This window comes from Helicobacter himalayensis, assembly GCF_001602095.1.
Lineage (GTDB): Bacteria > Campylobacterota > Campylobacteria > Campylobacterales > Helicobacteraceae > Helicobacter_F > Helicobacter_F himalayensis.
Map to the genome: position 1 here is coordinate 1,726,892 of NZ_CP014991.1, position 103,045 is coordinate 1,829,936.

The following is a 103,045-nucleotide window of genomic DNA, read 5'->3' on the forward strand; positions in this document are numbered from 1 at the left end:
TTAAATCCGGGCAAAATGGGATTATAAAAAGATTTCAAATCGCACCTTTTGACGCGACATAATGCTTTAGATTCTCACCTCTTGCGTGAAAAAATAATCTTAAAGAATCTCATTGAAACTACACAAAGAGGATTTTTCTAGCTACAATCGCTCTTTGAGTAGCTCATTGACCCTTGCAGGATTTGCACCTTTTGCGCTTTTCATCACTTGTCCGACAAAGAACCCAAAAAGCTTATCTTTCCCGCTTTTGTATTCTGCGACTTTATCGGCATTTGCCGCGATGATAGAATCTATTGCGCTGATAATCGCGCCATCATCATTCACCTGCGCTAGCCCCATAGATTCTATGAGAGAATCCACATCGCCACCTTTTTGCTCGATAAGCACATCTAAAATTTCCTTAGCACTTTTGCCACTTATCTTGCTAGATTCTACACGCAAAACAAGCGTAGCTAAGGTTTTGGAATCTATCCCGCAAGTTAGCAGGGTATTTTCACCTTTCAAGCGTCCTAAAAGCTCGTTTGTAAGCCAATTTTGCGCTCCTTTTGCGCTCACGCCAGATTCCAACATATTTTCAAAAAATTGTGCGAGTTCTAGCTGACTTATAAGCACCTTTGCCTGCGCTTGACTTAGCCCAAACTCCGCCACATAGCGCGCACATTTAGCATCTGGCATTTCTGGAATCTGCCTGCCCTCTTCCATCAATGTTTCATCAATAAACACCGGCAGTAAGTCCGGGTCTGGGAAATAGCGATAGTCCGCCGCCTCTTCCTTGCCACGCATAGAGCGTGTCTCGCCTTTTGTGGTATCAAAAAGGCGAGTTTCTTGCACGACTTCGCGCTCATATTTACCATCTTCCCACGCCTCAATTTGACGCGAAACTTCGTATTCTATGGCTTTTTGGATAAATTTAAAAGAGTTTAGATTCTTTATCTCCACACGCGTATAAAGTTTAGTATCGCCTTTTGGGCGGATAGAGACATTCGCATCACAGCGGAAGCTCCCCTCTTGCATATTTGCATCGCTTATTCCCAAAAAACGCACGATAGAATGCAGTTTCTTAAGATACGCCACCGCCTCGTTAGAATCTCGCATATCCGGCTCGCTCACAATTTCAAGCAATGGCGTGCAAGCACGATTTAAATCCACTTTTGACACACTGCCCTCATGGATATTTTTACCTGCATCTTCTTCAAGATGCGCGCGCGTTACGCCAATCGTTTTACTACCATTTTCTAGCTCGATTTCTATATTTCCGCGCCCTATTATTGGGATTTCGTATTGACTGATTTGGTAGGCTTTTGGCAAGTCGGGGTAGAAGTAGTTTTTGCGCGCAAATATGGAGTTTTGGTTGATTTCTGCATTTATCGCGCTACCAAAAGAGATCGCTTTTTTCACTGCTTCGCGATTTAACACAGGCAGTGCGCCCGGAAGTCCTAGACAAGTCGGGCAGACATTTTTATTTGGCTCTTGCCCAAAGCTCGTAGCACAGGAGCAAAAAATCTTAGTGCGCGTGTTTAGTTGCACATGCACTTCTAAGCCAATGATAGTTTCAAACATAGTATTCGCACTCACTTCATATCCTTTGAGATAAGCTTTTTAAACGCGCAAGTATAGCAAAAGCGTCTTAAAATTTAGGAAAGGGAAAAAATCTCAAAAAGTTAATAGTAATATATTGTTATAGTAACAATTTTATACTATACTTCGCGCTTGCTTTGGAAATACAGAATCTCAACTTAACTTTTTATCTTTTTAAGGAGTAAAACAATGAAAAAAATGAGAATAGCACAAGGTGCTGTTATCGCGCTTGGGCTGTTGTTTTTAGCTTGCGGTGAGGAAAAGCAACAAGCAGGCGCAAGAGGCGCGTTACCTGTGGGGACAAAGATTTTGCAAGCGCAAACGACTGCGCTTAATTTTGAATATCCAGCGAGATTAAAATCTCCGCAAAGTGTAGAAATTTATGCACGTGTGCAGGGAATCTTGCTTTCAAAAAATTTCAAAGAGGGGGATTTCGTCAAGCAAGGAGATAAACTTTTTAAAATCGACCCTACGACTTATCAAAACAAAGTCAATAGCGCAAAGGCGCAGTATCAAGCCGCAGAGGCAAATCTCACAAAAACTACGCGCGATTGGAAGCGCACAGAGCGCTTGTATAAGCAGGGTGTAATCACGGTGGATACTTATGATGCTTCATTGTATAACTATCAAGCAGCACTTGCGAATGTCACAAACACAAAGGCAAATCTTGATGATGCACTTGTAAATTTGGGTTATACAGATGTAGTTGCAAGCATTTCGGGGAGGACGGGAATGCGCCAGCTTGATATTGGGAATCTCGTAGGACAAGGAAACAACAATATCCTTACAACCGTGACGCAATTAAGCCCTATTTATGCCGAGTTTGCAATCCCTAGCACAGATTTTTACTACATTAGAGATTTAAATAATGCAAATGTAAGCGTGGAGGTTGTAACAGGAAATGGCAAGGTACATGAGGAAATCGGAAAGCTTGATTTTATCGACAGCGTGCTAGATTCTCAAACGCTTTCAGTCAAGGCGCGCGCGATTGTGGGAAATGATAAATTTAAACTTCTGCCAAATGAGCTTGTGCGCGTGAATCTCAAAGGTTTTGAAGCCACAGATTCTATCGCAATCCCACAAAGTGCGCTTTTGCAAGATAAAGAAGGAAGCTTTGTGTATCTCTATGACAATGGCAAGGTGAAAAAACAAAGCGTCATTTTAGGCAAGATTCTTAAGAATTCTGAAATTCTTATCCCAAGTGGCTTGAAAAATGGGGATATTATCATCACAACAAATTTAAGCAAAATTCGCCCCGGAATGGAAGTATCCCAACTACCTTCACAACCAACCCAGCCTAGCCAAGCTCTATAAGGAGGGCGCGTATGATTTCACGATTTTTTATCAATCGCCCTGTGTTTGCGATGGTGGTTTCTATCATCATCACAATTGTTGGCTCAATCTCAATTTTTACCCTGCCAGTAGAGGAATATCCACAAGTTACGCCCGTTGAAGTAATGGTAAGCGCAAACTATAATGGCGCAGATGCAGAAACCGTCGCAAACACTGTGGCAAATGTACTAGAAAATAGTATTAATGGCGTGGAAGGAATGATTTACATTAAATCAAGCTCAAGCTCAAGCGGTAGCGTGATGATAAGCGTTTCTTTTAGCAATGATACAAACCCAGATATGGCAACGGTGAATGTCAATAACCGCGTGCAGGGCGTGCTTGCCACACTTCCTGTGGAAGTGCAACGCACAGGCGTTACCGTGCGTAAGCGTAGCTCTACGATTTTGGGCGTTTATACATTGTATTCGGATAATCCAAACCACGATGCGATTTTCATCGCAAACTATGCGTCAATAAATATCGTTGATGACTTAAAGAGAATCCCCGGCGTAGGAGATGTAACTTCATTTGGCTCAAATGACTATTCTATGCGTGTTTGGCTTGATTTAGATAAATTATCACAAAATAATCTCACCCCAGCAGAGATTACAAGGGTTATACAAGAGCAAAACGCGCAATTTGCAGTGGGAAGTTTTGGTAAAGAACCGGTGCGCAAGGAAGTCGCTTTCACCTATGCAGCGACTACGCAAGGACGTTTTATTAAGCCTGAAGAGTTTGGAAATATCATTGTGCGCTCAAATCCCGATGGCTCGGCATTGCGTTTGAAAGATGTTGCAAGAGTAGAACTAGGTGGGGCAGATTATAGTGTAAATGCCTCTTTTAATGGAAAAACCTCAAGTGCTTTTGGAATCTTCGCTCAACCCGGTGCAAACGCGCTAGAAGTTTCTACCGCAGTAGAACAAAAAATGATTGAACTAAGCAAGAAATTTCCAGATGGGCTACATTTTGCAAAGGCTTATGACCCAACAGAGTTTATTTTAATCTCTGTCAAAGAAGTGATAAAAACTTTCATTGAAGCTATCGTGCTTGTGGTGATTATCATCTACTTTTTCTTGCAAAATTTCCGCGCGACGCTTATTCCTGTGATTGCGATTCCTGTTTCAATCATTGGTGCGTTTGGCGGAATGTATTTGCTAGGATTCTCAATCAATCTTCTTTCGCTCTTTGGGCTTATTTTAGCAATTGGGATTGTGGTAGATGACGCCATTATCGTGGTGGAAAATGTGGAGAGAATCCTACACGAAAAAAGGGTGAGCGTGAAAGAAGCCACGATTGAAGCGATGAATGAGATTCAAAGTCCATTGATTGCTATTGTGCTTGTGCTTAGTTCAGTGTTTATCCCCGTAGCATTTATCGGAGGCTTTAGCGGGGAGATTTACAAGCAGTTTGCTGTAACGATTGTTATTTCTGTGGTGATTTCGGGATTTGTTGCGCTCACACTCACGCCCGCGCTTTGTGTGTCGATTCTCAAAGCAAAAGAGCCAAAGCCTTTTTATCTCGTGCGCAAATTTAATGAAATCTTTGATTGGCTAAGTTATCATTTCACGCAAAATGTCGCAAAATCAATCAAACGCGGTGTGTGGTATTTGCTCGTGTTTGCAGCGATTTTAATCGCAACTTTTGGGTTATTAGCCAAACTTCCAACCGGGCTTGTGCCATCAGAAGATAAAGGCTCGCTTATGGGATTCTTGCAACTTCCACCTGCAAGCGCGCTTTCACGCACCACAGATACGGGAATGCAAGCGGTGGGTTTGATTAGAAGCAATCCAAATGTTGAAACTATTATGCTCATTGCCGGTTATGATATGCTTTCTTCCGCACAGCGCACAAGTAGCGCGGTAATGTTTGTAAAGCTCAAAGATTGGAGCGAGCGCAAGGGCGAGGCAAATAGCTCTTTTGCAACCGCTGGAATGCTCACAGGCGCGCTTAATGCAAGGCTTGATGCGATAGGTTTTGTGCTAAATCCCCCAGCAATTATGGGACTATCGCTTACAGGAGGCTTTGAAGCGTATTTACAGGATCGCACAGGCGGGAGCATACAGGATTTAGAGAAATACGCGCATTTGCTTACTTCTGAATTACTCAAGCGCCCAGAAATCTCTATGGCGCGCACATTGCTTGATTCGAATATCCCACAATACCGCATAACACTTGATAGAGACAAAGCAAAGGCACTTAATATCAATGTCGATGATGTGTTTTCCACAATGCAAAGCACCTTTGGGAATTACTACGCAAATGACTTTAACCTCTATGGGCGCACTTATAAAGTCTATGTGCAAGCAGAGAGTAATTTTAGAGAATCCCCAGAGGATTTAAGTCAAGTTTTTGTGAAGTCTGCAAATGACGTGCTCGTGCCTATTAGCTCGCTTGTGAGTTTTGAACGCATTGTAGGTGTTGATGTGATAGATAGGTTTAATCTTTTCACTGGTGCAAAGCTTATGGGTAGTCCAAAGCCGGGCTATTCTAGTGGTGATGCGCTCAAAGCACTAGAAGAAGTGGCTGAAGAGGTTTTGCCTGAAGGCTATACAATAGCCTATACCGGCACTTCCTATCAAGAGAAAAACGCAAGCGGCACAGGCACGCTCGCATTTGTGTTTGGGCTTGTGTTTGTGTTCCTTATCCTAAGTGCGCAATATGAGCGATGGCTTATGCCACTAGCTGTGCTTACAGCCGTGCCTTTTGCGGTGTTTGGCGCAGCATTGGCGACTTATTTGCGGGGATTAAGCAATGATATTTATTTCCAAGTTGGGCTTGTAACGCTTATCGCGCTTGCGGCAAAAAACGCCATTTTGATTGTGGAGTTTGCCGTGCATATACGCGAAAATGAAGGCAAAACCATTGCAGAAGCAGCCATCAAAGCGGCGCGCTTAAGATTCCGTCCTATTGTGATGACTTCGCTTGCCTTTAGTATCGGTGTGTTACCACTTGCGCTTAGTAGCGGTGCAGGCGCGGCTAGCAGGCACGCGATTGGCACAGGCGTGATTGGCGGTATGCTTGCAGCGACTTTTATTGCGACATTCTTTATTCCGCTCTTTTGGAGCTACTTTGCGCGTTTAAGCGAGTGGATTAAACACAAAAGACAGAGATAAACTCATAAAAAAGCGGGGATTCTCGCTTTTTTATGCTTTCTAACTTTCCAAAAACCCATATTCATAGACTTTTGGCTCTATTCTTTTAGCTAATTCTTTTAGGGCAAGATTTAACTCTCCTAGTAAATCCTTATAAACAGAGTCTTTGGCTTTTTGTGGTGGATTCATTTTGCCTTTATCATTAAATCCTTGAAAATATGCTTTTATGTCATAAAGCGAGGCATTTGGATTGTAAGATGTATCATTGCTTGATTGCGTGTGATAGTGTCTAAAAAGCTCTTTTCCAGAATCTAAGACTTCTTGCGCTTCTTGGCTAAAGCAAAGGGGCTTATTAGGGATAAACTTTGTATCATCATCAAAAAGATTTTGTTTTGAAACTTGCTTTGTGGGAGAACCTCGCTTGATTCTACCTTGCAAAAAATCTTGCATAAAATGCGATGTAAGGGCTTCTTGCGCGTTTATGTCCAATTCGGCAAAAGGGATAAAGTGATTTATCCCCTCCTTGCAAGTGATTTTATTCTGTCCGTGAAAAAGCATAAAGGCAAGGCAGTTATTTTGAAATTCTATCTCCTTTTCCCATTTGTTATTTGGATAAAGGAATTGGTCTCTATCATTTATCCAAGTGGCTTTAATGCAATGACGAACGGAGAAATAGACAACCATAGGGATTAAATTACGGGCGGTAATCATATATTTGGTTGCATTGTTTAATGTATTATTTGTATTTATTTTCTGTTTTACAGAAATATATAAATAAGTGTTGTTTTGAAAATCTGGTCCATTATTGCCTGTATATCCCAATATGCAATCATCTTGATATAGGTATTGTGTAATCCATTCGGTAATGCTTTTGTTTGTATGGTTCGTATAGAATTTTTTCTTTCCCAAACTCGCACCTTTTTCATTAAAAATATCTAGGATTATGGTGCTTTTCATTCAACGCCTTTTAGCTAAGTTTATTTATAGAGCTTGGGTAATACTCATCATTTTGGATTTGCGTTAAAGCAGAATCTAAAAGGTCAATTTGTTTGGGATTTGCCCCCTTTAGTCCGCCTATATCACTTAGCATATCATCGTGGATTTTTTGCACTTCCTGTAAGCTTAAATATCTCATTTATTTTTAAGCCTTTCAAATACTAAACGAATCTCTGGGTCTTGTAGTTTGCCTTGTAACTGCTCTCTTACGCTTTCAAAATCACTTTTAGATTCTGGCTCTTTGATAATCTCTAAATCACTTTTTAAGCCTTTTAGGCTTTCAATCACTTGCAAAAGTTTAGAATCTACATTTTCTAGTATCAAAGTCATTTTATCTCCTTTTTTTGCTTAGATTTTAGCAAAAGTTCTTATGTTTTATTCTTTTTTACTTAAATCCCATACAAGAAAACCTATGGGAAAGCTTCCCTTGACATTATCAAAAGTATAAGCTGGGCAGATAAAGCCTTTTAAAAACTTTGCCTTAAACTTCTCTCTAAACTTTACAAAGGCGGTTGCATTAACATATTTAAGCGTTGAAAAACTTGCAAGCTTGCAGTTTGGAATCTCATTATAGATTCTTATAAAAAACTGCGCGAAAAGCTCCCTTATCCCTAAGCCTAAATCTGCATTATCATTCCACACTTTGCTATTGTTAGAAACACCTATTTTATTTTTCCCTGTGCCTGTAACTTGTGTGGGTGTGCCAGCTTCCGCATAAGGCGGGTTGATAAAGATAATAAGCTTTTTGCGTTTTTGCTCATCTTGCAAAATCTCTTGCAGGGATTTTGGCAGTTTGGATTTTACGCAATCTTGGCATTTAGAATCTAGCCCACTTTTTGTGTGTTTGGCACAAGGCTTGTCAAAAAACTCATCATTTAAAAAATCAAATTGAAAAATATGTTTAGAAAGTAAGTTTAGCGTGCCATTTGCACAAAGCTCTTGCATAATCTCCACATCGGATTTATCAAGCGTGGAAGCATACAAAGAGGCGGATTCTGTGAGATTTGCTAGGAGATTGCCAGTCCCTGCGGCACAATCCCAAATATAATACTCGCTTTGATAGTTTTCACCTAAGGCTTTTTCTAGGTAACTTTGGGCTTTATTTACCCAAATTTGCGGGGTGAAAAACGCACCCTTTCGCTCTCTAATATCGCTAGGCACTAGCAAATCTCGCCTATCTATAATGTAGCTCCAATACTCTTCTTTTGGTGGGCGTTCATAGAGATTCCAAAACTCTGTGTGGGCTTGTTGATTATCCTTAAAACTTGCGGTATCTTTTTGTTGTGTCCCCATAAATGTGGTTTGTTTATTAAACTCATAATGCGTTTGTTTTAGCACGACAAAAAGTTTGTCTAAGAGGCTTTGATTTTCAGCGCTAAGTAAATCTGCTAGGTAAAAATCTGCATCTAAAATCCCTGCGCTTTTAGCGAGATTCCAATCAATGCCAATGCTAGGGGCTACGCTTGTAAGCCATTTTTGGTAAATAGTTGTGAAGTTGTTTTTAGTAATAGGAATTTTGGTGATATTTCCATTATTTAATGTGAAGTTTGCCCGTATGAAAGTTTGTAATTCTTTGGTGTCGTTTTTGAAGTTAAATTGCAATTTTTTAGATTCTAAAAGCTCTTTTGTCTTTGTGTGGAGTTGCTGAAACTCTTTTGTGTCGTGGTTGCTTGGGGTTACATTCCAATTAAAATCATTTTGCGTGAAGATAGAATCTAGCTCGTGGTAGGGGATAAAAGCGATTTTTTCGCAATCGAATGCCCCTAAGAAAATAGGTGAGAGATTGTTTTCATAGGTTTTTTCCTTGCCTATGGTTAGGATTAGCTGGACAAAAGATTCTATGATGTCTGCTTTATTGCCCTTTTTGGCTTCTGCCCATAGGAAGTTTATGGGTTCAAAAAGTGTCTTTGTGTCATAGCTTATACAAAAATCAATCTTGCCTAAAATTTGCGTGGAATCAAGATTTTTCAAAAAAGCTTTAGAATCTTTATCAAGCTTAATACATTCACTTTGTGGATTTGGACTAAAAAAATCAGCGGCAACTTTGTTTTTTAACTCTTCTTCGGAGATTTTTAGAGAATACATCGCACACCTTGCGTTGATGAGAATTTTTTAAGGCGGTATTGTAGCTAAATTCAATAAAAAGCATATTTGCAAAAGTTATGTTTGCGGGGCTAGAATCTAAAAATCCCAACCAGCGTGATAGAATCCGCAGAATCTTACCAACCAAAACATATCAAGCATGAACATAAGTCGAAGCGGGATTTACTCCCGAGAAGGCGATACAATTTTAAGGAATAGATTCTATTTTTCATTTTCCCAACGCAGGCTAAATTGCACCATTACTTCGCCATTTTGGCTCACAAGCTCTTTTGTGGTAATGCTTATTTTGTATTCATCACAAATCTGCTTGACAAGGCTTAATCCTATGCCAAAGCCTCCAGATTCTCGATTAAATCGCTCATAACGTTCAAAAATCCGCTCTTTATTTACCACGCCAAGCCCTGCGCTTGTGTTGGCGATTTCAAAAAGTCCAGATTCTAGCTTGAGGCTAATAAATCCGCTTTTTTTGGTGTATTTGATGGCGTTATTTAAGAGATTGTCAAAAAGCGTGATGATTTTTTCCTTGCTAGCGTAAAATTGCGCGGGTTTAATGTCGCTTTGTAGTTGTAATTTTTTTTGGCTAAAAAATGGCGCGAAAAACTCCAAACGCTCATTAAGAAGAGAATCTAGTGCTAAATTACTGCGCATTTGCTCGATGCTGTGGGGGAAGTTTGACGCGACAAGCGCTTGATAGACTTGCCCAAGTTGCAAAGAGGCTAGCTTAATGCGCGCGATTTTTTTCTTATCCTCTTGATTGAGATTGTGTGTTTTTAATGTTTCAATACTCATCAAAATAATACTAAGGGGCGTGTTTATCTCGTGCGTAGCGTCTTTTATAAAAGTATCAAGTTGCTGAATATGCGCGTTTATAGGTTTTAAAAAAAACTTGACAAGCACAAATGCCACCACGCCCATAAGAAGCAAAATCAGCACAAAATACGCACCTAGTTTGAGATTATTTAACATAATTTTAGAATCTACCTTATCATCTTGGATAAAGATTCTATACTTCACGCGTTTATTGCGATGTGGGAAACCCTCAGGGTCTATTATCACCTTATTGCCAATATCATAAATGCCCCTGTTAAATTGCTCTTCATTAGGATTTGCCAAAAGGTTTGAATACAGCACTTCGCCATTGTGATCAAAAATCCCAAAAGACATATCCACGTGATTTTTGAGAATCTCAGGAAGCGCGCTTTGTATTTCAAATTTATATTTTTTAAGAATCTCATTAATTTCAGTTGAAACTTCGCGCAAACTTGCTACTTGCGTTAAGACAATATTGCGCTTTTCTTTTTTGTGTAAAAAATAAAATACCCAACATAAAAGCACAATGCTTGTGCCAAGGTAAAGCGTGAGAATCTTTGCAATCGTCTTTGCGTTAGAACTAACTGACATAGCAATAGCCCTTGTTGTATTGCGTGAGAATCTTTTCCTTGCCGATAAGCTTGCGCAGATTTTTGATATACGCGCGCAGACTTTGCTCACTAGGCTCCTGCCCCAAATCCCATAATTCCTCAAAAATCCGCTCATTTGAAACATAGTGATTAGCATTTTGCAATAAAAGCACTAAGAGCTTGCCCTCTTTTTGCGTGAGTGGAATTATCGTATCTTGCTTGTAGAGGTTTTTGGAGATAAATTCAAAGCGAAGTCCATTGCCTAAATCCTCAAACTCTTCTTTTTTGTGAGAAAATGTGCGTTTTAGCAGTGTTTGAATGCGTAAATTTAGCTCTAAGAGCTCAAAAGGTTTTTTCAAAAAATCATCGCAACCGACATTGTAGCCTTTTTGCAAATCTTGCATACTTGAAAGAGAGGTGATGAAAATGCAGGGCGTATCTTTGCGCGCTTGACGCAAAAGTTCTAAGAGTGAGAATCCGGGATTCTCTAGCCTTTCACTTTCTTCGCAAAGATTTGCAAAATCTTGCCCCAAAGGCACTTTGACATCTAAAAGCCAAAGGTCAAAATTCTTTTGGTAGGCTAGCTCTAGCGCGTTTGAAGCGTCCTCACACAAAGTTACTTCAAAGCCCTGCTCCTCTAAAAACTCACAAAGAATTTCAGAAAGCACAAAATCATCTTCTAAAAGTAGAATCCTTGTCAAACTCACTTCCTTGTAACAGAATTAAAATCACAAAGAATTGTAGCTTCAAAATGCGTAAGCTTTGTGAAAATTATTTATTTTTAACAGAATTTAAGTGCCAAACTTTTATAGCCCACGCCTTAAGTAAGAATTTTGGAAGGATTGCAAGTGTGGCGCTTGAGATAGTTTTTAAAGACGACTCGATTAAAAAAGGACAACTAAATCTTAGGCATACAAAAGATGGCTGGAAAGTCCTCCTAAAATAGGGCTTTAAATTTATAAAGTGAAAGCGCGCGAGAATGGATGCCAAACAAAAAGATTCTCAACTTCTGTTTTACTCAAAAAGCCTGTGATTGTCGGGCTTTTTGCACTAGGAGTCTGCTTTGGTGCGTTGCGCTATTTTTCTACTTCCATAAACTCCCAAAATACCGATGAGCTTCCCACGCTTTTTGTCTCTCAAGCAATGGAGATTCTCCCTAAAAATGCAGAATCTGGTGATTTTATCCTACGCAAAGGGCGCAACACAGAAAGCGTGGTCATCGCGCATTTAAGCGATTCGCTTTTTTCACATATTGGAATGATGATTTCTACAAATCCATTTTTGATAATCCACGCCACCACTGATGATAATCCAAACTTCCCAAATCAAATCATTATAAGCCCATTAGCAGAGTTTTTAAATCAAGGCAAGATTTTTGCACTCTCAAGATTGAAAGCCCCACAAAGCATACGAGAAGTGCTAGTGATAGATTCTAAAGAATATTTGCACCGCGCTTTTGTGCTTGATACAAGCGATTATAAGCTGTATTGCACGAGTTTTTTAGAATCTCTGATTGCAAAGCACATGCCAATTTCTTTGCCTTATACGCAAATTGTTGCGCCTCTAGTTTCTGGGGAATATTTATTCCCACAGGCTTTTTATGAAAGCGGTGATTTTGAAAAAATTGTGCCAAGAAAATTTTAAGAAAAACCAGCCACGATAAGTTTTGGACAAATATTACAAAAAAATGGAAGCTGTGGCTTAAGGATTCTGTTCCTTTAAATAGTACGTGAATCCCGCTTCGGCTCCGCTTTGCGCGCATACTTAACGCGTTTATATTGATTAGGTTTATAGATTCTGCAACGCTTTTTTAGATTTCTTAAAGAATCTAAATATCCAAATTCTCTTCGCAGGCAAAGCTTTTAGTTTTGGAACTTAACCATATAAAATTTGATGTGGGTAACACAACAATATTTTAATGGGGATTTGAGTGGGCATTTTTATCAATTTTGTAATTTACTGCCTATTAATTATAATTTATCTCAAAACAAGCAAAGAAAGATTCAAAAACTAAGAGATTCTGCTATACAAGCTAAACATAGTGGTGATGAAAATTGTATTAAAGACTTATTCGAATGAGACTAGAATCTATTCTCTACATATAAAGTGGAAAAGTGCAAGGCATATAACATCAAAAAATGCTTTAGGTATTAGAGTTTTGGTAGCTTGTAGGGGTTTGCCACCTTTTTAGCGTTGGGAACAATTTGGTGCAGTGTGCTTTCATTTGTGCGTTGCTCATTCCAGCTTGTGCGCCAGAGCACATTTCTATGTATTCTTGCATAGAAATGTGCTCTATAAATTCACCATTTTCATAGTAATATTTGCAATAATCAAGGTTCACGCTTCCATCTTTTTCTAGCCTCATTTGCTCCTGTGAGCTTAGGGGCATACCGCAACTTTGATAGATTATATTTTGCATAAGAATCCTTTGTGAAGTTTGCTTGACGCTCATTTTCCTAGTTTAATGCGATTTACCACCATAGCGATAAAAACGCGCTGATTGCCTTAATATTCTTGTTGCTTCTCTAATGCCTGTCTAATCAGCCCCAGAAAATAGGGCAAGTCCTGCATATTGTCTAAGGTTACTTGCGTATCGCCAGTTCCCCATTTGCTTATATTTGAAATATCTCTTGCCAATTCTCTTGGGTCGTTTAATTCATCAATGGGGATATTTATGTTTAGTTTCAATTCTTTTTTCAAAGGAATAACACACAAAAAAGTACCATTAGAACCATAGTTAATTGTTTGCTTTAAAATTTTTTCTTCTATATATTCATCAAGGGCTAAAACTTCTTTTCGTAAAGCCTCAAATAATTCTTTACTCTTACCACTTGATAAAAATTTATGGGATTCTAAAGTATAGATAAGTCCACGTTGTCTTTTAGCTCTTCTTGCGCTTTCTAAAATCTCTTTATCAACCTCTGGATATGTCCAAATTTGCAAAGCATCTTTTGCTAATTCTTCTGTTCTTTGTTTAATGCTTTCTTCATTCCAAGATTCTATATTTTTTAATCCTTGATTTAATCTTAAAGGGCTTTGCTTAAACCCACCTTTCATATTTTGTTTTTTCTTAAAAGGCGCGTTGGAGTATTCAGAGTTATAGCCTGTAAGTGTGAGGTTACCTAAGGTATGCAAGTATTTTTCGTGGATTTCTTGCCAATCTTGTCCAAGCTCTTTTTGCCACTCTCTGCTATTATCAATGCTTTGAGGCATAATGTGCTCAAAGCTGTATGCGTTTATGCTTACCTTTTCTTTTCTGTCAAGATTTTCTAATTTATCAAAGAAATAGTTTTTCTTGTTAAATTTATAGAAGTTCTCTTTGCTAATGAGTGCTTCATAGAATTTTGTATCATTTGGAAAGATTGCATTACTTCCTTGGATGGCGAAATATTCCTTAACACTTTCAAGATATCGCTCTTTGTTGATATTTTTAGCAAAAGAAGCAAAAAATTTGTTCATAGCATTTGTAGAGATTCCACAAACTGATCTTCTTAAAACATAGCTTTCTATGAGCTTTAAGATTTCTAAAAAATCCGTCCTGCTTAAAGTCCCTCCATCATAATCCCCATAAAGTTCAAGCAAAAAAGGATATGCCACTTCACACTCTAATATTTTTAAAACTTTAAACCTACTTTTAAGCTCTTTATCCTCCTCTTTGTCAAAAGCCATAGTGCAATAAAAATGCGCATATTTTTGCAAATCAAGCAGTAAGTCCTCTGTGCTGATATTTTGCTTTTGCGTATACTCTTTAAAATTGTCATAAATCCTATCAAGGTTAGGAATATTGCCCTCCAATTTTATGGTGAGATAATGCCTTACAAAATAATCAAAACTTTGTTTATCTGGCTTATTTTGTGTGAGTTTATTAAAATTCTCTCCAAATTCAAGCTCCATAGCACGCCAATATTTTTCATAAAATACGTTTTGCTTCTCTGAGGATAAATCCATTAAAACATAATTGCGTATCAAATCGCTTTGGGATAACTTCCTGCCTGTGGAATTCATACTCTCAAAAATCAGTTGCGGGTCGTCTTTGCCTCGCTCAAGTGCTACATCAATGATTAAAAGCTTATTAATGCCTTTGCAAATGCTTTCTAATTTGTCTTTATTTTTTTCTAAATTTTTTTTAAAAAACTCAAAATTCTCTTGGATTTTCCTTGAGATTTCTTTGGGTTTTGCTTTGTCTTTATCTATTAGTGCAATAAGTGTGTCTTTATCTTGTTTTGTGAGGATAAGTTTGTATTTTTTCTCATTTTTACCATATTGATTAGTGAGATAATAATCTCTAATTTCGTCTTGAGAAAAACCTTCAATTTCATCGTTTGTAACCTCTCTTAAAGCTTGTAAAAGCAGTGTTAAAGTAGTAAGTCTTTGTTGCCCATCTATGACTAAGAGTTGTTGTGTAGAGCTTTGATGGTAAATGTTATCGTGTATATAAACAACAGAGCCTATAAAATACCCCCCCCCCTCATTATTTGCGCCAATCTTTTTAATATCCTGCCACAATTTCTCACAATCCTCTTCATCCCAACTATAAGTCCTTTGATATACAGGAATGATAAATTGTGTGCTTGGATTGCTTAAAAACTTTAAAAAATTTACCGCTTCTGCTTTCATTTTTTCTCCTTTTCTCCTTACTTGCTTTTAATATTCTATCAAAAAAACAAGTTAAGGAATGCTTATATTTTTTGCATATGAGTTACTTAACTTCGCTTTTTCTATCTAAAAGGGATTTTAGAATCTCAAATAATTTAAGTTTCTTTTGCAAATAAAAGTTGTTGATTGTATGTTAGCATAAGATTTTGTTTGTCTGTGCCGTATTTAATATTTATCATTTTCACAGCACACTTTATTATTGTTAAAGTCTGTAAAAATCGCATCATTATTATTGAAGCTTAAAAGCACATTTGCATTATTATTCTGTGTGATTTGCGCGTGAGAGTAGGCGTCAATATAAACAAGATTTTGCCAATTATCAAAGATTTGAAACTCTAAACGATTTTTTTGCAAAGCAGAGTGGCACGATATGATGAAGTTCAAAGCCTTTTGTTTTTGCAACATTATGCTCCGTAAAATAACATTGTTTTTGCACCAAAGAGCGTTTAAGTTTCGCACTATTTTCATAAATGCCTTCTTTACCTATGCGTATATAAAGCTTTTCTTCTTTTTTGTTCCACTCAAAATATGCCATTTGTGTTAAAAGGGTTAAAATTTGTTGTGTTTCGTTTATCCAATTATGAAAATCCCTTTTTTGTGTTTTATCGCCACTAGAATTTAAGGGATTGCAATAGGCTTTTATTTTTTCTATTAAAAACTTTTGAGAAAATTTGCTTAAAGTGCGAAACTCTTTAATAAATTCTATAATTTCTTCGCGTTCATAAATATGAGAATCCAATGCTTGATAAACAAAAGTGCCAAAAAAGAGTAGTTCATAGATTGTGAGATAAGGCTTATTTAGCTATAATATGATTTGTAGAATCTAAAGCCCTTGTATAAAGAATATTCTGCGTAAAAATATCTTTAGCTAATAATAACTCTATGGCGAGTTGGGTTAAAGCAATATATTTTTTGCTTCCATTTTCAAAAGAATTTAAAGCCCTTTTCTTAGCATTAAACCTATTGATTAAACCCATTCTGTGTATATCTACAAAAATATTTTTGCGCAAAGAATCTTGAGTGCTACGTCCCATTTTTGAAGCTATATTATGCGTAAGTTGTGCATACATTTCCTCCCCATTGATGTTTTGGGGTCGTTTGCTTAAATCTGTGGTGCGGATTTGCAATAATTTTTTGCCACAAAGATTATAAATTTCTTGCAAAATAATAAGGATTTCATTTTGTGTGTAACGATTATGTTGTGAAATTTGCACCCCGCGATAATTTGCGCTTTGCGGTCTTTTGACTAGAAAGAATTTAAGTTCTTTTTCCTTGTGATATGCGACTAAAACACAATCACAAGAGAGCCATTATTAAAGAAAACTCTGCATATTGAATGCTTCCATTTTCCCTGCCCTGCCTTTTCTCTGCTTTGAATGTAGCTCTAAGTTTTGAAAGGCGTTTTTTGCTTATGATAATCCCAAAGAAAAATGCGCTAAGCATTAGTTTCGCGCAAAATCCGACACAAAACACAAAAATAGTATTTCAAATAACACGACACTTTAAAAATGCCACGCGCATTATAACGCGTTTTTTTGTAAATCTTGCAAATTTTGCAAATTTTGGCTGGGTTTTTGCAAATCGTGTAAAAAAGGTGGTTCGCGCGTGTAAAAGGGGCGTTGTTTTGGCTTGTAAAAGGTAAGGCGTGGGCGTGGCTTTGGGCGTTGCTCGCGGGTTTTGTCTCTTGGTAGGGCGTTGCTGGCGCGCTCTTGTAATCGTGGCTGGGCGCGTGGCTTGTTTCTCGCGTTTGCTCGGGCTTCTCAAGCTCTTGCGGGCTGGCGTGGCTTTGTTTATTGGTATGGGCGGGCTGTTCTTGGTAATCGGGTCGGGCTTTTGTCTCTCGTTGCTGGCTGGGTTTTGGCTGTGTAGTTTGGCTGGGCTGGCGTGGTTTCCGCTTCCGCTCTCGCGCCTTGTCCTCGCCTTGTTGTTTTTGCATTCTTGCACTGCAATTTCTTTTTTTAAAAAAAACAATTTCCCTGCAAAATATCCCATAAAAATTGCTTGACAATTTTTATTAAAAGCCCTCTTTTCAAAATCTCCAAAAAATAAAGCCCGCGTTTTTCGTGTGGGCTTGTCTCGTGTGGCTGGTCGGGGAGATATGCTGGGGGGGTAGGAAAATTAAATTGTGGGTCGCGGGTAAATCTTGCGGGTTTGTGCGCGCGTTCAATATGCGGGGGGGGGGCTGGTTTTTTGTGGTGGAATGGTGTAAAGTCGTTTGCTTGCAATGCGGGCGCGGGTGTGTTTTCGCGTGGGCTTGCAAAATGTGCGGGGTGCAATGCGGGCGCGTCTCTGCGTTGCGGGTGCGGGCGCGGGTGTGTTTTCGCGTGGGCTTGCAAAATGTGCGTGGTGCAATGCGGGCGCGTCTCTGCGTTGCGGGTGCGGGCGCGGGTGGGCGAAAGCGCGTTTCAATATGCACGCGCGGGGGTCTCGTGGGCTTGCAAAATCGGTAAGCTTGTGGCGCGTTCAAAATGTGCGGTCGTGTTCAAAAATATGCGTGCGCGCCCTTTTGCAAAATCTCCGCGCCCTCACACCTTTAAAGCTCTCGCGTCTTAAAGCCCGCGCATTTGGCGTTGGCTTGCCTCGCCTTGTTTTAAGATATTTCGCTACTGCTTAATATAACTGCTCTGCGCTTTAAGTCCTTAAGCTCTTTATTCTCTTTTCACAAACTCTTAAACGCCACTCATTCACACTCACCCAGCCTGCTAAAACAATCAGCATTACAATTCTATACTCATTAAAAACTCCTTAGCTATAATAAAAAAGCACAATGACCCTCTTTAAAGAGGGTTTGCCTAGCTTCCAAAAAGCTTTGCTAAAGCTAATATATAAAACAATCTGCAAGACAAGCGCAATTAATCTTAGCTTTTTCATTGTGCATTCTCCTTTTACTCAAAATTTAAATTACTTAATTTTGTCAATAATTTATAATTAAATTAGTTTTGTAAGTGGCGTTATATGGAAAATGTAGAGTTCGAAAACAAGCTTAAAGAGTTGGGATTAAGTAAAAAAGAGTTTGTAAAAATTGTAGGTATGCCTTACCAAACGCTTATGAATTGGCGCGCTAAAGGTCAGACACCGATTTGGGTGGATTCTTGGCTAGAATTTTATACAAAAGCAAAAGCCTTTGACGCGTTGCTTGCTTTTCAATCGCGCCTTATGAATAAATCTTAAAAGCTTTTTTAAGGCGCGCGATTGACAAACCGCGCTTAAATCCTTATTCCTTGCTTGTAAAAATTCCTATTGTAGCAAAGTCTTGGTTAGAAAATGGGCTTAACGAGCCTGATTCTAGGCTAAATTTACCCTTTGCCACTGACAAGATTCTATCTGCTCCGCATACGACTTTACGCCCTGCGTCTTGTGTATCATCAATGTAGAAATTTACCGCGTTGCTTCCAGCCATTACAATCGCACTAGCTCCTATCAAAGCACCGATACTTACAGCTTGCGTTCCTGTGTAGAAACTTGGCGGGGTGATTTTTGTTACATTTTGTGTGTCGATATTTTTATTAAAATCCTTATCGCTTACATCGCTATTTAGCATTCCCACTTGCATTTTTGTCCAAACACCCATATCAAGCACAGGGCATCCATCTATCATTCCGACAAGTCCGGTAAAAAGGTTATTTTTCTCGCCTCTTTCGCCAGCACTTGCTTGCATAGTTATCCATTCTTTATCGCTTTTTAATTGTTGGATTTGGTGAGATTCTAGCAAAATAATGTAGCTATTGTGCATAATGCTTAAACCGCCTTGCTTAACTACATCGCTTTTAATTGGTTTAAAAGGGAATGCTTCCTTACCATTTACGCCGATTCCAGCCCTTGCCATAAAAATCGCCCTGCGTAAAAGTTTCACACTGCATACATCGCCAGCCTGAATACTTTTTGTCATTGTTTCGATATTTTTATTAAAAGCCTTAAAGCCTGTCGCTTGGTCTGCTACCACTGCATTTGTGAAGTCGTTGCACAAATGCGCGACAATGTATCTGTCTCTTTTATCCGCGCACCATTCTCCTAAAGAATCAACTGCCTCTTTAACAAAATCAATACTTTGCATTTTAGAATATTGCTTAATCGGGCTTTTAAGCGCGTTTCCGATTACTTTGGGGTAAATCGTTTGATTAAGAATTTCTAGCTCGTCGTAGTTTGTTTCTAAATCTGCGTTGCCCTCTACTCCATCGCCACTTAGCTTATTTTTTAGTCTCGGTCTGTAAGGCTGGTCGTTAGTTACTTCAAAATGCCTTACGCCTCTATCGCCCCCGCGTCCTGTAAAGCTTGCAAAAGGGCTTTTAAGCCAACTTAATCGCTCGATTTCCTGCCCGACTTTTACGCTAATATTTGGGTCGCTTTTCAATCCGCTATAATCAATCGCATTCCAATTTAATCCGCTCATTTTTAAAAACTCCTCTTTAAAATTTAAAATCTATTTGTAGGCAAAGCCTCTGCCTCGCCACCTTGTTGCGTGTTTGTAGGATAGCCACTTACTTGCTTTGGTAAGCTTTCACCGCTTTCCTCACTTTGCCCGCTCTTAAGCTCTAAAAGCGTCTCTAAAAGTTCATTAGGGTTTAACTCTTCTAGCTTGTCTTGCATAGATTTAGGCAAATCCTCTAAATAAAAAGCTATAAGTTCCTCGACATTTACATTTGGGTGCTTGCTTTCAAACTCTTTTTTAGCTTGTAGCAAGCCTTGTAATTGTTCCTCTTGTGCTAATTGTGTTTTCGCACTTCCTAAAGCTTCTTGTTTATCTTGTATCTGCGTTTTAATTTGCTCGTTTTGCATTTGCAAGATTTTTTCAAAAAACTTCTCTTTATCATCAAAAAAAAGCTCTTCTAAGCTCGGGTTATTTTCCACTTCTTTGGCGCAAAATTTCGCAAAGTCCTTTTCAAAACTTTGCATATTTTGTTCAAGCTCGCTTTCTAGCTTGCTAACAATCTCGCGTGAGTTTTCTAGCTCTTGCGTCTCCTCTTGCAGAGCGGGGTTTTCCTCGCTTTCCCTCTCCTCTAAAAGTTCCTCTTGCATATCTCTTTCCTTAGAGTTCTAAAATCGTTGTGCTAGGTAGATAATAAGCAATGCGTAAATTTGCGCCACCTCCTACGTCCCTATTAACTGATGTTCTTACCCAAATTTCCTCGTTCTTGGTAGTTGTAAAAACTTTATTAATAATATGCGTGCCAACTACTGAGCAATCAATACCACTTGCTAATGCTGTCGGGTCATTTGCGTAACCAATATCTGCTAAGCTACCTTGCGCGTTTGCCTCCTCTACTTCAAAGCTAATGTGCGTAACTTCTGCATTTTCCGGTATCACCACAACAGCCTCGTTAATATCTTTGGTAAAATAAATTGTATTTTTAACAAGGTATGTTAAAAAATGGACTCTTTGTTTCATTCCTGCTCCTTTTTTTTAAGATTTGCGCATTATGTAAAATTTTTAATTTTTTTATAAGGGTTAAAAAATCTAGCCCTTTACACTTTGTCTAAAATAAGTTTTAATTCTGCTATGCTAAGGTTGCTTAAGTCGTTGATATTGTCTTTTTCATTTGAGATATTTTTACCATAAAGTGCGTTTTGCATATTTATAAAAAGATTTGCGCATTTTTCTGCACACGCTACAATTAAAGGCTCGTTTTGTGGCTTAGGCTCTCTTTGGTTATAAGCTTGCAATCTTAAAAGTGAATCCTTTGCAATCACCGCGCTTAAAGCGATGTTTTTTTGTATGTAGTTTAGACTCATCACTTGCACTAAGATTTCATCTACACTACTTTCTAATAAATTTGCCCTTATTGTGTCTTCTAGCTCTATATCCACAAGCTTAGAATTTATTTCATTTTTAAGCTTGATTTGTGCGATATTAAGCACTTTATTTGCATTTTCTTTAAAAATAGGATTTTCTTTTGTCGGTATATCTTTCACCGCGCCACCCTTTTCCCACTTTTCACTTTTCACCCAGTGGGCTAAGGTTCGATAACTGACCTTAAAATGCTCTGCGACTTCTTTTATACTTAGATTGTGAGTAAGATAAAAAGCCTTAATTTCGTTTTTATTAGCTATCACTTAATATTCCCTTACTATTCCTAACACTTCCCTTAGTTTTTCCTCGTAAAAAGGTGGGTAAATTGTGTAGCTTAGTTCCTCGTTATTTTCATAAACTTCGCAAAATTCCTTTATGAGCTTTCTTTGTTTAAAAGAGATTTTAGAATGAAAATGCCCTTCTTGCATATAGAAGTCTAAATAAGTTATGTTTAGGTTTTTAAAATCATATTTTTGCACTTCGCTTAATGGTAAAACGCCACTGCCCTCATAAATAAACACTTGCTTACAATCATCTATAAAAGCCCTTATATATTTGTCTGTTGTGGGGACAAAGTGCGCTTTATTAGCTTCTAAGCTTGCGATATGCTCTATTTTCCCATATCTATTGTGATAATAAATTTTTGCGTTTTTTTCAAAAATCACCTCTCGCATTCCCTTTCTCCTTTTAATAATACGCGCTTAAAGTAATAGAGCCTTTAAAGGGGCTGTCGCTTGCTTGATGATATGAGAAAGTAATTTGCGCGCTTTGATTTGGTTGCAAGGTTAAAATATATGTAACCTTTTCGCCCTCTTGTCTGCAGTGCGGGACTGCGTTATGACTCCACGCACCTATGCTTTCTCTTTGTTCTTTTTTATATTTAATGCCTAAGAATCTTTTTCTATGTTCCCACCTGTGAATCCCGCGACTTGCAAGGACTTGTCCCGCTCTTGTGCCTGCGCCTCCGCCTGCCATTAAAATTAATCTATTGTTATGAAGTAGGGTTATATTTGTGCCTAATCTGCCTGCGTTTGTGTATAAATATTGTGTGTAAGTAATATTTGCGTCCCAAAGTCTCGGGCTTTCGTAGCTTGTCGGGTTTGTGTCTCCACTGCCTGCATTAAGCGCGCATACTACATCAACAGAATACCTGTTAGGATTGTTAAAATTTATTACTTTAGGCGCGTTTTGTGTATGTGTATAATGATAAGTCCAAAGCCTTTTTTCATCATTATTTCCGATAAATCGTTTTTCAGTGCGTGGAATCATTGCGAGTTCCTTTAAAATTTTAAAGAAACTCTAAAATATTTTTTAAAAAATTATAAGGGTTAAATTTTTAGCACTCTAACTTATCAATTTGAGCTAAAAGGGCTTTGTGTATTTCTTTAGCGTTCTTATTTTTGCTTAAATCAAATCCCGCTAACTTCGCATAATATAAAAAATCATCATAATCGTTTATTTTTATTTCTCCCATATCAAATACTTTTGGTGTATTGTGCGTTAGCTCTTGTTGTGTTATAATCTCTTTAGAGTTGAAAGGGAGAGTCTCCCCTTTTGTAAAGTCGCTAGCAGTGGATAAACTTAGCGACTTCTCGTCATAATAAGCTGTTACTATCCACTTATTTGTTGGCTTACCTTTCCAATTTGCCTTTAATCCTACTCTAAACCCATCTTTTTTAATCGTTAATCTACCTAGTCTATCTTTTTCTATTTCACCTTGTGTGATAATCTCATTGAGTCTTTGGGGTATATTTTCAAACTCGCTTCCGTGCTTATCTATTATATGCGCTAGTCCATAGCCTTTGTGGTTAGCCTTATCTGTAATCTCTCCCCAAACAATGCTAATGTCTCCGCTTCCGCTTAACTCTTCTAAGTCTTTGCGATAAAACGCGCCTTGCACTTGCCCCTCTTTTGTGCTTAGTAAGTGCTTGAGTGCCTCTGCGCCTTTGTGGTAAAATTCTGCATAGTTTGTTCCAAAGTCTGCAATTATTCCCTCGCGTCTCTCTAGCTCTTTTAAAATACTTTGTATCTCTGCTAAATCCTCTTTTGTTACACTTCCGCTTCCCACTTTGCTATAAATCACTTTATCTTTTTGCAAGGCTTGTAAAACTTCGCCCGCGTTTAAAAGCTCTGTGTTTTGGCTTTCAATTTCCGCGCGTTTGTGTATAATCTCGTCTTTTAGCACACTTTCATTACTTGCAAACTCGCTTATATCTCTTTTTACTTCATCATTTATAAAGGCTTCGCCCTTTGGATTTATCGGGCTTTTGGGACTTGGCGTTGTAAATGTCGGATTGTCTAATATATCCAAAGTTATCGCTCTTGGGTATTTTAGCTCTCGCACTGCTTTTTTTAAGTGAAACAAAACCGCGTCTTTATCTCCAATATAAGGCACTCTAAAGAAAAGGCCTTTAAAAAGTTTATTAGTTAAAAATACTCTTGCCCTGCCCTCTAAAGTCGTGCTTAAAGCCCCGTTCCCGCTTGCGCTTTTATAGCCTTTTGCTCCGCTTATTTTATTTGCAAATTGATAAATATTTGCAAGTTCTTTAAAGATATTAAGCGCGTTTTGTGCCTTTGGGTGTAAAGGCAAGGCTTCTAAGCTCTCAATATCTTTTAAGGCTTTACTTAGATTGATTGTGCTAATTCCATTGTTGCTTTTTATATGTCTTTCAAGCGCGCGGAAAATCATTAAAGTCTGCGTTGCTTCTTGCATTTGTGGATTAAACTTTGCAAAAATCGTATTTTCTAGCCCTTGAATTGAATTTACCCACTGCTTATCTAGCACTGCATTTTTCCACTCTTCAATGCTTCGCATAGAATTTATTGTGCTTTTTTTAGGCTTATCTAAAAAAATTGCTTTTGTAAGCTTATCATTTAATCGCTTCTTTATGTCTGCATATTCGCTGTTTGCTTTTCTAAAGTTTGTCAATAACGCCCTTAAGCTTTCCTCTTGTTTTGTTAAAGAATCTGATGTTTTTTGTGGTAAAATGGTGGTTGTCGGGTTTGTAGAGAATAGTTCTCCTGCATAGCGTTCGCTCTTAGTAGAGTCGATACCCTTACTAAGCCCGCGCTTTTTATAAGAGCTAATTATCCAAAAAGGCGTTTTTTGTCCTTTCCAATTATCCCTTAATCCTACGATTTCATCTTTTAAAATAATATTTGGTCGCCCTTTGTCATCTACAAAAAAACTTCCCTTGTTTATAATATTTTCTAAATTTTGTAAAACTTCGGGGTGATATTTAGCAATTTTGCTTAAGCCATATCCATCACTTCTCCCGCTTCCCTCTTTTCCCCAAACAATGCTAATGTCTCCATTTCCGCTTAACTCTTCTAAGTCTTTGCGATAAAACGCGCCTTGCACTTGCCCCTCTTTTGTGCTTAGTAAGTGTTTAACTGCCTCTGCTCCTTTGTGGTAAAACTCTGCGTAATTTGTTCCAAAGTCTTTTGTTAAATTATCTGTGTTAAAATGCGCGTTGGTGTTAGTCATATGGCTCTCAAAGCTTAGGCTTGGGGTTTCGTGTCTGGGACGTAGGCTGTGGGACAACACCTCAGAATCTAGATTGGAGGTTGGAGATTTCACAGGCTTTTTAGCCTCGCCTGCCTGCACTCTAAGTTCTCCTATAATGTGTGCGCCTTTTTGTATTTCCTCTGCTTTTAAAAGCTCTTTTTGTATATATTCTATATCTCTTGTTTTAAAGTGTGTAATAAAAGTCTTGTCTTTGTCTTTTGTAACTAAAAGATAAAAATAAGGGTCGCTTTTGTTTCCCTCGTCTTTAAACTTCTTAAGATATTTTGTTTTGTTATCTGTTACATATTGTATATGTGGATTCTTAATCGTGGTGTCTAATAAATCAAAAAGTCCCTCGCGCGTCAGCGCGTCCGCTCTTGTGCTTAGATGTTGTTTTAAGTTTTGCACATTATCAAATCTAGCTAAAAGCTCTTGTATTTGATTAGAATCTAAATCTTTTCTTGTGATATTTTGCGCGTTCAAGCTTTCAAGCGGGTTAAAATCTTGTTTTGTTAAAGAATCTGATGTTTTTTGTGGTAAAATGGTGGTTGCAAGTTGAGGGCTTGGATTATCTTTAATCGGCTTGGCTGGGGTTGCGATTCCCTCTAGAGTCTCGGCTACTTTATCACAATTTGTAATATCTCTTATTATCTTGCTTAGTTTTGTAGTTGGGTATCCTGTAATATTAATTTTATCGTTATCTTGCGTTATAGCAATATAATATAAATCCTTGTTTTCTTTGTGTTCATAAGCCTTAATGTATTCTTTTCTCTCTCCTTTTGCAGTAGAAGTATTTAAGATAATATGCGGGTTTGTCTTTGTGTCTTCAAAAAGCTTTAAATAATATTCCCTTTGTGCTTTATCTTGCTTGCTACTAAAATGCGCTGTAAGGTTTTCTAAATCTTGCGTGCTTATTTCCTTAGGCATTGGGTCGGGTTGTATAGTTTTAAGCTTTAAAATCGCTTCTTGTTTATCAATGCTTAAAGCCTTAAATTCCTCGCCTTTAGTGTAAGTTTCAATCGCTTTGCTTCTTTTCTCTTGTGTTTTTAGCTCTTTATTCTCTTTTATCTTTGTTAAATTATCTGTGTTAAAATGCGCATTCCCTTGCGCATTATTTAGTCTCAGCTTTGCAATCTTTTTTTCTATCGCGTTGCTTATGGTTGTATCTATCGCGTCTTTTAATAATCCCATACTTTCATCGATTCTAAATTTCTTTAAAGTGTTAGGATTATCATTGAAATTGCGTAAGATTTGGTTTAAGTCCTTGCGCTTTTCTAGGGCTTCTTTTATGGTTATGTCGCGCCCTTCTAGGTTTTTTACTTCGTTTATTAAAAGTTTTGTTATATCGCTATTTATTCCAAAATCTTGCAAGGCGGTGTCTGCAAGTTTTTTAAAAGGGCTTAGCAAATCTAGCTTTTCTCCATCTAGTCCCTCTTGCAACTCTTGCACTGCTTTTTTATATTGGTTTTTTGCCTCTTGTTCTGCTTCTTGCACTGCTTTTTGAAACACTAAAGGAAGTTTAGGGTTTTGTTCATCTTTTACAAAAGCTTTAGCAATTTCTTTCTCGTAGTTTTGTGAGAGTGCTTTAAAGTCGTTTGTCATTTTATCTAAAGCTTCGCTTAAAATCCTTGCTTCTACATCATCAAGTTGCCCTGCTAAAGAATCTGCTAAATCTTTGTTGCGTAAAACATTTGCTAAGAGTTCCTCGCGTTTGTATTTCACGCCAGAATTTTGCGCGTTTTGATTATCTATAAAGTTTAAAGGCAACTTTTCCTTTATCTTGTCTAAGATTTTTTTAGTTCCGCTTATGTCTTTAAACTCTTCTCTTATTTTTACATCGCTTTGGGATTGTAAAAACGCCTTTGTATTTGCCTTTCTTTGCGCTTCTTTTGTGTGTTTTTTTAATGCTCTATCAATCGCGCCGATATTCTGCCCGCTTAAAGTCTCACTAACTCTGCCTAAGATATTACCGACTTGCTCTTTATTATCACTTGGTAAAATCTTTGTCCAGCTTGTATTTTTAACGCCCTTAACTACCGCGCCTACGCCTTGAAATACCAAATCGCCCGCGATATTAAAGCCCGCTTCTTGCGCGCCGTGCAAAAGGGCTTGAGCAATAGAAAAATCTTTATTTTCAAAGTATAAATCTGTTAAAATACTATCAACTGCACCACCTGCAAAGCCACCTATCGCGCCCCCTGCTATCATTCCACCAACGCCCTTTTTTGCGCCTTGCATTGCGCCTGCGATTCCTAAAGCGAGCGAGCCTTTATTATCCTTTATCACGCCTATTAAAAAGTCGTTAAAATTTTCATCAACTGCAAACACCTTGCCCTCTTTGACAAAGTAAAGATTATTTTGATTATATGCAATTGCGTCAAATCCAAACTCTTTTGCAATCACTTCATAATCTTTTAAAGCCTGTGCTTGTTTTTCCTCTAATGTTTCACTATTCCACAAATCCCTTAAAAACTGCTTACTAGGTAAAATATTCTCTAGCATTCGCGTGGCTTTTATTGCATTAGAGCTTAATTCCTCTGCGCGCACTAAGTTTTGAAACTGCGCATATTCCTCGCTTTCATCTTTAAAAAGCGTGCTAAAAAATCCTAATTTGTCTTTTATAATCTCCTTATCCTCTTTTCCTAAACTCTCCAAAGGCTTTTGCGCTTTAAAAAGTTCATAGGCTTTCACTGCCTTATCTAATTCCTCTTTTGCACCATTATTATTTGTCAAAATGTCTTTAGCTAAACTTAGCGTGCCTCTTTCATTGTAAAGCACATTACTTAAAGCGGGCGCGCTTATTCCTCTTTTTTCAAGCTCTTTGCTATCGATACCCGCTTTTTTTAGCGCGTTAAAAACTTCCTTGCCCTTTTCTTGCTTTTCTTTGTAGCGCGCGTTATCATATCCTACAACACCGCTTAAAATATCGCTTGCAATATCCTTGCCCTTTTCTGTTATGCTTTTTTCTTGCTCCTCTCTTTCGTAATCTTTTAGTTTTGAAATCGCGCGATATTGGCTTGCCTCTTTGCTTAGCAAAGATTCTAAACTTTGGCTTGGATTGTTTAGATTTACATTAAAAGCGGTATTTTTTAAGCTTTGGTAAGTTTGTTTAATTGATAAATCTTTGAAATTCTCCCATTCTATATCAGTGTCTAGCTTTTTTAAATTCTGCACGATTACATCGGGCTTTAATCCGCTTAGCTCTGCTTTTTCAAAATTAAAGCTTGCGTAACTTTTAGCACTGCTCGCGCTTGGTCTTATATTAAGTGGTGTGGTCTCGCTCATTTTTTCTCCTTAAATATCTGCTATGTCCATTAATCCCATTAATTCCGCGACTTCTTTGGGGGTGAATTTCCTACCCTCTGCTTTTGCGGTTTTTATAATCTTATTGGCACTTTCTAGGTTATAAATATGTGCTTGCACTGCGTTTATTTGCTCTTGCCTTGCTCCGCTTCCTTTGTAATTTATCATATCCGCTTTTAAGTTTAGCAAGGTTTTATCGATAATGCGTGAAATCGGGCTTAATGTGCTTACTTGGTTTTCAAAGGTTTTTATCGCGCCTCTTGCGTCCTCTGCATCACTTGCAAAAACTCTCCTGCCTCCGCCTGTTTGTGCATACATTAGATTATTCCTAAGTCCTGCGGTTGCAAGTTCATAATCACGTCCGCCCTTGCTTTGATAAAATCCACCTGTAATGTTTATACCCATTTTTTTCAGCGCGTCCTTTGTGCCTTTATCTCCCATTTGTAAGGCAATCAAAACAGAATCTTGGGCGTTTTTTATCCCCCCTACAATGTTTTCCATGTTTTTTTTGTAGCTTTGGACTCTGTGCGTGTTATCGCTTGTTAAGTCGATTTTGTGAAATACATATTTTGGGTCAAGTCCTAATCTTTTTGCCATAAACGCGTCAAAAAGTCCTAATTCTTTTTTATTATCAAAATATCCTATTCCTGTGTTTCTTACTTTTTGATAATAGCTTTTTTGGCTTACTTCCTCAAAGGGCGTTCCCTCTTGCAATACATCAAAAGGCTTTTTTGCCTGCTCTGTAATTTCTTTATTTAGCTCTTTTGCAGTTTTGGCATTATCAAAATCAAAGCTCGCACTAAAAGCGTCGTAATTATTCAATTCCTCTTTTAGCTTTTGTTCATCGGCTCTTTTTTCTTTCAAAAGTCCTAAAGGTTTTTTTACTATTTCAGACAAGCCCTCGTAAAATTTCGGCTTTTCTTGTGTTTGTGTTTCTAGTTCCTGCATACTCTCTCCTTTTTATCTCGCACTTCAATTTCCACGCTTTCGCTTAATGTTTTGCTTCCCTCTTTCACCTTAAAGCTAACGCAATAAGTCCCCGGCTCTTTTGCGTAGAATAAAAGCACTTTTGCGTCTTTTAGTTGCGTGCTTTGTGCTTCTTTTAGAAACTCTTGGGCTGGTTTGCTATTTACATAAAATTCATGGCTTGCATTTGAGTAAATGCTAAAGCCACAAATTAAAGTCCGCTCGTAAGTATTTAAACTTAGCTTTGGTGTGTAGATTCCAATCGGTTTTGTTCCTAATCCTAACGCCTCGTCTCTTGCTAAAAGGCTAAAGTTCTGCAACATTGTATTATATTGACTAGGTAATGCACTGCTATCAATCTCTCTAATAATATTTAACACGACTTTGGAAATACTACTTAACGCGCTTCCCTCATTCAAGCTCGCGCTATTATTTGCAATTGCATTCATTGCTACATTAAAATATCCTACATAAGCATTCGCCTTATTTATCGCGGCGTTATCAACTACGCTTCGCTTAATGCTTTCGGCTTGGATTATCCCACTTAATGCGTCTGCGTAAGCTTTTAAGTTAGCTATGCGATTTTGTGCAATGACCATTTCTAACTCTAAAAGCGTTTTTTTCTGCATTAAGCTTAGCTCTGTTTCTTTAAACTGCATTTCTTTGAGATGAAAAGTTGCATTCAAGGCTTCTTTTAAAAAATCTATTTTGTTTTGTGCTAAATCTGTGCTTGATACTTGCCTTAAAAGTGAGCTTGTAGCAATTGTCTCTAAAATCACTCCAAGATTATGGCTAAACTCGTTTATATTCATTATTTACTCACTAAGATATTTTGCTTTTTGATTGGTGGTTTTTCTTGCTTTTGTATTTGTGATTTGCTAAACGCTAAGCTTTTTTCTCTAATTTTCTCACTGATAAAATATTGAGAGTTGAAAATATCCGCGCTTAAAACGCGTAGCTTGCTTTGATAAAGTTGTGTTAAAAATGTATGTGATGACAAGATTTTGTTATAAATCTCTTGGCTTTTATTAAGCACTGCGTTTTCTATGACTTCGTTTGATTTGGTTAAAAAGCCTTGCGTTGTGTTCTCTACACTTTCTAAAATATCGCTTCTTAAGTTTGCTTGCACTTGTTGTGTAATCTCTTGTGTATCAAGCGGGATTTTTTCATAATCAATACTTGCACTTATATCAAGGTTTGCGATTTTATCCTGCGTTGCTTCTTGGATTGTTTGGGTTAAAAGCTCTCTAAATTCCTCTTTTTCTAGTAACCACTCGGGCGTGTTTCTTAGATAGGGTTTTAAAAGTTCTAGTATTTCATCGCTTCTCTCTTGGATAATATTGCCTAACTTTTGGGCGTTAAAGCTTTGTAATTGCTCTTTGCTTGTTCTTAGTTCTTGTTGTAAATTCTGCTCTATCCTTTCATTTAAGGCGCGTTCCTCGCTCTCAATCCTCTCTTTTACACTATTTAAAAGCTCGCGCATTTCCTCTTGGTTATTTGTGTTTATTTGTTCTTTAAGGGTGTTTTTGGTCTGTTCTAAATCCTCTGCTATTTCTTGCTTAAAATTATTTTCAAAGGAATTTAAAAGCTCTTGGGCTTTGTCTAGCTTTTGTTGTAATTCTTTAATGTGTTCTTGTATAAGCATAAGTTCCCTTTAACTTTTCTCTTAAGTATAGAATGAAAAGCACAAAAAAATAAGGGTTAAATTCTCCGCTATTTATTCCCTGTTTGTTGGCAAAGCTTGGTTTTCAAGTGGCATTTCTTGGTTTTCCTGTGCTTTTGCGCGGGCGTTTTCTCTTATGGTTTTTATTTTATCCAAAGCGGTGCTTAAAATCCCTTTGTAAGTTTTATCAGAATAGCCATTATCTGCATAAAACTGCGCGCGCTCATTTTCAAGCTCTGCATTTATGCGCTTTTGCTCGCTGGGTAAAACACTGCCCCATTTATCTTTTTTCGCGCTGTCCATTTTTTGCAATCTACTCATAAAGCTTTGTTCGTTGTAGTTTTGGGCGATATTGGCATTTTTTTCTTGTTGCAGTCTTTGTCTCTCTAGGGCATTTTTTTCGCTATTTTCTACAATCGCGCTTAGAGTATCAAAAGTCTTATTTAAATCCGCTTTTTGTAATTGCAAGGCTTCGATTATTGCCCTGCTTTCTCCCTCTGTGCTTTTTTGGTTTCCTAAACTTGCTAAAATATTACTCATAAAAAACTCCTTATCGTAAATCAATCTTATTTAATTGTTGCACATAGGTTTTTGGATTTTGCTTATTTTGTGTTTGGTTAGTGTTTTGTGTTTCTGTTTGGATTTGCTCTATTATGTTGCTTTGGCTTTGGGCTTTATTTGCCTCTGCTTCTAGTTTAGCGATTTGGGCTTTTATTTTTTGCATTTCTAGCTCTAGCTTTTGGCTTTCTATCTCGCCTTGTCCTTGCGCGTTTTGTGTTGCGCTTTCATCGGCTTTTGCTAAAATCTCCTCTATATCATCTACAATTTGGCTGTCTGTATCTTTTAGCATAAGTGGAAGTAATGTTGTGATAATATCCGGTCTTATGTTTGAAATAGTTTTGAGTATCTCGCTCCAGTGTGCAAATCTCTCCTCTCTGCCCTGTGTTTTTAGCTGTGTAGAATACACTAAGTCAAAAGTGCCTATTTTAATCGTGTTTTCTGCTTGCGTGTTAATATTAAAATATCTATCACCGCGCCTTTTTTCTGTGATTTTAAAAACTTGGGCTTTTGTGAAATAGTGTTGTATAAAGCTTAGCACTTTTTCATAAAGCAATCTATCGCAACTATCGCAACTTAATACAAAATATTGCAATCCCAAAAGTCCCGCGTCTCTCCTTTGCGCGATAGCTACGCCACTTTGTCTATTTGTCGCTTGAGCTAGGGCTTCATCATTTAGCCCGCTTAGGATTCTAGCGATATTGCGCTTTTGTTCGCTTTTCATACTTAGGGCTTGTATGTCTGCGTGGTGTTGCACAAATTGTATTTTATTTTCCTTTAGGCTTCCGCTTCTCACCCCGACAATCGCATTATCAAGCGAAATATTTTCTACAAATTCATCAATATCATTCACCGCGTCTATTTCATAAAGGGCTTTTATCGTTCCCATCATATTTGCCATTTTGTTTTCTGCGAAGTTGATATAATCTTGTATGGGTTTTAAATCTCTAAAAAGCCCATAATATTGGTTTTTTTCATCGATGTTATATTTTGCCACTATGAAAGGGTGCGTGTTATTTTTAAAAGGCATTATTTCATAGCTATAAATCCCGCCTTGTTTATGCCAAAGGTAGCGATTCCAGCTAAAGCCCTCTTTTGTGTTTTCATTGCTTTCTTTAAACCAACTCTCAATTAAAAACACTCGAGAATCTACAATGTCCTGCCTGTCAATGTAAATGTCTTTGTCTTTTCCTAGAATTGCCTTTGCTTGATGTAATGGAATATGTAGCATTTTATGGAATCTTGTAGCGTCGGTCGCGTTTTTGTCTGTGCTGTAACAATCAATCAAAAAGCTTTCGCTAGGGATATGCTTTAAAGGTAGGTGATAATTTCCATCAAAGTCTTTCTCTACCCATAATTCTAAAACACTAAGTCCCATAAGTAAATCAAAATCGCGCTTATACATTTCTTTTTCGTAAAAGTTTTGTTGATTAAACACTTTTAGCAAATCAGTTAAAAGATTTGCTAAGTATTTATCTTCCTCTTGTCTCCCGCTTACTTTTATTTCTGTCGCGCTTTGTATTTTATAACCCAAAATCTTATCGCATATCATTTTAAAGATATTTTCACAAATAGGAATCTGCCCGCGCGCTTGGAGTTTGCTTAGCTCTTGGTCTTGTAGTTGGTGTCCATGATAATACGCCCGCGCGGTTTTTAGTTCATCTTTGGCGCGGTATGATGCAAAATTATCACTTTCAAAGCTTTGTGTTAGTTCTGCAAGTGTTTTTCTTTCCACAAAAGCCTCCTTTATTTATTTCCTTTTGCGTTATAATGGTAAAAATTCAAGTTTTTTAAAAGGGTTAAAAGTTATGTATATGTTAGGCAGTGCTGTGGTTGTAATTGGGTGCATTGTAGTGGCTAGGCTTATCTTTTATCAAAAGGGATTGGTTAAAGCTAAGGTAATAAAAAAAGAGCGGTCGGGTTTTGGCAAACTCTTGCAAAAAGTAAAAAAAGAATTATCATTGGAATTTGACAAATTCTTGCAAGAAATAAACCCGCCCGCTACAAGTGAAGAAGAAAGTCCGACCTCGAGCTTGTGTTGCGAAAGTGATAAAGTGGATAAAACTAAGCAAAGTAGTAAGTATGAAATTGTTAAGATACACGATGACAAAGAATTTTCTACCTTTAAAATAAGGCTTGCAAGCGGTAAGGTGGTGCTTGTGAAAAAGGATAAAAAAAAGAATGTATATTTACTTGACTCGTGCAATCCGCAAGCAAAGTAACTACATTTGCGCCCTGCTTTGTAGGTATTGTGGATTTAAGCCCGATTTTAAAGTGCGTAGGTTGTTTTTTTCCTCGTTAAATCGCTCTTTGTAGAAAAGTAGCCTTTGTGGGTTTGCAATATCATATTCGATAAGTAACAATTCACAAAACGCTCCTAAAGCTAAAGCGTGCGTGTAAGATTCATCTAAAATAAGCTCGTCGTCTTTTTCATCTAAAGGCTTTGCAAAAAAGGAGGCGATAAGCTCTAATTCTCCGCTTGCAAAGCTCCCGCTTATCGCGTAAATATTTTTTTGTTTATGATAAAGCGCGGGTGGGTTTTTAAACGCGGTTGCACTTTGGGCGTAGCTTAAAGGGATTTTATTAAGCGTGAGTGTGAAAATTGAAGCAATCGGCGTTGGCGTGATTATGTCGCTATTTTCTTTTGCCTCTGTTTTAAAGGTTTGTATATTTTCTCTAAATTCTCTTATCAATGCGTTTTGCGCGCGTGAAATATAATCAAGCAATAAATTATCACTATAAAGGGCGGTTCTGCAATCCTCGTCCCTTAAAAGCGCGCGTAAAATCATTATAACTTGTCTTGCTTTCACTTCGGACCTTTAAAGTTTTTTTTACATTCTTTGCGTTGGTAATTCTTTTTCTTTAGATGTATCGCCTCGCGGTGTCGCGGGCGCGGTTTGGTTTGCGTTGTTTGTCGCGGGGCTTGTCGCGTTTAAGTTAGGATTTGGTGCTTGGGTTTTGTGGCTCTCAATCTCTCCAAAAGCCTTTCCTAAAGTAGCAATCCCGCTTTTTTGATTGTTTAGTGTGGTGTTATATTTTTGCTTTTCCCATTCATTCATTGCCTTTTGCTCTTGTAGCTGTTCTTTTGCTACTTTTAATTGCTGTTTTCCTAATTTGTAGTTTAGTATCCCGCTTGTAAGCGTTCCTACTCCTTGAAAAATCCCACCTGCTAAATCTGTCATTGTTTGTCTCCTTGTTTTAGAGTTATTTTAGAATCTGTGATAGTGATGTAAAACACTTCATTATCTTTCGTTTTATACGCTTTGCCTTTCATTCCCGCTTCTTTAAAAATATCTAATAAATATTTTTTTACAATCTCAAAGCTTAGCGGTAAAACTCCGGGCATTTTTTCCCTTTCTGTAAGTATTTTAAGATTTTCTAAATCTGCTTTTCTTATTTCCTTTGGCATTGGCTCTATTTTCATTTTTATCCTATCTGAAAGCCGATTGCTTCTAATTCTTGTTTATTTCTCGCTTCGAAAACTCTTTGCTTTTTATTCTGCAAACTTGCTAAAAGCGTTGCGTATCTCGCATTGTAAGAAGTGTTTTTTTCTATCACTTTAATGCATAAGGATTCAAGGCTTATCCCTCTCTCCTGTGCTAAAGTATATAAAAAAAGTGCGTTTTGTGGGTTTCGATTTTGCATATAATCTTTTGCTTGTGTGTATTGTAGCTCGTAAGTGCTTTTTTCATACTCGCTTAAAAGTTCATTATCTAGCTGTAAAATCTTTTGTTCAAAAATAAAAATAAGTTGCGCTAAATGTTCCTCTTTTAGCTGTGCTAAGCTCGGCGGGGTTAGGCTTCCATCATCATTTGCCCTAAGTCCCACTGCAATAAAATCCCTGTTGCTGTTATTTATCTCAATTACTTGTATTTGTTCCTCGTTCCACTCTGCATATTTCGTGTTGTCAAAAATCTCACTAACTACGCCATTGCTAATAATTGCATATTGTTTGCCGGCTTCTGCTCTCATTTTTTTACTCCTTTCTTTCTTTAGATTGTATCGCCTCGCGGGAGTAAATCCCGCTTCGTCTCCGCTCGCGTGCATACTCGGCGCGTTTTTTGATTGATAGAATCTGTAGATTCTGCAACGCTGTTTGGTTGATTGGAATCTATCTTAGATTGTATCGCCTCGCGGGAGTAAATCCCGCTTCGTCTCCGCTCGCGTGCATACTCGGCGACTCTCTCCAACTTATCGTCTTTGCGTAGGTAGGCTTTGGCTTTGTTGCGCTCGTCGCCTTTGTTCCTCTTGCTCTTTTTTCTTTTTCTCATCATCGCTAAAAAGTTTTGCGCCCTTACTAATTAGGCTGTCCATTCCTCTTGCAAGTTTTGCGCCTGTTGTTTGTTGTAGTCCCTCTTTAAATTGTTGTCTGTAAGTATCATTTGCCATGTTCTCTCCTAAATTAAAAAAAGTTCTCGCATAGCTTCATCGTAGCTCATATTTTCCCATACTATTTTTCCCGCAACAATTGTTTTTAATTTAAGCTCTCCTAATGGGTCGCTTGGGTCAATTGTCCAACCTGTCATTGGTATGGTATCGTGCCCTTGTAAGTCAATTGTTTCTGCAAGGCTTATAATTTCTCTTAAATCATTTGCGCTCTCCGGTGTTTCTGCAAGGCTTATAATATCATCTTCTCGGTCTGTAAAATAAGCTTGCATAAGTAGAATCATATTCCTATTGTTATTATCTGTAAAAAAGCTTTCTGGTAGGTAGCTCACTCTACCCCCCCCCCCACTCGCTTGCGGTGGTATAGGTGCTGGGGCGTTTAAGCTCGCTATGCTTTGATTAATCGGCGTGTTGTTATCTAAAAATGCTAAAGCAATTGCGCATTTAAGTGCTAAAAGGTTGTTATATTCTCTATTGTTAAAAGTTTTAGGTAACTGCGCATTTAAGCTCGTAGCTTTTGCAATGGTTAAAATATTTCGCGCTTTATTTACTTGGGCAGTTGTTGTTAAATTTTGATTTAGTATTGTATCGTTTGCGTAGTTGAAAACAATCCTTAAGGCTTCTCTATCAGCTGCATTTAAAAAGCTTAAGTCAAGTGCCGCATTTTCACTGCTTGCATAAGATACCACGACAATCCCGCCACCTGCTACACTTACATTTACTCTTTCAGTATCATTTCTTAATCTAATAAATGAGCTTCTTGCCTCGCCTCTTTGTCCGCTTCCGCTTTGATTTCCAGCACCTCCACTAGCACTTAGATAGTTTCCAAAGCTTGACATTCCACCACTTGCTGTGCCTAAACTCGCACCATTCCCCCCGCGCACAAATACAAAATAATCTAATATTCCTCTAATTGGAGTAAATTGGCTACTACTTGTAAAAGTCGTGCTTCTGTAATCGCTTCCTAAAGTGGCGCGGTTGTTTGCGATTTGCATAAAAAGCTCTTTGATTTCTTGGATTTGCACTGCATTTACTGCATTTATATCTCTTAAAAAATCATCTTTTGTCAAATCTAGTTGCGTCCTTAATGTGGTGTTATAATTGTCTAGCTCTGTTAATTTTGCTTCCTTGTAGGTTTCTACGTCTTGGGTTAATTCTTGTATTTTTTGGGTTTTAAATTCCTCTAGGGATACCTTATGCGTATTTGTGCTTTGTTTTAGTTCGCTTAATCGTCCTGCCTGCGCGATTCCCATTTGGTGTTCAAACTCGTTTATTTTTACTTTAAATTTTTCGATTATATTAATAGTTTCATCGCACTTCTGCTCTTTTAATATCCACGCGCTGTTGAAGTCGTTTATTTTTTCTTGCAAAAGTGTTAAGCGTTCATCAAAGATTAACACATATTCATCTTTTTTCGCCCTTAGCTCTTGCTCGTAGTTTTCCTTATCGCTTAAAAGTTGCGTTTGTGCCTCTTGTAAAAGCGTGTTTGCAAGTAAGGTAACTTGCTCTTTTAAAGCCTCTGCCTGTGCAACTTGTGCATTTAAACTATTTCGCAATGTCTCTAAATCTGTTGCGTTTTGCTTGATTTCCTCCAAAAGTCTCAAGGTCTCTTTTACTTTTAAAAATTCATCGCTTAACTCCGCGCTTTCCCTTTGGGCGTCATCAAGTATTCTTTCGCAAGTCTCATAAAGCTTTTGGGTGTTTTTGTGTCTCGTGCTTATATCTAAAAGCGTGTTATTGACAAAGTTTGATATTTCTAACATTTCGCTTTTAAGCGTGTTGTAGTGATTATTATTTAATCTTAAATTTTCGCATTGATACCCATAAAATGTAAAAAACTCTCGGCTTAAATCCAAAAGTTCAGCAATACCCAAAAGCGTGTAATGCGTGTTTAAAATTAAGTTATTGTCTTGGTTTAGGGCTTCTTGGATTTGTTTTTTTAGCTCTTTTAAATCTTTCTCACGCTCTGCTGTTGTGTTGTCTGGTTGCGTAGGCGCGCTAAAAGCTGGCACATTAGAATCGGGCGTGGGGTTTTGCGCGTTTTGGGTCGCGTTGTTTTGAGTATCGGGCGTGCCTGCGTTGTTGTTCGCGTTTGCGTCGGGTGTTTGGTTTGTCCGCTTGTATCTGGGTTTGTTTGGGTTTGCGCGTTTTGGGTCGCGTTGTTTTGAGTATCGGGCGTGCCTGCGTTGTTGTTCGCGTTTGCGTCGGGTGTTTGGTTTGTCCGCTTGTATCTGGGTTTGTTTGGGTTTGCGCGTTTTGGGTCGCGTTGTTTTGAGTATCGGGCGTGCCTGCGTTGTTGTTCGCGTTTGCGTCGGGTGTTTGGTTTGTCCCGCTTGTATCTCGTTTGTGGTTGTTTGGTTTGGGTTTGCGCTGTGTTGTTGCGGTCGCGTTCGCGTGTTTGAGTATCGGGCGTGCCTGCGTTGTTGTTCGCGTTTGCGTCGGGTGTTTGGTTTGTCCCGCTTGTATCTGGGTTTGTTTGGGTTTGCGCGTTTTGGGTCGCGTTGTTTTGAGTATCGGGCGTGCCTGCGTTGTTGTTCGCGTTTGCGTCGGGTGTTTGGTTTGTCCCGCTTGTATCTGGGTTTGTTTGGGTTTGCGCGTTTTGGGTCGCGTTGTTTTGAGTATCGGGCGTTTGTGCGCTTGCTGTTTGTGTTGTATTTGGCATTGCACTTCCTTTTTTTAAAGATTTTTAGCAAGTTTAGATAAAAAACTTTTTTTGTTAAAGGGTTAAAAGTTGGGTTTCTATAAACTTCCTAAACTCCTGCAAAAACTTGTCTTCTTGGAAATAAAACAAAATTAAATCATCTTTATACATCCATAGATCTGTGATATAAATTATTGGTTTAAAAAAAAACGCGCTTTCTATACGTTCCTCTTTTAATATATATTCCTCTTTTAGTTTTAAGATAGTGGCTTTTACGCCTAATGGGGAACTACTAAAATCTAAAAAATCCTCAAAGTAAAGGACGTTATTTATTATAAAATGTCCGCGTGTGCTAATCCTATCCCTATAATTCCCACTTAAAGCCCCTGTGCTTAAGCCATATTTAATAAAAATATAAGTTTCAATTTCCCTCTCTATTAATTCTATATCCTGCGTATCATACATTATCCCTGCCATTTCGCCATTGTGAAACTCTTTTTCTATTTTTAAAATAATCTCAAGCGCGCTCGCTTCTTTTGTTTTTATTTTTTCTAAAAAGGCTCTTTTGTGCGTTTTAAAAAACTCGCTTTGTGTATCAAATGCGCTCTCTTGCTCCTCTTGTGTGTCTGCGTTTTCTAAAGCAAAGCTAGAAATAAGATTTAAAAAGTTTTGTTCCTCGCTTGTTTGTGGTGCTTCCTCCTCTGCGTCGTAGTCAAAGTTGGTGTCTGTCTCTGTTGGTGTATAAGCAGTCATTGCGACTTTTTCACTATCCTCAAAGCCACTTTTTCTAAAGTAGTCAAAATCCGCTTTTAAGGCATAGTTATAATTTTTCAATTTACCTAAAAAATCCTTGCTTTGTGCGTAAGTAAAGTAGTTATTAGCAAAAAAAGCAAGGTCGTTTTCATAAAGTGCCTGTAAATATTCGCTCGCACTTCTTGGATTACCTGTAAGTCTTCCATCCTCGTCGCTTATAAATTGTGCAAGTTCTGCATAACCTCTTTGCAAGCGTTGATTTTGTAAAGTAAAAAAATTTAGCTTGTATTCAATATCGTTTTTTAAAGGCGCGGTTGTTTGTAAGGGAATATCTGGGCAAATCTTTTCAAAAGCTCCCGCGTTTCCTGCTAAAGTGTAATGTGCGCGGTTTTGTATTTGTTCATCAATAAAGGGTGTTTTTGCGGTGTTTGTTAAATGCGCGCTTGGATTATAAGCCTGCGTTGTTGTTGATGTTTCGCTTCCGGGTGCTTGAGATTTATAAATATCACCATTGGCATAATTTCTATATGCATTAAAAATAAGATTAGAATTCCCGCTGTATTTTTTATGCTCTCTTAAATCATTTGCCTCTCTAAGAAAAGCGTTTGAGTTTGCAAGTGAAAGTGCTTTAGCTTGGAATTCTGTTTTTTTGGTGTTTTCATAGATGTTTTTTAAATCTGAAACCATACTGGCCATAAAAAAAACAAAACTATCAAACCACCTCGTGTATTTATTTAAAGCTTTGCGTAAAAAAGTGGCTTTTCCTATAATAAGCGCGGCTGCGATTGCGTTGGCCACAAGAAATATCGCTAAATTAAGGCTTGCTTGTATAATCCATCTTTGTTTTGTCTTTCTATCTACTAAATGCCAAACGTACCCTGTCTCAATCGTGGCGCGGTAGTTTGCAAGGGCGTTGCAAAAGTCTTTTAGCCCCTTGCGTGTAATAATCGCGCTTAAGCCTTGCGGGCTTTCGTGCCACTGCACACTTCCGATACTTCCCGCAAGGGCTTTTTTTGCGTATTTTGCTTTCCACGCTTCGCCCTCGCCTAATTTTTTAAAAGCTAGATATTCTTTAAATTCAAAATTGCTTAGCCTTTTTGTCCTCGTGTTTTGGTAATAATCTTTAATGTTGAGTTTATGCGCGCGTGCAATTTGCCTCGCCCTTTCGAAAAATTCCCTTTCATATCCGCTTCGTTTTCTATAAAACTTACTACCATTAAAATAATCAAGTGGTTTCCAAAAACTCATTTTTTTCCTTTAAATATTCCAACTTGCCCTGCGTGCAAAAGCGTTGCGTCTTTGGGTTGGCTTTGAGAATGTGGGGGCGGCGGGCGGGATTACTTCTTTATGCATTAGCGCGGAAGCAATTGCGTCAATGCAATCATCTTTCCTAAAGGGTTTTGCTGGATTAAAGCTAAAAAGCTCTTTTTGTATCTGTCCTAAGCCTCGCGCATTGTGCAAGAATACTAAATATCCTGTATTGTAATAAGCTCGCATTGCTTTGATTTTCTCCACTTTTGGAATCTTTCGGCTGGGTGTGTAGCAAGAAATATTATTTATAATCAAATCTTTGCCTTGCACTTTATGCAAAGCATTCACCTTAACAACTTCATTTAAAAGCAATCGCTCTAGTGTTAAGCCACCTCCATCACTTTCAATATAAACTTTTGCGCTTGGATTTTCAAACATTGCACTTATTAAGTTTTCAATAGTCTGTTCCTCGCTCCATATTCCAAATAAACAATCTCTAACGACATAACGCACGCCCTCTTTATAGTTTTCAACTCCTATTAAAACAATGGCGCGATTATCGCTACTGCTATTTAAACTTATGGCATTATCTACAAAGATATAAAGATTTTGATTTGCGCATTCAAAAGTAGGGATAGTCTTAAAATAAGCTTTTTCAAAATATCCTGCTTCGCTCACTTGCGGTTCTTGCTGGTATTGTGTGCTAAATTCATCGCTTCCCATTTGCTCTTTTAAAAATTCTAATTCTTTTAAAGTGTGTCTTTGTGGGTGCAGTGCTTCTTTTTCTTTGCGTGTGTAGGTAAAGTTATCAAAAGTATAAACTTCCTCTTTTTCATTTATCGCTTTTAGTTTAACTTGTTTCCACGCTTCTATCACTTGCTTTTCGTAATTCTTTTCGTTTAGCAAAAATCCGCACAAATCTTCATCGCCTAGCCTTTGCATTAATATGGTAATATTGCTTTTATTATCTTGCAAACGACTCATTACAGATTCTTTAAAATTTTGATTTACTAAGTTTCGCTCGGCTTTTGAGTTCATCGCGCTTACTTTTATTGGGTCATCTATGAGAATTTGATGTGCGTGGAATCCTGTTAAAGCACTCTTTAAAGTGGTTACAAAAAGCCCGCCCCCCTCTTTTAATATAAATTCGTTTGCATTATCTTGTAAAAAATGCGGGTTGCTTCCAAAAATAGTTGCATAAAAAGGCGACTTTAATAAATCTCGGACTTGATTGCTTATTTTTCTGCATAAATCATCGCTATAACTAATATAAAAAAACTTGCGCTGTGGATAAAGTCCTAAAGCCCACGCGATAAAGCAACGCGCTATAATCTCGGTTTTACCATAGCTGGGGGGCATATTTAGCATTAAGCGTGTAAGTGGCTCTTTATTATTTGGCAAAGTCGCTTCTAAAATCGCGCATAAATAATCATAATGCCAATTATCTAAAAAAGCTTTTTTCTCGTATCGTTCCCATTTCAAAAGCACAAAAGCCTTTAAGCTCTTTTTAGCCAAAGCTCTTAAGGCTAGTTCTTTTGTAATCTCCTCTTTATTCATTCAAAAAGCCTCTTTGTCTGCAAAAGTCCTCGTTTAGACATTCTCTTAAGCTCGCTTTAAGCCCTTGTTTTTCTTTAAGATAGTCTCTTATTTTTTGCATTGCGCTGTTATAAATTTTATTAATTGTAGTTGTGCTTTCTCCAAGTGCTTGTGCTATTTCTTTTATTTCCTTGCTTTTATGAAATCCCGCGTCGTTCATAATATCACTTTGCCTTTTTAGCAAATAATCACTAGGCTTATATTTCTCTTTAAGCTTGTCATAATGTGAAATGTAATTATTCCTAATCCGCTTATCAAAACTATTAAATATAATAGCCTCTTCCTCTCCAAAGGCTTTTTTTATTCTATTGTTCCACTTTGTTCTATCTTTTCCCATTGCTACCCCTTTTTTTAAGTTTTATGCTGTTATCTTATAAAAAAAGGGTGTGGATTTTTAAGGGTTAAAAAAGCGTTGGTTGCGTTTGTTCTTTGTGTGCTTGTGCAAAATCTTGCGCTTGCTCTTGTGCGTTTATGGTCTCTTTTAGCTCTTTATTTTCTTTTATCTTTTTTAATGTTTCTTTTGCGCTTAAGCCTTGCTCTTTATGCTCGTTTAAAATCTCCCTTGTTGTTTTGGGCTTAGGTTGTTCTTTCTTGTGGTGTAGCTCTTGTATTATTTCTTGCATTCTTTTATTTTCTGCGCTTCCAAGTATGTTTGCTTTATCGTGGAAATTTTCTATATTAATGAGGTTTTCAAGGACTTTTAATGCATCGGGGTTAAATATAATTTCTTTTATCTGTTCCTCGTGTTGTAAAAGTTTATCTGCTTGCTTTTGTGCTTTTTCTGAAAACACTTCTGAATTTAAATGGCGCATAATATTATTGTAAGCACTCTCTGGATCGTTTCTAACTACGAAATTTAAAAGGATGGCAATATCATATTTTGGGTGTGTTGGGAGTATTTTTACAAAAAAATCAAATAAGTTTTTTCTTATTTTTTCTAGTTCCTTTGCATGTTTTACGCTGTAAATTGTCTCTAGCTTTTTAGTAATTGCGGAAATTGGTGGTATCCCACTATAACCCTCTTTTTTTAACGTTTCAAGGGTTTTTAACACTTCCTCTTTAAACTCCTCGCTTTGTGTAATTTCCTGCGCTTCAAAGTCTTTTTTAATTGATTCTTGTGGTAAAATATCGTGTTCGCCACTAGCACGAGTCTCGCTTGAAGTGTTAGTATTATGCTTAATTTGGTGCGAATCCGCTGGATTAAGGGCGTCCTCTTTTTTGTATGCTGTTAAAATCCAATTGTTAGGCTCTCCTTTATAATCTAAAGCAATCACACTTAAATCATTATCAAGCTCTATAAAAGCCCTTGTTTGCTCTTTTCTCACTTTTCCTTTTTCAATAATGCTAGGTAAGGATTTTACAAATTCTAAAGCTTTCTTTTGTGCTTCTTTATCGTTTAAGCCTTGTTGTAAAAAATCCTCTGTGCGTCTTTGCAAAATATGCTTTAATCCTAAGTTAGAATCTCCCCAAACAAGGCTAATGTCTCCATTTCCGCTTAACTCTTCTAAGTCTTTGCGATAAAACGCGCCATAAACTTGCCCGCTTTTAGTTTTTAGTAAATGTTCTATTGCTCTGCCTTTGGTTGCGTAAAACTCGGGGTAATTTGTTCCAAAGTCTTTATTAGGGTGGGCGCGTTGTAGTTCTTCTAATTGTTTTTTAGTGACTTCATACATTTGCTTATAAGGCTTTTTGCTTTGTGGCACAAAATAATCGCTTGGGTTTGGTCTTGCTGCTTGTCCAAAAAGCTCCCTTATATTAATCTTATCATTAAATTTTATATACTCTAAAGCGTCCAAATCTTCCAAGTTTAAATCGTAAGCTTCTCCTTGTAGCGCATTCCTTCGCATTTTTTTATAAAGCGTTCTAACTTGGAATAATTCTATTTGTTCTAATTCCTCTTTTTTAATGGCGTCAAATTTACCCTCTAAAAACTTATCTGCTTTAAGTTCGCTAGGAATTTGCAAAAATTTATCTTCTAAGGCAAAAAGCATTTTAAAATATTTAGGGGGTGCATAATCATAAAAAGCATCATCATTTAGCGGGTTGTATTTTCTTAATCTTATTTCATCTCTGCCTTTTATTTTTTTATGTATGCTTGTTCTAATTTCTTTTTCATTAGTTCCAAGTATTCCTACTTCATAAGTGTTAGTTGTTTCGTTGAGATTTTTAAAGATTTCTTTGACCAAAGCTTCATTTTCTTTAAGTTTTTGTTTTTCACTCTTGGGTTTAGGTTGTTTTTTTATATTTAATGTTTCTTGTGGTAAAATGTCCTCGTTAGATTTGTTGGCTGAAGATAGGACGTCTGTAAAAGCTTTATGTGCTGAGGAATCTCGAAGTTTGGAATCTAACTTATTATAATAGACCTCTTGTGCCTTTTCAAGCTTATTTAAAAGGGTATTTTCTTTTTTAGGGCTTATGCTTAGGCTTAAAAATTCCTCTTTGTATTCTCTGCTTATATTGGTTAAAAATAGCTTATTGTCAATCTCTTTTGCAAAAATTAAATCTCCGCTTTCATCTTTAAAAATAATTTGCGGATTTTGCAAAGTATCTTTAATTGCATTAATATATTTTATCCTGCCCTTATTCACTAGTTTTTCAAAATCTTTTTTATTGAGTTTTAGCGGTTTGTCTTTCAAAATCGGACTTAAAGCCTCTTTGACTTCTGGCTCAAAGTTTGGAATAAATTCCTCATCTAAGCTTTTAAGATTAAAGGTTTTTAGCCATAGCTCTTGCGCCTCTTGCTCTTGTGCGTTTATGGTCTCTTTTAGCTCTTTATTTTCTTTTATCTTTTTTAATGTTTCTTTTGCGCTTAAGCCTTGCTCTTTATGCTCGTTTAAAATCTCCCTTGTTGTTTTGGGCTTAGGTTGTTCTAAAGTAGAAAGTGGTAAAGTGTCGTTTGAGTTTAAAGCAAGACTATCTGCTTTTGTAAAAGGCTTAGATGATATACTTAAGCCTTTCTCGTTTTCATATGCTGTAACTATCCAATTACCACTACGCTCGCCTTTCCAATTTGATTTTAAAACTACTTTGTAATTATCTTTTATTATTTGTATAGCTTCATTATTTCTAAATCTCACTTCGCCTTTTTCTATAATATCATTTAAAAGCTCTGCGCTAATCTCTGGGTGTTTTTCTATTATATGCGCTAGTCCATAGCCTTTGTGGTTAGCCTTATCTGTAATCTCTCCCCAAACAAGGCTAATGTCTCCATTTCCGCTTAACTCTTCTAAGTCTTTGCGATAAAACGCGCCATAAACTTGCCCGCTAAAATCCCTCCCCCTTTCCCCCTCCGCTAAGGGAGGGGGTGTTTTTCCTTTTTGCTTCCTTGCTTTAAAGTCCTCTGCTTCTGCTAGGAGTTTTTCAACTGCTTTTTTTCCATCGTGGTAATATTCTGCATAATTTGTTCCAAAGTCTTTATTAGGCGTTATCTTTAAAATCCCTTGTATTTCTTCTCTGTATCTTTGTAGGGATTCTTTATTAGGGTCGTTATAATACTTTTTATATTTTTTAATATAGTCGCTATCTAGTAGCCCCTCGCTTGTAAGTAAATCTTTTGCTTCAAGTATGCCTCTAAATCTCTCTCTATAAACTTTTCCAAGTAAAACAAGTTTTCTATTATTTCCTGCAAGTTCCTCTTCTAAGTCCTCTTTACTTCCTTTAAATTTACTAAACTCTTCGGCTTTGCGTATAAAAAATTCTCTTATCGCTTTTTGTTTATTTAAGTCTTCTAAGTTTTTAAATAATCTAGATTTCCATATACTCGCATTTACGCTATCGTTTAAAAAATTACCTTTCCAAAACAAAAAGCTTTCTATATCTGCAAGGCTTATTTCACCATTTTTCACCCTTTTGCTAAAGTTTCTTTTGTATCTTATAGGGTCGTGGCTCTCTTGCGTTACTTTAATAGAATCTCCTACTAACTCTTTAAGTTCCTTTTGTGCTTGTTGTAAAAAGGGCTTGTAGTCCTCTAATACATTTTCTAAGTATTTTCTTCTTTGCCTTATTGCGTTTGCTTTTGCTTCGTATTCTTTAAAGCTTTTGGGATTTGCGCCTTTTTTAAATCCCTCTAATATTTCACGCTCTTTTAACTCTTCTGGGTCTAAAATCTGTGTTTTTTGTGGTAAAATATGCGTATCAAGTAAGGTATTAGACTTAGCTATATCTTCGTAAGGGGCGTGAGCGTTAATCTGACCGCCCGCTTGATATAATTTAACTCCACCCACTTTAATTTTATTTTGTAATCCATTTTCACTTTTTGGCGCGTTACTTACGACTATCCATTTCCCGCTTTCTTGTCGGCTTATGCTTGTAAAATGCTTTTTGTCGTTAAAATCTTTAGCAAAAATCAAAGCACCATCCTGCTGTTTAATAATTAAATCTGGTGCTTCTAAAGTCGGCTTAATCCTGTCTAAATATTTTAAGCGGTTTTCTCTTTGAAGTTTTACTAAGCTTCCTTTACCTAAATGTATATTTTCATTTTTCAAAATCGGACTTAAAGCCTCTTTGACTTCTGGCTCAAAGTTTGGAATAAATTCCTCATCTAAGCTTTTAAGATTAAAGGTTTTTAGCCATAGCTCTTGCGCCTCTTGCTCTTGTGCGTTTATGGTCTCTTTTAGCTCTTTATTTTCTTTTATCTTTTTTAATGTTTCTTTTGCGCTTAAGCCTTGCTCTTTATGCTCGTTTAAAATCTCCCTTGTTGTTTTGGGCTTAGGTTGTTCTAAAGTAGAAAGTGGTAAAGTGTCGTTTGAGTTTAAAGCAAGACTATCTGCTTTTGTAAAAGGCTTAGATGATATACTTAAGCCTTTCTCGTTTTCATATGCTGTAACTATCCAATTACCACTACGCTCGCCTTTCCAATTTGGTTTTAAAACTACTTTGTAATTATCTTTTATTATTTGTATAGCTTCATTATTTCTAAATCTCACTTCGCCTTTTTCTATAATATCATTTAAAAGCTCTGCGCTAATCTCTGGGTGTTTTTCTATTATATGCGCTAGTCCATAGCCTTTGTGGTTAGCCTTATCTGTAATCTCTCCCCAAACAAGGCTAATGTCTCCATTTCCGCTTAACTCTTCTAAGTCTTTGCGATAAAACGCGCCTTGCACTTGCCCCTCTTTTGTGCTTAGTAAGTGCTTGAGTGCCTCTGCGCCTTTGTGGTAAAACTCGGGGTAATTTGTTCCGAAGTCTTGTAAAATATCCTCGTGTATAGTTGGGTGTGTGTTGTCTAAGTGATTATTTGATTTTTGGTTTTGCGTCGGGCTTTGGTCTGCGCTTGTGTCGGGTGTGGTTGTCTCGGCTTGTGTTTTTGGCGCGGGTTCATTAGTAAAGCTTTTAACTTTATGCGGGTTAGCTTTTGCATACGCTTCTAAAGCGCGTAAATTTTTAATGAGATTTGAGCTTTCAGAGCTTGCCTGCCCTGTCGAAATAAGATACTCGATAAAATCATAAATATTCACTTCGCTTAAAGCCTTGCCATCTCCAAAAAGCGTTGGTTGCGTAAGCTTTTCTAACTCTTTTGGCGCGTCTTTTAGCACTTCGTATAAAACACCGCTAGGATTTTCTTGCCTGCTAAATTTTGCTAAAGATAATCCTAAGGCTTGAGCAGTTAGGTTATTGATTTTATTAGAATCTAATAAAAACGCGCTTTCTTTTCCCTCGTTACTAAGGCTTAAAAATCCATCTATCTCTCTGTTTAAATATGCAAAATCCTGCGCCCTTGATTCTTCGGCGCGTCCTACAAATCCTATGGCATTCGCTAAATGTTCGCGTAATTCTAAATCTTGCAAAATCTTGCTATGTGTAAGGTTGTGAAAACTGCCTGCGTTATCCACAAACATATTGATAATTTTTACTCTTAATTCACTATCGCCTTTAATACTATCAAGCGCGCCGATAATGTCGGTATTTTCTGTATTTTTAGCTAGATTTGATAAAAGTGCTAGGTTTGCGTTAAAGGTATCTAACCCTTTGCTTTGCACGTCAATATGCTTTGCTACGAGTGATTTTAGCTCCTCTACATCTTGGCTTTCGATATTATCGGGTAGGCTTTTGATTCTATCTTTATAAAGGCTTAGGTTTGATAGGGCTTTTTCTCCCATTGTGGATTCTCGTCCGACATTTGAGGCAAAAGCAAGCTTTAAAATATCATCATCGCGGACATTGTCTTTAATCACTCTCACCACTGCCTGCCCCTCTTGTAACTCCACTCCTAAAAAATCTTTTGTCGCTTCTTTGTAAGCCTCTGCCTGTAAGGAATAAGTAGAATCGCTTAAAATCTCTCGTATTGCTTGGCTTCTGTGGTTTCCGCTTATCACTAATCCATCTTGTGTAATAATTGGCAATCCATCTACGCCACCCTCTCTAAAAAAAAGCAACTCGGGCTTAAAGTCGTTGATAATAGATTTAATCACTGCTTCTTGCTTCACTACGCGCCCTTGTGTGTTACTTTTTGTGAAATTTGGCTTAATATCATCTAAATTGACAATCGCAAAGCTTGCTTCAAAAGGTGGCACATCATCTTTAAGAATTATCCGCGTATCTCGCAAAGGTTGATAAGGGATTGCCTCGCCTTTGCTTAAGCGGACTTCATCAACGCCTTTCCCTAAGCTCGCGTCTTTTTGCTCTTGAGCTAGTTTTATTTGTGCTTTTAGCTCTGCTTCTTTGCTCTGTGCGCGGGCTTCCCTTTGGGCTTCTTGTATTTCCGCTCTTACAATTTCGTCCGCGTCTTGTGTAGAAACAAGGGCTTTTTTAGTATTTGTAGCTGTAAATTTCTGTGTTAGTTTTTCCTCTAATTCCTCGTTTGCGAAATCCTCTAAAGCTTGGTTTATTTTCGCTTCATCGTAGCTCTTTGGGTTTGGGGTGTAGTTGCTCTCAATTGTAAAAAGCCCTGTGCTTTCATCTTTTTGAATAAGGATTTTTTTACCCTGTGGTAAAGCAAAGCTTAGTAAATCTTGTGATTGCTTTAAATCTTGCGGGATTTGTGTTAAAATACTTTCTGAGTAGAGAGGTGAGGAGCTATCTAAGTTTTTGCCTTGCCTTTGCGTTTGGAGTATTAACGGCTCTGTTATAAAATGGGGCTTAGCTAGCCTCTCTGCTTTTATTACTGCATTATCCTCTAGCTTGCCTTTTTCTTTATACATTGTTTTAAGTTTTAGCTCGTTATCTTTGGTGCTTATGCTTTCTACAATAATATGATAGCCATTAATTTGTTTTCCGCTTATAAGAAATTTTTGCCCGCTTTTGTCTGTATTGATACCTTGCAAGTCAGCATTATTAACAATATAAGCGTAGTCGCTAAGGTCTTGTGTCGTAATAGGTGGTTGCCCGCTTTTTTTAACTAACTCGCTTTGTGCGCCATGTCTTTTTAAAATGTGTTTTATAACACTGCCTCGCATCGTGATTTTGGCATTATCTAATCCTAAGCTTTCGTTTAAGTAAGGGGTAGCATTATCTATCCAAAGCTTTGCGTCCTTTTGCATAGCGTTGGTAAAAAGTTCAGCGTTTAGCTCTTGTGGTTGTGCCATTCTTAAAGGCGCGGTTTTGTCAAGTAAATCGCTTAAAAGGCTAATAAATTCCTCGCCTTTTTGTATCCCTGTGTAGCCTTGTGCGCTTAAAAGCTCTTTCACATCTGGTAAAGTGGTTTTTGAGTTTGTAAGTTCTGCTAGGGCTTTTTGAATATTATTTAAGCAAAGCATTGTCCGCCTTTTTTTTTACTTTTAATGTATAAAAAAAAGGGTTTTTTTGTAAGGGTTAAAATAGATTATTTTGTAGTCATAAAATTTTATGGTTGGTTAAAAATCTCTAAAGCCTGCTCTAAACTCTTAAGCTTTGCTTCGCAACTTTCATCTTTATGCACTTCCAAAACACTTTCATATTTTGCCTTTGAGTATGCATTAAGGCTTTCTAAATCGCATTTATAGTTTTGTGTATCTAGGCTTAGGGCTTGTATTGCTTTATTTTGTGAATGAATGAGACCCTCGCTTTGTGCTAATTTCGCTTTAAGCTCTCCCATTTCTTTTAAGGTTTTGCCTAAATACGCACCTAAGCTAAAGCTAAGCACGATTAAAACAATTGCAAAGCTTAGAATAAATTTATTTATCATTAGAATCCCTTTTTTAAATTGTATCGCCTCGCGCGCATAGCTACATTTTTTTAATTATTGAGATTTGCGGTTTTTAGAGTGTGCAATGAGAATTCTAAGAATCTCCCCTGCAAAACGCTAAATCCCTCTCTAAGCCCTCTGTGTAAATCAAAATATCTTTTAAAAATGTAGTGATATTGCCTTGATTTTTAGGCTTTTCTCGCTTTGGCACATCGCATTTTATTGGCACTTTGACTTCTTTATATACATAATGTGGCGCGCAAGCATTAAGAATAAAAGCACAAGGCACAAGAATAAGGGCGACTCTCATTCCAACTCACTCATATTTGTTTTTTAAGAAGTCTTTAAAAGATTCTTTTTCTGTTTCGCTTCCAATGTCTTGTGAATCAATTCTCAAACCTAGTTGCTCTAAAACTTTTCTATATTTTTCGCTTTCTTTCATACTCGCTTCAAAAGCGTCTAACCTTTCTAAAAGCTCTTTATTATCATTGATTGTTGCGATTTGTTTGGCTTCGCATACAAGTAGCAAATCGCTTGCTTTTTGGTATTTATTCCAAAGCTCAATGGTCTTAGCAAAAGCCAAAGCAAATAAAAAAAACACAAATCCCGCAAAAGTATATAATGCTTTTTTGTATCCCACTCTCATTTTTTCTCTCCTTTGTTAGATTTTAGCGCGATAAGCTTTTGCACGATTTCAATGGCATTGTCGATTCCAAAGTATCCCACTGCCGCGCTTAATCCCACTTGCGCTAAATATGGTAAATCTGTCGCGCTTAAAATTGAAAAAGTGATTAAAGCTAAAAATGCGCTTGTAGCCACTATTTTCAAACTAAGCTTTAAGTCTCTGTTGCCCTTTTCTTGTCCTAGATAGTTCATACACCCTGCTAAAAGTGCTACGACACTAACCGGTAAAAGTTCCATATAATAAGTTAAATTTGGAAAAAATATTAAAAGTTGCTCCATATTTTTGTTCCTTTTTTTTAATGAAGCCTACAAAATTATCTAACCTATAATCTCCTTAACTTCCAAAGTGAAGTTTTCAACGCCTGCTTTTTCTACAAGCGCATAAAAGTCTCTCACTGCGTCAGTGCTCCTGCCACCTGTGCCATTCCCATTATCTGCATAGTTTAAAAGCAAGCAACCCTCTGTATCCTGTGGATAGTTTCCTATGTGAATGTGAATGCGCCTTTCTTTAAAGCTTGGCAGTTCGTCAGTGTAAAGGCTTAAAACGCGCGGGGCGTATTCTTTTGGCAAGCTTACGCTAGATTGTGTCCAATAAAGTTTATACACTCTTGGTATTATGCGCTTATCTTGTCGCGGGGTGTCTGTGCTGGGACCGATATTCTCAACACAAAAGCAAGAAAATACCTCTTTGTTTTCATCATCAAAAACTTTAAAGCTTCCGATTGTAGAATCTTCCTCTTTATAAACTTTTCCTGCTTTTGGTGGCTTTTGAATATTTTTATATTCTTTTTGTCTTTGTAAAATTATATGAAACATTCTCTACTCCTAAAAAATAAAAAAAAGAGTTTATAAAAAAAATGAATAGTTAAAAAGGGTTAAAAAGAAAGAATTACCCGGGCTAAAAATAAAGGGGTATGTGGGGTGTAGCAAAATCATCTAGCCCGGGTAAAACACTTGGGAGAAATCCAAAACCAACCACTTATCATTTTAGAAACTTCCAGCTTGAGTTGAGTGTAGCCCCCTTTTATCATATTGAGTAATCCCTTAACTCAATGACAAAAAAAGCGCGTTTGGCACAAAAGCTCTATAATGACAAAACCACAAAGGCTAAGGGTAGTGTGTAGGCTTCACTACCCTCGAATAAAAGTTTATAAAAACTAGAAAATAATTTAAAGGGTTAAAAAATTTCCATTGTTTGTAATTCTTGTTGCTTCTCTTGTATGGAAATGTTTAACGCGCAAAGTAGTGGAATGTCTTTTTTTATCCTCGCTACTGCAAATTTTGATTTTAAATGATAAATCTGTGCATTAAGTAGCTCTTTGTAAAAGCTATCAACATCAAAAATATTTAAACTTTCATCAAGGGCGATTTTTAACGCGTTTTGTGGAATTTCTTTTGTTTGTAAAAAGCTTTGCACTGCCTCTTTTAGCTCTTTGTTTAAAAAGTCTAGGTCGGTGTTTTGTGCAATGTATGCGCATTCTTTATTATTAAAAATCGCATAAGCAAGGGCGTTAAAGCGTTCATCTTTAGGCGTGTGCTGGATTATAGGTGCTGAATAAAAAAAGCTCGGGTCTATTTTTGTAATAGTGCTTATTTGTTCTATTAAAGATTGTTTTTGAAAAAAGGCTGTTTCATTTTTCACTAAATCTTTTAAATAGAAAAGCAAATTGTCTTTTTCTTTGGGACTTTTGGCTTTTTTGAAATGGTAATAAATATAAAACTTCAAGGCACTTATTTTTTTTAATCCTTTGCTTAATCCCTGCTCTCGCGCCTCTTGGTTTAAATCTAAAAGCTCTTTGGTGTAAAACTCGTTTATATCTTTGTGGGTTTTATCCAAAAGCAAACAAGAAATAGAGTAAATCTTTTGCTTAAAAAGCGCGTCGATTGCTCTTATTTGTGCCTTTTCTCCTGCTTCATCATTATCAAAAAAAAGTGTAAAGCTCACTTCATTGTCAATTTTATAAATCGCGTTTATATGGTTGAGATTAAAAGCTGTCCCGCTTGTTGCTATTGCGTTTTTAAATCCTAGTTTATGCAAAGTGATTGCATCAAGATAGCCCTCGCAAATAATTGCCTCTTGTGTGTTTTTAATATGCGATTTTGCAAAAGAATACAAATAAAGGCACTCGCTTTTTTTGAATAAAAAACTTTCGCTTGAATTGTAATATTTTGGCGCGTTCTTAAAATTGATGTAAGGGTGTGTGCGTCCGCTTAATCCTACAATATGGTGCGTTTGGTCTCGTAAAGCAAAAAGAATGCGATGTGCAAAAGGTGTATAGCTTCCTCTTGTTTGAGATTGTTTTAATAATCCTAAATCTAGGGCTTCTTTTAAAGTGAAAATACTTAAAATTTCCTCTTTTGTCGGCGCGTATCCTATACTAAAATATTCTAAGTCCTCTTTAGTCAATCCTCGATTAAAGCAGTAGTTGCTAACTTGCGCATTTGCTAAAAGACTATTTTTTGCAAGTTGCATAAGGCTTTCATATTTAGTAAAAAGGCTTTTTTTATCTTGCTTTGGCGCGCCTTTTTTGTCATAAATTGGAGTAATCCCGCTTATCTCTGCTACTTCCTCGATTGCCTCTTTAAAGTCTAGTTGCTTATACTCTTGCACAAATTTAAACACATCGCCACTTTTCCCGCAACCAAAGCAAGTAAAAATCTGCTTTGCTGGGCTTACAATGAAACTCGCGCTTTTTTCATTGTGAAAAGGGCAGTTTGCTTGATAGTTCGCGCCTGCCCTTTTTAAAGGTAAATACTGCTCGATAATTCCTACAATATCGGCTCTTGCTTTAATCTCGCTAATATTTGTAATCATCGTTCGTCCTTATTCGCGCGATAAATTAGGTTATTTTCATACAAAGATGTAAGATAATCTTGTAGGCATAAAATCAAGTAATGATTTTTGCTTGTCTTGTGTTTTCTTGCCTGCTTGTTTATGCGCCTTATATTTGCCTTTATGAGTAAAAACTTTTTTCGCTTTTTTGGGCTTAAATCTTTTGTTGGCATTGTCAAATCCCCCCTCTTGTGCATAAATCGCACGATTAACTAAAATCGACCTGCTAATTCCTAAAAGTTCGCTTGCAAAATCAAGCTCGCTTAAGAATTTTTCGCTTAAATAAAAGCTTGTGCTATGCTCTTTTATAGCTTTCATTTGCTTCCACCTCTTCTAGCCATTGCAATCCTAACTCTTTTGCCCTTTTGTCAAAAAAAAACTTTTGCAAAAGGCATTCTTCCTCGTATCGTGTGCCTTTGAAATTCTTAATCTTTGCCACGCTTGCCTCGAAATCTGCTTGCTTTTGTAGGCATTCCTTGAGAGTTATAAAAAAATCATTAGCGTAAATTCTGCGCTTGGGGCTTTTCATAAGTTCTAAGCAAAGGCTGTCTAAAAGCCCGCTGTCCTCTGGTTTGTGTTCGTCAATGTGTGATAAAAAAAACTGCATTTTTTCACAAGCAAAGGCATTAAGCTCGATTCTAGCGTCGCTTTGGATATTGTGTAAAAACTCGTTTCTTAGCATTTCCCACTCTCCTAAAATTTGATTGTATCAATCGGGCGTGGGGTTTTTGGGACTTGGTAAAAATTTGTTTTTTTATAGCTTTCATAGCGGTTTAGGGCTTCATTTGCTTTTAAAATCCCACTCCACCCGCGATTAATGCATAAATCTACACAAGCCTTAATATTTGCCCCGCTTTGTTTTAGCTTTGAAAAATCCCGCGTTATTGACTCTAAGGTGCTTTTAGCTAAAAAGCCTCGTTCCTTGCGATAGTTGATAAACTCGCTAAAACTTGCCCGCTCTTGTTCGTTAAAGTCTGTCGGTAGTTTAGTTTGTTGTGTTCTTTTGGTTTTGCTCTCGTCTCTAAAGGTCTTATATGAAGTTAGCAAAGTGAAAAGTAATTTTTTCTGCGCGCGCTCTTTAGAGTCTTTTTTATTTATATATTCTATATTATTAAGGGTGCTAGAATCTCCGGATGCGGTTTTTTGTGTAATCGGTAAAGATTGCGTATTTTCCGCGATTTCCTGTGCTTGAGTGTGTTTAAAGGTGTAAATCATCTCTTGCGTAAATCTACCTTCAGAATCTACACTTTGCGTATAAGTCAAAAGCCCATTATCCACAAGTTCATTGCGATATTTTCGCACGCTTGCAAGTGATATATTTAAAATCTCTGCAATTGCTTTAAGATTTACTACCCACTCTTTTGGGTAGCTCTGTAAAAGCGCGTAAAGCATTCTTGCTTGGATACTTAAAGATTTGTTGCGTAATATCCCATTGTCAATAATAGTGAAATTTTCACTCGGGGTAATTTTGTCTAAAATCATGCTAACTCCTTTAAAGTTGGATTTTTGGTTATAAATGCAAAGTTGCTCTTATTTATGCAATCTATGCATTTATTGGTTTTTTTAGAAAAAATAAACTCGTCTTCAATGTAAAAAAGCTTTGTGCTATACTCTGCTTTTAGACCTTTAATCATTTGCTTTTTTGGCTTCCTTGTCCAAAGGTTTTTAAAAAATGTTTTCAATAATCACCTCCTCATAAATTGAATAACTTGTAGGCATACTTGAGAAAATGCGCTTTTGTGCGTCAAAATGCACACGTTCTTTATAATGCTTGCCTGTCTGTTTGTTCTTTTTTAAAATCACAATGCGCGAGTTTTCGCTAAATTCCCTTATCTTTTCATTTTCCGCTTTGTCGTGTTCGATTCTAATGGTTATTGAGCTTTCGTGTCCGCCCTTTTTGCTTCCCATTGGGTTGTCTCTATCGCCTTTACTTGTCTGCACAATCAAAAAAACGACAATATTAAGACTATGACAAAGTTTTGCTAAGGTTGAAAACTTTAGGCTTTCTTCCTCTTCCATATTGCGACCATTTGGACTACTAATGCGCATTTGAGAATCAATTAAAAACACTCTAACACCACTTTTATAAAGTGTCTTTATATTTTGCGCGATGTTGTAAAGCTCGTAGCCGTCATCAATGATTATCAAATTATTGGCGTTAAAGCCTTTTTTTGTGTCTTTAGCCTTAAGATATTGATAAATTGGAAACTCAAAGCTAAAAAAACAAACTTTGTGCTTTTTGCTTATATGCTCTAGCATTTGTAAGCCTAAGGTTGTTTTGCCTGCTTCTGGGTCTCCGCTTATCAAAACTAACTGCGCGCATTCAATACCACCATTTAAAGCGGAATCTAAAAAGCTTACGCCGGTTTCAAACTTTGGCATTACTGGCTTAGTGGCGTAATACTCTTGCCACTGCGCAAAGTTTTTGTAGCTTTTTGTTTGCAAGTTTGGCAAAAGCTGGTCTATATCAAGCAAAGTATTATTTTCGCTTGCTAGTAAAAGCTCTTGGGCTACTCTCCTTTGTCTGTCTAAGTTATAGGCTTTTATAAAAGGTTCTTTCAATAAAAGCACATTGGGATTTGGCAAAGTGCTTAACATTTCTAAAATAAAGGCCTTTTCACTTTGGGCTTTGTTAAGGCTTTGCGTGAAAACATTTAAAGAAATATTAGGCAAGTCTTGCAAAATGTTTAAAACTTCTTGCGCGTCTTTACTAAAGCACTCTCTTGGCACTTCGCTTAAAAACTCCTCTAAATATTGCGGATAAGCTAGAAAAGAGCTTAAAATTTCTTGCTCTAAAGGGTTCATATTTCACCCCTTAGGACTTTTTGCATCCATTCTTTTTCTGTAAAAACATCGCTTTTAATTGTTAGCATTATCTCCTCGCCACATAAGCACGTCGTTTGTATGCTTGTATCGCTTGGGGCTTCTAACTCTTTTACATTTAGGCTGTTTTCCTCACCACAAGTTGGGCAGATATAGTTAAGGTTCATATTTCACCTCCAAACTCTGCCTCAACAAAACTCGCTCTTTTGATTTGGGTGGGAATGTATTTAACATAATGCGTAAAAGTCGTAGAAAGGCTTTTGTGTCCTAACATCGCACTAATCCATAAAACTTCCTCTTTATGCTCTAACATCATCGTGGCAAAAGTATGGCGCGTTTGGTAAATCGCTCTTTTTTTAATGTTTAATTTCTCTAAAAGTGCGAAATACTGCCCGCGTAAGTCTGAAATAGGTTGCGTGATAATAGTCCCTTTTGTGCGCTCTTGGCTTAAAAGCGTGCGCTTGAGGATTGGCAACATATCAACATAACGATTAGTGCCTGTTTTTGTGCTGGTAATTTTCCCGGTGGCGGATTCTATGGCTTTATTAATAAGTATCTTGTCGTTTTTAAAATCACAATCTTCATAAGTCAAAGCCCTTATTTCTCCGGTGCGCGCGCCTGTAAAAAAAGCGATGATTAAGAATAATTTAAGTTCGCCTGTTGCGTTTTGTAATAAAAGTTTCACTTCCTCGCTGGTGAAAGGTATAACGCTCTCGCCTTGAATTTGGTGGGACTTTTTTACGCGTAAGGGCTTTAGGTGCGTAGCAATTCCCTCGTCTTTAGCAAATCGTAAAAGCTGGTTTAAAAAATTTAGCTTATAGTCTTGCTCTGTATTATTTGCGTAGGCTTCTAGGTCTTTTTGTGTCCAAAGCCGAATGTCTTTTTTTCCGAAAAACTTTACTAAATCATTTGTATTGTATTTGTATTTAAGTAAAGTTTGCGACTTAAGGTTTGTATTTTGCAAGAAAAGTTCCGCGATTGTTGCTATTGGATATTTTACAATTTCTTGCTTAGGCTCGCCTCGCAAGTGTTTATAAACATAGCTTTGTATGTCTAATAAAACTCTAGCTAGATTTTCCTTACTTGCTTGCAGTTTTGTGCTAAATCTTATGCGTCCTAAGTCCTTTAAGGTTGTGTCAATATAAATCACCCCGCCCCTTGTGTAAGTTTTGCTGTGTAAGATGTCCATTTTTTCTCCTTTTTTTAAGTGTTTGTTGTTTAAAGAGCTTGTCGCTCTCGTTACAAAATCGCACTTTTTTGGTTGGTTTTGGCACTGCGTTTTTTTGTGTTCGCTTTTGGTTTGCATTGGCTTTCAAAGCTTGTCGCTTTTAAGCCCGCACAAAAGCGCGCCCACAAAAGCTAGGGTTTAAAGCCCCCACATTTGCGGGATTTAAACCTTTGGCACAAAATCTGGCACAAAAAGGCTAAAAATCCACAAAAACATTGCAAAATAAAGTGAAGTGTAAAAGAAATTATTTTGTGTAAGTGTTTGAGCCACACGAGCGCGGGGTGAAAGCAATAAAGGCAGGCATTAAAGGCTTTTCCTCGCGCCCTCGTTTCGTCGCTTTCGCACGATTACTTATAAGCCACATCGTAAGCCCTTGCCTCTCCCTCGCTTGCACATTTGAGGCAAGCGATATAAGACCACAAAGGCGTTGCGATTTACGAGACAACGCGCGAATATAAATTGCCACATTGTCCCGCTTTGCCACATTTCAAGGCTTTGCCTCTCCCTCGCAACTTTTGCCCGCTTGCTGTGTCTAAACTTGTAAAAGCGTTGGTTGCGTAAGCTTGTGTTACAAAACTTTAAGACCCTTTTGGGTTTCCTACCCCCCCAAAAAAGCAAAAAAATCCTAAAAACGCACTTTGTCGCGGTTGGCGCGTGGCTCTTGCTGGCGCGTTGATTACGCCTTATAAGCTACACACCCGCGCGCTTTGGAGTTTTAAAAATCCTAAGCTTGCGGTCTTAAACTTGGCGTGAATTTTGCGCTTTGGTTTGTTAAAAGTTGGGTGTAGTTTTTGTGCGTGGAGTGAGCCTTGTAAATGCGCACTTAAAAAAGCTTGAGTGCTACGAATATCAAAGAGAAAAAAAGAATTTAAGCCCATTTTTTGCAACAAAGGTAGAGATAAGGCTTTAAGTGTGATATTTTTCATTTATTTGCCTTGTGCATTTTATTGCGTTTCTAGTATGCCAAACATTAAATAACGTGCATTAGCTTATGTATTATTTAGCACGCAATTTAGATTAAATTTATCTTTGTCGCTCTCAAACGTTAGCGAAGATAGTTTTTAAAGATTCCAATAGAGATATTTCGCTACGCTCAATATGACAAAATTTATTTTGCCCAAAAAAATTCTTTTTTAATAGTAAGCCAAATAGAGACGCAAAGCAAAGCATAATCACAAAGGGCTTGATGTTAAAATTTAGCACGCTTCAAGTTCTTCGACTATTTTCTCAATTTCCGCTCTTAAATGCATTTGGTTTTTAAGCATCTCTTTAATCTCTGCATTAAGAAGGCTTATATCAACCACTTCGCGCGTGTCTTTGGCTTCCACATAGCTAGAAACGCTTAAGTTATAGTCGTTCTTAGCAATTTGCTCTTTTGGCACGAGTGCGCTTACGAACTCTTTAGTCTCCCTTGCCTTGTAGGATCTCAAAATCCATTCTAGATTCTGCGGTGAAAGCATATTTTTATTGGTTACTTTGATAAATGCATCGCTTGCATTGATAAACAAAACCTTATCGTCCCTATTCTTATTTTTGCGCAATACCAAGATACACACCGCAATCCCTGTGCCAAAGAAAAGATTAGGCGCAAGGGCTATCACACAATCAATGTAATCCTCTTCTATCAAATACTTTCTTATATCCCGCTCCGCACCGCTTCTATACATTACACCCGGGAAAGTTACAATAGCCGCGCTACCTTTTTCACTAAGCCACGCTAAGCTATGCATTACAAAAGCCAAATCAGCCTTTGATTCAGGGGCTAAAACCCCCGCTTTTAAAAATCGTTCATCGTTGATTAAAAGCGCGTTGCTTTTGCCCTCCCATTTGATACTATAAGGAGGATTGCTAACGATTGCATCAAATGGCTCGGTGTTTTTGTGTTCTTCATTAGGCTTTATTAGAGTATCGCCGTGTGCTATATCAAATTTCGTGTATGCTACATTATGCAGTAGCATATTCATTCTTGCAAGGTTATAAGTAGTGATATTAATTTCTTGTCCAAAATAGCCTGATTTCGGGTCTTTTTTCAAAATCTTTTTATACTGCAAGAGCAGTGAGCCACTCCCACAAGCAGGGTCATAGACTTTATTAGGCTTAGCATTATTGCAAAGTGTGATTTCAACAAGCAGTTTGCTAACCTCTTGAGGAGTGAAAAACTCCCCGCCACTTTTCCCCGCGTTACTTGCATACATTTTCATCAGATATTCATACGCATCGCCAAAGACATCAATTTCATTTTCATTATAATGCAACTCCAAATCACTAATAGCCCTCATAATATTTAAGATTTTTCTATTGCGCTCACTATTAGACTTGCCAATGTTATCAGAATGTAAATCCATATCTGCAAAAAGCCCATTAAATTGCTTGCTGCTGTCTTGGATTTGTTTAAAAATATTGCTTAAAGTCTCATTGAGATTGGATTTTTCTTGGTCCGCATTTTTAAGCACATTAGAAAACAAAGCACTAGGTTTGATAAAAAAACCATAGGTTTCAAGGATAGTATCCTTGCCATTTTCTGCCTCCTCATCGCTTAAGGTCTCATAGTTGTCTGTATCATAATGCTCCTTAAGGTCATTTTTGAGTTTCTCACTGATAAAGTAATAAAACAAAAATCCAAAAACATAATCTTTGGATTTCGAGAGCTCGATTACTCCTCTTAAGTCGTTGGCGATTTTCCATATTGTTTTATGAAGCTCCTCTCTTTCTCTAACGCTTTTCATTTGTTTTTCCTCCTTTTAGTATTTAGTTTGTTTATGGGTTAAGAAATTCTTCGGCTAAAGCTTAAGTAATGACAATGCGGGGTTTTGTCATATTGCGCCCTATTTTGTCATATTGAGCGCAAGCGAAATATCTCTATTGTAAAGAGACATTGCACTTTCACAAAAGCGGCACTCTTAAAAATTCTAGCTTTTTAGATTCCACCCCTTTTCTTTTATTTATAAATATCGCCTCTAGATTCCGCATCATAGGCATAAATTAAAATCTCTTTTTCTCTTATTTCATACAAGATTCTATATTTGCCAATCCTTAAGCGGTAGCAGTTTTGTGTGCCTTGTAGTCTTTTAATATCTTGCGTGTTTGAGTGGGGATTTTGTGCGATTTGCTCTAAGGCACTGATGACTTTAGGGGCTAAGTCGCGGTGTTTATCTAGGAATTTCTTTGCTTCCTTGCTATATTCTAAGAAATAATTCATTGGATTCCAAACTCCTTTTTAAGCTCCTCGTGGCTTATAGTCTCACCCCTTTCTAGCTCTTTTATAGCCTTTTTGTAGGCTCTCTTATTTGCCTCTGTCTCAATGGTATCTGGGTCTATTTCGCTACTTATGCTAAAGGGAATCTCGCCGGTTTTAAGCACCTTTGCAGCAAACATTCTAAAGGCTGTGCCTAAATCTAGCCCCATATCCTTAAGCATTATTTCTAAAATCTCTTTATCGCTGCTATCCATTCTAAATTGCACAATTGAAGTCATTTTCTATCCTTTTGTATGGTTTTGAATGATTATATTATATTTAGATTAAATTTTACTTTTACCATATTGCCCCCTGTTGTCATATTACCCCACTTTGTCATATTGAGGGAGTGAAACGACCAAAATATCTCTCTTAGAATCCTTAGGAGATTCTTCGCTTTGCTTAAGTAATGACAAGTCTTATTTTTGTCATTCTCAAACTCTCCTTTTGTCATTCTGAGACGTTAGCCGAAGAATCTTGACTTAGTTTCTAATCTTCACTTTTTTCTAAACTTTTAAAGCTTAGTAATTTCTCTCTATAATATGCGTATTGTTTTCTTCTTGCTGCAATCTCTGCGGGGATTCCTTTGCTTAAGTCATTAACTAAGCAATCAAATTTATCTAGGATTTGGACAATTTCATTTTGCACATTTAAAGGTGGGAGGGGGATTTTTATCTTGCTTAAGTTGCTATTATGCACACGAATAACCTTAGTTCCAAAGGCAAACTTTATTTTTTGGTCTTGAAAGAAATCAGTTTTAAAAAAATAGCTTATAAATTTAGGATTTTGTTTATGAGAAAATACAAAACTATCCCCACTAATGCAAACTTCATCGTCTCCTAAATATGCTACCGCTTTACAAACATCTTCTTTATTTTCACTAACTCCAGCAATGATTAAATCTCCACTTTTTGCTTTCTTAAGCGACTTTGCCACTTCCTCACTCACAAAAGATATTGTTTTTTCAGTATGGATTCCATAATAAGTGTGAATTTGTCCATAATGGATACAAGGGACTCCAGATTCTGTAAAATCCTTTTTTTGCAAACCATTTCCACGCGTAAAAGTGCCAATCTCCCCCAAGCTTACCATTTTTACAAGTTCTAGGTATTTAGATTCTTCGTTTGTTGAGATTCTTCGGGCTTTGCCCTCAGAATGACAATTAACCTTTTTTGTCATATTGAGCGCAAGCGAAACATCTCTATTGTTGTAATGGGATTCTTCGCTTCGCTCAGAATGACAAGAGGCATTATCATATTGAGGCGAAGCCGAAATATCTGCTAAATGCTTCCTTGCTCTTTTTTCTAATTCTTCTTTGCTTAAAAGCTTATTTCTATAATATTCGTATTGTTTTTTACGCGCTTCTAATTCTTTTTCTAATTCTTTTTCTAATTCTTTTTCTAATTCTGTAAATTTGTCTAAGATTTCTACAATTTTGTTTTGAATTTCTAGGGGTGGGAGGGGGATTAAAATATTCTCAAATTTTTTCTTTGAAATGTTAAATCTTGTAACGCCACTAGCTGTTTTTATAATTTGCTTTCTTATGCTTTCTTGCCTAAATAAGTATTTGCTAAATTCTGGAGGTTGAATTTATTAATACTCATTTATTTCAAGGCACGGGATTAAAAAATTTGGACAAAAAACAATTTCAAAACTTCCAAATCCCCCTCCCACCCCTAGAAATTCAAAACAAAATTGTAGAAATCTTAGACAAATTTACAGAATTAGAAAAAGAATTAGAAAAAGAATTAGAAAAAGAATTAGAAGCGCGTAAAAAACAATACGAATATTATAGAAATAAGCTTTTAAGCAAAGAAGAATTAGAAAAAAGAGCAAGGAAGCATTTAGCAGATATTTCGGCTTCGCCTCAATATGATAATGCCTCTTGTCATTCTGAGCGAAGCGAAGAATCCCATTACAACAATAGAGATGTTTCGCTTGCGCTCAATATGACAAAAAAGGTTAATTGTCATTCTGAGGGCAAAGCCCGAAGAATCTCAACAAACGAAGAATCTAAATACCTAGAACTTGTAAAAATGGTAAGCTTGGGGGAGATTGGCACTTTTACGCGTGGAAATGGTTTGCAAAAAAAGGATTTTACAGAATCTGGAGTCCCTTGTATCCATTATGGACAAATTCACACTTATTATGGAATCCATACTGAAAAAACAATATCTTTTGTGAGTGAGGAAGTGGCAAAGTCGCTTAAGAAAGCAAAAAGTGGAGATTTAATCATTGCTGGAGTTAGTGAAAATAAAGAAGATGTTTGTAAAGCGGTAGCATATTTAGGAGACGATGAAGTTTGCATTAGTGGGGATAGTTTTGTATTTTCTCATAAACAAAATCCTAAATTTATAAGCTATTTTTTTAAAACTGATTTCTTTCAAGACCAAAAAATAAAGTTTGCCTTTGGAACTAAGGTTATTCGTGTGCATAATAGCAACTTAAGCAAGATAAAAATCCCCCTCCCACCTTTAAATGTGCAAAATGAAATTGTCCAAATCCTAGATAAATTTGATTGCTTAGTTAATGACTTAAGCAAAGGAATCCCCGCAGAGATTGCAGCAAGAAGAAAACAATACGCATATTATAGAGAGAAATTACTAAGCTTTAAAAGTTTAGAAAAAAGTGAAGATTAGAAACTAAGTCAAGATTCTTCGGCTAACGTCTCAGAATGACAAAAGGAGAGTTTGAGAATGACAAAAATAAGACTTGTCATTACTTAAGCAAAGCGAAGAATCTCCTAAGGATTCTAAGAGAGATATTTTGGTCGTTTCACTCCCTCAATATGACAAAGTGGGGTAATATGACAACAGGGGGCAATATGGTAAAAGTAAAATTTAATCGCCCTTGTTCATTTACCTAAAAAATTCTTTGATAATGAGTTGTGCAGAGATACCAAAGCAAATGCAGATTACAAAGGGCTTAATGATTTTTGCACCATGCTTAAGTGCAAGTTTTGCCCCAAGACTTGCGCCTATTGCTTGTCCTATGCACATAAGCAAACCCAAAAGCCACAGCACATTCCCGCTTAGGATAAAAAACAAAGTAGAAGAAATGTTAATGCTAAAAACAAGTGAGCGCGAATGTGCCAAAGCCTTGCTTAGCCCATATCCTCCTAAGCTTACAAGAAGTGTTAGCATAAGTGTGCCAATCCCTACGCCTAAAAACCCACCATAAAAGCTTATTAGCGCGCAAAAGCCATAAAATGCAAATTTATTTTGTGGTTTTGCCCTATCTGTATCGCTTATTTTGCGTGAGAATAAAAAATATAGCCCTATTGCTATCATCACAAAGGGCAGGATTTTTGCAAGAAGCTCGGCTTTAACAAACTGCACGCTAATTGCCCCCGCACTTGCAAAGATAAGAGCTAGGATAATGCACAAGTGATTTAGAGTAATATTACTTTGAGAATAGTAAGTATAAGCCCCTGTAAAAGAGCCTACACAAGCTTGTAGTTTATTTGTCGCTAAGGCAGCTAGAGGATTTATGCCACTTAGTAATAAAAGTGGCATAGTAATCATACCCGCACCACCTGATAGCGAACCCACAAGCCCTCCAAAAAGCGCAGCAAAAAACAAAATCACATACCAATACAGAGCTATATTTTCAAAGCTTTGGATATGGAGAAAATCAAGCAGAGTAGAGAGCGGGATAGAATTTAGCATAGGAAGCCTTTAAGCGTTTTTTAAGTAAAAATTATAGCTATAAAAGTGGCGAAGCGGGATTTATTCACACGAGATGATACAAACTAAAAAAATAGAATCTAAATCCTTAAAGCACCTTCGCTAGCCTCTTTTTTTACCCTAGCGCATTTCTTGCTACTTCTTTTGCCCTTTGCAATGCCTCATCGATTTTGCTAATATCTTTTCCGCCAGCTGCAGCAAAGTCATCTTTACCCCCGCCTTTCCCACCTAAGATATGCGCGATTTCAGCCACCCACGCGCCCGCTTTTATTGGCGCGTTTTTCACGCCTGCGGTGATTGAGATTTTTTCACCAGATTCACAGATGAGAAGCACCGCAATACTTTGTTCCTCATTTTTTGCCTTGTCAATTGCCTCTTTTATCTCCACCGCGCTTTTATCGCTTATGCACGCGACTATGAGCTTACACTCGCCCACGCGCTCAAACTCTAGCGACTTTAGGCTACTAGCTTGGGATTTCGCCACACTTAGCTTTTTAACCTGTGCTTTTAGCTTTTCAATAGCTTGTAGCAAATCTTGGGCTTTTAAGTTTTCTTTAGCTTGGTTTAGCGTCTCTAGCGCATTTGCGCCCCATTCATAACCCGCATGCCCACACACTGCCTCTATCCTACGCACACCGCTACTCACTCCGCCTTCTTTGGTGATATAAAAGCTTCCAATTTCTGCGGTGTTTTTGACATGGATTCCCCCACATAGCTCAATAGAATCCCCAAAGCTCACCACGCGCACGACATCGCCATATTTTTCGCCAAATAGCGCCATCGCACCGCGCGCCTTTGCCTCATCAATAGGCAAACTCTCGCACACCTGCGCGCTTGCACGCAAGATTTTTTCATTTACACGTTTTTCAATCTCGCGCAATTCCTCGCGACTTAGCGCCTTTGGGTGGGAAAAGTCAAAACGCAAGCGGTGCGCTTCTACCAAACTTCCTGCCTGTGCGATATGCGCGCCCAAAACCTCGCGCAATACCAAATGCAGTAAATGCGTCGCACTATGATGCTTTGCAATCTCTGCACGTGCGCAATCCACAAATGCCAGCACCTCATCACCTACGCGCAAAGTCTCAACCGCGCTCACTTTTGAAAGATTAAGCCCAAAATATTTTTTGGTATCAAGCACAGAGGCAAGCGGGGCTTTAGATTCTGTAAAATCTTTGCGCCAACGAGATGAATTTAAACTCCCGCAAACTCCACCAAGAGAAGAATTCTGATGAAGCAAAACTCCTTTATCGCCAACTGGTCCGCCAGATTCTGGATAAAATGGCGTGCTATCTAGCAACACATACCCCTCTTGCCCTTTTTCCAGCCTTTCAACGCGCAAAAATGCAGAATCTAATAGCGCCAAAATCTTAGCCTCCGCGCGCTCATTTTCATAGCCTACAAAAACATTTTCACCAAACTCCGCAAGCAATGCCTTGAAATCACCCTCTTTTGTGCTATCGCCACTCCCTTTCCAGCTTGCCTTACTACGATTTTTTTGCTCCTCCATACACTTTTCAAACGCGCCCAAATCCACTTCCAAACCCTTATCGCGCAACATATCTTGCGTCAAATCAAGCGGGAATCCATAAGTATCATAAAGCTTAAACGCCACTTCACCAGAGAAAAGCTTTTGAGATTCTGGGTCTATTTTTGCGCAATCCTCGCCAAAGATTCTAGTATTTTGCATAGAATCTAGCTCATTTTCAAAGAGCTTCATTCCTGATTCTATCGTCTCAAAAAACCTCTCCTCCTCCGCTTTGCACTGCTCCATAATCGATTCCCTGCGCTCGTTTAAATACCCATAATGCGCGCCCATACTCTCACACACCACGCCCACCACGCGATACAAAAACGCTCTTTTCACGCCCAACAAATAGCCGTGTCGCACCGCTCGGCGCAAGATTCTACGCAAGACATATCCGCGCCCTTCTTTATCAAAATGCACGCCTTGCGCGAGCAAAAATGCCACCGCGCGCGCGTGGTCGGCTATCACGCGAAAACTTGCTTGCGTGCTTTTGTTTATCGTAGATTCTATGTTGCGCCCATTAGAATCCGCAGAATCCGCGCTCCTAGATTCCATCTCTAAGAGCTCTATATCTTCATAATACTTCCACACATTGCCACTTTCCGCGCAAAGTTTCTCTATTTCTTTCATTAGTGGCGCAAAAAGCGAAGTATCAAAGTTATTGATTTTCCCCTCTTTGAGCGCAATCACGCGTTCTAGCCCCATACCTGTATCAATGCTTGGGCGAGGCAGTGGCGTGCGCACGCCATCTTTTTGCTCAAATTGCATAAAGACAAGATTCCATATTTCTAAGAATCTATCACCTTCCCCGCCGAAATAATCCTCGCTTGAGTGAAAATACTTTTCCCCCTGATCGACATAGATTTCACTACAAGGTCCGCAAGGTCCGCTATCGCCCATCTGCCAAAAGTTATCCTTATCGCCCATACGCTTAATGCGCGAAGATTCTATATGCTCACACCATAGCGCGTAAGCTTCATCATCGCTTTCGTGGATTGTCACATACAAAAGGCTTTTATCAAAGCCCAAAACTTGCGTTACAAACTCCCACGCATACGCTATCGCCTCGCGTTTGAAATAATCTCCAAAGCTAAAATTCCCTAGCATCTCAAAAAGCGTGTGGTGGCGCGCGGTGTAGCCGACATTTTCTAGGTCATTATGCTTCCCACCTGCGCGAATACATAGCTGTGATGAAGTCGCGCGCGGAATCTGCGGTGTTGGCACTTTACCGGTGAAAATATCCTTAAACTGCACCATTCCTGCATTGACAAAAAGCAAGCTCGCATCATCAGGCACAAGTGGCATTGACTCATATGCCTTATGCCCCCGCTTTGCGAAATACTCCAAATACAGCGCGCGAATATCCATTTTTTGCCCTTTCATATAAAGCCTTGTTTATGTGGTTTTGCTTAAAATTTTATCTTAAAATTTCGCAAATTTTGTTGATGTTATGTAACTTGTTTATGTATAATCTAAGCCTTGCGTAAATTTTTGGGGTTCTACACGCAACAACCACAACAAAATAAAGGAAAATAAAATGAGAAAATCTCTTTTTGCGAGCGTTATTTTAAGCGTTCTCTGCACGAGCGGGGCTTTTGCTGAGAAGGGGGGGGGCTATATTGGGATTGATATAGGACACGGGAATGTCAAGTTTGATCAAAGTATCAATGCAACTATGACAATGAGTAACAATGGGAGTTCAGGTATGACAAGCGGAACAGCTTCCCCACTGAATGGACATATTTATGCGAATAACTCTATGGCAAATTTTGCAATCAAAGGTGGTTATAAAACTTTCTTTGGAGAATCTAAACGTTTTGGTGCGCGTGGTTATGTGTATTTTGGCTATGGCTACAATAGCATGCAGAATGTAAATTATAATTTTGGATCTCCTCTAGGAGCAACCATAGCGCAAGCAGCTAATGGCTCAATTTTCACAGGCACAGGAAAAACTTATTATAACCATGTGTTTGATTATGGCGTGGGTGGGGATTTGCTCTTTAACTTTATTGATGTGCCTGAGCATAGTTTTGGTATCTATGGCGGTGTAGCACTAGGTGCTGAAACATGGGTAGCAAATGGTAAGGAATACAAGCCAAATGGTGGCAAGGGCGAGAGCTACTTTGGATTCCAAACAATGCTAAATGTCGGCGTTAGAGGCGTATTTGACCAACATCACGGAATCGAGTTTGGCGCAAAAATCCCACTTTTAGACACAGAAATCTTTAATGGCAATGGAAGGTCGCCTTTGTTAGGTCAGATGGGCATCACACTTGATGGCACTACAACTACAATGAGACGACCCTACATTATCCACGCAAGCTATGTGTATAACTTCTAATCTCTCTCAAACTCGGTGTGCGCGATGCTTCAACACTTAGCCATCGCTGGTGCGCATACTGACATCGGCAAAAGCGCGGTGAGTGCCGCGCTTTGCTTTGGCTTTAATTTCGCGTATTTCAAACTCGTGCAGGCAGGCAAGGAAGAAGACAGGGACATTATCGCCTCTCTTGCACCTAAAACAAAAATCTATCCAAATGGATTCACACTGCAAACACCTGCAAGCCCACATATCGCAAAGCGTATCGAAAACGCAGAATACAATGGCTTGCAAATCCCACTGCCTGAAACTCCACAGCCACTTTTGCTTGAGAGTGCTGGCGGGCTTTACACACCACTAGATTCTCAAAGTTGCATAATTGATTATCTTGCGTTGCACAAACTGCCGGTATTGCTTGTGGGTGGGTATTATTTGGGCGCGATAAATCACATTTTGCTAAGTATTGAAGTGCTTAAAATGCGTGGGATTGAGCTTTTGGGCTTGGTGATGAGTGAAGGGAAAGAAAAAAACGCGTATGCGGATTCTTTTGATTCCTTTATCGCGCAATATAGCGGGGTGAAAATCGCGCGTTTTAGGCATTTTGAACGCGATTGTGAAAACGCGGACTTTCAAGCCAAAGCCCTAGAACTCAAAGCTTCTCTTTGCGCTCTTAAGATTATCTAACACGATTTGCTTTCATAAAATCTTAGGAATATTTTTTGCATAACTACACACAAAAAGCCAAAAGGAGCGCGGAATGCAAAGCGGATACTACAACACCACCGGCGGTATGGTAACGCAATTTAGCCGCTTAGATATTATCTCAAACAATCTTGCTAACCTTAACACAAATGGCTTTAAGCGCGATGATGTGGTAATCGGCGATTATCTGCGCTTGTATCAGACGCATAAACACCAACTGCCAATTGAAGGTCAAACACGCGAGGCAGCGAAGTTTCTTAACCGCTCACTTGATCGCGTGCCAATTATCAGCGAAGAATACACCGATAGAAGCTCTGGAACTATGGCGCAGACGGAAAATGCGCTTGATTTCGCCCTACAAGATTCTAATGCGTTTTTTGCAATTTTAACACCAGAGGGTGTGCGCTACACACGCGATGGGAGCTTTAGCATTGATAGCAATGGCGCGCTTGTGAGCAAGGAGGGCTTCGCTGTGCTAAGTCGCAATGGGATAGATTCTCAAGGTGGGATAATGCTCGCACAGGGTCAAAATCTCGAAGCAGATAAAAACGGAAATCTCTACCTACGCAATATTAATAACGATACAATCGGTGAAATCGCGCCTATTGGAGCGCTTGCGGTGGTGAGCTTTGAAAATCCGCGCTATTTAAAAAAGGTAGGCAAAAATCTCTATGAATACCCGGATGAGCGCCTTAATGAGCGCAAAAATGTGGAAAATGGTGTAATGCAGGGCTTTGTGGAGAAAAGCAATGTCAATGCGGTACGCGAGATGACTTCGCTCATTGAGACAAATCGCCTTGTGGATATGTATCAGCGCGTGATGCGCTCGCATATGGACGACCTCAACAGCGAGGCGATTACCAAGCTTGCGGTGCGCGCATGAAAAGCGTGAGATTCTAGGAATTTTTGAAAATAGAGAGTTCGCGATGACAAATTTTAGAGATTCTACCATTTGCAAAGACTTGTGCGCGCGTGATTTGGCGCATATTTGGCATCCTTGCACGCAAATGCACGACCACGAAAACACTTTCCCTCTTATCCCCATTAAGCGTGCAAAGGGCGTGTATTTGTATGATTTTGATGAGAAAAGTTATATCGATTGTGTTTCTAGCTGGTGGGTGAATCTTTTTGGACATTGCAACGACTATATAAGTCAAAAATTAAGCCAACAGGCGCAAAATTTGGAACATTGCATTTTCGCAGGCTTCAGCCACGAGCCAATCATACGCTTTTCTCAAAGGCTGTGCGAAAAATTGCCAAAGGGCTTAGAAAAGTGCTTTTATGCAGATAATGGCTCAAGTGCGATTGAAGTCGCGCTCAAAATGGCGTATCACGCAAAGGTGCTTGAAAATCCGCAATTTGCAAAAAGTTTGGAATCTGCGCAAGAAACCCATGCTTTTATCTCACTGCAAAATGCCTATCACGGCGAGACTTTGGGCGCGCTAAGCGTGGGAGATGTGGGACTATACAAGCAGACTTATAAGCCTCTTTTGCTAAAAAATATCGTTATCCCAATGCCACACACGCTAACAGGCTACCACGATGATGAGGTGGATTCTGCGGGATTTGACGGAGATGACATAAGCTCAAAAAACTTGGGTTCTGATACGCAAAATGCCACGAACTACGAAGATTCTCTCGCATTTTTAGAATCCACCCTTGCGCAAAATCCCCATATCATCGCCTTTATCATCGAGCCACTTTTGCAATGCGCAGGCGGTATGCAACTCCATACACCAAGCTTTGTGGCGCGAGCGTGCGCGCTATGTAGGAAATATGGCGTGAGGGTGATTTTTGATGAAATCGCGGTAGGCTTTGGCAGGAGTGGCACACTCTTTGCGCTGCAAGCTTGCGGTGTAGTGCCAGATTTTCTAGCGCTTAGCAAGGGCATTAGCGGGGGATATTTACCGCTTTCGGTGGTGGTAACAAGTGATGAAATTTATAAGCTTTTTTATGCGCCTTATAATGAGAATAAGGCGTTTTTGCACTCGCACTCTTACACTGGAAATGCGCTGGCGTGTGCGTGTGCGAATGCTGTGCTTGATATTTTTGACACACAAGATGTGCTAGAAAATAATAAAATCTTAAGTCGCTATATTTGGGAAAAAGCGCAGAATCTACGTGAGCTTTCATATGTCAAAAATTTGCGCCAAAGAGGTATGGTATGCGCGTTTGAGATAGATTCCAAAAATCCGCGCAAAGGCATAGAGGTCTATAACAAAGCCTTGCAAAAAGGCTTGCTCCTGCGCCCGCTAGGTAATACAATCTACTTTATGCCCCCTTTTGTGATAAACAAAGAGCAGATTGAATTTGTCTTTGAGGGGATTAGAGAGATTCTAAGCGAGCGTGATTTTTTGGATTCTTAGGAAATTTTAGATTCTTCAGCTAAAGCCTCAGAATGACAAAAAGAGTGATTTTGTCATATTGAAACAATGCCGAAATATCTCTTTTTAGATTCTCTAGAATTATTAAAAATTTTGAACTTCTTTTACAAACGCCTTGCTAAAACATTCAGCGCTTTCATAAAGCAGGTGGATTCCATCAGAGGTTTCATACTCGCTGTGATTTGGCATTGGCAAAAATGGGTAAGAAAAACTTTGAGCCAAAAAAGTGTTTGCCTCAATAAATCTTGGCTGTTTTGCCAAAAGTGGGTCGATTGGCATAGTAAAAAAGATAATTTTCACGCCTTTATTTTCAAAATATTGCAATTGTTTTTGAAGCAAATCCAAGCGGTTTTGGTAATTTTGCAGATTTGCTAAAGGCTGTTGATAGCGCTTTAAAAAGCCTTCCATACTTAGATTATAAATTTTTTCATCACGTTTTATTGAGCGCTTTTCCTCCTCGCTTTTCCCGCCAAAGCGCTTGATAAGGCTCGCAAAAATATTAAGTGGCTGGTATTTCTCCTGTAATGCGGGCAGGTAATAGCGCACCTTAAAAAGCAGTGGCTCAAACAAAATCCCAAGCATTGCAGAATCCTCATCACGCTCAAAAAGCACATTTGTTTCAATGTAGAGAATCTGAGGGATTTTGTTTGAGCGCTTGATGATTTCTAAGCCACTTTGCACGCTCCCACCGCCAAAGGCGAGATTATAGATTCCCACAGATTCTAGTAAATCTTTATCAAGACGCGAAGCTAAAGACGAGCCTAACACCGCAGCTTTTGGCGTGTGCGGGGAATAAATATATTCTTGCGCAAAAACTAAATTTGACTGCCATTGATTCTGATAGGCAGTAATTTCTGGCTTAAAAACAAAAAGTGCGAGATTATATAACGCAAAAAGTGCCAAAAACACGCTAAAGATTCTAAAAACACCCTTAAAATTGGAAATAAATAAACGCACCGCTACTCCCACTATTTGTAAAGATAAAAAACAATAGCACGCCAAAAAGCGCAGATTCTATGATTTGTCTGTATTTATAAACACTTGAGGTTTTTTGATTTTTGCCTTTGCGCGTAATCCAACAATACACCACATAACGCACATAATAGGCAAAAATGGGCGCGCTATAACATAAAATCATCAACAACAACGCATTGCCACGCACTCCGCTGGGCTCACAAAAAATCTCGCTCACATACAAAAGTACATCGCTAAAATCGCGCAACTTAAAGAGAATCCACCCAAACGACACTACGCCAAAGACAAACACCACGCGCACGCAATAAACAAGCGCACTCTTTGCTAACAGAATTGAAAATCTAGGGAGGTGCGCCACAAAAGCTGGCTTTAGATTCTCTTTTAAAAAACGCTCGATTGCCAAAAATAGTCCGTGATATACGCCCCACACCATATAAGAAATATACGCCCCGTGCCACAGCCCGCCAAGCGCCATAACAATAAAAAGATTGCAATAGGTGCGGAATTTGCCCTTCCTGCTCCCGCCTAGTGGGATATAGAGGTATTGTTTTAGCCAAGTGGAAAGCGAGATGTGCCACCTGCGCCAAAACTCAGCAAATGAGGCTGAAATATAGGGGAAATTGAAGTTTTGCGGGAGGTTGTAACCAAAAAGTTTTGCTACACCAATAGCTATCAAGCTATAACCTGCAAAATCTGCAAAAATCTGCACGCTATAACCAAAAAGAAGCACCAGAAGGGTTAGTGCATCATAGGCTTGAAAATACGGCGGAAGCATCCAAAAAGTTTGGTCTTTCAAATTATCTGCGATTACCATTTTGAGAAAATAGCCAAGAATAATGATTCTAGCACTTGTATAAAAATCGATAGCTTCTAGGCGTTTGGGGGCGATTTGCGGGTAAAATTCGTGTGCTTTGACAATAGGGCCGGCTACAAGCTGTGGGAAAAAACCGATGAAAAAGAGGGTATTGCGATAGTGCTTGAAAAACCCGCGCTCGCAAATAGGACTAACTAGAGAACTTTGCTCTAAAGAATGTGTATGCCCCCCCCCCGAGCCATTATTTTTCACGCTATCTCTGTATAAATCTACCACCAAGCTAATGCCCTGAAATGTGTAAAATGAGATTCCCACAGGTAATGGGACATTAATAAGAAACTCGCCAATGCTTTGTGCGTTGATAAAAGACTCCATCGCTCTACCAAAAAGCGGGCTGTATTTGAAAAACGCCAACACCGAGAGATTTACCCCCACACCAAGCCACGCATAAAGCCTTTTATGTATCAAAGTCGGGGCGAAAGTAACTTGATAGCTAGCGAGCGCATTAATCGAAGCGGAAACAAAAAGAAGTGCTAATAAAATCGGCTGTCCATAAGCGTAAAAAATAAAACTAGCAATGATGAGAATCCACACTTGCACGCATCGTAAGCCTTTCGCATAATACAGCCCAAAGGTTATGGCAACAAGCGCGATAAAGGCATAACTTGTAAAAAGCATTAAAATTCCTTAAAACATCTTGCAAATTCTTAAAAAAAAGAAAAGTTGCCATTGTGCCATAAAATTTTAAAATACTCTTGGTTTGTAATTAAAATTATTTTGAGGGAGACTACCAAAAGAGCTTTGGCAGTCCTTAAGATATTTATAGATTTGGTTTAGGGCGCGATGCCAAATTACATCATACCGCCCATACCACCCATTCCGCCCATATCTGGCATTGCTGGAGCTGGCTTGTCTTCTTTGATTTCGTTAATTGTCGCTTCTGTGGTAAGAAGAAGGCTTGAAACTGATACAGCGTTTTGCAACGCAATGCGTGTAACTTTAAGCGGGTCGATAATACCTGCTTTAAACATATCCACATACTCGCCCTTACTCGCGTTAAAGCCAATTGTTTCCTTGCCTTTTTCCACTTCATTAACCACCACACCAGAATCAAAACCCGCATTTGTCGCAATTTGTGCCAAAGGTGCTTTAATAGCGCGTTTGATAATGTCATAGCCCACTGCCTCATCACCTTCTAACTTAAGCTTGACTTTTTGCGCTGCATGGATAAGTGCCGCACCACCGCCGATAACGATACCTTCATCAACCGCTGCCTTAGTCGCAGAAAGCGCATCATCAACGCGATCTTTTTTCTCTTTCATCTCTACTTCTGTCGCTGCGCCTACTTTGATGACAGCCACACCACCACTAAGCTTTGCAAGACGCTCTTGGAGTTTTTCTTTGTCATAGTCGCTTGTGGTGTTGGCAATTTCTGTTCTAATTTGCGCAATTCTATCTTTCACTTCTTGCGCCTTACCCTTGCCATCAACAATTGTTGTATTATCCTTATCAATCACAACGCGCGCTGCCTGTCCTAAATCTTGCAAGCTCGCAGCTTCTAAGGTTTTACCCAACTCTTCGCTAATAACTTGCCCACCTGTAAGGATTGCGATATCTTGAAGCATTGCCTTTCTTCTATCGCCAAAGCCCGGTGCTTTCACTGCAGAGACATTAAGCACGCCACGAAGTTTATTTACCACAAGTGTCGTAAGCGCCTCACCTTCAATATCTTCAGCGATGATAAGAAGTGGCTTGCCACTTTGCATTGTTGCTTCCAATAAGGGGAGAATCTCTTTCATGCTCGAAATTTTCTTGTCCGTCAAAAGCACATAAGCATTTTCAAGCTGCGCTATCATTTTTTCAGTATTTGTCACAAAATATGCTGAAAGATAACCGCGGTCAAACTGCATACCCTCAACAACGCTAAGTTCATCATTAATGCCCTTTGCCTCTTCAACGGTGATAACACCATCTTTGCCTACTTTTTCCATTGCTTCGGCGATAAGTTTGCCCACTGCTTCATCAGAGTTTGCAGAGATTGTCGCAACCTGCGCGATTTCAGAGCCACTCACTTTTTTACTACCTTTTTTAAGCTCCTCTATGATTGCCTCTGCTGCTTTGTCCATACCACGCTTTACCTCCACAGGATTTGCACCTGCTGTAATATTACGCAAGCCTTCTTTGAAAATACTATGTGCCAAAACGGTAGCTGTGGTCGTCCCATCACCCGCTGCATCGGCTGTCTTGCTCGCTACTTCTTTCACAAGCTGTGCGCCCATATTTGCGATAGGGTCGGCTAATTCTACTTCCTTTGCCACGCTCACGCCATCTTTTGTAATCGCTGGCGCACCATAGCTTTTTTGGATAAGCACATTGCGCCCTCTTGGTCCCATTGTAACTTTAACGGCGTCATTAAGCTGCTTAATCCCCTCATAAAGTTTATTTCTTGCTGAATCTGAAAAGTGAATTTCTTTGTTTGCCATAATTTACTCCTTATGTTAAGTTTATGAATATTTATTTTTCTAGGATTCCTAAGATATCCTCTGCCTCTAGGACGATAAACTCCTTGCCATCAAGCTTAATTTCGCTACCTTTATATTTTTCAAACACAACAACTTGCTTTTCTTTAAGGCTCGAAAACTCTTCTTGTGCTTTTTTGCCGATAGCCTTGATAATGCCTGTAAGCGGTTTTTCCTTTGCATTATCTGGGATAATAATGCCTGAGCTCGTCTTCGTGTCCTCTTCTTGTCGTTCTACAAGAACTCTTTTCCCAAGTGGTTGAAATTTCATACTATACTCCTTAGAATTATGTAAATTGCTAAAAATTAGCACTTAAGTTTCTTAAGTGCGCGAATTTTAGTGATTTTTATTAAATAAGTCAATATCTAATAGTAAATGAATAAATAATATTTAGCTAAATAGACTAAACTTTATTAAGTATTTATATTATATTTTAGCGGTTTTTTAAGCTTTTCAAAGACCAGCTCAACTACTTCTTGGGATTGTGTATGGGTAATTTGGTGTAGCATATATTTTAAAATTACATAGTTTTTATCCCTACTTGCCCACATAATTGTATCTGCCTCTTTATATAATCCAATGGTTGGAATTCCTAAATTGCTAGCGATATGAATATTACCTGTGCTGGGAGATATGACGCACTCCATTTTTTGTGTAAGCGCTACAAGATTGAATAAATTATCATTATTTTCAAAAATATATAAGCCTTTATGATCTAATATGCCCCCCCCCCATACACGACACGCATTTAAAAAATCTAACTTGGTTTTATAATAAACAGGCACAACTACATTTATAGCAGGTAGTGAAAGTATCAAAGAAACAAGATAAATATAATATCTTATTGGGAGATTAAAAGGGCTACTTACGCCAAAAGGCACAACCATAACAAATCTTTTTTGCTCTTTTCCTAAAAATGAATCTATACACTCTTTATACACCAAATCCACACAAAGCCTAGTTGGCATAAAGTTAAGATTCTTATTAGATTTGCTTGGATTTATGGACTTTACCATATCAAGTAATAATGATTCTAAGGAGATAGATTTATTTTTCCAGAATCCTAAATGAGCATAAAAGTTTAAAACGCGAATGCAAAAAATTCATAAAGAAATAACCAATCGCGCACAACACAAAACTATTAAAACAATCTCGTTAGAAAACCACTTGCCAAAAGCCACTAAAGGCTTCATATCGCTTTATTTTTTTCTCTTTATTTTTATTCGATCTTTAAGTAACCCTTGAAATCCTTGCCTACAAGCCCTACAAGATTTTTAATAATTTTTTGTTGATATTTGTCATAATCCCCAAGTTCAGCACCCACATATCCGGACCACACCTCTTGAATTTTTTTACCTCTATCATCATAACAAATAATGCTCACTGCAATTTTTTTTATTGCTATTGGAATGGTGTATATATTTGTGTATGCCGTGCTTGTGTTATATGTTGTATAGCCTCCAGTGTATTGAGAATAAGAAGTGCCTAAAGAAAAAGTAAGATAACAATTTGTTGATTTGGCTTCTAAATTAAACCCATTAATTTGAAAACCATCTTCAACCATTATTTCAGCCAGTGATAGTGCAAACTTTTTATCTGCAATGCTTGATATTTCACCTGTGTAGATACTAAGTGGTTCTTGCTTATTAAAGGTAATTTGAGGGTCTGTTTGCGTGGAATAATAAACTTTAGTAGAACAGCCATTCATGAATAGACAAGAGAGTAATATGCCTATGACAATCCAAAGTCTTTTGGCGGAATCCAACATCATTTCCTCCCATCTTCTAGCGCTTTAGATTCTCCACTAGATTCTTTCAAGCAAACCAAAATTGTTATGAAATTCTCTAAAACATTCATAGCTATACTTTTTTCCACGATTTAAAACTTCGCCTTGCACATTAATGCGCAATTTTCACAATAAAATCAGGTGTGTAAAAACTTCCTTGATTAATCGTTTGGATTGTCATTTCTCCCCCCCCTCCTACTCTAATCTATTCATAACTCATTTGTGCGATAGAAACCTATGCCTTATCTCCGCATCGCAACTGCACATATCCGTTGCGCTTACTAAAAAAGATTTTACATATATTTTTTCCATTCTATGTCTCTCGTCGTTCTCAATTATTTAGTCTAAACTCTTTCTATACTCTTCTCGTATTTTGTCAAGAAAAATATAAGAATCTCCTCTCCGCACTTTCCAATACCTAAAGCCATTCAGTCGCTCTGCTTTTGTATTTTTTAATCGTGCGGAGAGGGTATGAATATCATAAATTTCCTCTTCGAATTCAAGCCTACCCGCGCTTGTAAGCTTTGCCTCAAAACTCGTATTGTTTAGATATACACTTTCTCCAACTTGCAAAAATCCTGCTACAATCATTTCAGTTAAACTAACCTTTAATGGTTTTTTGTCAAATTCTGCTTTGGCAATGGGACTATCCTCAAATGCAAGCAGCTCTAAACGCCGCTTGCCATACTGAATATATGTAGCATTTTGCTCAAGCATAATATAATTTCTACCAAGAATCTTTGCTGCTACTGCTGTAGTCATCGTGCCACCAAAAGGATCAAGCACAATATCGCCCATTTTAGAACTAATGGCAACGATTCGATAAAGAAGCGATTCGGGCTTTTGTGTATTGTGGAGCTTATTACCATTTGTATCTTTAAGTCTTTCATTTCCGCTGCAAACAGGGATTCTCCATACGCTACCAAGCTGTTTGCGCACCCCATTTTCAAAACCAATAATCTCACAATTTAGTTCTTTTGCCGTTTTGTAATTAAAAGCATATTTTGATTTTTTGTCTTTTGTCGCCCAAATCAATGTTTCGTGCGAATTATTCAGCCTTGTTCCGTGAAAATTAGGCGTAGGATTGCTCTTGTGCCAAATCACATCATTAATAAACCAAAAGCCAAGCTCTTGCATTGCCCCACCAATACTATAAACACATTGCATCGAGCCAATTACCCAAATGCTACCATTGGGCTTAAGAATTCTCTTGCATTCTTTGAGCCAACTTCTAGTGAAATTTACATAATCTGCATTATCTAAAAAAGCATTATCCCACACATCATCACAACCACTAAACTTGCTCCCCTCTGGTCTTCGCAAGCTCCCCTCAACACGCATATAATAGGGCGGGTCAGCAAAAATGAGGTCAATGCTACAATCCGGGATTGTTTGCAGTAATTCAAGACTATTGCCCTGTAAGATTTGATTAATCGGCAATTGATTTTGCATTGTATAACTCCCTTAGATTGTGCTGCATTGGGAAAAGTTCTTTTCTTAATTCTATATAATCTGGCATATCAGAGAGTAATTTTTTAATCAAATTGGGATAATCATTTTTTACTCTTAATAGTGCTATTCTTATTCCATCGCTTGTATCAAAATCGGGTACATTCAATATTTCCTGACTTCTTTCTTGTTTATGTTTTTGTAGATGTGAAATAATCTCATTCCAAATATCCATTCTTTTAAAAATATTCTCAAACAATTCTTTACCATAAAAAATACAAATTTCTACTTGCTCATCTGTATTGTGTTCTATTTGTTCTAAATAATATTTTCTGTTTTTCTTTAGACTATCACCACTAAACCACATAGAAGCAATAATTTTATAATTTGGATATGGATATTGTTTTTTCAACACTTTTATTTTCTTGATTAAATTTGTATATTGCCCACGTTTTTTAGTGCTATCATGGTCGTCTCTTATTTTCTGCTCTATTAAATAAATAATGTCATTTTTTTGGAAAATCTGGTCGGCAGATAATCTATTATTGCTTTCATCAACTCCTATATTTTTATCTAAAATTGAATAGCCCATACCTCTAATGTATTCTGTTAAGATTTCTTCCATAAAATCCCCGAATTTAATTTCGCAACTTTGTGTAACATTCTGTATGAGCTTCGTTTTTGCATTGGTGATTCTAAAAATCCCTATATATATCGTTTTGGATTTTGAATAACATTAAGCAATATCTCATAATTCAGGTCTTTACCAAAAACTCTATAGTTGAGTCTGCTTTTAAAATCTTGATATGTCATGTTTTGTCTTTCTTGCAAATTATATCATCGCTATTCGCAACAACTAACTCTCTCATAGTATTATAACTCTAACAATCTTTGATTTAGTATGACATTCATTTATGCTCCTTTTTATCCCTAAAAATCCATTATTTTTACCTCCTCCCATCTTCTAGCACCTTGCATTCTCCATTTTTGCTTATTTCAAGCACGACATAAGGTAAGCCTTGCTTATTTAGCTCGCACATAAAGGGGTCGGGGTCATTTTGCTCCATATTCCACACGCCTGCGCCTTGAAATTCAGCTTGTAGCGATAAATCGGAGGGCTTGTCGCTCATTTGTGCGATAGACGCTTGTGTCTTATCTCCGCACTCGCAACTGCGTAGCTCCGATTTCTCATCTACAATCTTAGAATTTCTATCGCTAGTTACTACTTTCACATCGCATTCATTATCATTACTTGCCTGTTTTTGCAACTCTAGCGCATTATCTATCCCTTGATACTCCCCACCTTTTGGCATATCCTTATTAAGCTCCAAACGCTCGGTATTATAGGATTCTAAGATTCTGGTATCTTGTGTGAGATTTGAACCCACACCCCATTTGCCCTCTACAATAAGCTTTGCCCCAATCATCGCAGGCACACCTGTCGTATAGCTTACACCTTGCGCATTGACTTCTTTAAAGCATTCCTCATGCGCACAAATGTTGTAGATATAAATTGTGCGCTCCTTGCCGTCTTTTATCCCACGTATGTAGCAACCAATGTGCGTTTGCCCTTTTGTGCGTGAAGCTAGACTTGCTGGGTCTGGTAAAAGTGTTTTTAGCACTTCAATAGGCACGATTTTGCCACCCTTATGGCTCACTTCATCAATGCGCAAAAAACCGATATTCTCTAAAACTTTCATATGTGTAAGATAAGATTCTCCAAAGGTCATAAAAAAGCGGATTTTGCGTAAGCCTTTGATATTCCGCACTAGAGATTCCAACTCTTCATGGTAGAGTAAATAGCTATTTTTCACGCCCACCTCTGGGTAATCCCACTCTTTCATCAAAGCCAAAGGCGCAATATCGCGCCACTGCCCACCCGCATACGATTGATTACTTAAACTTTGTGTATTAGATTCTAATTTGAAGTGTTTCTCTTCTCGTTCAAACTTGCGATAGATAGTATCTTTTTGCAAGTCATCATTTAATGCGAGATTAGATTCTAAGCTTGTAGATTCTGCAATACTAGAATCTTTCACCCAATATCTAGCCTTTGAGCTCACTTCTCGCAGATTAATTTCAGGGTTAAAATTTGTCGCAAATGCATATCCATGGTCGCCTGCGTTGCAATCTAAAATATCAATAGAATAAATCGCATCAAAATAATGCTTTTGTGCATAGGCGCAAAATACATTTGTAACCCCCGGGTCAAAGCCACTGCCTAAAAGCGCGAAGATTCCAGCTTGTTTATAGCGCGTGTCATACGCCCATTGCTCCTTGTATTCAAAATGCGCAGAGTCCGGATGCTCGTAATTTGCAGTATCTAAATAATGTGTGCGTGTGCGCAAACACGCTTCCATAATAGTCAAATCTTGGTAGGGCAGGGCAACATTTACCACAAGCTTTGGGTGGTATTTTTCAATCAAAGCCACCACAGATTCCACACTATCTGCATTGACTTCATCTATTTCTATCTCGCCATAACCTTTAGCGCGGATAGAATCTGCTATATCTTTACATTTGTTTTTTGTGCGTGAGGCTAATATTATTTTTGAAAACACATCTTTATTCATCGCCATTTTATGCGCTACCACGCCCCCAACGCCACCTGCTCCAATTTGTAAAACTATCGCCATATTTGCTCCTTAGTTGCTTTAAGCTAGATTCTAAACAACAGATAAAGGGTGGATTCTATCGAAAATTTCTAAAAATGTGTAAAATCCTAAACTCTCGCTGAAATTACAAAAATACGCCGCGAGCGTTATTTTAAAGCTTTTATAATGAAAGAACATACCACGTGTATGAAATCAAACAAAAGGACATATAATGAGGCTTTTATTTCTTGTGCTATTAAGCACAATGTTTCTCACCGCAACGAGTATTGACACAAACAAAATAAGTGTAACTTGGACTGCTTACAAAACACCGCAAAAAGTCGCTGTGAGCGGAAGTTTTGGCGACATCAAGTTCAAGTTTGGCAAACAGAAAAAAACTCTCGCGCAAACACTACAAAACGCAAGCGCTGTGATCAATCCTATGACAGCTGACCTTAAAGATGAGGTCAAAAACAACAATATACGCGAGCATTTCTTTGCAAAATTTGAAAACAAAGAAATCAAGGTAACGCTCAAAAATGTCGTCGAAGGCGAAAACTGCGGGAGTATGCTAGCCACCATCAAAATGAATGGCAAAAGCGTAAAAATCCCTATGGAATACACCATTGCAAATGGAATCTTAAAGGCTGAGGGCTTGCTTGATTTAAATCTTTTTAAGCTAGATTCTGCGAGAGAGAATTTACAGAAAAAAGTCGCAATCGAACACGAGGGGATAACTTGGTCGCAGGTGAAAATTGCTTTTCAAGCGCCTGTAAAACCATAATCTTACAGCTTAGATTCTCATTTATTTGAGAATCTAAGGCATTACAAAAGTTAGATTCTAGATTTTCTGCCTTAGCAACTTCACATTTTACGAGCTTTGTTTTTTAACCTTTTTTACGATCGTTGGCTTTTGCGCACCTTCAATACATTGCTTATTTATCGTTATTTCACAGCCATTGAGTTCTGGCAAATCATACATTAAATCATTGATATGCTCTTCAATAATTGAGCGCAAGCCACGCGCACCGATTTTTCGCGCAATCGCAAGCTGGGCGATTTTTGCCACTGCACCTTTATCAAACTCTAGCTTCACATTATCCATCGCAAAAAGCTTTTGATACTGCTTGATAAGCGCATTTTTAGGCTGTGTGAGGATTGCAATCATTGCTTTTTCATCGATTGGATTAAGCGTAGTAATCACCGGCAAACGCCCGATAAGCTCTGGAATTAACCCATAACTCACCAAATCATCTGGCTCAACTAAATGCAACAAATAGCTTTCATCACTTTTGCCGTGTTTCTGCCCATGGAATCCTAGCACATTCCCACCCACGCGTCTTTTTATAATCTCGCTTAAGCCATCAAATGCCCCACCGCAAATAAACAAAATATGGCTTGTATCAAGCTGTATAAACTCCTGATTTGGGTGCTTTCTGCCACCTTTTGGCGGAATATTCACCACACTTCCTTCGATAATTTTCAAAAGTGCTTGTTGCACACCTTCCCCGCTTACATCGCGTGTTATAGAGCGATTTTCAGAAAGGCGCGAAATTTTATCAATCTCATCGATAAATACAATCCCTCTTTGCGCTCGCTCAATATCGCCATCTGCAGCTTGATAAAGGCGCGTTAAGATATTTTCCACATCTTCGCCCACATAGCCTGCCTCTGTCAAACTTGTCGCATCTGAAATGGCAATTGGCACATCTAAAAAGCGCGCTAAAGTCTGTGCCATAAGCGTTTTTCCACTCCCTGTGGGTCCTATAAGCAAGATATTTGATTTTGAGATTTCCACATCTTTGAGAGATTCCAACGCGGACTTTATAGAATCTGTAGAATCTAAAGCACCCGCGCTCATCTCCATACTTATACGCTTGTAGTGATTATACACCGCTACGCAAAAAACCTTTTTTGCGTCATCTTGTCCGATGACATATTCATCAAGCTTTGCGTGCAATTCTTTTGGTGTTGGGATACGAATAGGTGGATTTTGCACCTCCTGTGCAACATAGGGCTTATCGTGCTTGCTTAGTATGCTTTCCCCACTCCTTATACAATTTCTACAAATAAACACATCTTGTCCGGTTTTATTCCCCGTCAAAATAAGATTGTTTGGCGTCTCTGGGCTTCCGCAGAAGCTACAATATTTAGTCATTGTTTCTATCCTTGTTTTTTTATAGCAATTCCCCTTGTATTTGAGAGAATAAACTCACATATATAACGTTGCGCTTGAGAGATATCCGGAGATTCTAGCTCTTTTTGCGCGAGTTCTTTAAGTGGCGCACTATGAGAAAAAATCTTTTTATACAAAGCCGAGATATTATCAATTTCTTCTCTGCTAAACATCTTGCGCAAGCGGTGTTTGTTTAACCCAATAATTGCTGCGTGATTGCCGTGTGCCATACAATAAGGGGGCAAATCCTGCACAAGCGCGCTAAAGGCAGCCACCATACAACCATCTCCTATTTTTACAAACTGATGCGCCGCAGAGATACCACCAAAATTTACATAATCACCTACATGCACATGCCCGCCAAGTGTTGCCACATTTGCAAAAATGCAATGATTTCCCACAACGCAATCGTGCGCCACATGCGCATACGCCATAAAAAGATTGTTGCTTCCTATTGTTGTTTTGCCTCCGCCGCCTTGCGTGCCTTTATTAAGCGTGACGCATTCTCTTATAATATTATCATCGCCGATGACAAGCTCCGTATCCTCTCCCGCATATTTTAAATCCTGCGGTGGCACACCCACACACGCACCATTAAAAATCTTATTGCGCGCGCCAAGTGTCGTATTTCCCGTAATCGTTACATTGTTGCCTATTTCACAATCATCACCAACGCTAACCCCTGCATCAATCACGCAAAAATGCCCGATTTTGACATTTTTACCTATCCTTGCACCACTTGCGATGATGGAATGAGGAGAAATTCCTTCCATAAACCCTCTCCTTAAAATTTACTTTGATTATATCTCTTTAATCACCACAAATCGTATCTATGCTTTTGTGGCATCAGCAATCATCGCCTTAAGCTCAGCTTCTGAAACAAGTTTGTCATCGACAAAAGCCTGCGCACCCAAACTCCAAACACTACCCTTGTGCTTTAAAACATTCAGCTTATACACAAGCTTATCACCCGGCACAACAGGCACACGGAATTTGACATTATCAATTGTCATAAAATACACAATCTTGTTTTCCGCCTCTTTTGTGTCATCGCCAAACATACTCACAAATGCCAGCAAACCACCAGCCTGAGCCATTCCCTCAATCTGCATAACACCGGGATAAATTGGCTGCTTTGGAAAATGCCCCAAAAAAACTTCTTCATTGATTGTGACATTTTTATACGCTTCGATACTTACTTGCGGTGTGATTGAAACCACCCTATCCACAAGCAACATAGGATAGCGATGTGGCAAAATCTCGCGAATCTTGTTAATATCCATCATAGTTTGCTCCTAAAATGTAATTATATTTTTATTTTGCTAAAGGGGCGCATTGTAGCAGAAAAATGTTTTGTTTCATATTAAAGCCTTGCGCCTTTTTAAGGGCTTGTTTGTATGCTGTATCTTAAGAAAATACAGATTCTTGCTGTGAAAAATCTTGTGAATGTGGCTGTGGATTTGCATTGCCAACAATAACCCTAAAAACGCCCTCCTCTTGAAAAATCGTGTGTATATGCAAGCGCAGATTAGATTCTATACGCTCATCAAGCACGATGATTGGATTAATGCTCGAGAATCCACAAAGGCTCACGCGCAAGATATTTTCCATTTCATATGCAATCGGATTTACCAAAAGCTCTTTAACATTTTTATACGCGCTCCCACAAAGTGTATTAAAATCTTGCAAAGATATAAACACGCTATCATCTTTGCTCGCTATGCCCAAATGGATAAGATGAGTTTCTAAATTTGTTACTTTTTTGGGCGCATTTAAGGTGGTGTGTCTCAGAATCTGACTTAGCGCAAGTGGTGAAGACACATTACTTTCAATCCATACAATCTTGGAAGTTTTGACATTATTTTTACTTTTAGAATCCGCCAAAACATAAATATCAAGAGGTGTGCCATTGCTAAAAGCCACACTTCGCAGATTACGCCACGCGATAATAGGACGCTTCGCAAGGACATAAGGTGTAGATTCTCGCTCGCATATATCACGCTTTTCGAAAGTCCGCATTCTGTCCTCGTTGCTTGCTGGCAAAAACTGCTGGCTAATATTTTCTAATAACTCTAAAGAAATTTTTTGACTTTTTGCTCGTTGCTTAAGAAGCGCAAACTCACAGCCACAATATCCCTGCCGATATAAATTATCCTCGCGCGCAAGCTGGGCTTGCTCTTGTGTGCCACCATTGCTACGCACATCGATTTTGATAAACTCTAAACCATATTCTTGCGCAATTTTATCTCCTTGTGTGTAGAGAATCTGCTGTTCTTTCATAGGGCTCGAAAGTAAAGTCGTAGTAAAGATTCTGATATTTTTTTGCTTCGCAAAAATCGCAGTTTTTATCAAACGAATATCAAAACATTTCATACAACGCTCGCCCTTTTCTGGCTCATCTTCTAATCCTTGCACACTTTGAAGCCAATCCTCTAGCTCATATTCCCCTTCAAAAAGCTCGATATTTAACATTTCACAGCTACGCTTGACATCATTAAAACGCAGTGAGTATTCTGATCGCGGATGAATATTTGGATTATAAAAATACCCGACAAGTTGGGAATCTGGATATTTCGCGCGCAATTTTTGCAAAAAATAATGACTATCCACCGAGCAACAAATATGTACCAAAATCATTTTTTATCCTTGTCTGATGTGTAGGCATAATACAAAAACCAAACACTGCCACCGACAAATACAATTGCCAAAAATACAACCATCACCCAATCAAGCAAGTCCATATCTTAAATTCCTTTCGTTTTTTAAAGTTCCATGTGAAACATTTTACTATTTACAAACTTTTATAATTATCCTTTTGACTCTGTGCTCAAATTTTTCTCCTTTTCTCGCAATTGCCCGCATGCCGCGCTAATATCCAAGCCCTTAGATTCTCTAATCGTGCAAAGCAATCCCCTCTGTGTAAGAAAATCTGCAAATTCTCGCGCTTTCTCCATACTCGGACGCCCAAACTTGCTCCCTTCGTGTGGATTAAACAAAATCACATTCACCTTAGATCTAATCCCATCAAGCAAAGAAAGCAATTTTTTTGCTTCCTTAAGGCTATCGTTAATATCCTTAATCATAAGATACTCAAACATCACGCGCTTACGCAAATCTATGGGGAATTTCCGTACCTCGTCCAAAACCTGCTGGATATTGTATTTGCGATTCATTGGGATAAGGGCTGAGCGTAATTTATCATCAACTGCGTGCAAAGAAATAGCTAATTGCACACCGAGATTAAGTTCTCCTAGTTCGCGGATTTTTGGTACGATACCACTTGTAGAGATTGTTTGTCTGCGCGCAGAGATACTCAAGCCATCAAGCTCGCTTAAGATTCTAATTGCCTTTGTGACATTTTCTAAATTATCCAGTGGCTCGCCCATACCCATATAGACAATATTCACACGCTTTTGCGGAGGGATTTCATTATGCGCTTTTATTTGCACGATTTGCTCGACAATCTCACCAGATTCTAAATCCCTTTGAAATCCTCCCTTTGCTGTAAAACAAAATGCACAACCCACCTTGCACCCAATCTGCGAAGAAACACAAATACTCCATTTTTCAGAATTGAGAATCTTGCCATTTTCATCTTGCAATTTTTCTTTCATTTTGAGCAAAACGGATTCAAAGGTATAACTATCTTTTGTTTTAAAAAGATATTTTTTGCTCCCGTCTTTGCTTTCCTCGACTTTGAGAATCTCCAAATTTCTAGCACAAAATTCCCCCGCTAGATTCTGACGCAAATCCTTTGGTAAATCCGACATTTCCAAAAAATCCTGCTTATAATACACATACAGCCATTTATAAATCTGTTTTGCACGAAACTTTGGCTGTAAAATCTGCGCTAACTCATCAAACGTGTAGCTAAAAATATTTTGAGATTCTTTTTTTTCAGGTTTGAGTGTAGTTTTTGTGGCTTTTGTGATTTTTGTCATTTCTGTCATAAACCCCGCCTTATGTCCAAAAGTTTTGTATAAAAATTTTCAAGCTTTGTTTTTAGCGCATTGTGGTTTGTCGCAAATTCTTTATGAGCATTTGACGCACAATAATTACTCACACACAAAATCCCACAAGATGGAATCTTAAAATATTCCGCCACTTGAATCACAGAAAAAAATTCCATATTTTCTAGCAAAATTCCTCGTGTGAAAAATTCCTGCGCCACAATAGAATCTATGGTGATATAATTTGAGCTATTAATAATTGTTCCACATGAAACAAATTCTTTTTTGCATTCTGTTTCTAAAATCTTGCCAAAACCACCATCGCCTTTTTGAGATTCTCTAAACTCTAGCTTCGATTCCACGCGATTTTGCAATGGCGTGTAAGATTTGTCAAACAAACTTGAAGATTCTATCTGCGTGGCTGTGCGTGAAAAATGCAAATCAAATATTTGAGAATATTTCCCATACGCTCCCGCACTTCCGATAAAAATAATTTCGCTAGGTTTTTGCTCCAAGCAGATGCGCGTGAGATTATAAGCACTCTCCACTAAGCCAACACCAATTACACTTGCAAAGCTAAAAATTTCACCTCTCCCCGCACAAACAAACATATTTTCTCGCTTTAGATTCTCACACTTATATTATGTTGAGCAAGGAATTTTTTAAGCTCTAAAATTTGTATTTCCTCATAGTGAAACACGCTCGCTGCCAATGCCGCATCAGCACCGCATAAAAATGCGTCCAAAAAATCCTGCATTTTCCCCGCGCCCCCACTTGCGATAATAGGTATAGGCACAAGCCTACTTACCATTTTGATACCTTCCAAATCATAGCCATTTTTCACTCCATCGCAATCCATACTTGTGAGTAAGATTTCTCCTGCACCTCTTTGCACCACTTCCTTGCACCATTCTAGTAAATCCCTCTGCATATCAATGCGCCCACCATTACTATACACATTCCATTTTGGCGTATGAGAATCTAGCAAATCCGCTCTTTTATAATCAATAGCCACGACTATACACTGCGAGCCAAATCTCTTTGCCCCCTCTTCTATAAGTGCAGGATTCTTAAGTGCAGAGCTATTAATGCTTACTTTATCGCAGCCCGCATTGAGCAGACTATACATATCTTCAAGGCTATTTATCCCCCCACCAACGCTAAAGGGGATAAAAATTTCACGCGCCACTTTTTTTACCATTTCAAGCATAATACTACGTTTTTCGTGACTTGCGGTAATATCTAAAAACACCAACTCATCAGCACCTTCATCATTGTAGCGGCGCGCCACTTCTATTGGGTCTCCAGCGTCTTTTAACCCGAGGAAATTTACACCTTTTACCACGCGCCCGTCTTTGACATCAAGGCAGGGAATGATTCTCTTTGCAAAATTCATCAAAATACCCTTTAAGATTCCGTAAAATTAAGGAAAAATGTCTAACTTTTGGTTATAATTATAGCATTTTTGGTTGGGAATTTTATGAGAAATATCACAGACGCGCACAAAGCAAAAAAGCACTTCGGACAGAATTTTCTCAAGGATACCTCCTATATCCACAAAATCATTCAAGCCATTCCCAACGCCCCCTACAAAATGGTGGAAATTGGCATTGGCTTGGGTGATTTGACACAAGAGCTGGCAAAAAGAGATTTTCTCATAGCCTATGAAGTCGATAGTGACTTATGTTCTTTATTTTCTAAAAACTTCCCACATCTGAGTGAAAAGCTAACTCTCATCAATGCAGATGTTTTAAGTCTGCAAGAGAAGCAGAAGTGCGATTGCTGGCTTTGTAATGAGCCTTATATGCTTATTTCAAACCTGCCTTATTATATCGCTACGCATATTATTTTGCGTCTCTTGCGAGATTGCCAATGCAAGTATATTTTGGTAATGACTCAAAAGGAAGTGGCGCAAAAGTTTTGCGCACAGGCAGGGACGCGTGAATTTTGCGCTTTGAGTGTATTGAGTGAGTTTTTTGGGAATCCTATGCTTTTATTTGATGTGCCAAATACCGCCTTTGAGCCTATGCCAAAGGTTACTTCAAGTGTATTTTGCATTGATAAAAGCACAAAAGAAACCCCGAAAAATTTTGATGTTTTTGCTTTTGAAACTTTTCTTAAACTCGCCTTTAGCGCACCACGAAAAAAACTCAGTAAGAATCTGGGCAAGAATTTTAACCCAAAAGAAGTAGATTCTCTTTTTGAACAACTCGCCATTTCCCCTAATGCTCGACCAAATGAAGTCAGCACGCAGCAGTATTTAAAAATCTATCAACAAAGGAGTTAAAAAATGCAAGACAACATAAATGAAAATGCGCTAAATACACATTCGCAGGATGCGCAATCACAAGATATTCCACAAGAGCAAAAAGAAAGCCATTTTAAAAATTTTGCAAAAAAATTTGGAGGCAAAAAAGATTCTCAAAATAGAGATTCCCAAAATCAAGGCATAGAATCACAAAACAGGGATTCTAAAAAGCAAAATAGAGGAGAGCAAAATAGAGGAGATAATGAAGGGCGCTTTTCCCGACAAAGAAACTACAACACCACGCAAGGAACACAGCAGACAAATAAAAATAACATAAGATTTGAAAAACGCCACTGGAGCGGTAAAAATCCTCAACCACAGCAACACCAAAACATCGATGAAGTCAAAGATGGAATCCGCGAAGTGCGCAATCCAAACGAAAAAGACAATCTAGGCTTACACAAAGACCTAAGACGCGGTGTAGAAGCAAACACGAGAATCCAAAAAGAAAGCCTTAACGCACATACAAAACTTAACCTCAACACAAAAGCAAGCGTGAAAATCACGCCTCTTGGCGGACTTGGCGAGATTGGAGGAAATATCACGGTGATTGAAACGCAAAATAGCGCAATTGTCATTGATGTGGGTATGAGCTTCCCTGATGAAACAATGCACGGAGTGGATATTTTGGTGCCTGATTTTAACTATTTGCACGCGATTAAGGATAAAATCGCTGGTGTCATCATCACGCACGCACACGAGGATCATATCGGTGCGGTACCTTACCTTTACAAACAGCTACAATTCCCACTCTACGGCACACCTCTACCACTTGGAATGATAGGAAGCAAGTTTGATGAACACGGGCTAAAAAAATACCGCTCATTTTTTAAGATTGTCCAAAAGCGCAAACCTATCAAGGTAGGTGAGTTTGAAATTGAATGGATTAATATCACGCACTCTGTAATTGATGCCTCCGCGCTTGCTATCCGCACAGAAGCTGGTGTAATCGTGCATACTGGGGATTTCAAAATCGATCACACGCCAATTGATAATCTCCCAACAGATTTACACCGCCTCGCGCATTATGGCGAAGAAGGAGTGATGCTTTTGCTAAGCGATTCTACAAATTCCCACAGAACAGGGACAACGCCAAGTGAAGCAAGCGTGGGACCGACATTTGAGCGACTTTTTAAAGAAGCAGAGGGGCGTGTGATTATGAGCACTTTTAGCTCAAATATCCACCGCGTGTATCAAGCCATCGATTATGGACGCAAATATAATCGTAAAGTCGCAGTCATTGGGCGCTCAATGGAAAAAAACCTTGAAATCGCCCTTGAGTTGGGCTATATCCAACTTCCGCAAAACATCTTTATCGAAGCACACGAAGTGGAAAAATACCCCGATAACGAGGTGCTAATCGTCACCACCGGCTCTCAAGGCGAAACGATGAGTGCGCTTTACCGAATGGCAACCGACGAACACAGACATATCAAAATCAAGCCAAGTGATATGGTGATAATCTCTGCAAAGGCAATCCCGGGTAATGAAGGCTCTGTCTCAACGGTGCTAAATTACCTTATGAAAGCAGGCGCGCGCGTGGCATATCAAGACTTTAGCGAAATCCATGTGAGCGGGCACGCCGCACAAGAAGAGCAAAAGCTCATGCTACGCCTTATTAAACCAAAGTTTTTCCTTCCTGTGCATGGGGAATACAACCACATTTCGCGCCATAAGCAAACGGCGATCGCGTGCGGGGTGCTAGAAAAAAACATTTTCCTTATGGAAGATGGCGATCAAATCGAAGTCAATCCAAACTATATGCGTAAAGTGCGCAGTATCAAAAATGGCAAGATTTTTATTGATAATCAAATCAACCGCCAAATTGATGTGGATATTATCCAAGACAGACAGACTTTGGCAAATGAGGGCGTTGTATTTGTAAGTGCACAGATTAGCAAAGAGCGCAAGATTCTCTCTTGCAGAATCTCAAGCTATGGATTAGTAGCAAACAAAGAAGATAAAGGCTTTGAAAAAGAGATGGGTGAGCTTTTAGAATTTATCATCAAAAACCACAAAAAAGAAAATCTCAATGCAAAAAATCTCGAGCAAGAAATCGCTCTAAGCTTTAGAAAACATATCTTTAAAAAAGTGAAAAAATACCCAACTATCGAAGCTGTAGTATATGTGCTCTAACATACAAAGTGGATTCTAATACAGAATCCACAAAAAATTGTATTTGGCACAAATCTAAGACTTGCACCATAAATCAAACAAAATCCCCATAAAATAAAATATTTTCAAACAAACTCCTTAATGTAGTGTATAATTACGCAAGATTTACTTTTGCATTGCGAGGAGTTTGTATGCTAATGGACAAAATTATTGGCGTGTTTTCAAAAGACATTGCCATTGACTTAGGCACGGCAAATACGATTGTGCTGGTTAAAGGCGAAGGGATTGTCATCAATGAACCATCTGTGGTAGCCATAGAAGACGGCAGGCGTGGCTCTGGGAGAATCCTAGCCGTAGGCAAAGAAGCAAAAGAAATGGAAGGCAAAACACCTGATAAAATCCGTGCTATCCGCCCAATGAAAGATGGCGTCATAGCGGATTTTGATATGACAGAAAAGATGATTCGCTACTTCATCGAGGAGGCGCATAAGCGCAAATCGCTCATTCGTCCGCGCATTATGGTGTGTGTGCCTTATGGACTTACAGGCGTGGAAAAAAAGGCAGTCAAAGAATCTGCTCTAAGTGCAGGAGCTAGGGAAGTGTATCTTATAGAAGAGCCGATGGCTGCGGCAATTGGCGCAGGACTACAAACTGAAGAGGCAAAAGGGAATCTTGTCATTGATATTGGTGGCGGGACGACTGAGATTGGCGTGGTATCTTATGGTGGGCTTGTGATTAGCAAAAGTATCAAGGTAGCAGGCGATAAGTTTGATGTCGCGATAATGGAATATGTGCGTAAAAAATACAACCTTCTCATCGGCGAGCGCACCGCAGAAGAGATTAAATTCCAAATTGGCTCGGCATCTCCGCTAGAAAATCCGCCTACAATTCAAGTGCGTGGGCGTGATAATGTGAGCGGATTGCTAAACACAGTCGAACTTAGTAGCGAAGATTCAAGAGAGGCGATAAAAGACCAACTTAAAGAAATTTCAAACGCGTTAAAAAGCGTGTTAGAGGCACTTCCACCAGATTTGTCAGGGGATATTATCGAAAATGGCATTGTGCTAACAGGTGGTGGCGCGCTCATACGCGGACTTGATAAATACCTCTCTGACATTGTACGCTTGCCGGTGTATGTGGCTGAAGAGCCTTTGCTTTGCGTGGCAAAAGGCACAGGCAAAGCTATGGAAGATCCAAAACTCTTAGAAGAGCTGGCAATCGATTAAGATTCTATCCATAAAGCCTTGAAATGCGCTATAAAACTCTGATTTTTATCATCCTTTTTTTTGTCGCCCTGCTCGCTACGATGGAGTTTAATAAAAATGTCGAAGCACAGATCCTCTCTTTTGGCGATAAGATTAGAATCTTTTTTATCTCTAATTATCAAGGCTTTATTGACGCTTACAAAAGGCATTTTGAGCAGGCAAAAGAGATTGAGATTCTCAAAGAAAAAGTCAAAGATTACGAAAAAATCTCACTAGAAAATCTCGCACTTAAAAACGATAATGCCTCCTTACGCGCGCTTGCTAACATCACAGATTTAAGCAACAAGCCTTTTATCTATCTTTCTCTTATGACTTCGTATGTGAGAATGGGTGAATACAAGCGCATTTGGCTTACTCTTGATTCTGAAGCGAAGCAAAAACTACAAGCAACGCAGGCAGACCCCGCATCAAATTTCAGCCCAAAACTTCTAGGGCTTGTGAAAAATGGCAAAGTGCTTGGTATCGCGCGTTATGAAAATGGGCGTTTGCAGGGCTTTTTAAATGGCTCTGAAGAATGCAGTTACGGCGTGTTTATTGGCGATTCCAAAGCACTTGGCATACTTGATAGCTCACAAAAAACCCAAAACAAGCACCTTGTCAATGTCAATTACATTCCAAAATGGGTAAATATCAAAGTTGGCGATGTCGTCTATACCAATGGACTTGATGGAATCTTTATCGCAAATATCGCTGTGGGCGAGGTTGTAGCAATTTATGAAGATTATAATTACCTACGCGCAGAAATCAAACCATACGCTCAAAATGAAGAAAGCGGCTATATGTGGGCAATTGATATTAGTCAAATAAATCAAGATTCTCATTAATGCACGAGATTAAAGCGCAGTTGGCAGAGATTTTTTCTCTCTTGCAAAACCCAAACAAGCATAAACTTGATAAGGCGATTTTAACCCTTGCAAATATCCCAAAAAACGCGATTAAACATTTTTGCGCACAGGAAGATAAGCGCGCTAAAGATTTGTGCGCACAATTTGCCTCCTGCATAGAAAAAGTATTGCTTAATGGCGAAATTTGCGAGGTTGAATATCTCAATCTTTTTACACTCTTGCGCGAGGCAAACCCAAATCCAAATCCAGCTTTTGAGGTTTTTTTACAGAATCTTAGCCCATTGCTTTTTAGTCCTCAAAGTAGCGAGGTGGAAAATATCCTTTTTCTGCAGATTCTAAGCCTTTGCAAGATGTTTGCTAGTAGCGCGCGTGAGGGTATGGAATTTTTTATCGCATATGTGAGCCTTATTGACATAAACACGTCACAGAGGGATCATCTATCAGATTTTATTTTGCAGAGATTCCCACAGCTTGGCGTGGATTTTGCGCTTTTTTTGCAAAGTATGCAAGGCGCGCTAAAAAATTGTCTCAAGCTTTCAAAAATGCGCCGCCGCAGTCTTTTTAATTGGCAGCTGCATTGTTTTTGGAATGTGGAGGGATATTTCAATAACCTTGATTGGCTTACACTTTATCCTACATGGCGCGAGGTGTTTTACACGCTTTTGGAGCGCACAAAACAAGCTCTTGATTCTAAAGACATCACAAACGCGCTAGAATGGCTTGATGAGGCGCTATATGTGCAATTTTTCATCTATCATATCTGTGGCAATAGCTTTCACACGCAGACGCAGTGGCGTGATTTCAATGAAGAGATTGACAAAGAGGGAGCAAAATTTTATACGCTTTTTGCTCCGCTTAAAAATCAGCTTTTGGAATATACCCCAGAGATTATCGCGCAAAACATACAAAATACCGCCAAAAATCAACCAAATTCTCACCTCCCAATCATCGCCATTCTCAAAGATAGAATCGTGGAAAATTCGCCCTATAAAGTCGAATATTCACTTTTTAAGAATCTCCTAAAAAATGAGGCATTCTCAAAGCGTTATCGTTTGAAAATTTATAATATGAGCCTGCTAGAAAAATCCCTAGATGAGCCAGAGCTTGTAAAAAACCTAGAATCTTTAGGCGTGGAAATTTGTAATATCGCGCAGATTGAAAATACAAAAGGCTTTTACAACTCGCATTTTCTAAAGGCTCTTTTGCTCCTCGCACAGATTGAAAATGATGGCGCAAAAGTGCTTCTAAGCCCAAATAATGGCTATGGGATAAGCGATTTTTTGCTAAGTATGCGCGCGTGTGAGAGGCAAATTTATTACTCGCACGGGAATTTCGTGTATGATATTGTGGGTGTAGATGCGCGTGCCACGCATATTTGTAACGCGCAAAGAATAGTAGTGTGTGAGGGATTTGGCTTTGCTGGGATTCCGGTAAAAATGGATTCTCAATTTTATAATCCACCTTTAAATGAAGCTTCCTTGCGTGCATTAGAAGCGCTCAAAGCACATTATCCAACAAAAAGGCTTGGCACTATTGGGCGTTTGGTAAAAATTACTTCAAAGCCCTATTTACGGGTGGTTTTGCGCCTTATGCGAGAATCTAAAGAGTGCATTTATCTTGCCTGTGGTGGTGGGAATGAAAAGGCTGTGCGCACAATGATAAATGAGGTGTTTTGGGAGATAGCAAAAGTGCAGAATGAAAACCTAACACAAGAGCTTAAAGCTTTGCAGGCGCGTTTTTTCTTTGAAGGCTTTGTGGATAGCGCGATATATGGGCATTTGATCGATGTGTGGCTTGATAGTTTCCCGCTAGAGCAGGGTGAAAGTCGCATTGAATATGTCGCAAAAGGTGGTATCGCGCTCACGCTAAGCGCAGAAAATAGAGACACGCGCGCCAAAAGGATAGAATCTTGGGTAGATTCTCACCGTGCACTTTTAGAGGAATTTTTGGGTTCTGCAGTTTTAACTTCCGCTCCTTTAGATTCCACGCATGCAAATTTTTCGGCACAAAGCACGCAAAGTATAGATTTTTTAACACTTCCACAAAAGCCAACAAACACACAAGAATTACAGCAATTTCTCTATAATAATCCTTTGGTGGCTTTTAGCGAGGAGGAATATTTGACAAAAGCGCGCGCGATTTTGAACGCACCTTCACAAATGCTAGAATCCTTGCGTGCTTATAGTTTGCAAGAGCGCGCAATTTGGGACTTTGTACGTGAAAAACTCGGCACACAAGCATTTTTAGAGCTTATTGCTAAAGATTTTTAAAAAGCAAGTGCTTATCAAGCTAAAAAATATTTCAGAATCCTATCAATTGCGCTTGTAGGCTTGATGCGCGATTTTATAGAATCCTAGGAAGTCTCTATGCTTTTTTGCGTTTTAGCACCGAGCTCTTTTAGCTTGCTTGCCCGTGAGCTTAGCCCGCCTTTGCCCGTGAGCTTTGTCTCCATACGTTCGATACTTTTATCCAATGTTTCAGCATTGCGTTTAATGGCTTCAAAATCCTCTATCACGCCCGCAAACTTATCATAAAACAGCCCAATTTCTTCAAAGGCTTTTAATACCTTTTGATTACTATCGATATGCTGCCACGAAATCGCAATCGTCTTAAGCGCCATAAATAGCGTATTTGGCGTAGTGAGATAGACTTTCTTATTATACGCATACGCATACAGCGCGCTATTTGACTCCAGCGCTAAGTCCAAAATATTTTGATAAGGAATAAAAAGTAGCGTAAAATCATAAGTGTGGCTTTCAAAACGCACATAAGGTTTTTTGGCAAGCTCATCAATGCGCGCTTTAAGATTGCCCGCTAACTGCGCACAAACGCTTTCATCAACCTGCTCGAAGTTAAAGTCATTTGGCAGGGAAAATTTAGAATCTATGATAATGCTTTTATGTTTGTCCAAATACACCACCGCATCAGGGTAATAATGCTCGCCCTCAAGCTTGAAATGTTCTTGAAGCTTGTATTGCTCGCCTTCAATCAATCCACTAGATTCTAGCACGCTTTTTAGTTGCAATTCCGCGAAATTCCCGCGTGCCTTTTTATCGCCCTTTAGCACTTGGGCAAGCTTTTGAGCGTTTTCATTCATAAGCTTGCTTGAGTTAAACATATTTGTGATATTTGCTTCAATGCGTGCCTCATTTTCACCTAGTTTTTGAGAATAGCGCTCGATATTGTGCTTTAAGGGCGTAAAAACTTCCTCCAAAATCTTTTTAGAATCCCTATTGAGTGTTATTTCACTTTGCTTTAAAAGTGCTTCTTGCTGGGCTAAAAACTGCTTTTCTAGTTGGCTTTTTAATGTGTTAAGATTTTCAGAATATATTTGCCCTAAATTTTGCGCGTAAGTAATTTGCGCTTGCAGATTTGCATTTAATGTGGCATTTTCTTGCAAAGTAGTTTGAAGTTTTTGCTCACTTAAGGCAAGTTCATCTTTATACGAGCGCAAAAGGGATTCTAACTCGCTATTTTTTTGCGTGCAAAACTCCGAATCCTTTTTATGCCGCAAAATCTCAAAGGTTCTGTTATTAAGCTTGAAAAGTGCAAAAACAAGCCCTAAAATCGTGCCAAAAAGCAAAACACCAAGTACAATACAAATCCAAATCATTAAAACCTCCTAACATTTAAAACGCGCAAAATACCTCTTGGAAATGTAACTCATCTAAAGCGTGAGAATCCCGCGCGTGCAGTAAAAGCATAAGCAAGATTCTTGCTTTTTGGGGGTTAAGATTCCACGCGCTTAAAAAATTGTGCTGTGTGATAGCACCAAAAGGCACCCTTGAGCTTATCACAATCGCCAACCCACGCGCGTGCAAAAATTCTAAAACCTCTTTTTGTCTTAATTCTTTCTTCGCGCAAAGTGGAGTAGAATCTGGCAAAATCTCCGCTAAAGTTTCCTTTTCTTGCGCGCTTAAGATTCTGTTATTCAAACTTCCATTGCCCATTCCAGCAATGATGATTCCCCTCACTCCTTGTGTAAATAAAAAAGCTGCTAATAACGCGCAGTAGTCATTTTGATGAGAATAGAGAATCTGCACTTTTGGCAAGGATTCTCCCAAATGTGCGAGGGTAAAATTCTCTCTTAATACTTGATTTAAGGGCTTTTTTGTATGTGAAAAAAACACACGAGAATCTACAATGTGTCCAATTGCCCCACTTTGTTCAAATGCGTTTGTGTCTAAAGTGTGAAATTTCATAAGATTTAACGGCGCAAAGATAGAATCTCCCAAAGTGATAAAAACGCCCTGCATTGGCGGTGATAGTGGAATCTGTGCGAGCTTAGATTCTGTTGCGCGCGTGCTTTTTTGCAAATCCACCAAATGCGCGCAAAGCAAAAACGCATTATATAAATTGCGCGCACCATCGCTTCCTAGCGCATTGCTAGCGCGCATACTACCTGTAAGCACGATTGGTTTTTTAGCGTTTAAAACAAGCTCTAAAAATAACGCGCTTTCCTCCAAAGAATCCGTGCCATTCGTGATGACAATGCCATCCACCGCATCGCCTTGTGCCTCATTTTTTAGCACATTTTCCACAAAGTGCGCGAGTGAAAGCAATATCTCATCATCTACATTCGCGCTATCAAAACTGCCAAACTCAAAGAGCTTTGGCAAAATTTGCCCATTATTTTGGGGATTTTCAAAAGATAGATTCTCAAAAAAGGGCAAGTTCTCAAAAAGAGTTTGTAACAAAGTCTCACCATTTAACACAGCTGGACTATAACGCGTGCTTGTTGTTTCTTTGGCAACGCCTGCGATTGTGCCACCTGTGGTGATAAGCGCAATTTTTGAAAAGTCTAGCATTATGGTTTTATTCCTTTGAAATTCTCACCTTTTTAGTGTGTGCGGATTTATCTTTGGGTTAAAATCTTAAAATTCTCATTTTGCTTTTAGTCTTGGAAGTGTAACATAAATTTTTTGGGATTTTTTGCTATACTTTTGCCCATTTTTGCGACTTTTTTGCTATTTTGCACCATTATTTTATAGGAGAATATATGCGAGGAATTTTCTTTCTTTTACATCTTCTCACGTTTTGCTTTGCGCTAGATTCTACTAAGCCAATTATTAGCGTAAGTATCCCACCACAAAGCTATTTTGTCAAAAAAATCGCAGGGGAGGGCGTAGAAATCAATGTTCTTATCCCGCCAAATACCGATGAACATAACTTTGATTTTAAGCCTCAAGCGATGATAAATTTAGAAAAAAGCACGGTGTATTTTGTCGGGGATTTGGAGTTTGAAAGTCAGCTAGTTAAAAAGTTAGAATCTACAAAGGTAAAAAAAGTGCGTTTAAATGCGCAAGATACGCTTAAAGGCGACCCGCACACTTGGCTTGATCCGTTTTTGGTTAAAGAACAAGCAAAAGTTATCGCGCACGCTCTAAGCGAACTCTACCCGCAAAATAGCACATTTTATGAAAAAAATCTCGCGACATTTTTAAACGAAATTGATATGCTAGATTCTCAAATAAAAAAGCTTTTAAGCGGATTAAAAAACAAGAAATTTATTGTCTATCACCCTAGCTGGGGGCATTTTGCTAGTCGGTATAATTTGGAGCAAGTTGCCATAGAAATCGATGGCAAAGAGCCAAAACCCCGTGAGATAGCCGCAATCACCAAAACTGCAAAAAAAGAAAATATACCTATTGTTTTCGTGCAGGTAGGATTCCCACAAACTATCGTGCAAAATCTTGTAAAAGAATGGGGGGTGGAGGTTGTTTCAATTGATTATTTGAGTGAAAATTGGGCTTCTGACTTGCTCTACACCGCGCAGATTCTGCATAATGCACTTCAATAATGCAGCTCTTTAATATACAGAATCTTAACTTTGCCTACGGGCGCGAATGCGTCTTGCAAAATGTGAATTTAGAGTATGAAAGCAAGGATTTTTTAGCTATTATCGGACCAAATGGCGGGGGAAAATCCACGCTTTTAAAGCTCCTTTTAGGGCTTATCCCCTCAAAGTTGCAAAGTGGAAAAATAGCGCTAAATTGTAAGATTACAGAAATTGGTTATGTGCCTCAAAGCACACAAGCAAACGCAAATTTCCCGCTGCGCGTGCTTGAAGTCGTGCTAATGGGACGCGTGGGAAAAAAATGCTTTGGATTCTATGATAAAGAGGACAAAAAAGCAGCACTTGAAGCATTGAAAAGCGTTAGGTTAGAGAATCTAAGCGAGTGCAAAATCAGTGATTTAAGCATAGGGCAAAGACAGAGGGTTTTCATCGCGCGCGCGCTTTGCAGGAAATGTAAGCTTTTACTCTTAGATGAGCCCACAGCAAGCCTTGATTTGCAAAATGCGTTACAGATTTTTGAACTGTTAAAATCCCTGCAAAAAAGAGGCATTGGCGTTGTTGTCGTATGCCACGATACAAATTTGGTGCTAAGCTTTGCAGAAAAAATTGCCTATATTAATAAAGAGCTTTTCTTACACAAAAACACGCAAGAAACACAAAAACTCGAATTTCTCAAACATCTAAGCACCACACATAAGCATTTTTGCGATATAGAGATGAGTTTAAATAGCTGTGAATGCGTGAGCACACCAAATATAACACAAGATTCCCTATCACCCAAAGTTTCAAAAACACCCAAAAATAAAGGACGCAAGCGCAATGCTTGAAATTTTAGAATTTAGCTTTTTTCAAAATGCTCTGTTTTGCGCGATTTTGACGAGCATTGCGTGCGGGATTGTGGGTGCGCTTGCAATGATAAATAGGCTTGTTTCCTTAGCTGGAGGTATCACACACGGGGCGTTTGGCGGTATTGGTGTGACGTTTTATTTTGGCTTACCACTGCTTTTGAGTGTGAGTATTTGGACGCTTCTGCTCGCGCTTTTTTTAGGTTTTGTTATGCAGCGCTACCCAAATAGGAGCGAAAATATCATCGCTGTCATTTGGGCGTTTGGTATGGCGTTTGGGCTTATTTTGCTTGATTTGACGCCGGGATATAAAAGCGACATTATGGGCTATTTGTTTGGGAGCATTTTAGCCATTGCACCTAGTGATTTGGTGCTTTTGGGCGTGTGTGATGGCGTGTTTATCGTGCTTATTTTGTGCTTTTATCGGCAATTTGAGGCGTTAAGCTTTGATTTTGAATTTACAAAACTTCAAGGCGTGAATGCGCGCGCGTTTTATTATTTACTCATCATTATGATAGCCTTTTGCATCGTGCTTAGTATCCGCGTGGTTGGACTTATTTTGGTTATTGCACTTTTAAGTATTCCTTGCTTTATTGCTGAAAATTTTACAAAGCGACTAGGTTCAATGATTTTTTGTTCCATTCTCTTAAGTGCATTTTTTTGTATTTCAGGGCTTTTTGTGAGTTATTTTTACAATCTCACAAGTGGTGCAAGTATCATCATAATTGCTTCAATCGCCTTTGGAATCTGCGTAGCATTGAAAAGTTTTTATAAACTTAAGGCATAATGGATTCTTTAAAATTTTAGATTCTTAAAACAAGGAGCAAAACAAATGAAAAATCTTTTTTGCATCATCGTAACCTACACAAAGCCTATGGAAGAGATAGAGGCAGTTTTGCCACTGCATAGAGAATATTTGGCAAAAGGCTATGAGGCTGGATTTTTACTCGCTTCAGGTCCGCAGAATCCACGCGTTGGCGGACTTATCTTAGGATATTTTAAAAACAAGCAAAGTGCGGAAGCTTTTACCAAAAACGATCCTTATGCACATCATAATCTTGCAAAATATGAGATTATCGAGTTTAGTCCAGTGTTGCACGCGGAGATTTTAAAAGATTTTCTGGCTTAAAAGTTGGAATCCCAAATGAATAAAAAAAATCTTAGTTTTCTACTTCTTGTGCTTGTCGGAATTGGGCTTGGCATAGGTATTTCAGAGCTTTTAAGATTAAGAAAAACTTCTCTAAATTTACCACAGCAAAACACTTTAGAATCTGCAGATTCTAAAAATCCACAAGATTCTCAAAATACAACGCAAATGAGCATACAAGAAAATCAAGATGGTGCGGACGCACAAGATTCTAAAGATTTGCCCAAAGATTCTATTTATGTGGAGACTGGGGATATTAAGCTTGAAATGTTTAATGAACAACATAAAATTTTGCAGTTTAAAGATTATCCTGCAAATATCTATCAGGGCGCACTTTTTGGTGCAGATGAAAGCTGTGTGAATTGTGAAGGTGGTCCGCAAGAGGCACTCAAAAAAGGTGTTATCGAGTATGCTGGAAATTTTGCTGTGTATAAATTACAGGGAAATATCGGCGAAATCATTGTGGGCGTGGTAGATATGAGAAATGGCGAAAGCCTAGAATTACCTGTGAGCTATAAAGAGGTGAGCGCGCCTTTTAGCTTAGAAGTGCTTTCAAAGGCTAATAGCACGCTTTTGTGGGTGAAAGGTGTGGAGAGCAAAAATGCAGACTTTTATAGCATTAGCGCGTATGTGCTTGAAGATGGCATTTTGAAACTTTTACAAAGCTTCAAAATCCCGCTAAATGTGGATTTACAGAATCAAGATTTGCAAATTTTGCAAGATAAAGATTCTCTTAATAGCGAACAAGGTGGAAATTTGGAAAATACAGAGGTTTTTTAAATTTATTCTTAACCATAATTTTTTAACCCTTACAGACGCTGTGAATGCGTGATTGCCACAGCCATAGCATCTGTAACATCAAGTGGCTTGATTTCTCCTTGTATGTTCAAAAGACGCTTTACCATAAAGGCTACTTGACTTTTATCGGCTTTACCATTCCCGGTGAGTGCTTTTTTCACCTGTAAAGGCGTATATTCTGCAAAATTTCCAAAATCTTGCAAAATTTTTAAACTTAGCGCACCACGAAATTGCGCGAGTTTAATCACACTTTGAGGATTATAAGCATAAAACATATCTTCAATCGCTACCTCATCAATTTTATAGCTTTGTAACACGATTTCTAAACCTTCGATAAGCTCGACAATTTGCTCTTGCAAAATACGCGTTTTAATCTTAATAAACCCCGCTTCAAGTAACTTAAGCGTGCGATTTTTAAAACTCAAGACCGCATAGCCACAATTTCTTGTCCCCGGATCGATACCTAGAATATTCATCTTTAATCCAACTTAAAAGATTTTTTATCTATTATAACGCGTTTTTTTCACAGGTTATTCACACCTTTTGTTGAAAAATTTGACAAGGATTCTA

The 103,045-nt window shown here is 38.3% G+C and carries 97 protein-coding genes and 3 pseudogenes (1 of these 100 only partly in view); 22 read left to right on the forward strand and 78 right to left on the reverse strand.

Features of this window, described 5'->3' with window-relative positions:
• Nucleotides 1-27 carry the end of an FAD-linked oxidase C-terminal domain-containing protein gene (locus A3217_RS08225; RefSeq protein ID WP_066389485.1) on the forward strand. It extends 1,350 nt beyond the left edge of the window, so the window shows 27 of its 1,377 coding nt (coding positions 1,351-1,377); the start codon falls outside the window, past its left edge; its stop codon occupies nucleotides 25-27.
• 114 nt (nucleotides 28-141) lie between these two features.
• On the opposite strand, the gene gatB is transcribed toward A3217_RS08225, so the two are convergent.
• The gene (gatB, locus tag A3217_RS08230) at nucleotides 142-1,560 is read right to left on the reverse strand and encodes an Asp-tRNA(Asn)/Glu-tRNA(Gln) amidotransferase subunit GatB (RefSeq protein WP_066389825.1); all 1,419 of its coding nucleotides are present in this window, start codon (nucleotides 1,558-1,560) and stop codon (nucleotides 142-144) included.
• Between the two features lie 207 nt (nucleotides 1,561-1,767).
• Between gatB and A3217_RS08235 the strand changes: the two genes are divergently transcribed.
• Entirely contained in the window at nucleotides 1,768-2,892 is a 1,125-nt protein-coding gene (locus A3217_RS08235) for an efflux RND transporter periplasmic adaptor subunit (protein ID WP_066389486.1), read from the forward strand.
• 11 nt (nucleotides 2,893-2,903) lie between these two features.
• A complete protein-coding gene (locus tag A3217_RS08240) occupies nucleotides 2,904-6,023 on the forward strand; it encodes an efflux RND transporter permease subunit (protein ID WP_197456888.1) in 3,120 nt (1,039 codons plus the stop codon).
• A 39-nt stretch (nucleotides 6,024-6,062) separates the two neighbouring features.
• On the opposite strand, the gene A3217_RS08245 is transcribed toward A3217_RS08240, so the two are convergent.
• The 6 genes and pseudogenes from A3217_RS08245 to A3217_RS08270 form a co-directional block, all read right to left on the reverse strand.
• Nucleotides 6,063-6,959, reverse strand: a complete 897-nt coding sequence (locus A3217_RS08245) for a hypothetical protein (protein ID WP_066389490.1) — start codon at nucleotides 6,957-6,959, stop codon at nucleotides 6,063-6,065.
• A 10-nt stretch (nucleotides 6,960-6,969) separates the two neighbouring features.
• Entirely contained in the window at nucleotides 6,970-7,137 is a 168-nt protein-coding gene (locus tag A3217_RS08250; RefSeq protein ID WP_231860236.1) for a hypothetical protein, read from the reverse strand.
• Complete coding sequence (locus A3217_RS08255; RefSeq protein ID WP_066389492.1) at nucleotides 7,134-7,328, reverse strand: hypothetical protein; 195 nt, start codon at nucleotides 7,326-7,328, stop codon at nucleotides 7,134-7,136. The genes A3217_RS08250 and A3217_RS08255 overlap by 4 nt, the downstream gene beginning before the upstream one ends.
• Nucleotides 7,329-7,376: 48 nt before the next feature.
• Nucleotides 7,377-9,083 (reverse strand): annotated as a pseudogene (locus tag A3217_RS08260) (hypothetical protein); the annotation flags it as partial.
• Nucleotides 9,084-9,302: 219 nt separating this feature from the next.
• Nucleotides 9,303-10,502 (reverse strand): sensor histidine kinase, encoded by a 1,200-nt coding sequence (locus A3217_RS08265; RefSeq protein WP_066389494.1) that lies wholly within the window; start codon nucleotides 10,500-10,502, stop codon nucleotides 9,303-9,305.
• On the reverse strand, nucleotides 10,492-11,202 hold the full coding sequence (locus A3217_RS08270; RefSeq protein WP_066389495.1) for a response regulator transcription factor: 711 nt from the start codon (nucleotides 11,200-11,202) through the stop codon (nucleotides 10,492-10,494). The genes A3217_RS08265 and A3217_RS08270 overlap by 11 nt, the downstream gene beginning before the upstream one ends.
• Before the next feature lie 262 nt (nucleotides 11,203-11,464).
• On the opposite strand from A3217_RS08270, the gene A3217_RS08280 reads away from it, so the two are divergent.
• Nucleotides 11,465-12,145 carry a C40 family peptidase gene (locus A3217_RS08280; protein ID WP_066389498.1) on the forward strand — a complete coding sequence of 227 codons (681 nt, stop codon included), beginning with the start codon at nucleotides 11,465-11,467 and terminating at the stop codon, nucleotides 12,143-12,145.
• Between the two features lie 499 nt (nucleotides 12,146-12,644).
• Here the strand turns inward: A3217_RS08280 and A3217_RS08290 are convergent, their stop codons facing one another.
• The 7 genes from A3217_RS08290 to A3217_RS09570 all read right to left on the reverse strand — a co-directional run bounded on the left by A3217_RS08290 (nucleotide 12,645) and on the right by A3217_RS09570 (nucleotide 18,028).
• Nucleotides 12,645-12,920, reverse strand: a complete 276-nt coding sequence (locus A3217_RS08290) for a zinc ribbon domain-containing protein (RefSeq protein ID WP_066389500.1) — start codon at nucleotides 12,918-12,920, stop codon at nucleotides 12,645-12,647.
• An 86-nt stretch (nucleotides 12,921-13,006) separates the two neighbouring features.
• On the reverse strand, nucleotides 13,007-15,118 hold the full coding sequence (locus A3217_RS08295; RefSeq protein ID WP_066389501.1) for a DUF262 and DUF1524 domain-containing protein: 2,112 nt from the start codon (nucleotides 15,116-15,118) through the stop codon (nucleotides 13,007-13,009).
• Nucleotides 15,119-15,322: 204 nt separating this feature from the next.
• Entirely contained in the window at nucleotides 15,323-15,562 is a 240-nt protein-coding gene (locus A3217_RS09500; protein ID WP_231860237.1) for a hypothetical protein, read from the reverse strand.
• Nucleotides 15,563-15,951: 389 nt separating this feature from the next.
• Nucleotides 15,952-16,371, reverse strand: coding sequence for a hypothetical protein (locus A3217_RS09505; RefSeq protein ID WP_231860238.1), 420 nt, complete (start codon nucleotides 16,369-16,371; stop codon nucleotides 15,952-15,954).
• Between the two features lie 221 nt (nucleotides 16,372-16,592).
• A complete protein-coding gene (locus tag A3217_RS08305; RefSeq protein ID WP_156471905.1) occupies nucleotides 16,593-17,093 on the reverse strand; it encodes a hypothetical protein in 501 nt (166 codons plus the stop codon).
• A gap of 22 nt (nucleotides 17,094-17,115) precedes the next feature.
• Nucleotides 17,116-17,493: a hypothetical protein gene (locus tag A3217_RS08310; protein WP_066389504.1), complete on the reverse strand. Its 378-nt coding sequence runs from the start codon at nucleotides 17,491-17,493 to the stop codon at nucleotides 17,116-17,118.
• A 409-nt stretch (nucleotides 17,494-17,902) separates the two neighbouring features.
• A complete protein-coding gene (locus tag A3217_RS09570; protein ID WP_257722271.1) occupies nucleotides 17,903-18,028 on the reverse strand; it encodes a hypothetical protein in 126 nt (41 codons plus the stop codon).
• Nucleotides 18,029-18,112: 84 nt separating this feature from the next.
• Between A3217_RS09570 and A3217_RS08320 the strand changes: the two genes are divergently transcribed.
• Entirely contained in the window at nucleotides 18,113-18,328 is a 216-nt protein-coding gene (locus A3217_RS08320; protein WP_066389508.1) for a hypothetical protein, read from the forward strand.
• Nucleotides 18,329-18,371: 43 nt separating this feature from the next.
• Here the strand turns inward: A3217_RS08320 and A3217_RS08325 are convergent, their stop codons facing one another.
• The 12 genes from A3217_RS08325 to A3217_RS08380 all read right to left on the reverse strand — a co-directional run bounded on the left by A3217_RS08325 (nucleotide 18,372) and on the right by A3217_RS08380 (nucleotide 32,678).
• Nucleotides 18,372-19,547: a phage capsid family protein gene (locus A3217_RS08325; RefSeq protein WP_066389509.1), complete on the reverse strand. Its 1,176-nt coding sequence runs from the start codon at nucleotides 19,545-19,547 to the stop codon at nucleotides 18,372-18,374.
• A gap of 23 nt (nucleotides 19,548-19,570) precedes the next feature.
• Nucleotides 19,571-20,173, reverse strand: coding sequence for a hypothetical protein (locus tag A3217_RS08330; protein WP_066389512.1), 603 nt, complete (start codon nucleotides 20,171-20,173; stop codon nucleotides 19,571-19,573).
• Between the two features lie 10 nt (nucleotides 20,174-20,183).
• Nucleotides 20,184-20,543, reverse strand: a complete 360-nt coding sequence (locus A3217_RS08335) for a hypothetical protein (protein WP_066387094.1) — start codon at nucleotides 20,541-20,543, stop codon at nucleotides 20,184-20,186.
• Between the two features lie 77 nt (nucleotides 20,544-20,620).
• Entirely contained in the window at nucleotides 20,621-21,208 is a 588-nt protein-coding gene (locus A3217_RS08340; protein ID WP_066387093.1) for a helix-turn-helix domain-containing protein, read from the reverse strand.
• Nucleotides 21,209-21,619, reverse strand: coding sequence for a hypothetical protein (locus tag A3217_RS08345; protein WP_066387092.1), 411 nt, complete (start codon nucleotides 21,617-21,619; stop codon nucleotides 21,209-21,211).
• A gap of 13 nt (nucleotides 21,620-21,632) precedes the next feature.
• The gene (locus A3217_RS08350) at nucleotides 21,633-22,214 is read right to left on the reverse strand and encodes a hypothetical protein (RefSeq protein WP_066387090.1); all 582 of its coding nucleotides are present in this window, start codon (nucleotides 22,212-22,214) and stop codon (nucleotides 21,633-21,635) included.
• Between the two features lie 67 nt (nucleotides 22,215-22,281).
• Nucleotides 22,282-27,738, reverse strand: coding sequence for a putative barnase/colicin E5 family endoribonuclease (locus A3217_RS09235; RefSeq protein ID WP_197456889.1), 5,457 nt, complete (start codon nucleotides 27,736-27,738; stop codon nucleotides 22,282-22,284).
• Between the two features lie 9 nt (nucleotides 27,739-27,747).
• Nucleotides 27,748-28,704: a hypothetical protein gene (locus A3217_RS08360; RefSeq protein WP_066389513.1), complete on the reverse strand. Its 957-nt coding sequence runs from the start codon at nucleotides 28,702-28,704 to the stop codon at nucleotides 27,748-27,750.
• Nucleotides 28,692-29,534 carry a hypothetical protein gene (locus A3217_RS08365; protein ID WP_066389514.1) on the reverse strand — a complete coding sequence of 281 codons (843 nt, stop codon included), beginning with the start codon at nucleotides 29,532-29,534 and terminating at the stop codon, nucleotides 28,692-28,694. The genes A3217_RS08360 and A3217_RS08365 overlap by 13 nt, the downstream gene beginning before the upstream one ends.
• Nucleotides 29,534-30,367 (reverse strand): hypothetical protein, encoded by an 834-nt coding sequence (locus A3217_RS08370; RefSeq protein WP_066389515.1) that lies wholly within the window; start codon nucleotides 30,365-30,367, stop codon nucleotides 29,534-29,536. Before A3217_RS08370 ends, A3217_RS08365 begins: the two co-directional genes overlap by 1 nt.
• 72 nt (nucleotides 30,368-30,439) lie before the next feature.
• Nucleotides 30,440-30,925 carry a hypothetical protein gene (locus tag A3217_RS08375; protein WP_066389516.1) on the reverse strand — a complete coding sequence of 162 codons (486 nt, stop codon included), beginning with the start codon at nucleotides 30,923-30,925 and terminating at the stop codon, nucleotides 30,440-30,442.
• Between the two features lie 10 nt (nucleotides 30,926-30,935).
• Nucleotides 30,936-32,678, reverse strand: coding sequence for a portal protein (locus A3217_RS08380; RefSeq protein WP_156471906.1), 1,743 nt, complete (start codon nucleotides 32,676-32,678; stop codon nucleotides 30,936-30,938).
• Between the two features lie 73 nt (nucleotides 32,679-32,751).
• Here A3217_RS08380 and A3217_RS08385 point away from each other — a divergent pair, with 73 nt between their 5' ends.
• Nucleotides 32,752-33,165, forward strand: coding sequence for a hypothetical protein (locus A3217_RS08385; protein WP_066389518.1), 414 nt, complete (start codon nucleotides 32,752-32,754; stop codon nucleotides 33,163-33,165).
• Here the strand turns inward: A3217_RS08385 and A3217_RS08390 are convergent, their stop codons facing one another.
• The 31 genes and pseudogenes from A3217_RS08390 to A3217_RS09575 form a co-directional block, all read right to left on the reverse strand.
• A complete protein-coding gene (locus tag A3217_RS08390; RefSeq protein ID WP_066389519.1) occupies nucleotides 33,166-33,753 on the reverse strand; it encodes a hypothetical protein in 588 nt (195 codons plus the stop codon). It abuts the gene before it with no gap.
• Between the two features lie 21 nt (nucleotides 33,754-33,774).
• Nucleotides 33,775-34,125, reverse strand: coding sequence for a hypothetical protein (locus tag A3217_RS08395; RefSeq protein WP_066389520.1), 351 nt, complete (start codon nucleotides 34,123-34,125; stop codon nucleotides 33,775-33,777).
• Nucleotides 34,122-34,367 carry a hypothetical protein gene (locus A3217_RS08400; protein WP_066389525.1) on the reverse strand — a complete coding sequence of 82 codons (246 nt, stop codon included), beginning with the start codon at nucleotides 34,365-34,367 and terminating at the stop codon, nucleotides 34,122-34,124. Before A3217_RS08400 ends, A3217_RS08395 begins: the two co-directional genes overlap by 4 nt.
• A 2-nt stretch (nucleotides 34,368-34,369) precedes the next feature.
• Nucleotides 34,370-34,915 (reverse strand): hypothetical protein, encoded by a 546-nt coding sequence (locus A3217_RS08405; protein WP_066389528.1) that lies wholly within the window; start codon nucleotides 34,913-34,915, stop codon nucleotides 34,370-34,372.
• 20 nt (nucleotides 34,916-34,935) lie between these two features.
• On the reverse strand, nucleotides 34,936-35,133 hold the full coding sequence (locus A3217_RS09135; protein WP_156471908.1) for a hypothetical protein: 198 nt from the start codon (nucleotides 35,131-35,133) through the stop codon (nucleotides 34,936-34,938).
• Nucleotide 35,134: 1 nt separating this feature from the next.
• On the reverse strand, nucleotides 35,135-35,332 hold the full coding sequence (locus A3217_RS08410) for a hypothetical protein (protein WP_066389530.1): 198 nt from the start codon (nucleotides 35,330-35,332) through the stop codon (nucleotides 35,135-35,137).
• Nucleotides 35,333-35,340: 8 nt separating this feature from the next.
• Nucleotides 35,341-37,341, reverse strand: coding sequence for a coiled-coil domain-containing protein (locus tag A3217_RS08415; protein WP_066389535.1), 2,001 nt, complete (start codon nucleotides 37,339-37,341; stop codon nucleotides 35,341-35,343).
• A complete protein-coding gene (locus tag A3217_RS08420; RefSeq protein WP_066389537.1) occupies nucleotides 37,278-37,991 on the reverse strand; it encodes a RodZ family helix-turn-helix domain-containing protein in 714 nt (237 codons plus the stop codon). The genes A3217_RS08415 and A3217_RS08420 overlap by 64 nt, the downstream gene beginning before the upstream one ends.
• Nucleotides 37,992-38,045: 54 nt before the next feature.
• Nucleotides 38,046-39,971 carry a hypothetical protein gene (locus A3217_RS08425; RefSeq protein ID WP_066389538.1) on the reverse strand — a complete coding sequence of 642 codons (1,926 nt, stop codon included), beginning with the start codon at nucleotides 39,969-39,971 and terminating at the stop codon, nucleotides 38,046-38,048.
• A 9-nt stretch (nucleotides 39,972-39,980) separates the two neighbouring features.
• Complete coding sequence (locus A3217_RS08430) at nucleotides 39,981-41,531, reverse strand: terminase large subunit domain-containing protein (RefSeq protein WP_066389539.1); 1,551 nt, start codon at nucleotides 41,529-41,531, stop codon at nucleotides 39,981-39,983.
• Nucleotides 41,524-41,907, reverse strand: coding sequence for a hypothetical protein (locus tag A3217_RS08435; protein ID WP_066389540.1), 384 nt, complete (start codon nucleotides 41,905-41,907; stop codon nucleotides 41,524-41,526). Before A3217_RS08435 ends, A3217_RS08430 begins: the two co-directional genes overlap by 8 nt.
• 64 nt (nucleotides 41,908-41,971) lie before the next feature.
• Complete coding sequence (locus tag A3217_RS08440) at nucleotides 41,972-49,264, reverse strand: putative barnase/colicin E5 family endoribonuclease (RefSeq protein WP_066389541.1); 7,293 nt, start codon at nucleotides 49,262-49,264, stop codon at nucleotides 41,972-41,974.
• Nucleotides 49,265-49,350: 86 nt separating this feature from the next.
• Nucleotides 49,351-49,671, reverse strand: coding sequence for a hypothetical protein (locus A3217_RS08445; protein ID WP_066389542.1), 321 nt, complete (start codon nucleotides 49,669-49,671; stop codon nucleotides 49,351-49,353).
• A gap of 94 nt (nucleotides 49,672-49,765) precedes the next feature.
• Nucleotides 49,766-49,981, reverse strand: a complete 216-nt coding sequence (locus tag A3217_RS08450) for a hypothetical protein (RefSeq protein ID WP_066389543.1) — start codon at nucleotides 49,979-49,981, stop codon at nucleotides 49,766-49,768.
• Nucleotides 49,982-49,987: 6 nt separating this feature from the next.
• Nucleotides 49,988-50,317, reverse strand: coding sequence for a hypothetical protein (locus A3217_RS08455; protein ID WP_066389546.1), 330 nt, complete (start codon nucleotides 50,315-50,317; stop codon nucleotides 49,988-49,990).
• Nucleotides 50,314-50,634: a phage holin family protein gene (locus A3217_RS08460; RefSeq protein ID WP_066389548.1), complete on the reverse strand. Its 321-nt coding sequence runs from the start codon at nucleotides 50,632-50,634 to the stop codon at nucleotides 50,314-50,316. The genes A3217_RS08455 and A3217_RS08460 overlap by 4 nt, the downstream gene beginning before the upstream one ends.
• A 39-nt stretch (nucleotides 50,635-50,673) precedes the next feature.
• The gene (locus A3217_RS08465) at nucleotides 50,674-51,171 is read right to left on the reverse strand and encodes a DUF5675 family protein (protein ID WP_066389550.1); all 498 of its coding nucleotides are present in this window, start codon (nucleotides 51,169-51,171) and stop codon (nucleotides 50,674-50,676) included.
• A gap of 361 nt (nucleotides 51,172-51,532) precedes the next feature.
• Complete coding sequence (dnaG, locus tag A3217_RS08470; RefSeq protein ID WP_066389551.1) at nucleotides 51,533-53,170, reverse strand: DNA primase; 1,638 nt, start codon at nucleotides 53,168-53,170, stop codon at nucleotides 51,533-51,535.
• Between the two features lie 36 nt (nucleotides 53,171-53,206).
• Complete coding sequence (locus A3217_RS08475; RefSeq protein ID WP_066389553.1) at nucleotides 53,207-53,506, reverse strand: hypothetical protein; 300 nt, start codon at nucleotides 53,504-53,506, stop codon at nucleotides 53,207-53,209.
• Entirely contained in the window at nucleotides 53,484-53,870 is a 387-nt protein-coding gene (locus A3217_RS08480; protein ID WP_066389555.1) for a hypothetical protein, read from the reverse strand. The genes A3217_RS08475 and A3217_RS08480 overlap by 23 nt, the downstream gene beginning before the upstream one ends.
• Before the next feature lie 11 nt (nucleotides 53,871-53,881).
• Complete coding sequence (locus tag A3217_RS09140; protein WP_066389557.1) at nucleotides 53,882-54,670, reverse strand: helix-turn-helix domain-containing protein; 789 nt, start codon at nucleotides 54,668-54,670, stop codon at nucleotides 53,882-53,884.
• Nucleotides 54,671-54,853: 183 nt separating this feature from the next.
• Entirely contained in the window at nucleotides 54,854-55,993 is a 1,140-nt protein-coding gene (locus tag A3217_RS08495; protein ID WP_066389561.1) for an RAD55 family ATPase, read from the reverse strand.
• Nucleotides 55,990-56,178, reverse strand: coding sequence for a hypothetical protein (locus tag A3217_RS08500; RefSeq protein WP_066389562.1), 189 nt, complete (start codon nucleotides 56,176-56,178; stop codon nucleotides 55,990-55,992). The genes A3217_RS08495 and A3217_RS08500 overlap by 4 nt, the downstream gene beginning before the upstream one ends.
• Complete coding sequence (locus A3217_RS08505; RefSeq protein ID WP_066389563.1) at nucleotides 56,175-57,200, reverse strand: site-specific integrase; 1,026 nt, start codon at nucleotides 57,198-57,200, stop codon at nucleotides 56,175-56,177. The genes A3217_RS08500 and A3217_RS08505 overlap by 4 nt, the downstream gene beginning before the upstream one ends.
• A gap of 283 nt (nucleotides 57,201-57,483) precedes the next feature.
• Nucleotides 57,484-57,723 (reverse strand): hypothetical protein, encoded by a 240-nt coding sequence (locus A3217_RS08510; protein WP_066389565.1) that lies wholly within the window; start codon nucleotides 57,721-57,723, stop codon nucleotides 57,484-57,486.
• Between the two features lie 199 nt (nucleotides 57,724-57,922).
• Nucleotides 57,923-58,165, reverse strand: a complete 243-nt coding sequence (locus tag A3217_RS08515; protein WP_066389567.1) for a hypothetical protein — start codon at nucleotides 58,163-58,165, stop codon at nucleotides 57,923-57,925.
• A gap of 270 nt (nucleotides 58,166-58,435) precedes the next feature.
• Entirely contained in the window at nucleotides 58,436-59,965 is a 1,530-nt protein-coding gene (locus tag A3217_RS08520; protein ID WP_066389569.1) for a type I restriction-modification system subunit M, read from the reverse strand.
• 212 nt (nucleotides 59,966-60,177) lie between these two features.
• Entirely contained in the window at nucleotides 60,178-60,438 is a 261-nt protein-coding gene (locus A3217_RS08525) for a type II toxin-antitoxin system RelE family toxin (RefSeq protein WP_066389570.1), read from the reverse strand.
• The gene (locus A3217_RS08530) at nucleotides 60,435-60,713 is read right to left on the reverse strand and encodes a type II toxin-antitoxin system RelB/DinJ family antitoxin (RefSeq protein ID WP_066389571.1); all 279 of its coding nucleotides are present in this window, start codon (nucleotides 60,711-60,713) and stop codon (nucleotides 60,435-60,437) included. Before A3217_RS08530 ends, A3217_RS08525 begins: the two co-directional genes overlap by 4 nt.
• A gap of 250 nt (nucleotides 60,714-60,963) precedes the next feature.
• Nucleotides 60,964-61,653 carry a restriction endonuclease subunit S gene (locus tag A3217_RS08535; protein ID WP_082807929.1) on the reverse strand — a complete coding sequence of 230 codons (690 nt, stop codon included), beginning with the start codon at nucleotides 61,651-61,653 and terminating at the stop codon, nucleotides 60,964-60,966.
• 243 nt (nucleotides 61,654-61,896) lie between these two features.
• A pseudogene (locus A3217_RS09575) lies at nucleotides 61,897-62,064 on the reverse strand (restriction endonuclease subunit S); the annotation flags it as partial.
• 2 nt (nucleotides 62,065-62,066) lie between these two features.
• Between A3217_RS09575 and A3217_RS08540 the strand changes: the two are divergent.
• Entirely contained in the window at nucleotides 62,067-63,113 is a 1,047-nt protein-coding gene (locus A3217_RS08540; RefSeq protein WP_257722288.1) for a restriction endonuclease subunit S, read from the forward strand.
• Between the two features lie 219 nt (nucleotides 63,114-63,332).
• Here the strand turns inward: A3217_RS08540 and A3217_RS08545 are convergent, their stop codons facing one another.
• Nucleotides 63,333-64,142, reverse strand: a complete 810-nt coding sequence (locus A3217_RS08545) for a TSUP family transporter (RefSeq protein ID WP_066389573.1) — start codon at nucleotides 64,140-64,142, stop codon at nucleotides 63,333-63,335.
• 133 nt (nucleotides 64,143-64,275) lie between these two features.
• On the reverse strand, nucleotides 64,276-67,068 hold the full coding sequence (gene alaS, locus A3217_RS08550; protein ID WP_417935349.1) for an alanine--tRNA ligase: 2,793 nt from the start codon (nucleotides 67,066-67,068) through the stop codon (nucleotides 64,276-64,278).
• A gap of 154 nt (nucleotides 67,069-67,222) precedes the next feature.
• On the opposite strand from alaS, the gene A3217_RS08555 reads away from it, so the two are divergent.
• The 4 genes from A3217_RS08555 to bioA all read left to right on the forward strand — a co-directional run bounded on the left by A3217_RS08555 (nucleotide 67,223) and on the right by bioA (nucleotide 71,073).
• Nucleotides 67,223-68,026, forward strand: coding sequence for an outer membrane protein (locus A3217_RS08555; protein ID WP_066389575.1), 804 nt, complete (start codon nucleotides 67,223-67,225; stop codon nucleotides 68,024-68,026).
• 24 nt (nucleotides 68,027-68,050) lie between these two features.
• A complete protein-coding gene (gene bioD / locus A3217_RS08560; protein WP_066389576.1) occupies nucleotides 68,051-68,689 on the forward strand; it encodes a dethiobiotin synthase in 639 nt (212 codons plus the stop codon).
• Nucleotides 68,690-68,762: 73 nt separating this feature from the next.
• On the forward strand, nucleotides 68,763-69,590 hold the full coding sequence (locus A3217_RS08565; RefSeq protein ID WP_066389577.1) for a flagellar hook-basal body protein: 828 nt from the start codon (nucleotides 68,763-68,765) through the stop codon (nucleotides 69,588-69,590).
• 43 nt (nucleotides 69,591-69,633) lie between these two features.
• On the forward strand, nucleotides 69,634-71,073 hold the full coding sequence (gene bioA / locus A3217_RS08570) for an adenosylmethionine--8-amino-7-oxononanoate transaminase (protein WP_066389830.1): 1,440 nt from the start codon (nucleotides 69,634-69,636) through the stop codon (nucleotides 71,071-71,073).
• A gap of 102 nt (nucleotides 71,074-71,175) precedes the next feature.
• On the opposite strand, the gene A3217_RS08575 is transcribed toward bioA, so the two are convergent.
• From A3217_RS08575 to A3217_RS08615, 9 genes and pseudogenes are all read right to left on the reverse strand, one after another.
• Complete coding sequence (locus A3217_RS08575; protein ID WP_066389578.1) at nucleotides 71,176-72,048, reverse strand: hypothetical protein; 873 nt, start codon at nucleotides 72,046-72,048, stop codon at nucleotides 71,176-71,178.
• Complete coding sequence (locus A3217_RS08580; RefSeq protein WP_066389579.1) at nucleotides 72,023-73,558, reverse strand: MBOAT family O-acyltransferase; 1,536 nt, start codon at nucleotides 73,556-73,558, stop codon at nucleotides 72,023-72,025. Before A3217_RS08580 ends, A3217_RS08575 begins: the two co-directional genes overlap by 26 nt.
• A 173-nt stretch (nucleotides 73,559-73,731) precedes the next feature.
• Entirely contained in the window at nucleotides 73,732-75,363 is a 1,632-nt protein-coding gene (gene groL, locus A3217_RS08585) for a chaperonin GroEL (protein ID WP_066389582.1), read from the reverse strand.
• Between the two features lie 40 nt (nucleotides 75,364-75,403).
• Nucleotides 75,404-75,670 (reverse strand): annotated as a pseudogene (groES, locus tag A3217_RS08590) (co-chaperone GroES); the annotation flags it as partial.
• A 143-nt stretch (nucleotides 75,671-75,813) separates the two neighbouring features.
• On the reverse strand, nucleotides 75,814-76,368 hold the full coding sequence (locus A3217_RS08595; protein WP_231860239.1) for a glycosyltransferase family 9 protein: 555 nt from the start codon (nucleotides 76,366-76,368) through the stop codon (nucleotides 75,814-75,816).
• A 251-nt stretch (nucleotides 76,369-76,619) separates the two neighbouring features.
• Complete coding sequence (locus A3217_RS08600) at nucleotides 76,620-77,165, reverse strand: hypothetical protein (RefSeq protein WP_156471910.1); 546 nt, start codon at nucleotides 77,163-77,165, stop codon at nucleotides 76,620-76,622.
• Nucleotides 77,166-77,525: 360 nt separating this feature from the next.
• Nucleotides 77,526-78,638, reverse strand: coding sequence for a DNA-methyltransferase (locus A3217_RS08605; protein WP_066389591.1), 1,113 nt, complete (start codon nucleotides 78,636-78,638; stop codon nucleotides 77,526-77,528).
• On the reverse strand, nucleotides 78,616-79,350 hold the full coding sequence (locus tag A3217_RS08610) for an HpyAIV family type II restriction enzyme (protein ID WP_417935362.1): 735 nt from the start codon (nucleotides 79,348-79,350) through the stop codon (nucleotides 78,616-78,618). The genes A3217_RS08605 and A3217_RS08610 overlap by 23 nt, the downstream gene beginning before the upstream one ends.
• A gap of 232 nt (nucleotides 79,351-79,582) precedes the next feature.
• Complete coding sequence (locus A3217_RS08615) at nucleotides 79,583-81,271, reverse strand: saccharopine dehydrogenase family protein (protein ID WP_066389593.1); 1,689 nt, start codon at nucleotides 81,269-81,271, stop codon at nucleotides 79,583-79,585.
• A gap of 190 nt (nucleotides 81,272-81,461) precedes the next feature.
• Between A3217_RS08615 and A3217_RS08620 the strand changes: the two genes are divergently transcribed.
• Nucleotides 81,462-82,013, forward strand: a complete 552-nt coding sequence (locus A3217_RS08620) for a YceI family protein (protein ID WP_066389594.1) — start codon at nucleotides 81,462-81,464, stop codon at nucleotides 82,011-82,013.
• 87 nt (nucleotides 82,014-82,100) lie between these two features.
• On the opposite strand, the gene clpX is transcribed toward A3217_RS08620, so the two are convergent.
• The 7 genes from clpX to hisF all read right to left on the reverse strand — a co-directional run bounded on the left by clpX (nucleotide 82,101) and on the right by hisF (nucleotide 88,751).
• Entirely contained in the window at nucleotides 82,101-83,387 is a 1,287-nt protein-coding gene (gene clpX, locus A3217_RS08625; RefSeq protein ID WP_066389595.1) for an ATP-dependent protease ATP-binding subunit ClpX, read from the reverse strand.
• Between the two features lie 5 nt (nucleotides 83,388-83,392).
• Nucleotides 83,393-84,178 carry an acyl-ACP--UDP-N-acetylglucosamine O-acyltransferase gene (lpxA, locus tag A3217_RS08630; protein WP_066389596.1) on the reverse strand — a complete coding sequence of 262 codons (786 nt, stop codon included), beginning with the start codon at nucleotides 84,176-84,178 and terminating at the stop codon, nucleotides 83,393-83,395.
• Nucleotides 84,179-84,235: 57 nt separating this feature from the next.
• The gene (gene fabZ / locus A3217_RS08635; protein ID WP_066389597.1) at nucleotides 84,236-84,691 is read right to left on the reverse strand and encodes a 3-hydroxyacyl-ACP dehydratase FabZ; all 456 of its coding nucleotides are present in this window, start codon (nucleotides 84,689-84,691) and stop codon (nucleotides 84,236-84,238) included.
• 121 nt (nucleotides 84,692-84,812) lie between these two features.
• On the reverse strand, nucleotides 84,813-86,042 hold the full coding sequence (locus tag A3217_RS08640; RefSeq protein WP_082807931.1) for an epoxyqueuosine reductase QueH: 1,230 nt from the start codon (nucleotides 86,040-86,042) through the stop codon (nucleotides 84,813-84,815).
• Nucleotides 86,043-86,212: 170 nt separating this feature from the next.
• On the reverse strand, nucleotides 86,213-87,346 hold the full coding sequence (gene rlmN, locus A3217_RS08645) for a dual-specificity RNA methyltransferase RlmN (protein WP_066389832.1): 1,134 nt from the start codon (nucleotides 87,344-87,346) through the stop codon (nucleotides 86,213-86,215).
• A 5-nt stretch (nucleotides 87,347-87,351) separates the two neighbouring features.
• On the reverse strand, nucleotides 87,352-87,966 hold the full coding sequence (locus A3217_RS08650) for a 5'-methylthioadenosine/S-adenosylhomocysteine nucleosidase family protein (protein ID WP_066389598.1): 615 nt from the start codon (nucleotides 87,964-87,966) through the stop codon (nucleotides 87,352-87,354).
• An 11-nt stretch (nucleotides 87,967-87,977) separates the two neighbouring features.
• A complete protein-coding gene (gene hisF, locus A3217_RS08655; RefSeq protein WP_066389602.1) occupies nucleotides 87,978-88,751 on the reverse strand; it encodes an imidazole glycerol phosphate synthase subunit HisF in 774 nt (257 codons plus the stop codon).
• Between the two features lie 84 nt (nucleotides 88,752-88,835).
• Here hisF and rsmA point away from each other — a divergent pair, with 84 nt between their 5' ends.
• From rsmA to A3217_RS08680, 5 genes are all read left to right on the forward strand, one after another.
• Nucleotides 88,836-89,642 (forward strand): 16S rRNA (adenine(1518)-N(6)/adenine(1519)-N(6))-dimethyltransferase RsmA, encoded by an 807-nt coding sequence (rsmA, locus tag A3217_RS08660; RefSeq protein WP_066389833.1) that lies wholly within the window; start codon nucleotides 88,836-88,838, stop codon nucleotides 89,640-89,642.
• Nucleotides 89,643-89,645: 3 nt separating this feature from the next.
• Complete coding sequence (locus tag A3217_RS08665; RefSeq protein ID WP_066389604.1) at nucleotides 89,646-91,799, forward strand: ribonuclease J; 2,154 nt, start codon at nucleotides 89,646-89,648, stop codon at nucleotides 91,797-91,799.
• A gap of 170 nt (nucleotides 91,800-91,969) precedes the next feature.
• The gene (locus A3217_RS08670; RefSeq protein ID WP_066389606.1) at nucleotides 91,970-93,004 is read left to right on the forward strand and encodes a rod shape-determining protein; all 1,035 of its coding nucleotides are present in this window, start codon (nucleotides 91,970-91,972) and stop codon (nucleotides 93,002-93,004) included.
• A gap of 23 nt (nucleotides 93,005-93,027) precedes the next feature.
• The gene (locus tag A3217_RS08675; protein ID WP_066389608.1) at nucleotides 93,028-93,867 is read left to right on the forward strand and encodes a rod shape-determining protein MreC; all 840 of its coding nucleotides are present in this window, start codon (nucleotides 93,028-93,030) and stop codon (nucleotides 93,865-93,867) included.
• Nucleotides 93,867-96,158, forward strand: coding sequence for a hypothetical protein (locus A3217_RS08680; RefSeq protein ID WP_066389610.1), 2,292 nt, complete (start codon nucleotides 93,867-93,869; stop codon nucleotides 96,156-96,158). Before A3217_RS08675 ends, A3217_RS08680 begins: the two co-directional genes overlap by 1 nt.
• 83 nt (nucleotides 96,159-96,241) lie before the next feature.
• Here the strand turns inward: A3217_RS08680 and A3217_RS08685 are convergent, their stop codons facing one another.
• The gene (locus tag A3217_RS08685; RefSeq protein ID WP_156471911.1) at nucleotides 96,242-97,501 is read right to left on the reverse strand and encodes a DNA recombination protein RmuC; all 1,260 of its coding nucleotides are present in this window, start codon (nucleotides 97,499-97,501) and stop codon (nucleotides 96,242-96,244) included.
• Nucleotides 97,502-97,517: 16 nt separating this feature from the next.
• On the reverse strand, nucleotides 97,518-98,696 hold the full coding sequence (locus A3217_RS08690; RefSeq protein WP_066389613.1) for an asparaginase: 1,179 nt from the start codon (nucleotides 98,694-98,696) through the stop codon (nucleotides 97,518-97,520).
• 191 nt (nucleotides 98,697-98,887) lie between these two features.
• On the opposite strand from A3217_RS08690, the gene A3217_RS08695 reads away from it, so the two are divergent.
• From A3217_RS08695 to A3217_RS08715, 5 genes are read left to right on the forward strand one after another with little or no spacing between them, the layout of a single operon-like run.
• Nucleotides 98,888-99,688 (forward strand): metal ABC transporter solute-binding protein, Zn/Mn family, encoded by an 801-nt coding sequence (locus A3217_RS08695; RefSeq protein WP_066389614.1) that lies wholly within the window; start codon nucleotides 98,888-98,890, stop codon nucleotides 99,686-99,688.
• Nucleotides 99,688-100,512 carry an ATP-binding cassette domain-containing protein gene (locus A3217_RS08700; RefSeq protein WP_082807932.1) on the forward strand — a complete coding sequence of 275 codons (825 nt, stop codon included), beginning with the start codon at nucleotides 99,688-99,690 and terminating at the stop codon, nucleotides 100,510-100,512. The genes A3217_RS08695 and A3217_RS08700 overlap by 1 nt, the downstream gene beginning before the upstream one ends.
• Nucleotides 100,505-101,317 carry a metal ABC transporter permease gene (locus A3217_RS08705; protein ID WP_066389615.1) on the forward strand — a complete coding sequence of 271 codons (813 nt, stop codon included), beginning with the start codon at nucleotides 100,505-100,507 and terminating at the stop codon, nucleotides 101,315-101,317. The genes A3217_RS08700 and A3217_RS08705 overlap by 8 nt, the downstream gene beginning before the upstream one ends.
• A gap of 45 nt (nucleotides 101,318-101,362) precedes the next feature.
• Nucleotides 101,363-101,659 (forward strand): YciI family protein, encoded by a 297-nt coding sequence (locus A3217_RS08710; RefSeq protein WP_066389620.1) that lies wholly within the window; start codon nucleotides 101,363-101,365, stop codon nucleotides 101,657-101,659.
• 15 nt (nucleotides 101,660-101,674) lie between these two features.
• Nucleotides 101,675-102,457: a hypothetical protein gene (locus tag A3217_RS08715; protein ID WP_066389621.1), complete on the forward strand. Its 783-nt coding sequence runs from the start codon at nucleotides 101,675-101,677 to the stop codon at nucleotides 102,455-102,457.
• 29 nt (nucleotides 102,458-102,486) lie between these two features.
• On the opposite strand, the gene ruvC is transcribed toward A3217_RS08715, so the two are convergent.
• The gene (gene ruvC, locus A3217_RS08720) at nucleotides 102,487-102,951 is read right to left on the reverse strand and encodes a crossover junction endodeoxyribonuclease RuvC (RefSeq protein ID WP_066389623.1); all 465 of its coding nucleotides are present in this window, start codon (nucleotides 102,949-102,951) and stop codon (nucleotides 102,487-102,489) included.
• Nucleotides 102,952-103,045: the final 94 nt, after the last annotated feature.

Bases quoted from the DNA above. Each gene is read 5' to 3' on its own strand.
- gatB (WP_066389825.1), bottom strand. From the start codon at position 1,560: ATGTTTGAAACTATCATTGGCTTAGAAGTGCATGTGCAACTAAACACG.
- A3217_RS08235 (WP_066389486.1), top strand. From the start codon at position 1,768: ATGAAAAAAATGAGAATAGCACAAGGTGCTGTTATCGCGCTTGGGCTG.
- A3217_RS08240 (WP_197456888.1), top strand. From the start codon at position 2,904: ATGATTTCACGATTTTTTATCAATCGCCCTGTGTTTGCGATGGTGGTT.
- A3217_RS08245 (WP_066389490.1), bottom strand. From the start codon at position 6,959: ATGAAAAGCACCATAATCCTAGATATTTTTAATGAAAAAGGTGCGAGT.
- A3217_RS08250 (WP_231860236.1), bottom strand. From the start codon at position 7,137: ATGAGATATTTAAGCTTACAGGAAGTGCAAAAAATCCACGATGATATG.
- A3217_RS08255 (WP_066389492.1), bottom strand. From the start codon at position 7,328: ATGACTTTGATACTAGAAAATGTAGATTCTAAACTTTTGCAAGTGATT.
- A3217_RS08265 (WP_066389494.1), bottom strand. From the start codon at position 10,502: ATGTCAGTTAGTTCTAACGCAAAGACGATTGCAAAGATTCTCACGCTT.
- A3217_RS08290 (WP_066389500.1), bottom strand. From the start codon at position 12,920: ATGCAAAATATAATCTATCAAAGTTGCGGTATGCCCCTAAGCTCACAG.
- A3217_RS08295 (WP_066389501.1), bottom strand. From the start codon at position 15,118: ATGAAAGCAGAAGCGGTAAATTTTTTAAAGTTTTTAAGCAATCCAAGC.
- A3217_RS09500 (WP_231860237.1), bottom strand. From the start codon at position 15,562: ATGTTGCAAAAACAAAAGGCTTTGAACTTCATCATATCGTGCCACTCT.
- A3217_RS08305 (WP_156471905.1), bottom strand. From the start codon at position 17,093: ATGCAAAAACAACAAGGCGAGGACAAGGCGCGAGAGCGGAAGCGGAAA.
- A3217_RS09570 (WP_257722271.1), bottom strand. From the start codon at position 18,028: ATGAAAAAGCTAAGATTAATTGCGCTTGTCTTGCAGATTGTTTTATAT.
- A3217_RS08320 (WP_066389508.1), top strand. From the start codon at position 18,113: ATGGAAAATGTAGAGTTCGAAAACAAGCTTAAAGAGTTGGGATTAAGT.
- A3217_RS08325 (WP_066389509.1), bottom strand. From the start codon at position 19,547: ATGAGCGGATTAAATTGGAATGCGATTGATTATAGCGGATTGAAAAGC.
- A3217_RS08330 (WP_066389512.1), bottom strand. From the start codon at position 20,173: ATGCAAGAGGAACTTTTAGAGGAGAGGGAAAGCGAGGAAAACCCCGCT.
- A3217_RS08335 (WP_066387094.1), bottom strand. From the start codon at position 20,543: ATGAAACAAAGAGTCCATTTTTTAACATACCTTGTTAAAAATACAATT.
- A3217_RS08345 (WP_066387092.1), bottom strand. From the start codon at position 21,619: ATGCGAGAGGTGATTTTTGAAAAAAACGCAAAAATTTATTATCACAAT.
- A3217_RS08350 (WP_066387090.1), bottom strand. From the start codon at position 22,214: ATGATTCCACGCACTGAAAAACGATTTATCGGAAATAATGATGAAAAA.
- A3217_RS09235 (WP_197456889.1), bottom strand. From the start codon at position 27,738: ATGAGCGAGACCACACCACTTAATATAAGACCAAGCGCGAGCAGTGCT.
- A3217_RS08360 (WP_066389513.1), bottom strand. From the start codon at position 28,704: ATGCAGGAACTAGAAACACAAACACAAGAAAAGCCGAAATTTTACGAG.
- A3217_RS08365 (WP_066389514.1), bottom strand. From the start codon at position 29,534: ATGAATATAAACGAGTTTAGCCATAATCTTGGAGTGATTTTAGAGACA.
- A3217_RS08370 (WP_066389515.1), bottom strand. From the start codon at position 30,367: ATGCTTATACAAGAACACATTAAAGAATTACAACAAAAGCTAGACAAA.
- A3217_RS08375 (WP_066389516.1), bottom strand. From the start codon at position 30,925: ATGAGTAATATTTTAGCAAGTTTAGGAAACCAAAAAAGCACAGAGGGA.
- A3217_RS08385 (WP_066389518.1), top strand. From the start codon at position 32,752: ATGTATATGTTAGGCAGTGCTGTGGTTGTAATTGGGTGCATTGTAGTG.
- A3217_RS08395 (WP_066389520.1), bottom strand. From the start codon at position 34,125: ATGACAGATTTAGCAGGTGGGATTTTTCAAGGAGTAGGAACGCTTACA.
- A3217_RS08400 (WP_066389525.1), bottom strand. From the start codon at position 34,367: ATGAAAATAGAGCCAATGCCAAAGGAAATAAGAAAAGCAGATTTAGAA.
- A3217_RS08405 (WP_066389528.1), bottom strand. From the start codon at position 34,915: ATGAGAGCAGAAGCCGGCAAACAATATGCAATTATTAGCAATGGCGTA.
- A3217_RS08410 (WP_066389530.1), bottom strand. From the start codon at position 35,332: ATGGCAAATGATACTTACAGACAACAATTTAAAGAGGGACTACAACAA.
- A3217_RS08420 (WP_066389537.1), bottom strand. From the start codon at position 37,991: ATGCCAAATACAACACAAACAGCAAGCGCACAAACGCCCGATACTCAA.
- A3217_RS08425 (WP_066389538.1), bottom strand. From the start codon at position 39,971: ATGAGTTTTTGGAAACCACTTGATTATTTTAATGGTAGTAAGTTTTAT.
- A3217_RS08430 (WP_066389539.1), bottom strand. From the start codon at position 41,531: ATGAATAAAGAGGAGATTACAAAAGAACTAGCCTTAAGAGCTTTGGCT.
- A3217_RS08435 (WP_066389540.1), bottom strand. From the start codon at position 41,907: ATGGGAAAAGATAGAACAAAGTGGAACAATAGAATAAAAAAAGCCTTT.
- A3217_RS08440 (WP_066389541.1), bottom strand. From the start codon at position 49,264: ATGCTTTGCTTAAATAATATTCAAAAAGCCCTAGCAGAACTTACAAAC.
- A3217_RS08445 (WP_066389542.1), bottom strand. From the start codon at position 49,671: ATGATAAATAAATTTATTCTAAGCTTTGCAATTGTTTTAATCGTGCTT.
- A3217_RS08450 (WP_066389543.1), bottom strand. From the start codon at position 49,981: ATGAGAGTCGCCCTTATTCTTGTGCCTTGTGCTTTTATTCTTAATGCT.
- A3217_RS08455 (WP_066389546.1), bottom strand. From the start codon at position 50,317: ATGAGAGTGGGATACAAAAAAGCATTATATACTTTTGCGGGATTTGTG.
- A3217_RS08460 (WP_066389548.1), bottom strand. From the start codon at position 50,634: ATGGAGCAACTTTTAATATTTTTTCCAAATTTAACTTATTATATGGAA.
- A3217_RS08465 (WP_066389550.1), bottom strand. From the start codon at position 51,171: ATGTTTCATATAATTTTACAAAGACAAAAAGAATATAAAAATATTCAA.
- dnaG (WP_066389551.1), bottom strand. From the start codon at position 53,170: ATGATTACAAATATTAGCGAGATTAAAGCAAGAGCCGATATTGTAGGA.
- A3217_RS08475 (WP_066389553.1), bottom strand. From the start codon at position 53,506: ATGAAAGCTATAAAAGAGCATAGCACAAGCTTTTATTTAAGCGAAAAA.
- A3217_RS08480 (WP_066389555.1), bottom strand. From the start codon at position 53,870: ATGCTAAGAAACGAGTTTTTACACAATATCCAAAGCGACGCTAGAATC.
- A3217_RS09140 (WP_066389557.1), bottom strand. From the start codon at position 54,670: ATGATTTTAGACAAAATTACCCCGAGTGAAAATTTCACTATTATTGAC.
- A3217_RS08495 (WP_066389561.1), bottom strand. From the start codon at position 55,993: ATGAACCCTTTAGAGCAAGAAATTTTAAGCTCTTTTCTAGCTTATCCG.
- A3217_RS08500 (WP_066389562.1), bottom strand. From the start codon at position 56,178: ATGAACCTTAACTATATCTGCCCAACTTGTGGTGAGGAAAACAGCCTA.
- A3217_RS08505 (WP_066389563.1), bottom strand. From the start codon at position 57,200: ATGGACATCTTACACAGCAAAACTTACACAAGGGGCGGGGTGATTTAT.
- A3217_RS08515 (WP_066389567.1), bottom strand. From the start codon at position 58,165: ATGAAAAATATCACACTTAAAGCCTTATCTCTACCTTTGTTGCAAAAA.
- A3217_RS08520 (WP_066389569.1), bottom strand. From the start codon at position 59,965: ATGAAAAGCGTTAGAGAAAGAGAGGAGCTTCATAAAACAATATGGAAA.
- A3217_RS08525 (WP_066389570.1), bottom strand. From the start codon at position 60,438: ATGAATTATTTCTTAGAATATAGCAAGGAAGCAAAGAAATTCCTAGAT.
- A3217_RS08530 (WP_066389571.1), bottom strand. From the start codon at position 60,713: ATGACTTCAATTGTGCAATTTAGAATGGATAGCAGCGATAAAGAGATT.
- A3217_RS08535 (WP_082807929.1), bottom strand. From the start codon at position 61,653: ATGACAAAAAAGGTTAATTGTCATTCTGAGGGCAAAGCCCGAAGAATC.
- A3217_RS08545 (WP_066389573.1), bottom strand. From the start codon at position 64,142: ATGCTAAATTCTATCCCGCTCTCTACTCTGCTTGATTTTCTCCATATC.
- alaS (WP_417935349.1), bottom strand. From the start codon at position 67,068: ATGAAAGGGCAAAAAATGGATATTCGCGCGCTGTATTTGGAGTATTTC.
- A3217_RS08555 (WP_066389575.1), top strand. From the start codon at position 67,223: ATGAGAAAATCTCTTTTTGCGAGCGTTATTTTAAGCGTTCTCTGCACG.
- bioD (WP_066389576.1), top strand. From the start codon at position 68,051: ATGCTTCAACACTTAGCCATCGCTGGTGCGCATACTGACATCGGCAAA.
- A3217_RS08565 (WP_066389577.1), top strand. From the start codon at position 68,763: ATGCAAAGCGGATACTACAACACCACCGGCGGTATGGTAACGCAATTT.
- bioA (WP_066389830.1), top strand. From the start codon at position 69,634: ATGACAAATTTTAGAGATTCTACCATTTGCAAAGACTTGTGCGCGCGT.
- A3217_RS08580 (WP_066389579.1), bottom strand. From the start codon at position 73,558: ATGCTTTTTACAAGTTATGCCTTTATCGCGCTTGTTGCCATAACCTTT.
- groL (WP_066389582.1), bottom strand. From the start codon at position 75,363: ATGGCAAACAAAGAAATTCACTTTTCAGATTCAGCAAGAAATAAACTT.
- A3217_RS08595 (WP_231860239.1), bottom strand. From the start codon at position 76,368: ATGCCAACTAGGCTTTGTGTGGATTTGGTGTATAAAGAGTGTATAGAT.
- A3217_RS08605 (WP_066389591.1), bottom strand. From the start codon at position 78,638: ATGCAAAATCAATTGCCGATTAATCAAATCTTACAGGGCAATAGTCTT.
- A3217_RS08615 (WP_066389593.1), bottom strand. From the start codon at position 81,271: ATGGCGATAGTTTTACAAATTGGAGCAGGTGGCGTTGGGGGCGTGGTA.
- A3217_RS08620 (WP_066389594.1), top strand. From the start codon at position 81,462: ATGAGGCTTTTATTTCTTGTGCTATTAAGCACAATGTTTCTCACCGCA.
- clpX (WP_066389595.1), bottom strand. From the start codon at position 83,387: ATGACTAAATATTGTAGCTTCTGCGGAAGCCCAGAGACGCCAAACAAT.
- lpxA (WP_066389596.1), bottom strand. From the start codon at position 84,178: ATGGAAGGAATTTCTCCTCATTCCATCATCGCAAGTGGTGCAAGGATA.
- fabZ (WP_066389597.1), bottom strand. From the start codon at position 84,691: ATGATGGATATTAACAAGATTCGCGAGATTTTGCCACATCGCTATCCT.
- A3217_RS08640 (WP_082807931.1), bottom strand. From the start codon at position 86,042: ATGATTTTGGTACATATTTGTTGCTCGGTGGATAGTCATTATTTTTTG.
- rlmN (WP_066389832.1), bottom strand. From the start codon at position 87,346: ATGACAAAAATCACAAAAGCCACAAAAACTACACTCAAACCTGAAAAA.
- A3217_RS08650 (WP_066389598.1), bottom strand. From the start codon at position 87,966: ATGTTTGTTTGTGCGGGGAGAGGTGAAATTTTTAGCTTTGCAAGTGTA.
- hisF (WP_066389602.1), bottom strand. From the start codon at position 88,751: ATGAATTTTGCAAAGAGAATCATTCCCTGCCTTGATGTCAAAGACGGG.
- rsmA (WP_066389833.1), top strand. From the start codon at position 88,836: ATGAGAAATATCACAGACGCGCACAAAGCAAAAAAGCACTTCGGACAG.
- A3217_RS08665 (WP_066389604.1), top strand. From the start codon at position 89,646: ATGCAAGACAACATAAATGAAAATGCGCTAAATACACATTCGCAGGAT.
- A3217_RS08670 (WP_066389606.1), top strand. From the start codon at position 91,970: ATGCTAATGGACAAAATTATTGGCGTGTTTTCAAAAGACATTGCCATT.
- A3217_RS08675 (WP_066389608.1), top strand. From the start codon at position 93,028: ATGCGCTATAAAACTCTGATTTTTATCATCCTTTTTTTTGTCGCCCTG.
- A3217_RS08680 (WP_066389610.1), top strand. From the start codon at position 93,867: ATGCACGAGATTAAAGCGCAGTTGGCAGAGATTTTTTCTCTCTTGCAA.
- A3217_RS08685 (WP_156471911.1), bottom strand. From the start codon at position 97,501: ATGATTTGGATTTGTATTGTACTTGGTGTTTTGCTTTTTGGCACGATT.
- A3217_RS08690 (WP_066389613.1), bottom strand. From the start codon at position 98,696: ATGCTAGACTTTTCAAAAATTGCGCTTATCACCACAGGTGGCACAATC.
- A3217_RS08695 (WP_066389614.1), top strand. From the start codon at position 98,888: ATGCGAGGAATTTTCTTTCTTTTACATCTTCTCACGTTTTGCTTTGCG.
- A3217_RS08700 (WP_082807932.1), top strand. From the start codon at position 99,688: ATGCAGCTCTTTAATATACAGAATCTTAACTTTGCCTACGGGCGCGAA.
- A3217_RS08705 (WP_066389615.1), top strand. From the start codon at position 100,505: ATGCTTGAAATTTTAGAATTTAGCTTTTTTCAAAATGCTCTGTTTTGC.
- A3217_RS08710 (WP_066389620.1), top strand. From the start codon at position 101,363: ATGAAAAATCTTTTTTGCATCATCGTAACCTACACAAAGCCTATGGAA.
- A3217_RS08715 (WP_066389621.1), top strand. From the start codon at position 101,675: ATGAATAAAAAAAATCTTAGTTTTCTACTTCTTGTGCTTGTCGGAATT.
- ruvC (WP_066389623.1), bottom strand. From the start codon at position 102,951: ATGAATATTCTAGGTATCGATCCGGGGACAAGAAATTGTGGCTATGCG.